Genomic DNA, 115,343 nt, shown 5'->3' with positions numbered 1-115,343 from the left:
GAGTTTTCATTTTGACGATAGATCAACACCCCTTCACTAACAAACCCATACTGTATGTTCTTTTGAAAAGTTAAACTCAGGTAGAAAAGTAAATCCTCCGAATGACTTAATTCAGTATCAAATGCATAATGTAGGTCATGTCGCCTTCTGATCATCCAGGAGGGGCCGAAAAAACAGCACCGACTGATTTTCAACAGTTGATCTTTAGGGTTTCCGCGATAGTTCGGCTGATACACTTCTCCTGTGAAACTTAGTTGACTATCCGCATAAACTACCTTTCCGTCAATCACATCTAGATGCTCATCTGTTCTAAAATGCTTTATTCTGCTGCTCAATGAATGAGGGGGCATGACATCATCCGCATCTAAAAAACAAAAGAATTCGCCCTGCATATTGGCAAGTCCTACATTCCTTGCTGCACTGACACCCTGATTTGTCTGCTCAAAATATCGAATACGGGAATCATCAAAGGAATGAATGATGTCCTTTGAGCGATCCGTGCTCCCATCGTTGATGAGGATCAGCTCGAAACTTTGATAGTCTTGACACAAGACTGACTGAATGCATTCGGCAAGAAAGCTTTCAGTATTATAAACAGGAGTAATAATTGAGACTAAAGAGTAACTCACATTATTTTCTTTAGTAATTCATCAACCTCATCTATTTTCTTTTCATAGGAATTCCCTTGCGCAAAGGATATCCGTTTTTCTCTGTTTTCACTGGAGTTGTAGATGCTTAAATTCTTAGCTACCAATTCAAATCGATTTAAAAACTCCTCTTGAGTTTTGGTCATTTCTATAAGCTCTGGGTGCTTTTCGTATTCTGCTGTGTAAGTAGAAACGATTACATTTCCAGATGCCAAATACTCTAATACTTTATGAGGGTTGGCTAACTGCTTGGCATACTCATTTGCTTTATAGGCAAGAATTAAGATATCAAAATCTTGTAAAATTGAAGATATTTCAGCAGAACTTACTCGCCCCTTCGTGTGGCAGTTTTCAAATTCATCCAATCCATTTTTATGGATTGTTTGAGAAGATATCGGCCCAACAAGATTGAATGTTTTGTCTTGATGATCGTTAAATAACTTTCTTAATAGCGCCCAGTCAATATATGAGATATCCAAATTACCAACGTATCCGACTTGAATGTTTTTCTTCCTCGTCGTTTTTATTTCATTTTTTTTTATTGGGAAATTACAACCATGACCTATATTGAACGTGTTCACATTGAAATTTTTCAATTCCTCACACAAATAGTCCGAAGTTGTTAAACATAAATCAGCAGTTTTAGCAAGAGTATTTCTTTGGAAATTTTGATTCCAATCGACTAAATGAAAAATTTTAACTTTCGATTTCAGTAAACCTAAATCAAAAAATCTTGAAGGATCAAAAGTCCAAATTATATCCAACTTCACATTTAACACCCGCTCTATTCTCCATAGCTCAAAAAGAAAAATTAATTGACAAAATATTTTGGGCAGAAACCTTATTCCCCTAACCTGAGTATTATTGATTACTGTCAAAGTAGGCGAAATCCTCCGAATCTTCTTCTTCCCTGTGTTTGGGTTAAGAAAAAACACACGATTATCCATTTTACTCAAAGCTTGTGCATAATGATGTTTAGATACAAATACATGATCCCAGCCTTCAGTGGAAATAATCAAAATATTTTTATTTGTCATAAAGCTCTGAATGAAAGTACATAGTCTTTGAATAACTGTAATGCAAGCTTTCCCCGAATTCCCAATGTTGCTGGAATATTCCCAAAAAGCATGAAATACTTTTTAAGTAAAGAATCAGGCCTATACCATTTAATATTAAAACGATAAGAATGAACCGTTGAAAATCGAATGAGCAGCTCTCCAATTTCTCGATCATTAAGCATTCCTTGTAAAGCTAAGTATGACTTGAAAACCTCATCTAATAGACCAACTTGATTATATCCCCAGTCCTTAGTATTGTCTATGGATACTTGGGTTTTAAAGATTGGTGCATATATAGAATCCCATTTTAACATTAGAAATGCCGTGAAGTAAACAAATAAATAAGGATTTCTATATGTTCCTTTTGCTAGGTAAGATTTTAAGAGGGAGTCTCTTCTCATCAATAACCCTGACATCTGATGCCCTAGGTGAGAATAGGTATAAACTGCATCGTAACCCGAACCAAGCTTTATATCATCAAATTCTTCAATGCGTTGTGCACCTAAATTTCCGTTTTTATCAAGCGAAGCTAGGCCAGGAATTATCACTCCTATATTTTCTTTAGTGTTAATTTGATTAAAGCAATAATTCAAATACCCATCTGCCAAATAGTCGTCATCCCCTAACCAAACAACATACTTAGCAGCAGCCTTACCTAGTATAAAAACCGCATTGGGCTCCAATCCAATATTGGATTGCTGACGAAAATAATGAATGGAAATGCCCGGATTAGATGTTTGAAAATCCTGAACCCTGGCTTGTGTATCGTCTGGTGAGCAATTATCAGATATAAGAATGCGGACACGATCAGTGAGTCCTCCTTCATGCAGCTGTTTAGCCAGAATTTGGAGGTTCTTTAGTAAGTCCGAACACCTGTTATAGGTTGGAATTAGTATTTCTACTTCGACCATGAACTATAAATCTGTAATTAATTAAAATTTTGATCTTTTTCTGAGACGACTGAGATAGCCGATCTCCAATCACAATTAATTCTTTCGTCATCCCAGCGAATTCCACTCTCATAATCAGATTGGTACTCGTTATCAGAAAAATAGAGCACATGGGTATTCTTTTCCAGAACCAAATAGCCCGTTGCAAATCCTCGGGGGATCAGCACTCCATGATTTGTTTGATCCAACACATAATCGTATCCTTTCTCTTCTTCAAGATCAAAAAAAACCAATTGAATGCTGCCGGAAAGCACTCTGAAAAACTTCCGCTCCTGGTACGGGGAGTTCTGGAAATGTAATCCTCTAAAAATGCCCTGAGAAGTATTCTCTACCAGATTGGCTTGTTTTACCTCAAAATCATGCAAAGCATCAACTGCCTGAAAAGCTTTTGTAAACACTCCTCTAGTATCTTTAAACACAGGCAGTTCCAGGACTTTCGCAGGACCTATTTGCTTAATTAATCGCATAGATTACGCATTAACGATATCTGACTTTTTGATAGACCTTTTTTATTGAGTCTGGAAGATAGCTATAAAGCTTTTTAACATACCCTTTCATCCCCCTTCTGTTTGGCCAGGTATAGACCCTGGAGTGGGGGGCTATCCAGGCGCGCTGATCTGTAGAATGATTCAACTTCTTCTCCAGCAACTGAAAGTCTTCTCTACTTCCTCTCGCATGCAAAATTTTAACTTTTTGTCCTGCCAAAATGCCAATATTGACCAAGTGCCGGAAGTTGTATATGGTATGTAGAAAATACATTTTTACCGGTTTTCTTAGTAAGACATCCATCAAGGCCGGTTGATCGCTCCAGTATTCCTGAAATTTTTTCTTATAGGTATCATGCCAATCTGAGATCACCCCCTTCATGGTTTCATTAATTCGGATCGCCATCACCCCTGTATTATAAGGCGTATAATTAGCCAAGCACTTCCCGTCGATCATCAGTTCGCTATCGTCTGAATAATCATGCCCAATCAGAAGGTCATGATAGTCAAGCATATCGAATAACTCTGTGCATGGATCAAAAAAATAGGTGTCGCTATCAACAAACAATGTTTTTTCGAATGGGGATAGTAGCAACCCATATATTTTAAGAAGGAGGGCTGATTTCCACTGATCAAAGACGGTATTCGTATCATGAACGATAACCTGATCAAATACTTCATGCTCATAAAAGCTGTCAGTAATTAAGCATGTATTTGCATGTGGATCTAAGCGTTTAAGGCTTTCAGCTGATATGACAGCCTCATCAATATACTTTTGTCCAGTGGCTATGTATAGATATCCCTGCTTCTTCAAATCTGTTTTGTTTCAAAACATTTCGTAAATAAAATCACGCACCTCGCGCTGCTTTTCATCATCCCAGGATTTTTCTCTCATTTTATTGATCCAGCCTTCTATTTCCGCTAAAAGCTCCTCCTTATGTTCAACGAGCTCATCGTGCATCATTTGACTCAGCAGGGCTTGAGCCATCTCCTTAGGCTCCATGGATTCATAGTCAGGGATTTCGCGCAATACACGTCCTTTATCAACCTTTTTGAATCCCGAATTCTTGAATGATTTGAATATATCCATTTTAGTCTAACTGAAATAGTTCTTTCCAATCCTTGTTTTCAACCCATGCCTGCTGCTCTTCCTTGAGCAGAAATCGATCGCCCAAAACGAGTATGTCCATTTCGGTTCGCATAAAGCAAGCATATGCATCTTCCGGAGTACAAACGATGGGCTCTCCCCTCACATTAAAGCTGGTGTTCACCAAGACGCCATAGCCCTTGATTTGCTTAAATGCCTCCAGGACAGCATGTAACTTTGTGTTTGCGTTTCCTTTACCGAGTGTTTGTAATCTGGCAGAAAAATCAACGTGTGTTATCGCTGGTAGCTCGCTGCGAGTCTGACTAACAATTTCCAGCAGGTTAGTAGAGTCCAACTCAGGTACATCCTTTTTTAGTTGTTCGGCAATTTCAGCCACCAAGAGCATGTAAGGACTGGGTCTATCTATTTGAAACAGATCCGAAACATCCTGCTCCAGGCATATAGGTGCAAAAGGCCTGAATGACTCCCTGTATTTGATTTTCAAGTTTAACTTTTTCTGCATCTCAGGGCTGGTGGGATCAGCTATAATGGATCGATGGCCAAGAGCCCTGGGACCAAATTCCATTCGACCATCGAAGTAGCCAATTACGTTCCCTTCTGCTAACCAACGCGCTATGGTCTCCGCCCGGTCATTTTCCCTAAATGTATGACTAACAGCTCCTGATGATTCTAAGAATGCCGCTATCTCAGCGTCTGAGAATGATGGACCAAAGTAGGAATGCTGCTGTACGCTATCATCTTTTGAATCAGGCAAATCCTCCTGAGTGGAATACGTCATGTCTAATGCTGCCCCCAGGGCTCCTCCTGCATCGCCTGCAGCCGGCTGAATCCAGATATCCTTGAAAATTTTCTCCTTTATAAGTTTGCCATTTGCCACGCAGTTTAGTGCCACTCCTCCTGCCATTACCAAATAATCGGACTTTGTGAGCGCTTTGGCTCGCTTTATCAGTCGAAGCATCACTTCTTCGGTAATCACCTGAATGGATGCGGCAAGATCCATTTCGCGCTCACTGATTACTGATTCTCCTGTCCGAGGTGGTCCTCCGAACACGCTGGAAAATCGATCATTGGTCATAGCCCCACCCCGCTGAAAATCGAACAGGGAAAGGTTTAACTCAATGGAACCATCATCGAATATTTGCACGGCTTCCTTCTCCAGCAATGACTTATAGACAGGCTTGCCGTATGGTGCAAGTCCCATCAATTTGTACTCCCCGGAGTTCACTTTGAATCCGCAGAAATAGGTTATTGCTGAGTACAATAAACCTAGCGAATGTGGATACATTTGATGCTCCAGTAGATCTACTTTATTGTTTTTTCCGTGACCAATAGAAGTGCAGCTCCACTCTCCTACGCCATCAACAATCAAGATTGCAGCATCCTGAAAAGGAGATGGATAAAACGCACTTGCGGCGTGCGAGTGATGATGATTGGTCTTGTGTAATTTACCTTGGTAATTGAAGCTATTAACAAGACTTGACTTTAGACGTGTCTTTTGAAATAAGCTTTCAGCAGCTAATGTCCACAAATGGTCCCCTTCTGACTTGGGTAGCGATGATTTGTTAGCTAAAACTCGTTCAATCGTCCATGCTTCATCATCATAATAACAAACCCCCTTAAGGTCATCAATATCACAGCCCGCCTCCTCAAGACAATAGTGGATCGCATGCATGGGGAAGGAAGCATCATGCTTTATTCTTGTGAATCGCTCCTCCTGAGCTGCTGCGATTATTTTCCCTTTTTGATTGACAATTGCAGCTGCAGAATCATGATAATAACAAGATATACCTAAAAAGAAGCTCTCAGAGCTGGGCTGTTTAGTAGATGCAGCTTGCTTTCTTTTTGCTAAAGACAATTTATTAGCGAGTAGCTCTCCCACCAAACGGTGGGCATATGGGGTAAAGTGACCACACAATGGAAGGTATAGTTGCTCATTTTTTAGCCCTTTAACCAAGGGTTTATTAACATCAAGTATCTGTACCCTTTCAGAACAATGCCTATCAAAAAAAGGCATATAATACTGTGGCTCGTTATTTTCCACAACATAGTTGTATGGAATAGGGCATATCAGCAATTCTCTATCATCAACCTCCTTTATGAGGTCCTTAATCAGGTGATGCATCAATTGCCAATGCTGGCTCTTTTCATTATTGATTTCCGGATAACTTAGCTTACCTAGCAGATGTATCCCACTAAATCGATTTATGGCATGTTTGAAGCGGTTTTTGAAACGATTTAGCACTGAATGCCTTTTTGCTCCTTTCTCCCCTGAGGCGTTATTAAGAATTTCTCTTTCCAGTGGTACAGGTATGTTCTTCAATGTAAGTGCACCTCTCTCCACTTCAAAGTAGGGCTTTGGTATGGAGATATTCCGTCCTTCTCTATTCACCCCTACCCGATAAGGCATCAGGTTTCGATACAGATCATCCATGTGAGGTGCAAAAATCACCAAATCATGTTCAATGACATTCTTAAATGCCTTATACACCAATAGCTGCTGATCAACTCCATATCCATTTACCGCCAGATTTGTTACCCGACAGTCGTATTTTTCCATCAAATAATCTCCAAACCTGTCTTGATTTGATACTCCTGAACCCGCAGCATAGGAATCACCAAGAATGAGGATTTTTATTTCCCCTTCTTTAAGCTCGCTATTTCGGAAGCCGTTCTCATCAGTTTTTATCGTGTAGCCTCCACTCCCATATTTCATACGAGCAATAAGACCATCCACATAGACGTGTCCAAAATCTGAATGGTATTTGATGACCTGACGGTAACTACGATGTTTCATTTAGTATAAAATTGGCTCACATAATGAGCAATTGCCTCATTTAAATTTGTTTCAGGAATGGCTCCAAATTCATCAAATGTTTTAGAAACATTTAAACTTAGGATACTCATACCCGAATCTCTTTTATTAATCTCCCCAAAATGATACTCAGGAATCTCCTGTCCATTTTTTCTGACCGTTTGGATTACAATATTTATAACCTCACCAACTGTATGAATATGCCTGGAAGTCAGATTAAAAATTCCCTGCTTACTTTTTTTAAGTGCTTGATTGATAATAAAGCTGGCGACATCTCGAACATCTGTGTATTGTCTTTTTTGAGTTCCTGATGTGAATGAGATTGGCGCCCCTATCTTGATTTGCTGTAGAATATGAGGAATCAGGCGATTCTTATTTTCTCCCACACCAAAAACATTGGTCAAGACATAATGTTGATGTTCAAATGTATTTCCAGAAATCAACCGCTGATTAATAAATCTCGAAAGCAGATTTTTTGATTCACAATAAGCATTAGGGTAAGGATTTGTGTGCAACACAAGGTCATATTCTGATGCTGGTTCCTGCGATTGCTGTATTCCCAACTCAAAATAGGAGCCGAACGTGATCAACTTACCTTTATAATTTTCTTCGTTTAAATGCTGAATTAGACGTATCACCTCAAAACAGTTCAATTCAAAGATTTGATTATTTGAGTCATTATGCCCCGGCTGTATTCCTGCCCCCACGGTAAAGATGATTGCATCTGAATCTAGAATAGAATCATAATCCAGATTAAGAATCGGTGATTTTGGAAAAAAATACGCTTCCTTATTGATCAGATTCCAAGTGATATCCTCTGTGGTAGCGACAATGTTTTTCGCTAAAAATGAGCTCGAACCGATAATCGTTACCTTCATTGTCCTTAACTCCAATGCATGAAGTATTTAGTTATCTGGTCTTCGGTAACTTTAGATGGACTCTCATTGCCCACATGTACCCGTTTATACCAATCTATCGTGTACTCAATAGCCTGATGAGTATCCAATCTCTGTTTCCAATTTAATTCGACATACGCTTTAGTTGAATCCAACTCTAGCATTCGGCTTTCATATTTTTTTGCCTCTTTCAGTACATAGGTGCCCTCTCCCCAAAAACGAATGATTTCCTTCACTAATCCCTCTACAGTGAGGTTCTCTGACCTTGAGGGACCAAAGTTGTAACTCTTATCCACATGAACCTCTGTTGATGACAAATATGGAAGAAGTAAATATCCATATAGTGGGTCCAAAACATGCTGCCAAGGCCTCACAGCTTCAGGATTTCTGAGCTCAACCGCCTTTTCACCTAAGATCGAACGTATTACATCGGGAACCACACGATTAGTCGCGTAATCCCCTCCTCCAATTACATTACCCGCCCTGGCTGAAATCACTTTCTTATTTGTCCCCTCAAAAAAACTTGAAATGTAGGAGCTCGTAATCAGCTCCGCTACTGACTTGGATGTGCTATACGGATCCATCCCTCCCAACTCATCAATTTCTCTGTACCCGTAAATCCATTCTTTATTTTTATAGACCTTATCTGTAGTGATAATAATAACGGTGCATGGATGGTCGTATCCTCTTACTGCCTCTAGCACATTCAATGTACCTAAAGCATTTACCTCAAAAGTATAGGCAGGATCTTCATATGAAGGCAAAACCAACGGTTGTGCTGCAAAATGAAAAATAACTTCAGGCTTTGATACAGATATTGCCTTGCTCAAGGCATCTCTATCCCTGATATCTTGGATATGGGAGGTGACATCCTTATCTAAATCAAGCAGATTAAAAAGGCTCTCCTTTTCTGCCTTCAGAGCAAACCCGGTAACCTTGCATTCCAAAAACTGAAGCAACTTAATCATCCAGGCGCCTTTGAAGCCGGTATGTCCTGTAAGAAAAACGTTCTTCCCTTTAAAGTATGCGTTTAATCCAGAATTTGAATCTGCTAAGGAATTAGTCATATGAAGAAGAATTTCTATTACGAATCAAATGATTTTTTTGGAGTATGCCTAATGGAATGAAAGAAGGCACTAAGATTTCTATACCTGGTTTGATACCCACGACTCAGCATGCACAGGGCCATCACTTTTTGATAGCAAACAAAAGCATCAACACGGTACTTGAAGACATCCCCTCGCTGAGTAATCAACCCTTTGACAAGGAATATAACTAAAGAAACAAACAATGATCTCATGCTGTAATACAGGTCTTTTGCCCATGCCCATCTATTCATTTTCAGCCCTTGCTCCAGGTACACGTAGGGATATAATCTAGCCGCAGATCGGGTGTTGCTTTTCAGCAACCTGAACAAGTATTCCTTCGATAAGCGATTAGGTTCCATGAAATGTTTGAACTTCAAAGCCGGCTGATATATCAAATCGAAGTTCATGAGTGTGTATAAATAGCATATCTCTAAATCTCCACCTGAAGAGAGTTTCTTTTTCTTTCGATCTGAGAGTGCAAATTGAAACCCAGCGTTTAGAGCCTGTAAAAAAGGCTCTTTTCTCAGTGCCATTCCTGCGCCGTAAACGGTTTTTACCTCCGGATATTTAAGCACTCCATCACCCATACTTTTGGCTGCAAAATGGCTGGCTTTATAGGAAAACCAATCAGGAATAGGAAGAGATGAAACCGCGGAGGGATTACCACCAAGCGCACCCAGTCTCAAATTATTCTCAAACTCGGATAGTACACTTTTCAAATACTGATCTGAGAGCCAATTGTCATCGTCGCAAAAAACACATATTCCGTAACTCGCTTCTTTAAGCCCTTTAATGCGCGCATTAGAAAGGCCTGGCTCGGGCTCCCTCACCACTTTCAGGTTATACGGATTCCCATCTTCCGACCATACTTTTTTGCAAAAAAATTCTATATCATCCGTTGACCCATTATCAACGATGATTAACTCATAGTTTGCATGAGGGACTTTGCATTGCCTTGCGAGGTGCTTTAGGGTTGGCTCTATTCGGCTAACACTATTGTAGCAGCAAACAATTACTGATACTCCGGTTATTTCCAAACCTTCCACTTGGGGTTGTTTTTCCACATCGATTCCAGCTCCACTTTATCTCTCAGAATATCCATACTTTTCCAAAACCCGTCATGCTGGTAGGCCGCTATCTGATTATCTTTTTGTAGTTGCCTCATAGGGTTTTGTTCCCACATCACGTCACTCATATCCCCCTCTAAATATGAAAACACCTCCTTGTTTAGCACAAAAAAGCCGCCATTGATCCAAGAGCCATCTTTCTTAGGCTTCTCTACAAACCCCTGAACAGCTCCACTATCGTCTATATCAAGTACGCCAAATTTGGCAACCGGCTGAATGGCCGTCACAGTGCAGATTTTTCCCGATTCCTTATGAAAAGAGAGGAGCTGATTGATATCAACATCCGAAACTCCATCCCCATAGGTTAGCATGAAAGTATCCTCACCAGCGAGGTATTCCTTTACCGCCTGAAGCCTACCTGCGGTCATGGTGTGGCTTCCCGTATCTACTAAGGTGACCTTCAAATCATCCGCAAAATTCTTATGCACCGTCATCTCATTGGAGGACAAATCAAAACTCACATCGCAGTTGTGCAAAAAATAATTCGCAAAGTATTCTTTAATGACATACCCCTTATACCCTAAGCAAATGATGAATTCATTAAACCCGTAATGCTGGTAAATTTTCATGATGTGCCATAAAATTGGCTTCCCTCCAATCTCAATCATGGGCTTTGGCTTGAGGTGGGACTCCTCAGAAATTCTTGAACCAAATCCACCAGCAAATATTACAGTCTTCATTTTATGTTTCTCAATAGAAATATTACAGTGATATAATTTTATCGCAATACTTCAAGGTGCTCTCTCGGTGCGCGATGATTACCATGGTGAGTTTTTGTAAATGTAACTCTCTTATGGCTTCTGTGATTTCCTTTTCCGTCTGGTAATCTAAGGCAGATGTTGCCTCATCGAAAAATAGTATTTCTGCTCCATGATATAAAGCTCTAGCTATGCCTACTCGCTGGCGTTGACCTCCAGATATTTTGGCTCCCCGCTCTCCAATGTTGGTTTCGATTCCGTCAGGTAACGAACTAGCAAGCTCTGTTAACTGTGCTTTTTCGATTACCTCTTTAAGTTTTTCCTCATCAATATCATCGGGATGAACACCAAACGCCACATTATCTTTAACACTTCCGTCAGCTAAAAAAACATCCTGCCTCACATACCCGCATTTTTTTTGCCATTCTGCTTTTGTATTAGAGTTTAGTGGTTTCCCATCTATAATTATTGATCCACTGGCCGGAGTTATGAACCCAAGCATTATATTCATTAATGTTGTCTTACCAGAGCCCGATTTACCCATTATGCCAACAGACTCTCCTTTTCTTATTTCTAAACTGAATTGTTTGATTATAGGCCTTGGAGCATCCGGATAGGAGAAAGTGATGTCTTGAATGTGAAATTTCTTTGTGAAAGGTAACAACTCATTTTGCGACTTCACTTCCTTGTCTTCGAGGAACTCTTCAATGATATCTATCGAAAACTGTTGGTTTCTTATTTCTACCATTGCAAGCAATATTCGATTGACAGATGGAATACAACGATAAGCAGCCAGGCCTAATACAGACATCATGGCTACAATCTTTTCAACCTCCTTTAATTGAAATATTCCATAAAGAATCATTATTAGTACCGAAATAATTACACTCGTTTCTATGATTCTTTGAGGAATATTCTGAAGCGTTAGCATGTTTACCCTTATGTGTTTTGCTTCTCTAAGCCTGTCCCTGAATTTATCTTGAAAAGCTCCAAAAATATGATTGATGACTACATCGACATATCCAAAAATAACTTCAAACACCGGGCGACTGATTAATGGTTGAAGTTCATTTAACCGAGTTCCGTAATATCCTATACGATGCTTCACCAAACGATAGAATATGACATTTAAAGGCAAGACAATCCCTGCAAGTAGTAGTAAAATGTACGGATCGTAAAATAACAGAGATAGCACTACCAGTAAAAGGATAAAACATTCACTGATAAACTGAAAAACGTAACGAATTAATTGCCCCGAAAACTGAATTGGAACCGTTTGAACATGGTTGAGAATCGTATTGGAGTTGTTACCTGAAAAATACAAGAACCCCCTTTGGTAAGCAATTGAGAGAATCTTCAAAGCCAGCGTCTCGTGAAGGTTCCAAGTAAACCATACCAACTTTCTTTGAACCCATAAACCAAAAATATTTTTCGCTACAATAAAGGTCAATATGGCTATAGACATCCAAACGATAAACTGATTCTTTGTCTCAAATGAAAAAAAAGCAAACAGGCTGTTTAGTATTTCATTTTGCTCAATTAATTCACTCTTAAGCACAGTCGCAAGCAATGGAAGTATTGAAGCTATCCCTATGATTTCTGTAACTGAACTCACAAAAACGCCAATCAACAAGAAAACAGATGACACCTTGTAATGACTGGGAAGTATCTTCCAGACCCGCTTAAATGTTGATATTATCATAGCATATTCAAATTGATGATCTTACCTGTTTTCAGGTCGGCTCAATCTCGTTAAAAGAAGGATTGCAATAAACGGAATCATAGGAATTTTGTATCGAATCAAAGTGCCAAAATTAGCTGTGCTGACCCCAATAGCAAAAGCAAAGAGTACAGCAAACCCTAAACAAAAAATTAAAAATGGCTCAGAAAATACCCGCTTGATCACTCGTTTTTTAAAAACGAATCTTACAGTTAATAGCAAAAATATCAATCCTTCCAAGGCGGCAAGGAGCATTAGGGGATTTTTAACTTCCCACAGATAGGGCCTAAACAAGCTCACATTCACGGCAGCTGGCATCAAACGGAACATTCCTGATATACTACCATCGGGAATCCCGATATCATACCCTCCATCCCCACCAAGCCTAGCTCCCCAGCCATATCTGATATCGTATGCTGTTATTCTAGCCCGTTCAGCCAAATTGTCAAGGGCATATTTTTCACTTTCCCCGGATGTAACCCGAAGCGCAAGAAATCCAACTCCACCAAATACCAAAAGCAAAAATGGCATAGCTAAAATTTTCAGCTTCCAACTTCTTAGTCTTCCTGCACTCTCAAAGAAGAGCCAAATCGCCACCATAGGCAGGTAGCAGATTAAGATGTAAAGTTTTATGCTGTAGATAATATATAGCGCTGAAATAAGGACTACTGCTTCCAGCAATCTTCTTTTTCGATTGCATATCATTCGCATAAGTGCCCAGGTAGCCCACCCTAAAGCTCCAAGCGTAATCGTATCCTTGAGAATACCCGACCCCCAAAAAATAACGGAAGGAACAAACAGAATGGCAAGAGTCAGCCTTTCAGTGGAGGAGGGATACTTTTCCTGAATTGCTGAGTACATGGCCCATAACCCCGAGAAACTAAAGCAAGCAAAAAATAATGCCGAAGCTGAATATGTATGAAATGTCAGCAAATCAAAAATGGCCGCAATCCTGACAATTAAATAAGAGTGTACGTCTCGGTAGTACCATATTTTCGAAGAGTATTCATAACTTCTATCCAGAGCACGATCTCCACCATTATCCAAAAGCAGATTTAACCCTATAGCCGGGTCGTCCTGAAAGGCAAGGTAAATCCACCGGCTACCGTGTTGCCAGTAGTTAAATGTATCTCCCCCTCCATAATAGAACTGGTATAGTACTCCTAGCAATATCGCACCAATAAAACGCACCCATAAGGCTGGTAAGAAAAATTTACTCGTCGCAGCATTGGTCACGTAAGGACGTACGAAGTACGCAATCATTGTGAAAAGAACGAGATAGATGGGCGTTATGATAAGATCTTTAATGCCCATAGACTATCTGATGGGTCTGATCAGCAGATGAAGTATTCTCTATCTCCTCGTGCAATTTATCCCCTGGCCTTAAACCAACAATCTCAATTTTACATTCGGGAGCAATCTGCTTGGCGAGTTCCATAACATTGAACGCTTTCATCTCTGGTGTTGTGATTGTATCTTCCCATGTAGGGCGTTAAGAATAACACCAGCTGCTTCCACTTGTGAAATACAAAAACGAGTAGCCTCCGGGTGCGTAACTTTTATGACTCCCGTTTTACGTTGCTTTTCGAACGCTTCAAAAACAGAGCCGCGTGCTCCTATGATATTACCTAATCGCACAACGGAAAATTGCCTTGATGTGTCTGCTAAAAACAACGCTTCTGCTTCTTGCTTGGATTTGCCATAGACACCTAATGGATTAACGGCTTTATCTGTTGAAATAAGTAATGCCTTTTCCACTTGACCTTCCTTACAAGCTTCAACCACATGCTGCGTCCCTATTACATTGGTCTTCCAACATTCCTCGGGGTTTTTCTCCGCCATCACTACGTGCTTAATGGCTGCTGCATGTATCACATAATGCGCACCAACAATTACTTCTTGCAGTCGATCTTTATCCCTAACATCTCCAAGCTTATAATTAAGGAACGGATATTCAGTCTCAAGAAAGTCATCCATCATTTGTAGTTGCTTGATTTCATCGCGAGAGAAGATGGTCACCATAGCAGGATCGTGCTCTCGAAGCAGCTTTACTAAGGCTCTTCCAAGGGTCCCTGTTCCTCCAAGAATGACAATATTTTTTCCTGACAAAAATGACATTTGACCTATATCCAAGTAGCAAATAAATAAATACGTAGTAACATAGCGTTCATATTTCGATCAAAATACTGATGTGCGGCATTACAGGCTTTAAAAACTTTACTGATCGCAGCGATTTAATCGAATCGCTAAGCAAAGCAACGAATGCCTTAGGTAAACGTGGGCCTGATAATCAAGCCACCTTTACGCATAAGCAAGTTGGGTTGGGCCATACCAGATTATCTATCCTTGACACTTCTACCAAAGCACACCAACCCATGACTGACCCGTCTGGCAGATATACGGTTGTTTTTAATGGTGAGATATATAATTACAAATCACTCACCGAAGGCCTGGATGTCCATTTCATCAGCACATCCGATACAGAGGTTTTACTTCACTTATTAATTAAAGAGGGTGCACAGTGCCTTTCAAAACTCAATGGTTTTTTTGCTTTCGCCTTTTATGATTCAAAGAAAGAGACAGTACTATTGGCCAGAGATCGGATGGGAATAAAACCACTGCATTATTATCAAAATGATGATTTTTTTGCTTTCGGATCTGAAATGAAGGCTCTCTTAAACTATCCAATCCCAAGAAAAATTGACCAGCATTCGCTTCACTGGTTTTTACGACTCACCTACCTGCCGTCAGAGATGTCTATGATATCGGGTGTCAGAAAGCTTTTACCCGGGCACTATATGCATGTCAACCATTCCGGCATAGAAATCAAGCCTTATTGGTCATTCGAAAGCAAGCCTGCATTTGATGGTGGCTATGCAAATGCAAAAAATCAAGTGGTCAACCTCCTCGAGCAATCAGTAGAGAGGCGTATGGTGGCGGATGTTCCCTTGGGATCATTTTTAAGTGGAGGGACTGACTCGTCAGCTGTGGTGGCTATGGCTTCCAAGTTTGACCCAAACCTACATACTTTCTCGATCGGTTATCGGGATCATGGCTTTTTCGACGAGACAAATTATGCTGAGCTTGTCGCTAAAAAATTCAATACCAACCACACTACTTTTTCGCTCACCAATGAGGATTTATTAAATAGCCTTGAGGATGTGCTGGATTATGTTGATGAGCCATTTGCCGACTCCTCTGCCATCCCAACATTCATTTTATCCCAGCATGTAAGTAAGCACATCAAAGTGGCGCTTTCTGGTGATGGTGCCGATGAACTGTTTGGTGGATACTATAAGCATTTAGCGTTCCAGCGTTCCGGGGAAAGAACGCTTCCAAATCAACTTATCAAATGGCTGGCTCCACTGTTAAAATCTCTGCCGTCCTCCCGTTCATCAAAGGCAGGAAACTTAGCCAGAAGAGCTGCAAAATATGCGCAGCTCATGCAGATGAAATCATTTGATAAATACTGGCATCTTGCATCGTTTAATCTTACAGCTAGTGACTTAATGCTTAATGCCCCTGATGATTCAGTAATCAGCTCATTCATCGATCAATATCATCTTTCGAATGGTAAGATTACTCTAAATGATTTTCTTGATCTGGATCTTAAGATTGTGCTTCCCGGGGACATGCTGACAAAAGTCGATTTGATGTCAATGGCTAACAGTTTAGAGGTTCGGGTACCATTTCTTGATAAGGATTTGGTGGCTTTTGCCCGTTCATTGCCTCCACACTTCAAAGTGGATAAAAATCGAAGAAAGACCGTTCTTCAAGACGCTTTTGAGCATATTCTTCCAAAAGAACTTCACCATCGACCTAAGAAAGGGTTTGAGGTACCTATGCTTAGCTGGATGAGGAATGAATTGAATACCTCCATTAACGAAGTTGTTTTCGACCAAAAAATCCTTAAAGATCAGGGAGTATTTAACGCTACTCAGGTGATGAAGCTGAAGGAAAAGCTTTTCTCACAAAATCCGGGTGATGTTCATTCAACGCTTTGGACAATCTATGTTTTTCAGAAGTGGTACAGGAAATGGATCGTGTAAGTTAGGTTAAACGAGAAAGCTTGTGTTACATCGAAAAATATCACCTTTCTTAAACTTCTTTCTTTATTTGCAATTCATTAAATCTAAATCATGTCCTACTCATTAGTAACCGGAGGTGCCGGATTTATAGGCGCACATGTTTCGCGCAGTTTGATCAAAAAAGGAAAGAAAGTTATCGTTTTAGATGATCTGAGTGGTGGGTTTGAAGAAAATGTACCTTCTGAGGCTGCTTTCATCAAAGGTTCTATAACCGATCATGAATTGCTTGAAAAGCTTTTTAATGAATACGAAATAGAATACGTCTACCATCTGGCCGCCTATGCTGCCGAAGGGCTTAGCCATTTCATTAAGCGATTTAATTATACTAACAACCTCACAGGCAGTGTCAATCTTATCAATGAAGCGGTGAAGCACAAAGTAAAATGCTTCGTATTCACATCGTCCATCGCGACCTATGGCGCACTTCCTCCTCCAATGCAGGAAGATATGACTCCCCAGCCAGAGGACCCATACGGCATTGCGAAGCTGGCGGTAGAAATGGATCTGAAAGTATCTCATGAAATGTTTGGGTTGGACTATGTCATCTTCAGACCTCACAACGTTTATGGTGAGTATCAAAACCTGGGAGACCGCTACCGAAATGTGGTGGGCATATTTATGAACCAGTTGATGCAGGGTAATCCACTTACGATTTTTGGTGATGGCAGCCAGACACGTGCTTTTACCTATGTAGGTGATATTGCCCCAATCATTGCTAACTGCGTGGATCACAAGGAATGCTATGGTGAGGTATTCAACATTGGTGCGGACAAAGAATATACAGTAAAAGAACTGGCCAGTGCTGTAATTGATGCCATGGGATTAAAAAGTGAATTGAGGTTTTTGGATGCCCGAAACGAAGTAGTACACGCCCACTCAGATCATTCTAAAATCAAAAAGATTTTTGGAGAATACAGCAAAACTTCACTAGAAGACGGACTGAAAGGTATGGTAGGCTGGGCTAAGGCTACTGGGGCAAAGAAAAGCTCTAAGTTTGAAAACATCGAGATCACTGAAAAGCTGCCACCAGTGTGGTTGGAAGACTAATGCCCAAGATACTATTTCTAACACTTCACCGAAAAGATCGGTCTCCAGGTCAACGATTCAGACACGAGCAGTACCTTGGGTTTTTGGAGTCACGGGGGTTTGAAATTACATACTCACCGATGTTAAATGCCAGCCAAGACAAAATATTTTATGGCGCTGGTAAAGCGCTGAGCAAAATTGGTGTAGGGGTTTCAGCTGTTCTAAAGAGAGTTAAAGATGTACTTCGAGCAAATCGCTTTGACTATATTTTTATTTATCGGGACGCTTTCTTTTTCGGAACATTTTTCGAATGGCTTTTTAAGAAATCAAAAGCTAAACTCATCTTCGATTTTGACGATTCTATCTGGCTTCAGGATGAAAACCCCAATCAATCCTTTTATCAAAAACTAAAAAATCCTGAAAAAACTGGAAAAATTATTTCTTACTGTGATCTCGCAATAGCCGGGAATGAATACCTCGCAAATTATGCCCGGAAGCATACGAAAAACATTGTCATTATCCCCACCACCATTGATCTAAAGGATTATGAAAAAGTTACAGTGAAAAAGCAGGAGTTGGGAGTTTGCATTGGGTGGAGCGGGAGTTTTTCAACTATTAAACACTTTGAAAGTGCCCTGGAGCCACTTAAAAAAATAAAAGAAAAATATGGAGACCGCATTTATTTCAAAGTGATTGGGGACGGTAATTATAGGAATGAGGATCTCAATATCCAGGGGCTTACCTGGAAAAGTGAAACAGAGGTGTCTGATCTCTGTGAAATAGATATTGGAATCATGCCTCTTCCAAACGATGACTGGAGCAAAGGCAAATGTGGCCTGAAGGGCTTACAGTACATGGCGCTTGAGATACCAACAATCATGTCTCCTGTGGGTGTCAACTCAGATATTATTCAGGATGGTGAAAATGGTTTTCTTGCCTCAACCAATAACGAATGGATTGAAAAAATATCACTATTGATTGAGGACGAATCTCTCAGAAAACGAATAGGTGTGGCCGGAAGAAAAACCGTAGAGAAAGATTACAGTGTAGAAGCAAATAAGGATAAGTGGCTCAAAGCTTTTCAGTTTTAGAAATCCCTTAACCTCCTCCTCGCCTCCTCGTGAGCAGAGTGGCTCCTTTTTGCTGATTTTTTTACTTGTTTATAGTACTCCTTTGCTAGATCATCGTCTCCTTCTGCTTTCGCGATTCTTCCTAAATGCAGCAATGAGAAAAAATAATATCCCATTTCTGTAGCATCAGCGTCTTCGGCATAGGTCATGCCTTTGTGATAGTAATCTTTTGCTACTTGATAGTTTCTTCTCATTTCATTGACGTGCCCTAAGAAAAAACATGCATACCTCCCGCTGTTGGATTCATAGCCAACCTGTGCACTATCTATCCGCTGCAAAATCTCAAGTGACTCTTGCTCAGATTTGCTATACTGCCCTGACTGATAGAGTAGTCGCGCATAGTACCGATGAAAGTAAGCATTATTCGGAAACTGCTGGTGCAGATACTCACCTACCTGAAGTGCTCCTAAAATATCATTCTCCTCTGTTGCCAAAATTCTCATTAAGTAATACTGCGCCTCCGTTCTGGAATAAAACGCATTTCGAGCTACTTCCTTCAATTGCTTTATCCCCTTTACCTTGTCCCCTTTTGGGAAAAACATCATAATCGGTCGCAGAAGCGGATACTCCTCCCTGATCCACTCAGCATAATAGTTAAAAAGTGCATCTCCAAAAAGAAGCTCCGGGCTGTACTCTTCATGGCCCTGGCATTCTCCCAAATACTTCAATGATTTACTTCCTGCAAAAGCAGCTTTTCTGTATTCTCTTCTTTCAGAATAAAGACGCCCCTCAAATGCATAGGCAGCTGCCAAAAAGAACGATCCTTCAATCTCATTGTAATTGTCACGAACATTCTCAGCCAAAATTTTGGTGGTGTCCATATACGCCAAAAACTCATCATCCCACTCGGTTACATTATAATTTGGGACAATCCTCCACCAATAATTCAACCCCTTGAGCAAATAAGGCAAAGGGTGCCATGGATATTCTTTTTGGAGGTAATTAAAATGACTATTGGCCTTCTTGAACTCAAAATTGTACATCGCATTGATTGCCTCGGTAGACTCTATCTGAATAAATGGGTTGATCAGGAGACTGTACCTAGCACTATCGCCAGTCGGCTGGCTGTGCTGCCGCTGAGCCCATACTCCGGCCGAGAGTAGGATTAAGCTCAATACCATAATATTTTTGACGTACCTATTCATTCAACCGTAAAACTAAATGACTGATCGCTTAAGTAAATACCGAAAGCAGTTTCTTGAAGAGTGGTTTGATTTCAATGGAATAGGTATGTTCTTCATCATCTGCATGACGTACATAGCGCTACTTTTTGTTAAGCGAATTTTCATCATTGATTCCATAGCTGCATTCGAGGTATTAAACGAACGAGGTGACATTTGGGTATTTGACATTTTGTATGGATTGCAATACCTGACCGTGCCAATCTTCCTAACATGGAAGTGGACCTGGACGACTTTGACACTCTGGATTGGCTGTTTCATGTTTGGCTATCGGCTGCATTTCAATCAGCTCTGGAAAATGGTGATGTTGGCTGAAATCTTTTATTTCTTACCTGATATCGTTAAGATTCTTTGGTTCACACTTTTCCAAACTGATCCTGATTACAATGACTACATGGCGTTCTACCCATTTTCATTGATCAACCTGGTTGACTACACACAAATCGCGCCTAAATGGCACTACCCTTTAAAGTCAATCAATGTTTTTGAGATTCTTTACTGGCCTATCTTGACCCTTGGAATCTATTTCCTCAGTGGTAAAAAGCTAAAAACATCCGCCTTTATTGTGCTGAGTACTTATGTACTTTTCTTCCTTATCTGGCTACTTTTCTACTCGGCAGTTTATTGATAAAAGATGTTAAAAAAGGTGACCTAACTACTTTTAGACCGTATAAGCAGGAGCTAAATCAATACCTTGCAAACCAATTAGTTATTCTGAAATCGAAAACGGTATTAACTCAATTTCTACAGGTTAATTACTATTTTCGCCCTTCACTTTATTCAACTATGGGATACCAAAAAATCAACATCATCACAGGCTGGATTGCCTTCCTTATTGCATTAGTCACTTATTGCCTGACGGTAGAGCCAACCGCAAGCTTCTGGGATGCGGGGGAATTCATCGCCTGCTCGTATAAGCTTGAAGTACCTCACCCTCCCGGAGCACCATTCTTTCTTTTAACTGGACGAATATTTTCTATGATGGCTGGAGGGGATGTAACTCAGGTCGCCTATTGGGTTAATATGCTTAGTGTAGTGAGCAGTGCATTCTTCGTTCTGTTCATTTTTTGGTCTATTACTCACCTGGCAAAAAGAGTAATGAAAATCAAAAAGGGAGAAGAAACCACTGCCGATACCATTGCCATCATGGGAACTGGACTGGTTGGAGCTTTGGCATGTACCTTCTCTGATTCGTTCTGGTTTTCTGCTGTAGAAGCTGAGGTATACGGTATGTCTGCTTTTTTCACATCATTCGTTTTTTGGGCGATTTTGAAGTGGGAGAATATGACCGAAGAGCAAGATCGTGCCCGCTGGCTTATTCTAATTGCTTACATGATGGGGCTTTCAATCGGGGTTCACTTGCTGAATCTTGTAGCCATTCCCGTTTTGGGATTGATTGTATACTTTAAATACTATGAACAAGTAACCAGAAAAGGGATCATCTATACGATGATTATCTCTGCAGCAATCGTGTTGATTATACTCGAGGGTGTAATTCCAGGACTTCCATCCATGGCTGGAAAAATTGAGATCTTTTTTGTGAACAGCCTGGGACTTCCATTTGGTTCAGGCGTGATCTTCTTTGTTCTTGTAGTTATAGGCAGCTTAGTTTACGGCATTTACTATTCTATTAAGCGAAATAAGTACGTTCTCAATACATCCCTCCTGGCACTTGCTTTCATTTTGATCGGTTATTCTTCCTACTCACTTGCTGTGATCAGAAGTAATTATAACCCTCCAATTGACGAGAATAATCCAGAGGAAATTATATCCTTCGTTTCGTACCTTAAGCGCGAGCAATACGGAAGTCGTCCGCTTTTCAAAGGCCCGTACTATACTGCAGACTTGATTGAAAATAAGAAGGGCGCACCTGTATATATGCGAGGAGAAGACAAGTATGTCATCAAAGATTATAAGGTAACTCAGGTTTACGATCCGAAACATACGACAATCCTGCCACGGATGTACAGTTCCGATCCAAACCACATCAGAAAATACAGACAGGTCACTGGCCTTCGTGAAGGTGAAAAACCTAGCTGGGGTGATAATTTTTATTATCTGATCGTTCACCAGCTTGGGCATCAGTACTTCCGGTATTTTATGTGGAACTTCTCCGGCCGGGATAGTGATATTCAGGGTGCTGGATGGGTTGGCCTGACTGGTGCTTTTGACAAGCTGCCAGATGTTTTAGCTAGCAATAAAGGTCGAAACATTTATTATGGCCTACCGCTATTACTTGGCTTGTTTGGGATGTTCATTCAATATAAAAAAGATGTAAAGCTCTTTTCTGCCACAGCGCTCCTGTTCTTTATGACCGGGATCGCCATTGTGCTGTACCTAAATACCCCTCCCATTGAGCCACGTGAGCGTGATTACATCTATGCAGGCTCATTCTACATCTTTACGATTTGGATTGGGTTTGGGGTTCTGGCATTGTACGACATGCTGAAAAATATCTCGAAGCAAAAAAAGATTGCCGCTGTTCTGGCTACTACCATTGGACTGACAATTCCAGTACTGATGGCCAGTGAAAACTGGGATGATCACGATCGATCTGACCGCTATTTCTCGGTAGATGCTGCAAAAAATTACCTCTCATCCATTGAGCCGAATGGGATCATATTTACAGGAGGTGATAATGATACCTTCCCACTATGGTATGTGCAAGAGGTGGAAGGATTCAGAACAGATGTTCGCGTAATCGTACTGAGCTATTACAATACAGACTGGTACATCCAGCAGTCTGCTCGGCAGGCTTATGAGTCCGCTCCATTTCCATATGGGCTTGATTTAAAACATTATCAGCAAGGTGGCTTAAACGATTACCTCCCAGTGTACGAGCGTGAAGAGTTGAAGGGTAATGCTATCAATGCAAAGTTGCTATTGAAATTTATTGCGGATGAAAATCCTGGGCTTCAAATCCCAACCTCAATTAGCGCATACAATTCTGTGCCTGCTCGCACACTCTTCCTTGATGTTGATACAACAAAGGCTAAGAAAATTGTACCTACTGATCTACATGATAAGATTGTAAATCGAATGATTTTGAATATCAAAGGAAGAGCTCTGGAGAAGAAAGACCTTGCATTCCTGGATTTGTTGGTAAACAATAATTGGGAAAGACCTATCTATCTTAACAACACTTCCATTGCTCAAATGAATTTTGACCTTCGAGGCAATGTGGTTCAGGAAGGAATGGCTTATCGTGTACTTCCAATTAGCAGCAATGCTCAGTCTGGCTATCCGGTAAACACAGAGGTGATGTATGACAATGTGATGAACAAGTTTACCTGGACAAACCTGGATGACCCAAATGTCTATTATACTCAGGATTACACAGGCTTTGTGTTGAATTCTCGATCTACTTTCAATACACTAGCAGAAGATTTGATCGCCGAAGGGGACTATGCTCGTGCTGCTGAGGTTTTGAAAAAATGCCTGGAAGTCATGCCAAATGAATCCGTTCCATTGGACTTCTTTAGTGTTCAGCAAGTAGCTATGCTCCTCCAGGTGGGTGAGCCAGAACTTGCAAATCATGTGGCTGAAGTAACTTCTGAAAATGCCGCTCAGTGGCTTGACTATTACTTTGCGACAGATAGTCCAGATACCAATGAACTACAAAAACAACTGCTATCACTCAATGAACTTGCCAGGGCCTACCGGGCAAACGGCGATAGAGAAAAGGCGGCAGCTTATGAAGAATTGTTTAACAAGTACTACTCACAGCTACAGGCTGGCGGATAAGTAAGTAAGCCTTAAACAAAAAATCTCCTGCTTTCTAAGCAGGAGATTTTTTGTTTAAAGAGCTTATTAAATCAGTTCTTCAAAAACTTAAATGCTTTTTTAAAACGTTTTTCTTCATCCTTCACGATGAGGAAATAATAGCCAGTCGCTAAATCCTTCACCTGAATTTTGTATTTACCCGCTCCCATCTCTTCCGGTTTGATCTGAAGCTTGTTTCCAATCATTGAGGTCATCTCAAATTCTGCATTGGAAAAATTACCATCAACCTGAATCATGATAAACTCAACCGCAGGGTTTGGGTAGATACTAATTTGCGCTTCTTGGGAACGATCTGTCACCCCTTGAGCAAGGGATACGCCGCATAGAGCTAGGGCGAACGTCAATATGATCAGTTTATTGCGCATAGTCTTGTATACAAATTACGCAATAATTTTCATATTGTTCCTACTGGCTGGAAAATAATAATCGTTAATTAACGTTAACCAGCCTATTTTGCATAGGATTTTTCTCAGATACAATTGATTTAAACCAATTGAGCCAATATTTCAGACTTGGTCGATTTTTTTTACCGTTTAGTCTAAAGTCATAGAGTTGATTGCGGACGGCACAAAATCGATGAGATCAGATGCCTGAATCCAAGGTGTCTCCAATTCCCTGATCGCTTGATCACCTGCCTGACCATGCAGGTATACACCGAGTTTTAGTGCATCTATTGAGGTAAGACCCTGAGCAAGCAAAGCTCCTATCATTCCAGCCAATACGTCACCACTTCCAGCAGTAGCCAGGCCGGGGTTTCCGGTCGTGTTAAAACAGATAATTCCCTCCGTATTGCATATAGCAGAGTATGCACTTTTTAGTACTACATTTACCTTGTGCTTGGTACATAAGGCCTGTAGTTTATTCAGCTTTTCAAAATCATCTTTCCAGTCACCAACCAATCGTCTAAACTCGCCGGGATGAGGAGTAAGGATTGACTCTTTAGGAACCAGCTTTAGCAATGATTTCTTCTTCGATAGAATATTAAGTCCATCTGCATCAATAACCAGTGGGTTGTTCACTAACTTTAAAAATTTCTCAAAAGCGTCAACGGTCTTTGATTTTGTATCAAGTCCAGGCCCCACTAGCACCGTGTCATCTGTTCTAGGGAAGGAATGTATTTCGTTCGTCCCTTTTCCATCGATCACCATCGCCTCAGGTATTGCTATCTGCAAAATGTCAATGCCACACTTTGGAGCACAGACATTCACTAGCCCAACACCGGTTTTAAATGCAACTTTTGCACATAGGACGGCCGCCCCCATTTTGCCTTTACTCCCCGCCACAATCATCAACCTTCCCACTTCATTTTTATGCGTGAATTTTTTCCTTTTCGGAATGAGCGCTGAAACGTCATGAAGCTCCAGTGTATGAAACTGAGTTTCCTGCTTCTTAATAAAAAATTGATTTAGCCCAATATCCAATACAAACCACTCACCAACATATGGATGACACTCTGGTAAGAAGAAAGCAATCTTTGGTACTTGAAAGGATAGTGTATAGTCCGGCATAAAGGCTACCGCTCCTTTGGGGATAGGGTCGTCAGCATATAAGCCTGAAGCAATATCAATGGCGAGTTTTGTACCACTGGATTCATTCAGATGCTGAACCACCACTTGATGGAACCCCTCGAGTGGTCTGGATAAACCAGATCCAAACAGACCATCAATAACGATATCGGACGCTTCAATTTTAGGTAAATCCTTCTCATCACCAATAACTGCATAGAGATCTGAACGTTCAAGATTTGCTTTAAAATCATCTGAACCGTTTCGAGTATTTCCGATGATGTACAGGTAAACTTCCCAGCCCCTTTCCTTTAGCAACCGTCCTATGGCCAGACCGTCCCCACCATTATTTCCAACTCCGCAGAAAATCTTTACTGGCTTTTTCTCAACATTGATCTGTAAAAATTTATGAACGAAAGCTTCACTAGCCCGCTCCATCAAATCGATCGATGAAATTGGCTCATTTTTTATCGTGTATTGATCCGCTTCCCGAATTTGTGCTGAGGATAGAATTTTCATAATGCTAGCGATCTACTTCGCCCATATTTAGATCCATAGAACCTAAAATAGCAAATAAATCGCCTAACATACACCCCTTGCTTATCTCTGCAATTACAGACAGATTGCTAAAGCTGGGTGCTCGTCCCTTGCATCTGAATGGTTGATCTGACCGTCCGTCTGCCCGAAAGAAGAAACCTAGCTCCCCCTTTGGGTTTTCCGATCTGACATAAAAGTCCTGAGCTTTGGGTCTTATCTTTTTTGGTACTAATGCCCTTGGATCAAACTCTTTGGTACGCCTATAATCACTAAGTAGCTTTTCTACACATTGCTCAATGATTTTGATCGACTGCCAGCATTCCTCATACCTTACCCAATTTCGATCCCAACAATCTCCCTGAGTTCCCATTTTGCCGGTACCGATGGGAATATCAAAATCAAGCTCAGGATACACACTATATCCATCTACTTTCCTAAGATCGAATCGCAAGCCTGACCCTCTAAACATGGGGCCGGAGACACCATAATTAATGGCTAAATCTCTTGGTAGTATACCTACATTAGCTGTTCGCTCAATGAAAATCTTGTTGTTGATCAACAGGTCCTCTGAGTCTTTTAATTTAGGTTTGAGGTAGTCGACAAATTCCTTTGCCCGCTCCTCAAAACCGACTGGAAGATCATAGAAAAGTCCACCGACCCAGATGTAATTGTAGAGCATGCGTGCACCGCTTGCCCACTCGAGCATCCGGAGAATGTGTTCCCTATCTCGCATCATCCACAGAAATGGAGTAAATGCTCCAATGTCCATACCGTAAGTTCCAATGGCGATAAAATGTGAAGCCAGACGGTTGAGCTCTGCCACTAACACTCGGATATATTCAATTCGTTTCGGTATCTCCTTATCTATTCCCAGCATCCGTTCGACACCCATGACAAAAGTCCATTCATTGTTCATAGCCGCAACATAATCCATGCGATCTGTGTAGGGAATGGTCTGATTATAAGCAAGCGATTCGGCATGCTTCTCAAAGCAGCGGTGCAAATACCCCATGTGAGGAATGACATCCACGACAATTTCTCCGTCAGTTACTACTTCCAGCCTCAAGACACCATGGGTAGAGGGGTGCTGTGGGCCAAGGTTGATGATCATCTCCTCAGTTTTCAGGTCAGACTCTTTATACTTTAAGGGCTCAGACCTGTTCAATGGAGAATTGAGAATTGAGAATTGAGAATTGTCCATCATTTCGATTTTGAAGATTTAATAATCGAAACAAGGAGTCTTTTAAGCTCTTCTGGTCTTTTATAAAGTAGTCGGTTAGACCTCTTAGCTTTCATTTTCAATTCTCCATTGTTCATTATCAATTCAATTAGTATTTCACTTTTACTTCATGATACATTTCTTGCTCAACATAATCCTTTCGAAGCGGGAATCCCTCCCAATCATCAGGCAATAAGATCCTCCTCAAATCTGGATGTCCCGAGAACTTAATTCCCAGAAGATCATATGCCTCCCGCTCATGCCAGTCAGCAGTTCTCCAAATTTCAGAAACGGAATCAATCTCAGGGTTCGAACGATCCAATTCTACTCTAAGGGTAAGATGAAGATCATGAGGAATACTGTAGAGATTATAAATCACCTCCAATGTGCCTTTCTCTTCCCCATTATCCAGACCAGTCAGACAAGAAAGCGAGTCGAAATAGGTCTTTTCATTGATATGTAATAGCTCACATACCCGATAAATAAAGTCTTTGTGAATGATTAATGCCTTAGGAGTAGCATTTAAATCCTCACCTAAAATTGCGTTAGGCTCTTCTAGTTCCACCAATGATTTAACATCCTCAAACTGCATCTTTCTTCATCAGTTTTTCCAAGCCCTTAGGCCTCATAATAGATTCTGTCCTGATTTTTTCCTGAAGTTTTAGAAATCCCCCAATCAAGGCCTCAGGTCTTGGCGGACAGCCAGGCACATACACATCCACCGGAATCACTCGATCCACTCCTTTCAGCACATGATAGCCATGTTCCCAATATGGACCTCCACAGTTGGCACATGAGCCCATGGAAATGACGTACTTTGGCTCTGCCATTTGTTCGTATAGCCTTTTTACCCGATCAGCCATTTTAAAGGTAACTGTCCCGGAAATAATCATCACATCAGCTTGTCGTGGGGAATTACGTGGAATGACCCCAAATCGATCCAGATCATATGCAGATGAAGCTGTAGACATAAACTCGATCGCACAGCAAGCCAGACCGAATCCAACAGGCCACAGACTGCTAAGCCTCGCCCAGTTAAGCAGATCATCGAGTTTGGAGATAATGATTCCACCCTCTCCTGTTTTCAACTGTTCGATTGATATATTCTCTTCCGACTTCATTCAAATTTTTTATATGCGCTTGCAGGAATCTTTGATTTAAACTCGGATGCTTTCGGTTTTGGACGTACCCACTCCAGCATCCCCCTTGCCCATACATACACCAATCCAATCAAAAGAATTCCAATGAAAACAAATGTCTCTACCATGGAAAATCGAGCCCACAAACCATCGGTTTGGGCTATTAATTCCTCATCACCAAAAACTGTTGCCCAAGGGAAAAGAAAGATTAATTCCGCTTCAAACAAAAGAAAGATTAGTGCGACAATGTAAAACCGAACATTAAACTGCCCCCAAGCTGTGCCTGAAGGTTCTTCGCCAGACTCATAAGTAGTTTGCTTCTCTGCGGTTGGATTTACAGGTCTTAAAATTTTTCCAACCAATAGCGTGACCAGTAGAAAACCCAAACCTCCTACAATGAAGAGCAAAACCGTCCCAAAACCACCTATTTCGATCATGACGGGAAATTAACACGTAATCTCGGGATATCTGAAGGAATGAGCTTTGAATGAATCAGAACTTTAGTGGATCGAGATGTTTGAAATGCCCATTTTGCTTGATTTTCTCCTGAGCATTCTGCGCACGCTCCAATGCAGGAATCAGTTTCTCCAGGTGGGCTATTACAAATTTGAGACGTTCATTTTCGTTGGTCATCACTAGTAATTGATACTCCTCTTCAGGCTTTAAACCTATTTTATGACCTATGTCGTAAACTGACTGAATCGTTGAAATATCAGGAACATCAACTTCTCCAAGCCAGGTGAACAGGTCAGCAACCAACTCCTTAAATTGAACCAAAAGTGATATATCCTTTACATCTTTTGAAATCACATACTCCACTTTGCCGCCAGCGTACTGCTTACCTTTCCAAGGATTTTGAAAGTCCAGCACCTTGAAGGTTTCCAGGCCTACTGTTTTAATGTCCATCCTCCCATCTTCATATTTTTTGGTAACATCCATGATTTTCATCTCTGTACCAAGTTCTATTTTGCTCAACACATAAGATGGAATTCCAAAAGTGGACCCCTCTCGTAAACAATCACCGATAAGCTCTTTATAGCGTGGCTCGAAAATGTGCAAATTGACTGCCTCTCCAGGAAATGCAACGATATTGAGTGGAAATAGAGCTAGTTCTCTCATAATGGCAAAAACTCTGAAATGCGAAAATAGTTTGGTACTTTCGACCATCCATGAAGATCATTCGAATAAATAAGGGAAAGGCTGTACCACTTCCAATCCGATTTGTCAGTGTACTTGTAATGGTGATCATAACCATCGCTTTGATGGACGCTTTGCCTGAGCCCTGGTCTATTTTTATAGCCATTCTAATTGCATCCTTTTTACCAGCTCTTTGGTTTGCTACAAACGTCATCATCATCAATGAAGAAGATAAAACAATTTTTGATGGAGTTTGGACCATGGGGCGAAAACTTGGTAAGCCTGTCAGGTATCAATCAATCGAAAAAATTTTCATCAACAAAGTGAAAACAAAACAGACCATGTACTCGCTCTCTAACAGGCAGAATGTAGTTGCAAACTATGAGCACCGAGCGTATCTGAAGCTTGACAATGGCGATAAATATTTTTTATTAAGTCATCCGCTGGAAGAAAGAGTAGAAGAGAAAGTGGCAAAAATTAGAGAGAAGCTTGGCTTAAAGCAATCTTAAAAGCTTTTCGATGGTTAGCTTTGCCGCACCCAAAAATTCAACATGGCAAAATTTCACACACTTAAAGTAGTAGAATTAACCAGGCCCACAGAAGAATCAGTTACAGTAACATTTTCTGTTCCTGACCAATTGCGCGAAGAATTTACATTTATCCAGGGCCAGCACCTGACTTTGAAAAAAGTAATTGATGGTGAAGATACACGAAGATCTTACTCCATTTGTTCCTGTCCAATTGATGAAACATTGACGGTAGCTATAAAAAAACTGGAAGGTGGGAAATTTTCAACCTGGGCTAATGATGTTTTAAAGGTTGGTGATGAGATGGAGGTCATGCCTCCTCATGGTCACTTTTATGTGCCATTGAATCCAGAAAATGCCAACTCCTATGTAGCGTTCGCTAGTGGTAGTGGGATCACTCCTATCATTTCGATTATTGAAACCACCCTTCGAACAGAGCCGGAAAGCGAGTTCACCTTGTTCTATGGCAACAGGCGAACTGGTGCAATAATATTTCAGGAAGAGCTGGAAGCATTGAAAAACCGATACATGGGACGGTTTAGTTTGTATCATATATTGAGCAAAGAGCGACAGGAATCCGATTTGTTTAATGGACGAATTGATGCAGATAAGATCCAGTCCTATGCACGACTTTTCTTTGATCCTGAAGCGGTTGATCACTACTTCACCTGTGGACCCGAGGAAATGATGCTATCCGTTCAAAGTGAATTGAAAAATCTTGGAGTACCGGAGGAAAGAATACACCTTGAACTATTTACCTCACCTGTTGGAAAGTTAGGCGGAAAAGAAAAAGAGGTGAAACATGAAAAAGCTCATGCCCAGATTACCATCATACTGGATGGAAATAGCATGACCTTTCCATACGATTCTGATAAGTCCATACTAGATGTTGCGTTTGATAATGGTGCAGACCTCCCATATGCATGTAAGGGTGGTGTTTGCAGTACATGCGTTTGCAAAATAGAAGAAGGTGAGGTGGAAATGGATGTGAATTACGCGCTTGAACCAGATGAGCTGGAAAGAGGCTTAAGACTCAGCTGTCAGGCATATCCTAAAACAGATAAGGTGAAGCTGAACTTTGATGTTTGATTACAACCGAACAAAGGAGAATTGAAACGTGTTAAGTAACTTTGAAACAAAGGATTAGAAGATGGACATAAAGAGTTTAGAAGATCGGTTTAACGAGAAGATTGATAATGACATCCGAATCGAACCAAAAGACTGGATGCCGGAGAATTATCGAAAGACATTAATCCGCCAAATCTCTCAGCATGCACACTCCGAGATCGTAGGGATGCTGCCAGAAGCAAACTGGATTACACGGGCACCTACATTGAGAAGAAAAGCAGCAGCATTAGCTAAAGTTCAGGATGAGGCAGGTCACGGGCTATACCTATACAGCGCTTGCGAAACCCTGGGTGTGGAAAGAGATCAGCTTCTTCAGGATCTTCATTCTGGAAAAGCAAAATATTCATCCATCTTCAACTATCCCACTTTGACATGGGCTGACATGGGAGCCATTGGATGGCTGGTAGATGGAGCAGCCATCATGAACCAGGTGCCACTATGCCGAGCGTCATACGGTCCTTATGCCAGAGCAATGGTAAGGGTTTGTAAAGAAGAGTCCTTCCATCAGCGACAAGGATTTGAAATCATGCTAACCCTCTGCAGAGGCTCGGAAGAGCAGAAAAAAATGGCACAAGATGCACTTAACAGATGGTGGTGGCCAGCTCTTATGATGTTTGGCCCTCAAGATAAAGACTCAACACACACAGAGCAATCCATGCGATGGGGGATCAAACGATTCACCAACGATGAACTCCGTCAAAAATTTGTGGATGTATCCAAACCACAGGCTGACCTACTCGGAATTACCATTCCAGACCCGGATTTGAAATGGAATGAAGAACGTGGGCATTACGATTTCGGTGAGATCAACTGGGAAGAATTCTTTAATGTGATCAAAGGCAATGGCCCTTGCAATAAGCAGCGTGTAGATGCACGAAGAAACGCCTATGATAATGGTGCTTGGGTAAGAGAAGCTGCTGCTGCATATGCGGAGAAGAAAGAAAACCAAAAACAGGCGGCTGCCTGATTGTTAATTACACCCTTTGACACGCTCAGGGTGACAAATAAAACACTATGAAAAATTGGCCCCTTTGGGAAATATTTATCAGAAGTAAAGCAGGACTTAATCACAAACATGTGGGTAGTCTTCATGCAGCGGATGAGGAAATGGCTATCCAAAATGCAAGAGATGTGTATACCCGTAGAAATGAAGGTGTGAGTATCTGGGTGGTCAAGTCGGAGCATATCACTGCATCAGATCCGGATGATTCAGATCCGTTGTACGAACCTGCTAAAGACAAAGTATATCGTCATCCAACGTTCTACGATTTACCAGACGAAGTAAAGCATATGTAATAATTAATGTCATCCTGAGCTTGTCGAAGGGTGTTTTAATATGAAAGACCAAAACCTATATAATTACGTTCTCCAACATGCAGACAACTCTCTGATTTTAGGTCAGAGACTTGCGGAGTGGTGTGGACATGGGCCAATTCTAGAGCAAGACATTGCGATGACCAACATCAGTCTGGACATGATTGGTCAATCCCGTATGTGGTATCAATATGCCGCCGAAATACAGGGCGAAGGCAAGTCAGAAGACGAAATCGTTGCTTTCAGGGATGCATGGGACTATCGCAACGTGCTTTTGGTAGAACAACCAAATGGTGATTTTGCGCAAACTATTTTTCGACAGTTTTTATTCGATACCTTTAGTGTTCATTTCTATGAGATGCTCATGGAAAGCAAGGATGAACGACTTGCTGCCATTGCTGCTAAATCTCACAAAGAAGCACTCTACCATGTCAAATGGAGTGGTGACTGGGTGATCCGACTCGGTGACGGAACGGAAGAAAGTCACAATAGAATGAAAGCAGCGATAGAGGAACTTTGGTCCTATTCTGGCGAACTAACCAAACCTAACGAAACGGAGCAGAAGGCACTCGAAGAAGGTTATGGAGTGGATTTGGTTGTTTTGAAAGAAAAAAGAGACGCCAAAATTCGAGAGGTACTCACCGAAGCAACATTGGATATACCTGAAAGTACTTATACACATGAAGGTGGTAAAGATGGGCGTCACACGGAGCATTTGGGCTACATCCTTTCTGATTTGCAATTTCTCCAGAGAGCCTACCCGGGACAGGAGTGGTAATCTAGAATGGAAGCACTTATTTCTAAGAATTTTGAGTTGCATGCCACTCGCATTCCAGAGCTCAGCACCCCAATGCATGTCTATAAATCAAAGAATTTAATCTTTGTAGACAGTAAGCTATCCTGCGATACATTCAACTTATTATACATCAATAACCCTGAACTTTCAGATAAAGAACTAGGTGAAGCTTTAAAGCATTACAAAGCCAACAATCTGGAATACTGCATTTGGATTAATAATAAAAATTTAAGTCAGCAGGTAAAAAATACCTTCAAGACACGTGGTATTGAAGAGCAAGCTAGTGAAGTAGGCATGGGAATGGACTTGAACACTTACGAGCCGATTTCCGATAACACCCATCCAAATATTAAGGAGGTTAAGAATAAAGAACAGTTGGCAACCTACGCCAGGGTCATTGCTGAAAACTGGTCTCCACCAGATCAGAATGTCTTGAAATATTACAATCTCACTGCCGATCATTACCTCAATCCAACCAATCAAATTAAGTTACTCATCTACTACCACGAAGGACAACCAGCTTCATGTGTTGAATTATTCCCAACCGATGAAGACACCATTGGTTTCTACGGTTTTGCTACATTGGAAAAATATAGAGGGCGCGGAATTGGAACCACCCTTTTGACTTTTGCATTAAATAAGGCAAAGGAGCTAGGCTATAAAAATGCCATCCTTCAGGGAACCGAAGACGGCCTGAACATTTATAAAAAAATGGGGTTCAAAGATTATAGCACCTATTATGAATTTGCGTAATGGTCATCGATAAAAACCATATCTACCACATCCTCGAAAATGTCACTGACCCGGAAATTCCGGTAATCTCTGTTCGTGATCTTGGCATAATTCGAGACGTATTAATCACAGAAGATTTTGTAGAAGTAGTCATCACTCCAACTTACTCGGGTTGTCCGGCCATGCTGGAGATCGAAAAAAACATTCATAATGCCCTAAAGAAGGAAGGCATTGATCATTTCAAGATTACCACCGTCCTCTCCCCTGCTTGGACCACCGAGTGGATGACCGAAGAAGGCAAACAGAAACTAAAAGAATACGGCATTGCTCCCCCCAATCCATCCAACCCGGAAGATATTGAATGTCCTCAGTGTAGCTCAAAGAACACGCAACTGTTAAGTGAATTCGGCTCTACCGCTTGTAAGTCACTCTTTAAGTGCAATGATTGCCTGGAGCCATTTGATTATTTTAAGTGTCATTAACGAAATCTCTCCTTGTCATCCTGAGGCGGCAACAAGCCGGGACTCGAAGGATAGACAATTACAAAATCATTTTTTTTACATTAGATCAAAGCATGCCGTCTTCGAGAACCTCAGACTGACATAATGAAGAGCCTCGGCGGCTTGGGGGGGGGTGAAAAGAGAACTCATTTTTTCAAACGTACGTTATTACGTACATTTGGAAGATGAAGTCATATACAATTACCGATTTAAGGAAGAACATCTACAAAGTGGTGGAAGAAACCGGAAAGACGCATGAACCGGTTCACATCTACGGAAAAAATGGAAATGCGGTGATGATTGGAGAAGACGACTGGCGTGCCATTCAAGAGACCTTACATCTTCACTCGGTACCAGGGATGGCAGAATCCATCATCAAAGGACTCAAAACTCCTATTGAGGAAACTTCAGATAAACTCGACTGGTGAGTTACAAGCTGGTTTTTACTAAGCAGGCTCAGAAAGATGCAAAGAAGGTAACATCCTCTGGACTCAAACCAAAAGTTGTTGAGCTGCTAAAAATCCTGGAAGAAAATCCTTATCAGGAGTATCCGCCTTTTGAACGACTAGTTGGTGACTTAAGTGGCGCCATTTCCAGACGAATCAATATCCAGCACCGCTTAGTGTATCAGGTGCTCGAAGAAGAAAAAATTGTCAAAGTGATCCGTATGTGGACGCATTATGAGTAAGATCAAACTACTAATACACCCCTAAAGTCCCCTCAAGGGGACATTTTAGAATCATAATTAGAAGAATTCCCCCTTTGAAACGGTTGGACGATTCGAGGGTGAGGGTCTTTTCTCTCCCAGTCATTCCGAACGAATGTGAGGAATCTTTTAACTTCGCAATCCAAACATTTAACCCATGTCAGACACCCTTCAAATAACCAAAAAAGATAAACTCGGCATCCTGACGTTCAACCGTCCGGATGTCTTCAATAGCTTCAATAAAGAACTAGCGTTAGCAGTACAAAAAGCGCTGGATACTTTCGCAAAAGACGATTCCGTGCGTGCGATTATGCTAACCGGAAACGGAAAAGCTTTCTGTGCCGGACAAGACCTACAGGAAGCCATCGCCGACAATGGATTGGAGATCGAGCAGATTGTGGATGAGCACTACAACCCGATCATCCGGCAAATTCGAACCATCGAAAAGCCAATCATCGCTGCAGTAAATGGCGTAGCAGCGGGTGCAGGCGCAAACATTGCCCTGGCATGCGATGTGTGTGTAGCTACCGAATCATCCGCTTTTATTCAGGCATTCAGTAAAATTGGATTGGTACCTGATAGTGGCGGAACGTTCACATTACCAAGGATTATTGGATTTGGTAAAGCTTCCGCATTGATGATGCTGGGAGATAAAGTGTCAGCTAATGATGCTGAAAAGATGGGCATGATCTATAAAGTATTCAGTGACGACAGTTTTGCGGAAGAAGCCGAAAAAGTAGCGCAAACATTGGCAAACATGCCAACGAAAGGGCTGGCATACACCAAGCACTTGTTAAATCAGTCGTTTACTAACAACCTGAACGATCAATTGGAATTGGAAAAAGAATGGCAGTTTAAGGCCACCGAAACATATGACTACAAAGAAGGTGTTCAGGCCTTCATTGAAAAACGAAAACCAGAATTTAAAGGAGAGTAATGCCAAAATTAAGCGTGATAGGAGCCGGAACTATGGGAACCGGCATTGCACAAGTAGCCGCCACCGCAGGATGGGATGTGGTGGTCAATGATGCAAATGGAGAAATGCTGGAAAAGTCATCAGCTAGCCTAGTGAAGGTGATGAATCGGCTGGTGGAGAAAGAAAAAATAGATCAGGAAACTGCAGACAAGATTCTTGGAAGAATAGATTTCACTGAAGATCAGCAATACTTTGAGAATTCCGATTTGGTGATCGAGGCGATTGTTGAGAACCTGGAAATCAAACAGAAGGTATTCAAAGCAGTAGAGGAGATCGTGAGGGAAGATACCATTATCGCTTCTAACACCTCCTCCTTATCACTGGCCTCCATTGGTGCAGCATTGAAAGATCCTTCGCGCTTTGTGGGTATCCATTTCTTCAACCCTGCCCCTTTGATGCCATTGGTAGAGATCATCCCCGCAGTACAAACAGCAGAGGAAACCACCAAACAAGCCAAAGACTGGGTGGATAGCTGGAAAAAACTGACCGTGCTGGCCAAAGACACGCCGGGCTTTATTGTCAACCGTGTTGCGCGACCATTCTATGGGGAATCCCTAAGAATTTATGAGGAAGGAATCGCTGATTTCAGTACCATCGATTGGGCCATGAAAGAATTGGGAGGTTTTCGAATGGGGCCTTTTGAGTTGATGGACTTTATCGGAAACGATATCAACTATACTGTCACAGAAACGGTTTTCGCGTCATTCTTTTACGATCCCAGATATAAGCCGTCCTTCACGCAAAAGCGCATGTCAGAGGCGGGATTCCTGGGCAGAAAGTCTGGAAGAGGGTATTATGACTATTCGGAAGGAGCTACTAAACCTGAACCGAAAAAGGATGAAAAATTAGGTCAGCAGATCCTGGATCGTGTATTGGTGATGCTCATCAATGAAGCTGCAGATGCACTGTTCCTGAACATCGCCAGCCGGGAGGATATTGATACTGCTATGACTAAGGGTGTAAACTATCCAAAAGGTTTGCTTCAATGGGCCGATGAAAAAGGAATTGACTGGTGCGTGAAAAGTCTGGATGCGCTGTACGATGAATATCGTGAAGACCGATACCGATGCAGTCCGTTGTTGAGAAGAATGGAGAAGGAGGGGAAAACTTTTTATTGACACCCTTCGAGAACCTCAGGGTGACACTCCTAATTGTTGTCATGCTGAGGCACTCGAAGTATGAGCCCAGGAAATGTGCGACTCACTCTGTTTGTCATGTTGAGCCTGCCGAAACATAAGACAAACATGCAGTTCCTTCTTCGCATGAACCGAACAAATTATATTTAGCCTGACAATGACCAAACCCGAAAAAATAGTCGCCGAGATGATGGCCAAAGACACCTTCAGCCAGTGGCTGGGAGTGGAAGTGCTTGAGGTGAAAGAAGGCTATGCCCGGATCAAAATGACTGTGCGTGAAGAAATGCTCAACGGTCACCGTGTGGCGCATGGAGGCATCTCCTTTTCACTGGCAGACTCAGCTTTTGCATTCGCCTCGAACTCTCACGGACAAAAGGCCGTTTCCATTGAAACGTCTATCAACCACATCAAACCAATACTCGAAGGAGACGAGCTGATAGCCACCGCAGAAAAAGAAAGTATCTCCAAAAGCCTTGGCCAGTACATTGTACGCGTTACACGAAACAATGAGCTCGTTGGGCTGTTTAAGGGAGTGGTCTTCAGAAAAAGTGAGGAATGGAAAGTGGGTTGAAAACTCGAAACTTGTGACTAGCAACTAGAAACTTTTACATGAACATCCAAATACCTGATCATATTGCCGCAATCAAAAGTTACCAGCCTGGCAAGACCATCCCTCAGCTGAAGGAGGAATACGGTTGGGACAAGGTGGCGATCCTCTGGAACAATGAAAACACGCTGGGCTACTCACCCAAATCCAGACAAGCGGTGATCGATGCATATGAGTCCATCAACTACTACCCCGACCCTGCCAGTGTAGACTTGAAAAAGGCATTATCCCAACGGCTGGACAAACCAGATAATCAGATCATGCTCGGCAATGGTTCCGAATCAGTGCTGATGCTCGCTATCCGTGCGCTGTGCACAGGAGATGATGAGTTTCTGACTTCAGAGGGAGGCTTTGTCATCATCTATAACTGGGCGCGGATCAACAATGTACGCTGTGTGGCCATGCCGATGACAGAGGGATATGGATTTGACCTGGAGGCCATCAAAAGCCGCATCAACCGAAATACGAAGATCATTTATCTAGCCAATTGTAACAATCCGACAGGCACAGGCATTTCAAAAGCAGAGCTGGACAACTTCATGCAGTCCGTGCCGGATCACATCCTGGTGATTGTAGATGAGGCATACTTTGAATATTCACAGGCACTCGATCTTGATTTTCCTAACTCGCTGGAGATGGATTACCCCAACATCCTGACACTACGCACATTTAGCAAGGCCTATGGTATTGCAGGTGTACGATTGGGATTCGCGGTTGGCAATGAAAAGATTATTGAAGCGATGGCAAAAGCCAAGCTTACCTTTGAGCCCACCGCATTGGCACAGGCTGCCGGCATGGGTGCCCTCAACGACGATGACTTTTTGAAAGAAACGATTAACAACAACACCGAAGGACTGAAGTACTTCTACCAGGAGTTTGATCGACTGGGAGTGAAATACGTTCCTTCCTATGGCAACTTCGTGATGACCGTATGGAAAGACCGTGATGAGGTCATGCACGTATTTGACAAGCTGATGAAACGCGGAGTGCTCGTACGCCCGCTCTATAATCCGATCGAACACTGCATCCGTATCTCTGTGGGCAGGCCGGAGGAGAATCAGCATTGTGTGGAGGCGCTGGAGGAAATTCTTTAACTGATCAATGATCTAGAACCGCCATCGCGATCCGACGAACGAAGGAGAAGCGATCTCATTCTTGTGTATCGAATCAATTATGAGACTGCTTCGCTCGTCCCTCGCTCGCAGTGACGGAAATATTTATGAAGGCATAATGTTGAGACAGCCTTCCGTGAACGAAGCATCTTATCCAGTGATTTAGATTCTTCACTGTGCCTGCCAGCCGGCAGGTTCGAATCTGTATTTTGCAGACCATAAACAATGATTTAGAACCTGAAACGAGTTCAGGGTGACGTTCCAGGGAGGAAGATGCCGTTTCAAGAACGGCATTTCAGAAGAAGGTTATTTGCCACTGTCTTTACGCTTCACCCCTTTCACCGCCTCTGCTGTCCAGGGGTCGTCGGGCCAGTGGTGCTTGGGGTAGCGGCCTTTCAGGTCTTTACGCACCTCATGGTAAGTTTCGTTCCAGAAGTTTTTTAAATCAGAAGTAACCTGCACAGGTTTAAAACCTGGGGAAAGAAGATGGATCAGTAAAGGTTGCTTTCCATCATTTACAGTTGGTGTTTCCGCCATGCCAAACAGCTCCTGGATACGAGCTGCCAATACAGGTGCTTCTCCATTGTCCCGATACATGATTTTGATGTTCGAGCCACTTGGTACTTCCATTTTAGCAGGTGCCAGCTTCTCCAACTGTTGCTGCTTTTCATAATCCAGCGAATGATACAGCACCTCATACAGGCTTATCTTTTTTAGCTCATGTGGCTTACGAATACCTTCCAGGTAAGGTGTCAACCATTCATTATTAGTCAATAATAAATTGTCCGTACTGAAATCATCCCAGCCTTCTCCTACTCTCCACTTGCTTAAGCTTTTTACCCGATTTTGTAGCTGCTCTACCTCCTCATTCCAATCCAGTAACGTTCGCCCTTCTTTTTTGATCGCATTGGAAATGGCATCTACCAAATGCGAGGGATCAGGATCAGGTAGCGGAACCGATTTCAATACAATGTTGCCAATGCGTAGGTCTTTGCTTGCATTCAAACCTCCATCTTCAGTATCCCATTCAATCACCTCTACTTCTTTTACTCTTGAAGCCAGATCTTTGGGGTTCAATGGAGATGCCAGGAATATTTTTCCCATGCCATCTCTGGCATCCATATTGGCTACAGCCAACCAGGATTCGTGTGCCAAATCATCTTTATGCCCAGCCATAACTATTCGGCCATTGGCCATCTTAAACTGGGCATTATTTCCCGGCCTGTTATGAGCAATCCGCTCAGGAAAAGCATACGTCAGCAGCAATCCGGTTTCATACGGATCGAATGGATCATTGTCTTCTTCCACATCAAATAGTTGGCGATAGGATGCTCCAACCTTTTCGATACGATCCAGCCTTCCGCCTTTTCGCTGCTCTCTTCGGTGCGTGCGTAAGGCTTCAATTCGGGTGTTGATGTCAATGCCAGCATCATTACCCAGAGGGTCCCGTTCCTCCAACAATGCGGCTATGTCAGCGGCCAAGGGGACATGATCTTCTTCTTCTGCCATCAGCATCATGTGAGCAATACGCGGATGACATGGCAATCGATGCATGTTTTTTCCATGTTCAGTGATGCGCCCGTTTTCCAGTGCTTCCAGCTCATGAAGGGTATTAATAGCAGAAAGCCACGCTCCGCGTGGCGGAGGAGTCAGCCAGGTAAGGCTGGTTGGATCAGTGATACCCCAGCTGGCCAGATCCAAGGCCAAAGAAGCCAGATCCACTTCCAGAATCTCTGGCGTTCGGTGTTCCTGCAGTCGGCCGTCGGTCACTTTAGACCACATGCGATAGCACACGCCAGGACTCAATCGACCGGCCCTTCCTGCTCGCTGCTCTGCAGAATCCTTGGAGATCTGCACAGTTTCCAAACGAGATAATCCTGATTTAGGATCCCATTTCATAGTACGTCCGAATCCGGTATCAACTACTACTTTGATGCCTTCGATGGTCAAACTGGTCTCAGCAATATTGGTCGCCAGTACTACTTTTCGTCTCCCTTCCCGATCCGGAAGAATGGCTGCTTTCTGTTTGTTGTAGGGCAGCTGTCCGTAGAGCGGATGGATAGACCATCCGCGCAGTTTTGGACGAAGAATACCTTCACATTTCTTTATTTCTCCCTGTCCGGGGAGGAAAACCAAAATATCCCCTTCGTGCTTTTTTGAGGCTTTCAAAATGGTATTGGCGGTCATTTCCGGAATCATAAACTGATCCTGATCGCCTTCATGAAAAATTTCAACAGGATATTGCCGACCTTGACTTTCAACCACTTTGGCATTTAGTAGACCAGCCAGTTGGGGTGTATTAAGTGTGGCTGACATGACCAATATTTTCAGGTCTGGTCTTAACACCTGCTGTGATTCTCTGCATAATGCTAATGCCACATCCGCATGGATGCTGCGCTCATGAAATTCATCGAAGATCACAAGTCCCACACCATCCAGTGAGTTATCTCCGTGGAGCATGCGAGTGAGGATACCCTCTGTCACCACTTCAATTCGTGTCTGATCGCTCACCTTCGTTTCGAATCGAATTCGATAGCCGACAGTCTCCCCTACTTTCTCATCCAGCAGTTCGGCCATTCGCATGGCTACTGAACGAGCCGCCAACCTTCTCGGCTCCAACATGATAATCTTTTGCCCCTTGAGCCATGCTTCTTCAAATAGTGCCAATGGCAGCAAAGTACTTTTTCCTGCACCCGGAGGGGCGTGTACGATGAGGGTCGCATCACTAGCTAATTGAGTTTTGACTTCATCGAGAATTTCTACGATGGGAAGGTCGATGGATTTGGGATTGAACATGAGTGCGAAGTTAGTGTCTCCTTCCCTGTCATACCGCAACGCCTGCAGGTAGGATTGATTCGGTATCTTCCAGTAAACAATAATCTCTTTTTCATGTGGAGGATGCCGTGTTGCTGCACGGCATGACAAAGGAATGAAATCGCCATCCCCACTTGTCATCGCGAAAGGCTTAATGCGTGATCTTCCAAGGAAGATAATCTCAGAGGAAGATGCCATTTCAGAGGACGGCATAACAAAATAGAGTGAGCATCCTTTTCTTGTCATACCGCACCTGATGCGGTATCTTCAGGAGCAATTAAATCACAAAGGAAGATGCAATATTGGTGCACTTCTGAAAAACACTACAGATGCCCTGCAAAGAGTATTACGTCTATATTCTCACCAATTATTCCAAAACCGTTCTTTATACCGGAATGACTAACGATCTGGAAAGAAGGGTATTGGAGCATAAGCAGAAGTTCGATCCAAAATCATTCACACGAAAATATCAGGTCAATCAATTAATGTGGTACGAATCACACAATGACGTGAATGAAGCAATAAAAAGAGAGAAGCTTATCAAAAAATGGAAACGTCAATGGAAGAATGAGTTGATCGAGAAAGAAAACCCAGAATGGAGAGATTTATCTCCAGGGTGGTTTGACTAACACTCACAGGAAGATGCCGTGTCGGTGCACGGCATGACAAACTAAAAACGAAGCGAATCACTCAGCAATTTAGACGGGATGGTAGCGTCACCGTGTGGAGCGTACAGCCCGAATATCAGTATAGGTGGAAAGCGACATGTTCTCTCCAAAAATATTTTCACCCCCTCACTTTTTAAATGCATAATAATTCGGAAATACTGATTAAACTTTGCATAAATGATCCATCCAAATACTGAGATCAAATACATCAATGACGTGGTGGGCTATGGTGTATTTGCGACGGAATTGATCCCTGAGGGGTCGATTACCTATGTGAAAGACAGTCTGGAGATTGTGATTTCACCCACCGACTATCTGGCTCACACGCCGGAAATGCAGGCCAACATCGAAAAGTATTCCTACATCGATGAAAACGGCGACCGAATTATTAGCTGGGACTTTGCGAAATATGTGAATCACTGCTGCAATTGCAACACGATCAGTACTGGCTATGGTTTTGAGATGGCTATCAGAGATATCTATCCTGGAGAGCAAATCACTGATGAGTATGGTATATTCAACCTCGAGGTGGAGATTCCCCTCGTTTGTGGTGAAAAAAGCTGCAGAAAGAAAGTGGGGCCTCAAGATTTTGAATCCCACTATGAAGCCTGGGATCTAAAGATCAAAAAGTCAATCAAACATGTATTGGAAGTTGATCAGCCTCTGATGTCCTTACTTGACTCTAAAACTCGTACTCAACTAGACCGGCTGGTAAAGGATCCTTCGCTATACAAGTCTGTCTATGCACTGAAATACAATAAAGCATTAAAAAGTCATTTACCACATACGATGAATGGCCTGCCTGATGTTTCTGAAAACTTAGATTTGACTTAGGCCTCATTCCATTTTATGGTTGTTTTTTAGGGGCATTTAACTGCTTTATGTACTAAAGTTAAAATCAACACCTAAACTCACTGTTATGAAAAGTCACCTAATCACCCTACTCACTATCGGAGCGTTGTTTATTTCAAACAGTTGCTTGGCACAAACCACGGAACCTGCTGCTGACAGTACGATCTACCATATTACCACAAAAGATGGCAATACTTACATTGGAACCATAGTAGAACGAAGCAGTCAAAGTGTAGTAATCGCAACAAATACTATTGGTACTATCACAATACCAATTGATCAAATCAGTGAAATTAAGGAAATCATAGGGTCAATGACTGACAGCAGAAACTGGCCTCATAACTTTCAAAGCTCAAACTATTTTGCATCTACCAGCGCATATGGTTTAAAAAAGGGAGAAGGGTTTTATCAAAATACCTGGATATTCTTCAACAACTTCTCCTATGGTGTTACTGATAACTTTTCTATCGGAGCTGGTGTTCTTGCTACATTTTTCTTTACTCCAGAGGCCCCTGTGTGGTTAACAGCTCGATTGACTACTCCTGTGGTTGAGGATAAATTAAATGTTGGTATCGGAGGTGTTTATGGAACACTTGACGGTGAGACTTTTGGCTACCTCTATGGAATGTCAACAATTGGTTCAAGAGATGCAAACTTTACCATTGGTGCAGGTAGTGGGTTCGTAAACGAAGACTTCTCAGATTTATTTTTGACTTTTGCCGGCAGCATACGCGCAAGTCGGAACTTCTACCTCCTGCTTGATGGATATGCAATTGAAAATACACTCTTTGCATTTATTGGAGGAAGATCCATGCTAGGACGTGCTAGTCTGGAATACGGCCTCTTGACATCCAGTGAATTCTCGATTGCCGGGATTCCCATTTTAGGTGTGACCATACCGCTTCACAAAAAATAATGTACTCTTAATATCCTTCGTTGTTTCTAAAAAAAGTGGATAACTCTTCCCACTTTTTTTATTGCCAGATGCGCCAACCACTTATTTTTGGCGACCATTTTTAGATTGATTGTATGAGACACGAAGAACGAATTGCGAGCGAGCTGAATATTACCCCCAGACAGGTCACGGCTACTGTTGGATTATTGGATGAAGGAGCCACAGTACCTTTCATTTCACGATACCGGAAGGAAGTAACAGGCAGTCTGGATGATTTGCAAGTAGCCTCAATTCGGGATCGCATACAGCAGCTTCGAGATCTGGATGCTCGACGAGAAGCTATCCTAAAATCAATCAAAGAACAGGAAAAACTAACTCCTGAACTGGAAAAGAAAATCAATGAAGCTGAGACAATGACCAAGTTGGAGGACTTGTACCTCCCCTATAAACCTAAGCGTAAGACCAGGGCAAGTGTTGCAAAAGAGAAAGGATTGGAGCCCCTGGCACTAAAGATTTTAGATCAAGGAAATTTTGATTTGACATTAGAGGCTGCCCAATATATCGACTCTGAAAAAGGAGTGGAATCTGAAGAAGATGCGCTCCAGGGTGCTCGTGACATTATTGCTGAGACCATCAATGAACATGCAGAGACTCGTCAGAAAATTCGGGAGCTCTTCATGAAAAAAGGAATAATCACCTCCAAAGTACTAAAGAGCAAAGAGAAGGAGGCTGATGCTCAGAAATACAAAGATTATTTCGAATGGGACGAGCCGATAGCCAAAATCCCATCGCACCGATTGCTGGCTATAAGAAGGGGAGAAAAGGAAGGGTTTCTTTCCATGAACATTGCCCCTGATGAAGAGGAAGCACTTCATATCATTGAAAAAGAATTTGTGAAAGGCAACACCGAGGCTAGTGAGCATGTTGCTACAGCTGCCAAAGACTGCTACAAGCGCCTAATGAGTGTAAGTATCGAAACTGAGGTGCGAATGGAAAGTAAGAAGAAGGCAGACGAAGAGGCCATCACGGTATTTGCCGAAAACCTAAAGCAGCTATTGATGGCTGCTCCTCTCGGGCAAAAAGCGGTGATGGCGATTGACCCAGGCTTTAGAACCGGATGTAAGGTTGTATGCCTTGACAAACAGGGGAAACTGTTGGAGTTCACAGCTATCTACCCGAACGAACCTCAAAAAGACATCACTCGAGCAGGAGAGACTGTAAAACATCTAGTAGAAAAGCATCAAATTGAAGCGATTGCCATTGGAAATGGCACTGCCAGTCGAGAGACAGAATCATTTGTAAAAAAGCTGGGATTGCATTCCAATGTAATTGTGGCAATGGTGAATGAAAGTGGAGCTTCTATCTACTCTGCTTCTGAAGCTGCAAGGGAAGAATTTCCTACGGAAGATGTGACAGTCAGAGGTTCGGTCTCAATCGGCAGGCGAATGATGGACCCTTTGGCTGAGCTAGTAAAAATTGACGCTAAGTCTATCGGAGTAGGTCAATATCAACATGATGTAGATCAGACTGCCTTGAAAAAATCACTGGATGATGTGGTGATGTCTTGTGTGAACAATGTGGGAGTAGAACTGAATACGGCGAGCAAGCAACTGCTGACATATGTTTCCGGTTTGGGGGCCAGTATTGCGGAAAATATCGTGAAGTACAGAAATGAAAATGGTCCTTTCAAGTCACGTGAGGCTTTGAAAAATGTTCCTAGACTTGGTGGCAAAGCTTTTGAGCAAGCAGCTGGATTCCTTCGAATAGAAGGTGCAGACAATCCTTTAGACAAAAGTGCTGTCCACCCTGAGCGATACTCCACCGTAGAGCAAATGGCCAGGGATGCACAGGCCACCGTGAGGGATCTGATGACTAGCGCTGAGTTGAGAAAAAAAGTTGATCTAAAGAAGTATGTTTCTGATGAGGTTGGTTTGCCTACCCTGAAAGACATTATGGATGAACTGGATAAGCCAGGCCGTGATCCAAGGGATCAGTTTGAAGCAGTTCAGTTTCAAGAAGGTGTAAATGAAATTACAGACCTAAAGCAAGGCATGAAACTTCCGGGTGTTGTGACAAACATCACCAAGTTTGGAGCTTTTGTTGACGTAGGAGTTCACCAGGATGGGTTGGTTCATATCAGTCATTTATCCAATTCCTTTGTCTCTGATCCTACTCAGGTAGTAAAGTTGGGACAAAAAGTAAATGTGACTGTACTGGAAGTAGATGTCTCCAGAAAACGAATTTCACTATCCATGAAGGGCGATGCTCCTCAAGTAAAAAGGAGTGAAAAGAAAAAAAATCAGAGACCGGATAGTACTAGAAAAATGGATCAAAACAGATCACAAAATCCTGAGGGAGATTTGCAGGCAAAACTCGCAATGCTGAAGGGAAAATTTGGTCAATGAGAAAGAAACAATATTATCCACTACCTTTGTAGATGTTGCGAAGGGAGGTATGCTCAGAGGCGAGGGCTGATCGTACGGGTAAAACCAATCACTAGCTGATTCTTCATTCCATGTACGATCTCTTATCGGGGATCATTTTAAGAACCAAAAAAATGAGAAAAAATGCCTTCATATCCTGTTAATCATAGCCTTTATGTTTTATTGTGGAATAAGTATAAGCCAGTGTTGGTGAAACTTATGCGCGATTCCGAGCAAGCTCCACAAGAGTATCAATTTATTCCTCACGAATTTCGTGACCTTAACGCCAAAGAAAAAGGTGGCCACTCTTTTACATTGGAAGCCCATAGAGGACGTGCAATCAACAACATTAAAATGTCTGTTGTAGCTCAGGATTTAATTGAAATTTTAGCCAAGTCAGCAACTGCATATGAGTTGATGGAGAGCGCAATCTATGAGTTTAAAATGGATAAACAGTATATGCTGACCGTAACCAAAAAAGAATTAAAGAAAGAGGAGCCAGCAGAAGATTCAGCAAGCCAGGAAGTAACTAAAGAGGTGAAAGAGAAAGAAGAAGCTTAATTTGTCTTCAACATTTCTTCTTTTGTCAACGAAATTGGGATATTTCCAATAGCGTTTAGCTCATCAAAGAATTCAAGCAGAACAAACGATTTGTTCTGCTTTTCTTTTTTACGGGCATACCCCATCATTGCATCTTCCAATAAATACTTTCCGGTGATATAACTGGTGCCATACCCCGGTTGACGCAAGTACAGATGTTGTTCAAAGATTAGGAGCTCCTTTTCCGTTTTCATCCAGCCTCTAGGTGTCCATTCCGAATGAATCTTTCCAGCCTCCTCCATGGTCATTTCATTCGCATGAGCATACAATGAGCCTAATCCACGAGCGGCCCGCTGAGCAATCATAATGTACACAATCTCCCGCACCCTTGGATCATCATCGTATAGACCCGCATCCATAAACATTTCTTCCACCGCTGTGGCTGTTCCTTCATTTCTGGAATCGAAAATATTGTAGAGCAATGGTCCCCTGCGGATTGGGCTTTCATTCGGTTCAGTATCCATCCTGGCCAACTCAAACCAGTGATAGAAATGAGAGTAAAGTGGTCTGGGGTCATGATGGGCTGTGATCCAAAAGAAGTTCCGTGTTTCTTCAGGGACAAATCCACCCAAATGTTCTCTTAGAGCAGGATCAAAATAATCCTTGACCGTAACGATAGAATCCTGATTCAGAAAATTGATCAGGCTCTCAGCCGATCGGTCAGCAAGGGCATCATATGCCTCTTCTGAATCCACAGGCTCTAGTTGAGGTAAAGTCCGATTGCGATGCTCTTCTAACTTGAGGGCTGACCATGCTCGTGCCAACTCTCGCTTAAGAATCATCACTTCATCTTCCCACGTCAACGGCACCAAGTGAACATTTTGAAGGTACCAGGTATAATTTTCCTTCCCAATTCCTGATGAACCTGTTTTATTAGGTACCTGATCTTTTAGCCAGGTAATGAAATCATCTGTAGAAATGATTGCCTCATCAATTGATGCAATGAGCTCTTCATCCTCATTGATGCCCGGCCATTCCTTAATCGTCTTTAGGTTTTCACTTTGAAATTCAATAGTACGGATGCCAGCAACCCATAAATCTCGAGCATTGCCCGTCAGGTTGGTCTTGGCCTGGGAATTGAGAGCAGGTATAACTTTCAAGTCGGTAAGCAACTGATCTCTTGAGGCGATATCCAATGGAAATTCATACTGCCATATTTCGGTGGTCCCATGATGAGTGGGGCCTTCATGCGCCGGCACATCACTACGATACATCCAAAGTGACTTATAAAAAGCAGGGTCTCGCTCCCAGGGCTTCAGTATCCGATAGTTAAAATCATAGCCATTCATTTCCGCCCAAACGATTTTCCAGTCAACCTTTTCTGGTACAGACCAGCCTGCTGTATCCATTGCCAAAAGTTTACTTTGGAGCTCCTTAAATTCTGCTTGCCTTATATCAAAAGTGACGCTTCTATAATCAGGAGCACCGTTATAAAGCGGTGGGTTTTCAAAACCCCGCCACTCTACAAATAACTCTACCAAATCATCATAGGTTGCTGGCTCTTTTTGGGTGGAATTATCTGCACTACTTTCTGGATTGTAAGGTGTACAGGCATATACTAAAATTACCAAAAAAGATATTTTACTTATTATTTTCATCATTATGCTAATTCAGAAATTACTTTGAGAGCTTTCTCAATTTCATTTTTCGAGTTGTAAATATGAACCGAGTGGCGAACTAAATCTTTACCTACCGATCTTGGCTGAAGTCGCTCCTTCTCCCACATTATTTTTTGCACTTCTGGACCGGTCAATCCTTTGACAGAATAGGTAGTAATGCCTGCGCACATTTCATCGTGAATTGAAGAATGAATGGTCACATGCTCCATTTGCTTTAACCCTGCTCTAAGGTGGTCTCCCAATTCCTTAATCCTTCCAATCCACCGATCTTCCCCTACCGTATTATAAAAATCTACCGCTGCATCATATCCTGTAATTAATGCTGGATTTCCTGTTCCATTTTGCATCAATCGGAACCCATGATCCTCCTGATTGTCCCAATTGTAGCTTGCAATTGTACTCCAGATATTTCCGACCACATCATTCCTGATAAATAGCAGCCCACTCCCAGGAGGCGCGAGCAGCCACTTATGCAAACTGGAGTAGTAAGCGTCACAACCAATTTCTTTCACATCCACTTTCACGTGCCCTACGCATTGAGCACCATCAATTATGGTGAAAATTCCACGTTTACGAGCTTCCCCACATATTTCCTTCACAGGCATGACTACCCCATATGCAGAAATAATGTGCGGAATAGCGATCACTCTTGTTTTGTCGGTCACTTCTTTAAAAATAGCGTCGAAGACCTCCTGCGGGTCGTTTGCCGGAATCGGAATAGTGGCCTGTTTATAAATGCATCCTTTTCGTTTGGCCAGCAGTTGCCAGACTGCAAACCCACCTCCATGTTCCAAATTGGTATTCAACAGCTCATCCCCTGCTTGAAGGTCTAGTCCCATCCCCACATAATTCATCCCAAAGGTGGCATTCTGTGTGAGTGATATTTCTTTGAAATCGGCATTGATGATTGCACCAAGTTTTTCTCTAAGCTCCTGATAGGGGAAATATCCACTAAGCAACTCCGGCCCTGACCCATCTTTATAATCAACCTCGGCACCATGCTTGGCATAGTGGCTCATGTGATCTATCACTTTTTGCAAAGTGTAGTTGGGAGTAGGTCCCATGGTGCCGTTGTTGAAGTAGGTCTGATCCTCTTTCAGAGCAAATTGCTTTCGGATGAGCTTCCAGTAATCCTGATCATTTAGCGAACTATCCTTAAGTTCATTTAACGAATGCTGACTTTCTGTGAAAGAAAAGAGAGGAAGTGTGAGTGCTCCAATTGCACTTTTCTGAAGAAATTCCCTTCGGTTGGTCATGACTGGTGAATTGGTGAATTCTAAAGATAATCAATGTGCATTTACTTATGTTTCCTTACCATCTCGCTGTAGACTCGTCCAAGGTTACATTCATCCGTCCTGCAGAAGGTAAAAGATGGATATCCGATTCCAGAAGTTATTTGTATAATCAGTCTTCTGAGGAAAGAATTTTACCAATTTTCCTCACCGTTGAGTCCAGTGCATTGGCATTTTTCTCTAATCCCTCCAGCGCTGGATTTTCATCTTTCAAGTGCTGTGTGATCGCTAAAATATTTGCAATTGGAGCTCTCACAAGATGAGCGTTTATAAATGAATATTCAAGGTCCTTTTGGTTCTCGTTGTTCAGCTGTTCTGTTCTACGATCTACAAGAACTTCAAGGTTCTGCTGGATCAGCTTTATTTCTTTGTTGTAATCTTCAAGTTCGGCGGACTTGATCATCAACTCCTTGTTTAGTTCATTATTCTGATGGTTTTGCATTTCAAGATCATTTCGCTCACGATCTATTGCGAGCTTGAAAACAATTAATAGAATTGCAATGATGATGAGGTTGAGAAAAAACTCAAAAAGCAAGTTCTGATACAGTATTTCACCAGAAATCGGAATTATGTCTGAAGTAAGTACAAAAATCAATGCCACCAGAATAACTGGAAATATGAACCGGTAAATGCCTCGGCTAATGGAAATTACAACGACTGATAGGACCGGAAAAATGTAAGCGGCTCCTCCCCTAACCCCAGCAGAAGTCATCCAGAAATAAACGAAAGCTGCGATTGTGAGTACACTAAATGCATTCATCAGGATGGGTCTTAGGCGCGGAAACTGCCTCAGGTAAAGCAATGTGACACTAGTCACCAAAAGAAAGATATCCAGTAGCAAATACTCTTTTTGAGAGGTATACGAAAGGTCAAAAACAATATTGATAACAAAATAGGGAGTAGCAATGGCCAGAGCAATCAGAAAAATTCTGTCCTCAAAATCAGCATCGAGTATCCATTTTTTAAGTTTCTTAATCATGCCCCTCAATCACTTTTTCTTTCAGCGCCCCAATTTCTGTTTTCAGCGAATTGCCTGATTTTCGAAGCATTTCCAAAAATGATCCATCCTGATTTTTCAATTCTACCCTGTCAATGGAAGCCATCGTCTTTTCAAAATTCTGATTGAGCTCAGTGGAAAGGATGGACAAATATTTTTCACGTCTCTTTTTCTGAGTATTTAGTGCCTTAGTTCGTTGAGAAACACGCCTATCTATTGCAAGGGTAAGCTCCTCAAGTATCACCTTTTGTTTTTCCAACTCCTGGCGTTTTTCGCTGAGCTCACGAGTTTTCATTTGCAGTTTATGCCTATTTTCTCTCAACCTGTCTCTTCTCTTCACCAAAACATACTTGGCATAAAAAGTAATGCCAATGATGCCCAGTGATGCAAAAATGAAATTCAGATCACTTGAATGCTTATCCTGATAGTTGCCTAAAAAGTCATATTGAACTTCTAGTAAAAGAATAGAAAGGAAAACTCCAGCAATTAAAATACTGGATAAATAAATCATCAGCCTACCCTTCAGTGAGAATATGATAAAGATGAGTCCCACAAAAATATTTTGCTCTATGCTAAGCTGGAGCCCGTTTGAAAAATGAAATGTGAAAATCAGCAATCCAATAAAAGGAACGTAGAAAAAACTCAGAACCCACAAAAAAGGAATTGAGGTTCGAAGTGCAACAATTGCGAAACAAAAAATGAGCGTGAAAGCAGCATCTGTATAGAAATCCGGATGACTACTGATATTATCTAAATCACCTATGACAGCCAATACAGACCTTATCAATCCCATGATGCAAGCAAACATCAAGACATTGTACTCAAACGGGTGTCTATTCGGATTTTCCAAGTTGGGTGATTAATAGGGCTCTTTAAAATAAGTAAACAAGGCTTTGTTTTCAATCCCATATCGACAAACGTCAAGTTTTAATGGTTAACTACAAAGCAAATTGAACACCGAGAGAGCATTAAGACATCTAAAAACTAATCGTGGACGATGAAACCTTCAGCTTAAATGAAACCCTTCAAAACAAAAAACCCGGCGAAAGGCCGGGTTATGTTGCTTAAATTATTTTTAAATAGAATCAATAATCTGATTGAGCGTGACGCTGGCCCTCATAGCCGCTGTGGCCATAGCTTCATTAGGTTGATAATAGCCCCCAATATCAACAGTTGATCCTTGTGCCGCAATCAACTCCTCATTGATTTTAGCTTCATTGGATGCAAGCTGCTGTGCCACAGATTCGAACGTAGACTTTAGCTCGGCATCCTCGTCTTGATTGGCCAACATTTCTGCCCAATACATGGCCAGGTAAAAATGGCTGCCTCGATTATCAATCTCATTCACCTTTCTGGACGGTGATTTATTCTCTTCCAAAAGTTTAGACGTTGCATTATCCAATGCATCAGCCATAATCTTCGCTTGCTTATTGTTGTATTTTTCGCTCAGGTGCTCTAGAGAAACAGCCAAGGCTAAAAATTCGCCGAGCGAATCCCAGCGAAGGTGGCCCTCCTCTACAAATTGCTGAACGTGCTTAGGAGCTGATCCGCCAGCTCCTGTTTCAAACAGACCTCCACCGTTCATTAGGGGAACAATGGATAGCATCTTGGCGCTTGTGCCCACCTCTAAAATTGGGAAAAGATCTGTGAGGTAATCTCGAAGTACATTCCCAGTAACTGAGATGGTATCTTGTCCTTTTCTTATTCTATTCACTGAAAATTTAGTGGCCTCCACTGGCGACATGATGTGAATCTCCAATCCGGATGTGTCGTGATCTTTTAAATATTGCTCCACTTTTTTGATCAGCTGAGCATCGTGAGCTCTACTCTTATCCAACCAGAAAACCGCAGGTACACCTGTCGCTCTAGCTCGATTGACTGCTAGCTTCACCCAATCCTGAATAGGTGCATCTTTTACCTGACACATACGGAAAATGTCACCCTCGTGAACCTCCTGCTCCAGCAACACATTTCCTGAAGAATCAGTTACCTGCACCTTACCTGCTTTATCAAACTGGAATGTTTTGTCATGCGAACCATACTCCTCAGCCTTTTGCGCCATCAACCCTACGTTTGGCACGCTACCCATGGTAGTTGGATCATAGGCACCATTTGCCTTACAATCATCGATCACTGCCTGATAAACTCCGGAATAGCATCTATCTGGAATCACCGCCTTGGTGTCCTGCGTCTTGTTGTCTTTGTTCCACATCTGACCGGAAGTTCGGATCATCGCCGGCATTGAGGCATCAATGATTACATCACTTGGTACATGTAGGTTGGTAATTCCTTTATCAGAATTTACCATAGCCAGTGCAGGACGTGTCTCATACACCTTGTCTATAGCTGCTTCTACTTCTTTTCTTTTAGCATCATCCAAAGACTGGATTTTGCTATATACATCACCTATCCCATTTTTTGAATCCACACCTAGTTCTTCGAAAAGAGCTGCATACTTTTCAAAAACATCTTTGTAATACACCTCCACTGCAGCTCCAAAAATGATAGGGTCAGACACCTTCATCATCGTGGCTTTCATGTGCAATGAGAAAAGTAGGTTTTTAGCTTTTGCATCCTCAATTTCGTTCTCGATAAATGTCTTCAGCTTACCCATATTCATCACCGACGCATCTATCACTTCACCAGCCTGTAGCGCAAAGCTGTCCTTCAGCACTTTCTTATTTCCGCTGGCGTCCTGAAATTCAATTTTCACTTCAGTGGCATTTTCTAGCGTGGTTGATTTTTCACTTCCAAAAAAATCACCTTCACTCATGCTTGCTACATGAGATTTGGAGTCAGCAGCCCATTTACCCATAGAATGGGGAAACTTTCTGGCAAAGTTTTTCACCGCTTTAGGAGCTCTCCGATCTGAATTTCCCTCTCGTAAGACTGGATTAACTGCACTTCCCTTCACTTTGTCATACCGAGACTTAATGTCTTTCTCTTTAGCATCTTTAGGATCATCCGGATAGTCTGGCAAGGCATATCCCTGAGACTGAAGTTCTTTAATGGCTCCTTTCAGCTGTGGAATAGACGCACTGATATTTGGCAACTTGATAATGTTTGCTTCAGGTGTTTTGGCAATTTCCCCCAATTCGGTAAGTGCATCCCCAATACGCTGATCCTCATTCAAAAACTCAGGGAATAATGCAATGATCCTTCCCGCCAGGGAAATATCCCGAGTTTCTACCTCTACCCCAGCCTTCCCTGTAAAAGCCTTCACGATAGGTAAAAATGATTTGGTCGCTAAAGCAGGCGCTTCGTCTGTGTGTGTGTAAATGATCTTTGCCATTGATTTCTTTCTCTTGGTTTTAATTGACTAATATGACTCTTTTTCGTTGGGGAATTTTTGGGATTTAATGTCGGAAACGTAGTTCTCGAAGGCTTCTTTCATGATCTTGTTCAGATCTGCGTATTGCCTAAGAAAACGAGGTTTAAAATCTTGGGTGATGCCGAGCATATCGTGAACAACCAGTACCTGACCATCAGTATCCGGCCCGGCTCCTATGCCGATAGTGGGTATGGAAATAGACTCTGAAACTTTTTTAGCAAGCTTAGAAGGAATCTTTTCAAGTACGATTGCAAAACAACCGAGTTGTTCGAGAATTTTAGCATCCTCGATCAGCTTTTTTGCTTCCTCCTCCTCCTTTGCTCTCACAGTATATGTGCCAAATTTGTAAATGGACTGTGGGGTCAATCCCAGATGTCCCATGACCGGGATTCCTGCTGATAAAACCCGCGTGATACTATCTTTGATCTCCACGCCACCTTCCATTTTCACAGCATGTCCGCCAGACTCCTTCATGATTCGGATGCAAGATCGAAGGGCCTCAGACGAGCTACCCTGATAGCTCCCAAAAGGAACGTCTACAACCACCAAAGCTCTATTCACAGCTTTCACTACCGAGGTGGCATGCCAGATCATATGATCCAATGTGATTGGTAGAGTAGTTTCATTTCCCGCCATCACATTCGATGCGCTATCACCTACCAAAATGACATCAACTCCAGCCTGATCAATGATCTTAGCCATGGAGTAATCATATGCAGTAAGCATGGATATTTTCTCACCTTTGGACTTCATCTCCTGAAGCTGGTGGGTGGTTACGATTTTTATTTTTCCTTGTACACTCATGGCATAAAATGGATGCGCAATTTACATAATCGACAATGGACTTTAAAATAACCCAAAACTGTGACGTGGCATTTAATTTGATGTAAATTGACCAAATCAATATTGAAAATTAAATGAAACTACTTTCACTCACCTTTGTATTTTTCGCCACTGTGTTGACTAACTGTCAAGAAGAGGTGCAAAGTTCAGATATCACAAAAATTGAATTTGGAACAAGCTTTGGAATGTGTGCCGGATATTGCACGAAGACATTGACGCTGACAAATGATCTTGCTCAAAAAACAGTTACCCCCAGAGTCAATCAAAACCTGGAAGAGAAGACATGCTCCACCATTTATAGTGGATTTAACTCATTATCTGCAAAAATTGACAGACAAGCATTTTTAGAACTAGAAGAAACCATCGGCTGTCCTGATTGCGCTGATGGCGGTGCAGAATGGATCGAAATAACCACTCCGGAGGGAAGTAAGAGAGTGACCTTCGAATATGGGAAAGAGCCCGGGGCTGTAAAATCCTTCATAGGTGAACTGAGAAAATATTACGATCAATTGGGTGAGTGTAATTGATCTATTTGCCCCAAAGATTGTATTTGTCTTTGATCGAAATAATAATGTATGCCGACTCATATGACTGAATCTGACTTGGTTTCTCACCAAAACATACTATATGTGTCCTATTAGATGGTTTTGTTATAGTTCTGATCGAGCTTGAATTTCCTTCGATTGAATAAGATTCATTCTCATCTGAGTCGATAATGGAAAAAAATGGAAATCCATTTTCTTGCGCAACTTCAGCACATCGAAGTAGTGCAAAATCAGTAGATCTTTCGGAAGATGTGAATCCGTTTCCACTAAATCTCACAATAAACTCGTTCTCAGACAATCTTGTACTAGAATAACCTCCAAGGAGGTTATTGCCTTTATATGGCGTAGCGCAACTTGCAATTGCCAACATACCTATTGTAATCAATGCTTTCATATTTTAACATCACTTCCATTTAATACTACAACCAATACTAGGCTTTTGGTCCTCAATTATAGGCTCATCTTCCAGGTGAGCCTCAAGGGCATTGACTAAATCATCTCCGGTTACGGGCTCTGGATTTCCCGGTGTACTTGCATCAAACCTGCCACGATAGATGCACTTCAGATCTTCATCAAATACAAAAAAATCCGGCGTGCAAGCTGCCTGATAGGCTTTCGCCACTTCCTGGGTTTCGTCATATAGGTATGGGAAACAAAAATCGAATTCCTCTGCCTGAGCACGCAATCCTTCAGGCCCATCTTCCGGGTATGTACTGGCATCATTGGATGAAATAGCCACAAATCCCATCTTCAAATCACTGTATTGTCTTGCAATCACCGCAATCTCTTCCTCAATATTTTTTACATAGGGACAGTGAGCACATATAAACATCACCACCAATCCATATTCCAACCGCACATCGTTGAGTGTTTTATTAGTTCCGGATATTACATCCGGTAAATTAAAATCTGGCGCTACCGTACCAAGCGGCATCATATTCGATTCTACTGCTGCCATACTTTCGAATTGATTATTTTTAAATCTGAGCTAAAAGTTAATACAAGACAACCCATGAAAAAATTCATTTTGACCCTTTTCACGATTTCAGTCCTGCATACTGCTGTGGCACAAATCACCCCCGCCCCATCAAGAACTGATGGAGATGGACCATATGATATGACCATAATCAGGGGTGCAACCGTGATCAATGGGAATGGGGCACCTCCTATCGGACCTGTAGATATTGTGATCGAAAAGAACAAGATTACCAAAGTGCAAGTAGTCGGCTATCCGGGTGTTGAAATAAATCCTGATCGCAGACCAAAACTCGAGGGTAATGGAATGGAAATAGATGCTGAAGGCATGTATGTGCTACCAGGATTTGTAGATATGCACGGACACATCGGGGGCACCAGTCAGGGTACTCCTGCTGAATATGTCTTCAAGCTTTGGTTGGCGCATGGTATCACTACCATCCGGGATCCATCCGCTGGCAATGGGCTGGACTGGGTATTGCGACATAAGAACCGAAGCATCAATAACGAAATCACTGCACCTCGGATTTTAGCATATACATCATTCGGTCAAAATCTTGAAGATGTGGAAATCGTCCGAAACCTGGCAAACGAACGCACGGTAGGATCTGAGGTTTTAAAAGGGCCAATCACAAATGCAGAAGAAGCAATTTCCTGGGTCAGAGCAAATTACAGACGAGGTGCGGATGGTATCAAGTTTTTTGGTGCTTCTCCTGAAGTTATGGAAGCTGCACTAAAGGAAAATAAGCGTCTTGGCTTGGGATCCGCGTGCCATCACGCCCAACTTAATGTTGGATGGTGGAATGTGCTGAACTCTGCGGAAGCAGGGCTGACTACAATGGAGCATTGGTACGGTTTGCCAGAGGCGCTTTTTGACGATAGAATAGTGCAGGACTATCCCGTAGACTACAACTACCAAAATGAGCAAGACCGATTTGGGGAAGCTGGAAAACTTTGGAAACAGGCCGCCAAGCCGTATTCTGAAAAGTGGAATGCTGTGATGAATCGATTGCTCGAACTGGACTTTACCCTGGATCCTACATTCAATATATATGAAGCAAGCAGAGACCTGATGCGATCTAGAAATGCAGACTGGCACAAGGACTACACATTACCATCACTCTGGGAGTTTTATCAGCCGAGTAAGGTGTCGCACGGGTCTTATTGGCACTTCTGGGGAACGGAAGAAGAAGTGGCCTGGAAAGAAAACTATAAGCTATGGATGACCTTCGTCAATGAGTATAAAAATCGTGGTGGTCGTGTTACTACAGGTTCCGATTCAGGCTTCATTTTTCAGCTGTATGGTTTTGCCTACATACGCGAACTTGAGCTCTTGAGAGAGGCTGGCTTCCACCCCTTAGAGGTAATACGCTCAGCTACCTTACTTGGAGCACAGGCTTTGGGTATGGAAAAAGAGATTGGTACCATTGAGGTTGGAAAGCTGGCAGATTTGGTAATTGTGGAAGAGAATCCTCTGGCAAATCTGAAAGTGCTGTATGGTACCGGAGCTATTAAATTGACAGATGATAATGAGGTGACACGAGTGGGTGGCGTGAAATACACGATTAAAGATGGTGTGGTTTATGATGCCAAGGAACTACTTAAAGATGTGCGTGAAATGGTAAAAGAAGCCAAGAATGGCGAAGATTTGAAACAACCCGGGTATCCAAACTGGAAAGAATAAACTATGAAACTAAAAACATTAATCGCTCTTCCAATTATCCTAATTGCCTGCCAGCAAGGAGATAGTACTGAAAGTACTGAAACAGCATCGTTACAAGAAAGAGACCCAACCAAAATCTACAATCTGATGGGTGAGGAATTGCTGCCTGCAAAATTATCACCTGCAGATAGTGCAAAACTTGAGCAAGATGTGCAGGCAGCTAAAGCAGCCTTTGAGGCTTATCCAGACAGTCTGGATCTGATCATATGGTATGGTCGTAGACTGGCATATCAGGGTAAATATCTGGAGGCCATTTATACCTATACAAAAGGACTGGAAAAATTTCCAACCTCACATCGCCTTAGGCGGCATAGGGGACATAGATATATCACCACTCGTCAGCTTGATAAGGCAGTGAATGATTACGAAATGGCTGCTTTTTATAGCATAAACGCCAAAAATGCCATCGAGCCAGATGGAATTCCTAACAAACTCAACACGCCCCTGGGTAATGATAAATTTAATATCTGGTATCACTATGGTTTGGCCCATTACCTCAATGGAAGATACGATAAAGCCATTTCCGCCTACAAGAAGTGTATGGAGTTCAGTGATAATGATGACCTGCTTGTGGCAACCACCTATTGGCTCTACATGACCTATAAAAAAATTGGAAATGCAGAACTAGCAGAGAACCTCCTCTCTGAGATATCTGGCAACATGACAATAGTGGAAAATGATGCCTACCTTGACTTACTACTTCTTTTCAAGGGGGATAAAAGTGTAGAGGAACTGACGGCTAAAGCTTTACCAGAAAATGGAGCTATTGATCCTACCCGGGGATATGGTATTGGTAACTACTATCAGCAGCAGGGCAACATTGAGAAGGCCAACGAAGTATTTCTAAAGGTGTTGGAGAGCCCAAGTTGGGCTTCATTTGGGTACATCGCAGCAGAAGCCGAGTTGGCTACTGCTTTTCCTGTCCCAATCTCCTGATTTCATTTCTCAGCTGAATCGCAATGTTGGGGTAGTCCGTAATGATACCATCTACACCAGCGTTTAGCATTTTCACCATATCCTCCCGCGTATTTACAGGGTAAGCATGCACTTGATACCCCTTTGCATGCATCTGAAATACACGTCTGGGTGAAAGTGTCTCCCACTGAGGGTTGATAGCTTTCATCCGGTTGCTTTCTTTAGCACGGCCCATATGTATACGTGTCTCCAGATAAAACGCAATTAATGGAGCTGAATCTTCGCCCACAATCAATGCCTTGGTTTGGATATATGGATCGAGTTCATGCACCTCATCCAGATACTTTGGTTCGTAAGATTGAAGGATAATCCAGTCTTCACCATTCTCCTCACTCATGACCACCTCTACCAATTTCTCGGCAAAATCATGGTAATGCGGGTGATCCATGTGTTTGATCTCAATCAAAACAGTCACCTGGCCATCAATAAAGTCCAAGACTTCCTTAAGCGTAGGTATCCGCTCATCGGCATAGTGTGAATCATACCACGACCCAACATCAAACTGTTTGATCTCCTCCAAAGTGAAGTCGTGCACATCACCTGTCACTGGATTTCCAAGGGTATCTCGAGCAATCCGATCCAGTCGTTGATCATGGAAAACAATGATTTCCTCATCTTTTGTGTGCCTTACATCCAACTCAATTTGATCCACTCCCATATCCAGTGCTTTCTTGAATGCTGCCATGGTATTTTCAGGTGCCAGACCGGAAGCTCCCTTATGTGCAATAATTTGAAATTCTTCCCCAGCTAGCCTGTCTATTGACGTGCTGGCGAAAAAATTTCTATAAAACCAGGGTTCGAATAGGGATAAAGCGCCAAACAATATAAAGAACGGGGCGGAGTATAGAAGAAATTTCTTGGTCATCAGGTGTGATTATTTAACCGGAAAAGTTACTAAAAAAGAACCAAATACTACTATTCTGTTGGTTTCACCAAATTAATGCCTAGCTCCGCAAGCTGTTCATCTGAAATATGGGATGGTGAATCTATCATCACATCTCTGCCTGCGTTGTTCTTTGGAAAAGCGATAAAGTCCCGAATGCTTTGCTCACCAGCCATGATGGCACATAGTCTGTCAAACCCGAATGCTACTCCTCCATGTGGTGGGGCTCCATATTCAAACGCACCCATCAGAAAACCAAACTGTTCTTCAGCTTCCTCCTTAGAGAAACCAAGCACTTCAAACATCCTTGCCTGCATTGCTCGATCGTGAATACGAATGGATCCTCCTCCTGCTTCTACACCATTAATGACCATGTCATATGCATTTGCACGAACAGCTCCTGGATCGGAATCAAGTTTTGGCACATCCTCTGGTTTTGGAGCAGTAAATGGGTGGTGCATCGCATGGTATCGATTCGTTTCCTCATCCCATTCCAACAATGGAAAATCGAGCACCCAGGCGGCAGCCACTTTGTTCTTATCTCTCAGACCTAAAGTCTCGCCCATTTCAAGACGAAGTTCATTAAGTGCCTTTCTTGTTTGATTAGCTTCTCCAGCAAGAATTAAAAGCAAATCACCAGCCTTTGCGCCAAACTTTTCAGCCCATCCCTTCAATGCATCCTGATCGAAGAATTTATCCACAGAGGACTTGAAGGTTCCGTCTTCATTGCATTTCACATAAACCAGTCCCTTTGCTCCTATTTGTGGCTTTTTCACAAAATCTGTTAAAGCATCCAACTGTTTTCGTGTGTACTCTGCACATCCTTGAGCATTAATTCCCACGACCAATTCGGCACTATCGAAAACAACAAATCCTTTTCCCTGAGCAAGATCATTCAGCTCGCAAAACTCCATTCCAAATCTTAAATCAGGCTTATCAGAGCCATACTTACTCATAGCTTCATCATATGAAATTCGCTGAAAGTCTCCTAACTCAACCCCCTTTATTTCTTTATAAAGGAATTTAGTCATGCCCTCAAAGGTTTGAAGCACATCTTCCTGCTCCACAAAAGCCATCTCACAATCTATTTGTGTAAACTCTGGCTGACGATCAGCTCGCAGATCCTCATCACGAAAACACTTAACAATCTGAAAGTAGCGATCCATGCCTGCTACCATCAATAGTTGCTTGAAGGTTTGTGGTGATTGTGGAAGCGCATAAAACTCGTTCGCATTCATTCGCGAAGGCACTACAAAATCACGTGCTCCTTCTGGGGTGGATTTTATTAAATAAGGTGTTTCCACCTCAACAAATAACTCTTTATTTAAATACTCACGCACCTTTTGCATCATGGCGTGACGAAGCTGTAGCTTTTCTTTTACCGGATTTCGTCTGATGTCCAGGTAACGGTATTTCATACGCAAATCCTCGCCCCCGTCTGTCTCATCCTCGATGGTAAATGGCGGCACTTTAGACCCGTTAAGCAATTCCAGCTTACTGACACGAATCTCAATATCACCTGTTGCCATCTTGTCATTTTTAGAATAGCGCTCCACCACTTCGCCCGTGGCTTTCACCACAAACTCACGACCTGTTTTCTTTGCCTGATCAATAATGTTTTGATCTGTCACACCTTCTTCAAAAATCAGCTGAGTGATCCCATATCGATCTCTTAAATCCAACCAAACCACTCCTCCCTTGTCTCGCTGCTTTTGTACCCATCCACAAAGGGTTACTGTTTTCCCAACATGATCTTTTCTTAGTTCTCCACAGGTGTGTGTGCGTAACATAAATCTTCTATAATTGATATTTGAAAAAGAGGTGCAAAAGTAAGCCTTGATTAATAGGATTTATAAGATTCATTAGATTCAAGGATGGAAAATCTTGAAATGAGTACATACAAACATTCTGACATTACTGAAAAGATTATAGGATGTGCAATGAAAGTGCATCGAACGCTTGGAAATGGTTTTCAAGAAGTAATATACCAACGTGCGCTTGCAATAGAATTTGAAGAAAATAATTTAGGATTTGTAAGAGAACAAGAGCAATCTATTTTCTATAATAATTTTCAGATAGGCACCAGAAGGGTTGATTTTTTTGTTGAAAACAAAATCCTTGTTGAATTAAAAGCTGTAAAAGAACTTGAAAACGTACATTTAGCACAAGCTATCAATTATCTGGAAGCATTCAATATGGAAGTGGGATTACTGCTGAATTTTGGATCAACTAGCCTTCAGTTCAAAAGACTTCAAAGAAAACCCAAACCAAAATCATAAAAATCTTCTAATCATCTCAATCAAAGTTCAGACCTTCGCCATATGAAAAAATTTATTTGCATCGGCCTATTTTTCAATGCCGCTATTATTTTCTCGCAGGACAAAATGGTCAGACATCAGATCAACGAAGAAATATCCTATGAGGTACCGTCTTCATTTGTGTTAATGTCTAGTGGAGTGCGAAAGCAAAAGTATGTTTCTGCTCGGGAGCCTCTGGCCATGCACTCATCTATGGACAGAGAGGTGGATTTAGGTGTAAACTGGAACCAGATGCAATGGATGGACGGAGAAGAAGAAACGATCTATGGGTTTTACAAAGCCAGCATTCAGTCCATGTTTGATGAAGTGGAATTTATTCAGGACGAGATCAAAGAAGTAAATGGTAAGAAATTCATCGTTTTCGAATTTATTTCTTCGCTGAAAAGTGAGAATGCTTTTTCTGAAACAAAATCATCACGGAACTATACCTACATTCAGTACACCTCATATAATAATCAGGTGTTGCTCTTCAATTTTGGATGCAAGGCCCGGCTTATGAACCAGTGGCAACCAGTAGCTGCTGAAATTATGAATAGCGTAAAAGTGAAAGAGCAATAATGAGTCTTAGCATTTACAGTGACGAACATTTCATGAAGCAGGCTTTGAATGAAGCTCAAAATGCTTTTGATGAAGGAGAAATCCCAATTGGAGCGGTAGTGGTATGCGAAAATAAAATCATAGCTAAAGATCACAATCGAGTGGAGCGACTAAATGACGCAACAGCTCACGCAGAAATGCTGGCGATCACTGCAGCGCAAAATCACCTAGGGTCAAAATACCTGAATGAATGCACACTTTTCGTTACGTTGGAACCTTGCAGCATGTGTGCTGGAGGGCTTTTCTGGACACAGATTGGCAGAGTGGTCATTGGGGCACTAGACAAAGAGCGGGGATTCTCCAAATACAACAAAGACATCATCCATCCAAAGACAGATTTGAAGCTCGGAGTGATGGCTAATGAATGCGAAGTTTTAATAAAAGACTTCTTTAAAAAGCTTCGAGGCAACTAAACATGCCTTAAGCTTGTTATCTTCACAAATCATTTTTTTGAACCTTTAAAATCACATAATTATGGCTTTTGAATTACCAAACCTACCTTATGCACACGATGCATTGGAACCACATATAGATACAAAAACAATGGAAATCCACCATGGCAAGCATCATGCTGGATATGTTTCAAAATTGAATGCAGCAATTGAAGGCACAGATATGGCCGGAAAATCTTTGGAAGATTTGGTGAAAAATCATTCTGACAATGGTGCGGTAAGAAACAATGGTGGTGGCCACTGGAATCACAGCCTCTTCTGGGAAATCATGTCTCCAAATGGTGGAGGTGAGCCATCAGGCGCACTGGCAGACGCTATCAATTCAGCATTTGGATCGTTCGATAAATTCAAGGATGAATTCAGCAATGCAGCTGCAACCAGATTTGGATCCGGATGGGCCTGGCTTTGCAAAACATCTGATGGCAAACTCGAAGTTTGTTCATCTGCAAATCAGGACAACCCATTGATGCCTGGTGTAGGATGTGGCGGAACACCTATTCTTGGACTAGACGTATGGGAGCATGCATACTACCTAAACTATCAAAACAGAAGACCAGATTATATCAGTGCATTTTTTAATGTGGTAAACTGGGATGCAGTCAGCAAAAAGTTTGAAGGATAATCCCATTTAAAAAAGTCAGCTATATTTGCGACCAGAAATGAGAACACAACAACTACATCATCATGCACATCATATCCACTTCACCGAAGAGGTAAGAAGATGATGCTGTAGTTTATTAAAAATAAAACAAAAGGCCCGTCGGATTACCGACGGGCCTTTTTTGTTGCTATGCGACAAAAAACATTGAGAAAACGAAATAGTTCTAACAACAGAATTCTAAAAGAGAAATGAATCAAGTTTTAAAAATAGCAGTTCAAAAAAGCGGGAGGCTCAATGAAAAAAGTATGGAGCTTCTCAAAGAGTGCGGCATCAAAATCAACAATGGAGGGAAGCTGATGTCAACAGCATCCAATTTCCCTCTTGAGATTTTTTACCTACGAGACGATGATATTCCACAGTATGTCGCTGAGGGTGTGGCCGATATAGGCATTGTAGGAGAAAACGAATACCTGGAAAAACAGCAGCCTGTTGAGGTGATCAACCGAACCGGCTTTTCTAAATGCAGACTGTCACTGGCTGTGAAAAGAGAAGAAGATTATACAGGTCTGAGCTGGTTTTCAGGGAAACGAATTGCCACCAGTTATCCGGTGATCTTAAGGAATTTTCTAGAAAAGAATAAGATTGAGGCCACCATCGAAGTGATCAGTGGTAGTGTGGAGATTGCACCGGGCATTGGATTGGCTGATGCTGTGTTTGACATAGTAAGTACCGGCAGCACACTCTTGGCCAATGGACTAAGGGAGGTAGAGGTGGTTCTGAAAAGTGAAGCTTTGCTGGTAGCCAACACCATGCTCTCCGCTTCAAAAAAAGAACTTTTGGCTAAGCTTCTTTTTAGGATTGAGGCGGCAAAATCGGCGAAACAGAACAAATACATTTTGCTAAATGCACCAAATGATAAACTTGACACAATAAAAAAACTGCTGCCCGGAATGAGGAGCCCAACCGTATTGCCACTTGCAGAAGAAGGCTGGAGCAGTGTACACAGCGTAATCAAAGAAGATGAATTTTGGGAAGTGATCGATCAACTCAAAGAGCAGGGAGCTGAGGGGATTTTGGTATGTCCAATTGAAAAAATGATTGTATGATGTAGTCAACAGACTTTTAGTCGACAGTCAACTGTGGACTAATCGCTGTAGACAGTGGACTTGAATAAAATGAAAACAATAAAATATCCAAAAGAAGAAGAGTGGCCCTCATTGTGCCAGCGACCTACTTTCGATTTTTCTGAATTGGAGGATCGAGTAGGTGCTATCATGATGGATGTAAAAACTAACGGGGATCAGGCACTACTCCGATACAGCAAACAGTTTGATGGGGTGGAGTTGAATCAACTTGCCATTGATATTGCTAATCAATCATTCAACATCGATCCTGACTTAGCTGACGCTATCAAGCTTGCCAAGTCCAACATTGAAAAATTTCACCTGTCTCAAAAAGAGCAGCCTGAGATCATAGAGACAATGCCTGGCGTAAACTGCTGGCGAAAAAGTGTGGCCATCCAAAAAGTGGGCTTATACATTCCAGGAGGTTCTGCCCCGCTCTTTTCCACTCTTTTGATGCTGGCCATTCCGGCCAAAATTGCAGGATGCCAAAACATTGTTGTGTGTACGCCTCCAACTAAGGGAGGAGAGCTAAATGAAGTCATCGGCTGGACGTGTCAGCTATTGGGTATAGAAAAAGTTTTTCTAACCGGCGGGGCTCAAGCCATTGGCGCGATGACTTTTGGGACAAAGAGTATTCCAAAAGTGGATAAGATTTTTGGGCCTGGCAATCAGTTTGTCACGGCTGCCAAACAGTTCGCACAAAACTATGGAGTGGCAATAGACATGCCTGCAGGGCCAAGTGAAGTGCTCGTTATCGCTGATGATTCGGCATATCCCGAATTTGTAGCTGCAGACTTGCTTTCACAAGCGGAGCACGGCCCGGATAGCCAGGTGGTTTTGGTAAGTGACTCAAAGACATTGATTACTAAAGTCGGTTTAGAAATTGATAAACAGATCCAAGACTTACCAAGAAAAGAGATAGCATTGAAAGCACTCGAAAATAGTACTTCCATCCTAGTGAAAGATTTAAACGAGGCTGCTGTCTTCAGCAATACCTACGCACCAGAGCACTTGATTATCGCTACAAAAAATGCAGAAGAAGTTGGTGAGCAGATTACAATAGCAGGAAGTGTATTCTTAGGGAACTGGAGCTGTGAAAGTGCCGGCGATTATGCCAGCGGTACCAATCACACTCTACCTACCAACGGGTATGCTAGAAATTACAGTGGAGTGTCACTCGACAGCTTTGTGAAAAAAATCACTTTTCAAAAACTGGATGAAAATGGAATTCAAAAGATTGGTCCTGCCATTGAAAAAATGGCTGAGGCGGAGCAATTGCAGGCTCACAAAAATGCGGTGAGTTTGAGGTTAAAAAAATTAAATAATGAAAACTAACATCCCCCTACCCCCCTTCAAAGTGGGATTAACCACATATTTTATTTGGTGGAAATGTCCCCTTCAGGGGATCAAAGGGGTGCTTTTATAATAAAACAATATGTTTGATATAAATACTATAACAAGGGAAAACGTCAAAAAACTCAAGCCCTACTCCAGCGCCCGGGATGAGTTCAATGGAATAGCAGAGGTATCTCTAGATGCAAACGAAAATCCATTTGGCTTTGGGCTGAACCGATACCCTGATGGCAAGCTATCCAAGCTTAAAGCTGCGGTAGCAAACTATCGCAATGTTCAAAAAGATCAGTTGATTTTTGGCAATGGGAGCGATGAACTGATTGATTTGCTGATTCGCGCTTTTTGTGAGCCCAGGAGAGACAAAATTCTCACATTTACTCCTGGGTTTAGCATGTACGAAGTTTGTGCGGCAATCAACAATGTGGAGGTAATAAATGAGAGTCTCTCACCAGATTTTCAGATTGATTTTGAAGACCTTAAACCCAAACTCTCTGATCCGGAGTTGAAGCTGATCTTCATTTGCTCTCCCAATAACCCAACAGGGAATCAGATTGAAAAATCAACTATCGAAGAGATTCTTAAGTCCTTTGATGGACTGGTCATTGTTGATGAAGCTTACATAGACTTTGGTGGAGAAAGTCTGGTTGGTCAAAACATTTCAAACCTGTTCATTCTTCAGACATTTAGTAAAGCCTTTGGATTAGCAGGCGCTCGCCTGGGAATCGGGATTGGACAACCTGAGGTGATTGAAATACTGAATAAAATTAAGCCCCCTTACAATATCAATTCCCTGACGCAGCAAAAAGCAATTGATGCTTTAAGCAGACCTGAGCTCATCGAAAAACAGGTTTCTATTCTAAAAGAAGAGCGAGATAAGCTGGAAGCTGCACTTCTTAAACTACCCCTGGTGAAGAAAATTTATCCGTCCGTATCTAACTTCTTGCTGGTAGAATTTGATGATGCCAAGAAAACCTACTCTTATCTGGCCGATAAAGGGATTATCGTGAGAGATCGGTCAAGTCAGGTTGCAAATACGCTGCGAATTACCATTGGAACACCTGAGGAAAACCTTCGATTGATGGCTGCACTTCGAGAGGAAACCTATGCTCCTTCCGGTAGAATTGGGCGTTGCATTCGTAGCACTTCAGAAACAAAAATCAAGATTGAAGTCAACCTGGACGATCACCAGCAAACAGCTATTTCGACAGGTATCGCCTTCTTTGACCACATGTTGGATCAGATAGCCAGACACGGTGGGATTGGTTTGCAGGCACAAGTAGAAGGAGATATCCAAATCGACCCTCACCACACTATAGAGGATACTGCACTTGCACTTGGCTCTGCATTTAATGATGCGCTGAAAGATCGCAAGGGAATAGAGCGCTATGGTTTCCTCCTACCAATGGATGACTGTCTCGCACAGGTCGCGATAGATTTTGGAGGAAGACCGTGGATTGAGTGGGATGCCTCGTTCACCTCAACGCACGTTGGGGAGATGCCAACAGAAATGGTTTATCACTTTTTTAAATCTTTCTCAGATACCGCAAGATGCAATCTGAACATCAAAGCAGAGGGAGAGAATGATCATCACAAGGTGGAATCCATCTTCAAGGCCTTTGCCAGAGCCATAAAGATGGCACTAAGAAAGGATGAGAGTGGGGTTTTGCCTAGTACTAAAGGAGTTCTTTAGAATTGATAATGGACAATTAATAATTGACAATTGATAGTAATCGTAAAATATAATGCTGGTAACATACGCTCTGTGAAAAATTCATTGGATCGCATTGGAGTGGAGTCGGTGATTACCGATGATCCGGAGACTTTGATGAGTGCTGAGAAAGTGATATTTCCCGGAGTAGGAGAAGCAGGAACGGCCATGAGCTATTTGAAAGAGCGTGAGTTGGATCAGGTCATTATTTCATTGAAACAACCGTTTTTGGGTATTTGTCTGGGCATGCAGCTGATGTGTTTGCATTCGGAGGAGAAAGACACAGAATGCCTGGGTATCTTCAAAGAAAAGGTGAAGAAATTTCCTCCGAAGGGTATTATACCTCATATGGGATGGAATGATTTCATTCAGGTTAAAGGCCCACTATTTGAAGGGATCGAAAAAACAGATAACATGTACTTTGTTCATAGCTATTACGTCGAATTGGGCGAGGATACGGTTGGGGAAACTGACTATTTAGTTTCGTTTACCTCAGCCTTACAAAAAGATAATTTTTACGGCGTTCAGTTTCACCCGGAGAAGTCAGCGGATGTGGGGAGGAAACTAATTGAGAATTTTTTAGCACTATGAACTTAATTATAACCGTCATTCCTGCGCATGCAGGAATCTCCTTTAAAATTGAGATTCCTGAATTTCGCTACGCTACATCAGGAATGACGCTACCAAATAACATTGAACAATGCGAATAATACCAGCCATAGACATCATCGAAGGGAAGTGTGTACGTCTTTCCAAAGGCGATTATGATACCAAGAAAATTTACAATGAGGATCCTCTTGAGGTAGCTCAGCAATTTGAAGATTCAGGGCTCCAATATCTACACTTAGTAGACCTTGACGGAGCAAAAGCCAAGCACATTGTAAACTGGAAAGTGCTGGAAAAACTAGCAACGAAAACCAGTCTAAAAATTGATTTTGGAGGTGGAATAAAGTCGGATGAGGATTTAAGGATTGCATTTGAATGCGGTGCTAAACAAATCACCGGAGGAAGCATAGCGGTAAAAGAACCGGTAAAATTTACCTCCTGGATTACTGCTTATGGATCTGAAAAAATCATCCTGGGTGCGGATGCTTTGGATGGAAAGATTGCTGTCTCCGGATGGCAGGAAGAATCTGATTTAAAGATAGATACCTTTATTCAGGACTATGTTTCCAAGGGAATCAAATATGTCATTTCCACAGATATTTCGAAAGATGGAATGCTGGAAGGTCCTTCGTTTGATTTGTATCAATCCATTTTGGATAAGCTGCCAGATTTAAATCTGATTGCCAGTGGTGGTGTTTCTTCGATTGATGATTTAATCAAGTTGAAAGAACAGGGATTAGAAGGAGCGATTGTGGGGAAGGCGATTTATGAAAATAGAGTTACTTTAAAAGAACTATCAGAAATCAATGCTTAAAAAGAGGATCATACCGTGCCTCGATATCAAAGATGGTGAAACCGTCAAAGGTGTCAACTTCGTGGATATCCGAAGTGCAGGAGACCCAATTGAATTGGCCAAAAGATACGTTCAGGAAGGGGCTGACGAGCTCGTATTTCTTGATATCACTGCTACGGTGGAAGGGCGAAAAACATTCGCTGAACTGGTAGAGCAAATCGCTCATGAGATTAACATTCCTTTTACTGTAGGTGGTGGCATTTCATCCGTGGAAGATGCTACAGTTCTAGTCAAAGCAGGAGCTGACAAGGTGAGTATCAACTCTGCTGCTGTTCGAAGACCGGAATTAGTTAAAGAAATTGCAGATGAGTTTGGAAGTCAGTTTGTGGTTGTGGCCATCGATGCAGGACTGGTAGAAAATGAGTGGAAGGTATTTGTAAAAGGAGGCAGAGAAGCTACAGAGTTGGATGTTCATGCTTGGGCGAAGCAGGTAGAAGAACTTGGAGCCGGAGAAATATTGCTTACCTCTATGGCGAATGATGGAACCAAGTCAGGATTTGCTCTAGAACTGACTGGCAAGCTAGCAGAAGAGCTCAAGATACCAATCATAGCATCAGGAGGTGCGGGTAGCATGGAGCATTTTGCAGAAGTCTTTGAGCAAACAAAAGCTACTGGTGCACTTGCTGCCAGCGTCTTTCACTTTGGTGAGATTCCAATTCCAAAACTCAAGCAGTTTCTGGAAACAAAGAATATTGCAGTTAGAATTTAGTAGGTATCATGCTTATCGTTGATTATCAAGAAAAATGGGTTAGAAACTTTGAAGAAATCAAGAAGATTTTAAGTAATCAATTAGTATCAATTAAAATCCAAATTGAGCATATTGGAAGCACGGCTGTTCCTTTATTACCCGCCAAACCGATCATTGATATTGATACCATCTATTTTGACCTCTCTGATTTCGAAAAGATTAAGATCAAACTCGAAGAATTGAGATACTATCACAATGGAAATCAAGGAATCGAAGGCAGAGAGGTATTTAAAAGAAAGAATGAAGTGAATAATAAAGTTCTTGATTCTATCAGGCATCATCTTTATGTCTGCCATCATGAGTCAAGAGAATTAAAACATCATCTGCTTTTTAGAGATTACTTAAGAAGCAATCAAAAAGCACGAAAACAATACGAAAAACTTAAATACGAGTTAGCAGAAAAAGCTTCTCAGGACAAAAACATTTATGCACTCTTGAAGGAACAAAAAGCAAATGACTTCATTAGTGACTGCATAAGAAAGCAAAAACTTAAACATGGAAAATAACCAACTAATCCCTGCCATCATTCAGCATGCGCAAACAAATCAAGTCTTAATGCTTGGTTACATGAATGATGAATCACTTACAAAAACTAAAACAGAACTGAAAGTGACGTTCTTCAGCAGATCAAAGCAGCGTCTCTGGACCAAGGGGGAGACTTCCGGTAATTTTTTGAATGTTGTCAGCATTCAGGAAGACTGTGACAATGATACCTATTTGATAAAAGTGATTCCTGAAGGAGACACCTGTCATAAAGGAACATACACCTGTTTTGGCGAGAAAGAACCTACCGGATTCTTACACGAGCTACAGGGAATTATTCAATCAAGAAAAGATAATCCGTCAGAAAAGTCATATACCACAGAGCTTTTCAATAAAGGCACCAAAAAAATTGCTCAAAAAGTAGGAGAAGAGGCTACCGAAGTAATTTTGGAAGCAATGGATAACAAGAAGGATTTGCTGATTGAAGAATCCTCAGACCTGCTTTATCACTTTCTAGTATTATTGGCTGATCAAGGATTAAAACTGGAAGATGTGGAGTCTAAATTGATGGAGAGGCATTTGAAGAAGTCATAAATTCATTACGCTATCTAATTTTGGCAAAAACTTATTGGATGCTCTACCCATATAAATTTGAGGATTCAACGGAGAAATCGCATCCAGATTTTTATCAAATAGTAGAATATTTGGATAGCCAAACCATGTGTTTCCGCACTCCAAAACTAATTCGTGCCTGAAGCTCTGTTCCGATGAGGGACGGTAAATCATATTTTTTAAAGTCAATTCTGCGCTATCTCCATTGACCTTAAATAGATGGTAATCTTTTCTTAGTTCTGCATAATTATTTTCCTCTTTTAGATACCACTCTTCAGCTTGCTTGCATCCTTTGCACCAAGTTGTCCAGAAGAAAATAAGAACTGGCTTTTCAATCACATATTGATCAAAGTTGATAGTATCAGCTTCATACCATCCCGGTTTTAGTAGCTTTTTTGAAATACTTGGTACTGACAAGCCAGATTTTACTTCTTCGGTTGTTGTTTGTTGCTTTTCCGGAACCGAACAAGAAACTATGAATGCGATTAGGATAATTTTCTTCATAACCGTTTTAACGAACTGTAAAATATAAATATTATGAAGGCTTGACATTTAATTGAATGACTTGCTGATCAAGGGTTAAAATTGGAAGATGGAGAGGCTAAATAGATGGAGCGGCATTTGAAGAAAGCCTAAGCAATCTTAGCACCATCAAAATAGCTGATACGCATGTGGCAGCCATCTTCTATACCCACGAAGTGAAACTGTGTCCTTGGCCAGGTGGCCTGCGGAAAGTGCTTCATCAAGATTGGGCTCTGAACTTTTAATAAAATCCCAATGACATCAGGGTCCTTACCTTCTTGGAAGTGGTTGTTCAAGTGTTCTTTCGCTTCGCTTATTAGCTGAAGCACAACTCCCTGCTGACGATACTTTTCTCCAACAAAAGCACGGAAAACCCAAAAGGTTTTCCCAATAGGTTCATACAATCGCTTGATCATGGTACTTACACCAATGATCTCACCTTGCTCTCCTCTTGCAATAAGAACAATTTCTTCAACACGTTTTTCTGCTTGTTCCTGATTCAGTGCTCTTTCTGCAACCCAGAAATCAACGATCTCTTGCTTTTGCTTTGCATCAAGTTTCTGATAAACGAATTCGATTTTTGGGGTCATGCTCAGTCGATTGGATATGGAATGAAAATGAAGTTAGTAAACTCCTCATCAATCACAAACAAGCAACAGAATTCATCCGGATCTTTAAAATTCTCTTTGAAAATCTTCTCATCAGCAATCAACCCTCGTTGTGTAAACTCTTCCATAAACGAGGCATAGTAATGCCAGTCATTTTCAGCCTGAAACGCCTCCACCAATACCTGGCCTATTGGCTGGCTTATCTGGCACATCGGGAATATCGGATAATCAGAAAAATCCTGCTTTCGAATAGCATAAGAGGCTTCCCGAATTGGCTCTGCTACTTTTACAAAATCAGATGAGATTCTTCCTAACTGCTTGGGGTTTAGTTCTGGATCATTGTGCATGATTCTAATCTTTCAATCTAAGTAGTATTACATTTTCAACATGCTGGGTCTGCGGAAACATATCCACCGGCTGGATTTTTACCACATCATAGGATTGTCCCAAAATTTCCAGATCTCTTGCTTGCGTAGCTGGGTTACAGCTTACATAAACAATCCTGTTGGATTTCAAATCAGCCAGAAGCTGAGTCACTCTGGGATGCATCCCTGCTCGTGGAGGATCAGTGATGATTACATCCGGCTTGCCATGTTGATTGATAAATTCATTGCCGAGCAAATCTTTCATGTCACCCGCATAAAAATCTGTGTTGTCAATACCGTTGATTTCACTGTTTATTTTGGCGTCTGCAATGGCATCTTCCACATATTCTATCCCAACAACTTTTTTGGCCGATCTGGCAACAAAATTGGCTATAGTTCCAGTTCCCGTGTACAGATCGTATACGAGCTCATCTCCTTTTAAATCAGCAAAATCAGCAGCTATCTTATACAGCTCGTGCGCCTGCTCTGAGTTGGTCTGATAGAATGATTTAGGCCCAATCTTAAATTTCAAATCGCCCATCTGCTCCATGATATGATCATTTCCAGCAAATAACTCAACTTCTAAATCTGAAAAAGAATCATTGCCTTTTTCATTCACTACATACATCAATGAGGTAATCTGAGGAAATTCCCTTTTTAGAAAATTCATCATTAGGTCAAGTAATTCCTGATCTCGATAATAAACCTGAAGGATAACCATCAGATCACCTGTTGTAGCGGTTCTAATGACAAGGTTTCGAAGAAAGCCCTCTTGCTTTTTGACATCAAAATAGGGAATGCCATGCTTATCCGCATAGTCTTTAACTGCCAACCTAATTTCATTAGACGGATCTGATTGAAGATGGCATTTATTTACATTGATGATTTTATTGAACTGCTTAGGAATATGAAAACCCAATCCTGTCCTGACATGCTCTTCTTCCGAATTGATCTCTTCCTTTGTCAGCCATCTGAAATTTGAAAAGGTGAATTCAAGTTTATTCCGATAAAAGGAAGTTTTTTCTGATCCCAGAATTGGTTTTACCTCTGGCAATTTCAACCCGCTCAGTTTTCTCAAATTCTCTTCTACATGTCCTTGCTTGTATTTTAGCTGAGCATCATACTGCATATGTTGCCATTTGCATCCGCCACATAATCCAAAGTGCTCACAAAATGGTTCAGAACGCTCACTGGACTTTTGATGAAACTCTTCCACATACCCTTCAAGAAATTTCTTCTTCTTCCCCACCACTTTCACTTTCACTACATCACCGGGGGCTGTTTCCTTCACAAAAACGACCTGCCCATTAATTCGACCTACTCCCTTACCTTCCGAGGAAATTCCGGTGATTTCCAATGAATCTATAATCGCACCTTTCTTCATTGCCGCAAAATTACCATCCACACCTCTGGTTTACAGGGTTTTTCGTAATTTCATTGTTGTACTTTTTAGTAGATGAAGAAGTTACTAATCACCAGTTGTCTTATCCTCTTATCGGGGCTTTCCAATGCGTTTCACATTGTTGGAGGTGAGATTGAATTCATCTACCTCAGCGATGGACGGTATCGGATCAACCTGGTACAATATTTTGATGAAGCTCAAAATCAAAATCCGGGTCCTGATCCTTCGGTGACCGTGTACATTATCCGCAATGGTGATAATCAATTGATGTCCACACATGAATTACAGCTTACCCTACAGGAAAATGTTGAATATTCTAATATCGAGTGTGCAATAGACGAGCTGCAAACTTCTAGAGTATTTTACTCAGCGGATGTTGAGCTTAGTCCAGCACTCTATACGAACCCTGATGGGTATTATATCCAGTGGGAGCGATGTTGTAGAAATGAATCCATAGACAACATCGTAAATCCATCAGGCACTGGAATGAACTACATTCTGGAAATTCCCCCCTTGATGAAAAATGGTAAGATTTTCAAAAATTCATCACCTATTCTTTTCAAACCGCTGAGTGATTATGCATGTATCAATCAGCTATACTATGTGGAATTCACAGGTGTTGATCCTGATGGAGATTCGCTAGTTTATTCATTATCTACACCACTAAACAGCTCCTCTGCAGTAGCATTACCTATTCCACAGCCCAAGCCGCATTTCGGTGTGAATTTTAGAAGTGGATTCTCAAAAGACAACATGGTTGGCGGATCACCACCTTTAAGAATTAGCAATCGAGGGTTACTGACTGTAAATCCGGATCAAACTGGCCTTTTTGTATTTGCGGTGAAGGTGGAGGAATATAGAGATGGAGAAAAGATTGGTGAGGTAAGACGAGATTTTCAGATGTTGGTCGTAGATGGGTGTGAGCCACCCGATCCGCCATCCGTTGATATAGATATCCCAGGCGATCCCGGATTTGACCCTGAGGTAGACATACTCACCTACACAGCCAGCGACACAGAAAAGTGTTTTGACTTTTTAGTTTCAAACGTGACTGTTGGCGAAACCATTTCATTCCGTGCTGAAGGGGTGAATTTTGATGAAAAACTGAATGAGATTTTCTCCTTGAGCTCAGAGTTTGTGGATGGAAGCACAAGTGAGCTCAGAATTGAAGTATGCATCCCCGACTGTCCACCTATTAGAGATGCTCCTTTTATTTTGGATCTAATCGCTGCGGATAATGCGTGCCCGCTTCCTCAACTTGACACGCTCCGCCTTACCATTGAAGTGGAGCCACCACCAAACAATAAACCAGTTGCTACAACAGGTTCAAATACAATTACCATTGCTGAAAATAGCCCAACATATTTCCATACTGTAAGTGGTACAGATGCCGATGGAGAGGAAATGGAAATGTCACTCTACATCGAAGGAATAGAGGACCCAACTCTGCATGGTTTTAATCTTGCAAATGTCAGCAGCGGTGCAGGCAACATTTCCGGCGATCTGACATGGGATACGGATTGCACGGTCTATGACTTTACCGAAAAGCAAAACTTCAATGTAGGAATCATCATAAATGATGCGGATCAGTGTGATGTGCCCGGAGATACCGTCTTCATTGATGCCACTGTGATTCTCCCACCCAACAATGATCCTCAAGTGTCCTTTGGATCAACATTTCCTTCGCAAATGGATCTTGACAATACACTCGACATAGAAGTTAGAGCGACGGATGCAGACGGAGATGACGTGAACCTCACTTTCGTGGGAGGAAATTTCGACCCTGACTTTTACAGCGCGACGTTTACACCAGTTAGTGGTTCTGGTTCTGTTAGTTCCAATTTCTACTGGAATCTCGCTTGCGATGCTAGCCTATTTGATGATGGCCAACAGTTTGAATTGTTATTTGTGGCTGATGATGATGACTATTGTAAGGTCAAAAATTTTGACACGCTCAGACATACCATCCAAATCAATTATCCACCAAACGAAGAGCCACAGTTTGACCCTGTGGAGCGAAATCAATCGATCAGAGTGAATGAAAGTTTAGAAATTGAGATCGGAGCTTTTGATCTGGATAGTGAAGATGAGATTACGGTTGGGTTTGCTCCAGGCATACGGTTACCGGCATCAAACACTTTGGAAATGCAGACAGTGACAGGTCAGGGTCGAGTGACCACTTTCCTGAGATGGCAACCAGATTGTTCATTGCTTCGCTTTGGAGAAACTTCCAGTTTGCAGGACATTGTGGTTCAGGTTTCGGATAATGCCTGCCCCATCCCAAACATTGATACGCTAAAACTCACCATCGAAATTTTTGACGATGCGGAGCGCCAAAATGAGTTTCTACCTCCAAATGTTTTTACGCCCAATGGAGATGACTTGAATGATTTTTTCAGTCTCTCTGGCAATTTGGATGTGAACCAAAATCTTCCACCTGATAACTGCGACAACACCTTTGAGTATATCGTGATCACCAATAGAGCAGGAGCGCCCGTATTTCGATCAGAGTCGCGAGATTTTATCTGGACAGGCGGTCAGTTTCCAAGTGGAATCTATTACTACGTAGTGAAATACACCAACTCAGAGTTTAAGGGGTACATTCATTTGATAAGGTGAATTAGAACCCTACCCCAATCCTAAATCCACTTCCGAAGAAATTGCTGTTCTGAAATGCCCAGTAGTAATCCACACGCATAAACTTAAAGATGTGCTCGACCCCTGCACCAAGCTCCACATAGTTGCCTACAGTCTCGGTGGTCAGGTAATTAGCTGACGCCACCGCCTGCAGGTTTAACTTTTTAACCCATGGAATTTTATTGAAGATAAACTCATTGAAGTGGTGCTCATAATGCGCCTCAAAAAATGGCTTGGTAGTAGAAAACTGGTAAAAAGGCAGCAACTCAAACTTCATCGTTTTCCCTACCTGACTAAGTGAGGTCTGGTTTCCTGCAAAGTGTCTGAAATCCACAAAAGTAAGTGCATCATCGTTCAAAAATGCACCTCCAGCAACTGCATAAGTGCTCGTCCCCACCAGGCCAAGCCTCATGTCATCTGTCACTCTCACTTCCAAAAAATCAAAATTCACATCACTTCCCAGCGTTTCTATTCCCTTCTTGTAGGTAAGGAATACCTCCGGATATTTAGAACGATACACAAACTTTCTATCAGGTCGTGTAGCATAGGTCTGCTTGAATCTGAAACGAAAAGTAGCTTCTAGTATCAAAGCCTGATTTCTAGCAAAACCTGTCTCTGCAAGCTCAAGGTTTGTAGGCTGATTGGAAGTGAAATTGATTTTGTCCTCAGATGCCCAGGTAAAATCCGAGGTATTCGTCAATGTATCTCTTGAAGCGTACTCTAGTTTCGTATTAAATAGAATTCCATTTTTGATCTCTTGTTGAAAACGGAAATAACCGAATGACTTTTCGAAAATCTTCATGAAGTTTTCTCCATTGACAAGCGTCACGTAGCTATTGATAAAAGGTGAGATAGATTCTGATTCATCGAACTGCGAAATGTACCTTCCTCCCCCGGCATAAAAGCGAGTGAACTTATTATCAAGTTTTCTATAGCTCCCTTCCAGCTTTGCGTTGAATCGTTCATTTGAAAACCCGTACCGAACAGAGGGTCTGATCCAATACTTAGTTTGCCCGTCTACTTGCTTCCAGATTGTGGGCTGAATTTCGGGCACGAAACCCTCAACAGTATTGTACTGGAAAATACTAATAACAGCCGGCAAAGACCAATACTTTTCCTCCACGCTATTGGAGTGAGTATATCCACTCAAAAATATATTCCCAAGTGTCAGTTTATTGGTTTCGTTATCAACTGAGTCTTTGTAGGGCACACTTTCTTTCACCAACCGAATGCTATCTTTTACCTGATAGTCTTTCAATTCAATTTCAGTAAGTGGTACCGGCCGAATATTTTTCCAGTATGTAGTATCCCGCTCATTTGAGCCTTCCTCTACCACCAAAACTTCAGCTGTAAAATCTTCCTTTTTAAAAAGGTCTTTGTCCTCCTTCTCACCGAATTTCTGCTCATACAATCCAGCATCCCGATAGGCTTGATAATTAGGCTCCACTTCATAGTTTGAATAAACCCCGATGTAGTAACCACTCCCCTTGAAACCAAAAGCTCCAAACACAAATGAAAACTTTTGTGAAAGCGGCATCCAAATGTCATGCTCGGCAGGAGCAAAAACCTGATTGACCTTAAGAGAATCAATAAACTCTAATCCGCGAGCTTTGGTCACAAAAAGATCGATGGTGTGGAAACGCCACTCGTCCTCAACAATATAAATCACACCTTCAAACACAGGATCAGTTGATCGTTTGGGAATCACTTTTATTTTATTGATAAGCTTTCCGTTTTCTTCAAAAAAACCGAGTAGCTCGAAATCATAAAAGAGAAAAGCTTGCGGTGAAATGGGCGAGACAAACTCACGCTCCATGTCGAGATCAATAAATTTATCATACGCATTGATATTGAAATCTGAAGCTTTGTTGAAACTGAAGCCTTGCTCATTACCACTCACTTTTGAGCTGATCATTCGCTCAGAAACTTTATCGGGCAGTTCAAAAGAAAATTTTGATACAGACTCAGACAGGTAAAGAATACCTGTATCCACTGTGATTTTTTGTCCCAGTATTTTATCAGGCTTTTCATTGAGTCTAAACAATCCTTTCAAGTATGCATCGGTTTTAAAGGCGCTCACTTCATTCTGATAAAACTTTCGCTTTTTTATAGCCTCTCTTATCACCCGATAGGCAGGATCCTCATCACCAGCTGTCACCACCACTTCCTGAAGCTGCAGGGCCTGCTCCTGAAGCAGGAAATCAAATCGAATGGACTGACCCTCTGCCAGCTTTACCTCTTTTTCATAAACCTTGTATCCCACATGCTGGGCAACAATCGTATGAGTGCCTGCTGAAGTTTTTAGAAAAAATTCCCCCTCGCTGTTGGACGTGGTGCCATTGGTAGTCCCCTTTACATAGACCGTTGAAAATGGCAATATCTCACCAGTATTGCTCTTGGTGACACCCTTAATGCCTGTTTGGCTATAAATAAAAAAAGAAGGAAGAATGGTGAGGAAGAAAACGAATGTTCGCATTAGTCGGTGATTGGTTTTTAGGTTAATGCACCTCGTATAATGAAGGTTGCATCAAGTACATTTTTATTGAAAGTTTTTCAATATGCTTACCTTGACAAAAGTTATACCAGACGTAATTTTGACCCATGCAAAAAGTAGCAGTAATCACAGGAGGCACTTCCGGTATCGGAAAATCATTGGTACTAAAATACGCCAATGAAGGCTATGCAGTCGTGTTCACCGGGCGAAATGTTGATAGAGCAGCTCTGGTGGTTGCAGAGTTGGGTGAGCGGCCACACCTGGCGCTCGAACTGGATTCTGCCAAGATGGAAGATAATCGAAAGATGATTGAGGCTACTATCGAAAAATTTGGTCGAATAGACGTGCTCATCTGCAATGCCGGCATTTCCATGCGAGCGCTTTTTGAAGATGTAGACTTAGACGTATTCAAGAAGTTGATGGATATCAATTTCTATGGAGCCATCTATGCTACCAAGTTTGCATTGCCGTATTTACTCGAGTCCAAAGGTTCAATTATTGCCATCTCTTCGATCAATGGCTGGCGATCTACTCCGGCTAGGACCGCCTACTCCTCATCAAAGTTTGCCATGCAGGGATTTTTTGAAGCGCTGAGGACAGAAGTAATGACCAGAGGTGTACATGTACTTGTGGTATGTCCTGGGTTTACTAGCTCAAACATTAGAAATGCAGCGCTCAATGCAGACGGCAAAGCACAGGGAGAGTCACCCCGTGATGAGAAAAAAATGATGACCTCAGACGAGGTGGCAGAACGTACCTTTAAGGCGGCTCAAAAAAAGAAAAGGGATTTGGTGTTAACTTTTGAAGGAAAAATGGCAGTGTTTTTAAACAAGATCATGCCATCGCGATTGGATAAGATGATCTACAACATGATGAAGAAAGAGCCTGATAATCCACTTAAATAACCCTCACTTTCCCGTTTCGAACATATACCTCTTCACCATCCCATAGAATTTTGGTCCAAACATCTGTTTGGTCAAGGACTTTTACCTTATGCCCTTTATTTATCAATGTAATTGGCTCGGCACCAGCAGATGGGCCTGAGCGCAACAGTGTACCATTTGAAGTGATAATCCCATGATTACTCGATCTTAGATTAGTTATTGAGAATAACATCGCAACAACAAAAACCTGAATGATCACTGCAGCAATAGGCTTCTCTCCCACATTTGCTTTCTTAAAAACATAAACCAAAAGCAGGATCATCACAGAGGTAAGTAGAAGAGTGAAGTGCATCCTGTACTTTTCCAGAAGTGAAAAGAAATAGTTTATATCATCATAAGTATATCCCTCCAATTCATTAGCCTCTGCCAACTCCTCTATTTTCCCTACCACATTTCTATCCGCAGACTTTTGATAGTATAGATCTAGGAAATAAAGTGCGTGCTCATAATTTCCGAGACCATCCTGAATGAAGGCCATCTTTAAAAGCATGGCAGTAGATACTTTACCATCAGAAAGAAGCTGATTATAATTCTTGAACGCCTCCGTATACTTTTGCTGATTGAACAATGAATCACCCTGAGTCAATAGTTCATTTTGGGCTGTTGCGCTGCACAAAAAGCAGCCGAATAAAATTCCTAGAAATAATCTCACCTTTATTCTGTTAATCATGTGGTATTATTGATTAAGATTTCTATTTTTGCATCCGCAATTTAAGACAGAGGTCTTGAATTGCACTTCTTTTTATACGAAAGGAGTTTATAAATGACTGGCTAGCTCAGTTGGTAGAGCAACGCCCTTTTAAGGCGTGGGTCCTGGGTTCGAGCCCCAGGCCAGTCACTCCCACAAATCCTGATCAAAACTTGGTCAGGATTTTTTATTTCTACTTGATTTAGGGATTTTAATTTGAAACTTTGTTCCCTTGTCGGGTTCGCTGGTGACGGAGATATCGCAATTGTTTTTCTCCAACAGCCCCAAGCTTAAACTAAGACCTAGTCCTGCCCCCATTTCCTTGTCTGTACCCGCCTTAGATTTTTGTATCTCCTTTTTGATAATGGAGTCGATTGTCTCAGAGGTCATGCCAATACCGGAATCAGAAATGCTCACAATCGTATCATCTTCGGTCTGATCACTTTCAATCTCTACTGTACCACCTCCATTCGTGTACTTAATGGCGTTGTGGATAAGATTTCTAATAGCCACCTTAAAATGATTTTCGTCAATCCAGGCCTCCATATCCCCAGGAGTATTGATTTTTAAATCAATGTTTTTACGAACGATCAGTGTGTGAAACAGGTCTGCATTTTCTTTCACAATTGAGCTCACATTCACTTTTGCAGGATAGGCACTAATTCCTCCCAGTTGCATTCGAGCCCACTCAAGTAGTTCGTCTACAGTTTCGGTCAGGCTATACAAGCGTTGCTTCAAACTATCCTGATACTCCAAAAATTGCTCCTTAGAGATCACATCATCATGATTCAGATTTAGGATGCTGTGGAAAAGATTGAGTGGACTTTTGATATCATGCGCAATAATCGAAAAAAGCTTATCCTTCGTCTCATTAGCTACTTTCAGCGCCTTATGTGCTTTCACTAGTTCTGTTACATCATCCACACAAATCGCTACTGATTCCACCTCTCCTTCAGAATTAATAATAGGCTCGTACTTTCCTTTTGCAGAAATGACTGACCCATCCGGCAGAAGCGTTTCCTCGAGAAATGAGACTTGTTGCCCAGTAGTCAATGCCTCCTGAAACATCGGTTCATGTTTCTCAAAAATATTTTCAGAGAGAATCTCCTTTCTGTTTCTTCCAATAAAATCCCTACGGCTTCTCTTAAATCGATCTGCATAATTTTGATTTACCAAAATGTAAGTACCCTCTCGATCCACCAGTGCCATCAGTACAGCTACATTGTCTATCAAGGACCTGAGGGTCTGCTCATGTTGATTGGACTTATCGAATGCCTTCACCAGAATAGAGTGGAAAACATATAGAAAAAGATAAAGTATCGAAGCAACCACCAGGTTATTCACCAGCACTAACACGTGGGAGGTGCCGAGCTCTGCTCCCACGACTTCAAATGACAACACCTTAATCAAAATCAAACCAGCGAAAATCACCCAATAAACTATGTGCTTCCTGACACCATTTATGAGAAACATGGAAATCGCCATGCCAGCATAGAGCATGTTTTCAACCTCTACAAAAAGCCCCTGATTGAGGTAAAGAAGAGAGGCTGAAATAATCAAAGCAACCCCAACAGAGATGAAGTACCCTTTCGAAAAGCTAACCTTGCCTACATTGTTTAAAATGAAAGAAACTGAAAATAGCAGGCAAGCGATCAGACACATAATTGGCTGGATAGTCAGGCCAAGTAGCGCTGTAACGATTCCCAGCGCCAGAGATGCTACTACACAAAAGAATATGAGGTAATTGAACAAAGCGATTCTTCGCTTGTCCAATGAGTTCGTAGCGAAACTCATTCCCGTTTTAAAAATACTCTTAAACGAAAAGGGAATCATTGGTGATTTTGTGCCGGCACAGTCAATAAATATGATTAGGCCATAAAAAGTAACCTTTTAGCCAGCTCTAAAAACGAAAAAATCTAAGTTTATTTTGATGGGATATCTATGCAAATCTCTGTGCCCTTATTTACTTCACTCTCAATTTTAACCTTGCAGTTATTCTTTTGCAACAGTCCGAGGCTCAAACTAAGCCCCAATCCAGTACCAAGTTCACCATTTGTTCCACTAGCCGACTCCTGAAGCTCATTTTTTAAAATAGAGTTGATTTTTTCAAGATCCATACCCACCCCACTATCTCGCAGAGTGACAGAAACGTATTTTCCACCATTTCCCGCCAAGGCTTGAATACTGCCTCCGATAGGAGTGTATTTCAATGCATTGTGGATCATATTCCTGAGAGATATTTTTAAGTGATTTTCATCAACCCATGCATTAATTTCCTGTGGAATTTTAACCTCAAAGTTAATTTTCTTTTGAGTGATTAGCTCTCTATACAATTCCACATTTTCATTAAAAATGTTGTTTATATTGGTTGATTTAGGTCTTACATTTATACCATCCAGTTGAGACCTGGCCCACTCTAAAAGGGTATTTACAGTCATCCTCAACTCACCGAGTTTACTCTTTATTTTTTTCTGATGCTCTAAGAACTCTTCTTGAGAAAGGTCGGCCTCCAGAGAATAATCCAATAGCGTATCAAATAGATCGAGCGGGCCTCTGATATCATGTGCCACAATCGAAAACAACCTGTCTTTTGCCTTATTAGCTGAGGTTAATTTATTCTTTGCGTTCTCTAGCTTTGTCACATCATTTACAAAAACAGTCACACCTATTATCTCGCCATTATCAGAAGTAATTGGCACATATCTACCTCCGGCATAAAAATTTGTCCCATCCGGCATGTCAGTTTTTTCAAGAAATTCAGGGCTCTCACCTCTAAGCGCAGCTTCAACCATGGGGTCATGTACATTCAAGATATTTTCTGGAAGTACTTCAGATATATGAGACCCTATAATTTCATCCCTGTTTTTACCAAATGATTTCTCATAGTTAATATTTACCATTCTATATCTTTTATCAGTGTCAAGTAGGGCTATATAAAGTGGCACATTATCAATCATTGAGAAAAGTAGGTCGTCTTTTGATTTCAGTCTCACAAAAGCCTTCATTAGTGATCTCCTGAATGAGGCGGCAAAAAGAAAAACAAGAGTTGAGAGTATTGTGGTATTCTGAATTGTCAAGTAAAAGTTCAAATCATATGGAGCGCCAATGTATTGCTGCTTCACAAACTTCAACCAGATCAAAACGCCATACAGAATAAAGAATCCGGCATATCTAAAGCCACCATCATATAGAAGATAGCTGACCGCCATAAATCCAATTAGAATGTTTTCGGTTTCGTTGAACCTGCCCTGACCGAAAGCAACCAGTGACACCACAACTAAAAGAATTGCTGAAATGAATAAAAAGTATGTTCTGGCAACAAGGTAGAGCTTCAAGCGATTGAAATAAATCACCAAAAGGAAGAGTAAACCGCCAGATAAAGTCACTAAAAATTGTGGGAAAAGTTGCTCAAAAGCCACTAGAATAGCAACCGCAAATGCAACAATACTACTCACCAATGAAAGGTTATTGATGAATAATACTCTTCGATAATTAAGCGGGTCTTCCAGACCTTCCAGTCCGGAGTGGTTAATCTTCTTAAGTAAGCTCCTCATACAGCAGGCAATTACCTGCTGGATCTTAATGTTACATCAAGTTAATGCATTTATGGATAGCATTGACCAATTGCTCCGAATTTTTCAAGGGCTTCTGGATGAATGCAACATAATCCACCTCATAGTTTTCCATCACTTCTTCCGGGTGACTAGAGATTACGATGGTCTTTGGCTTGTGATCGGCTAGCTCCAAAACTTCTGGGCCTTCCAAACCTGAAATATTGATATCCAGCAATAGAATGTCCGGTTTATCAAGATCTATACGTTTTGCTGCATCAAGGGTATTATCGGATGTACCAAGCAATTCAACCTCTGATACTTTCTTAATTACGATCTTAAGAATCTCTACAAACGCAGGATCATCTTCTATAATGAGACAGCTATATTTTGAATCGTTCAATGTGTATCTTCTCCGTGTTTAGGGGGGATAAAAATAGGTCTTTTTCGGGGATCAAAAAATCCAGATTTAGAGTATCAATGTAAAATATTGATTTGTTCCTTTCTTCTTATCTTAAGACATATTTTAAAGCTATGAAGCAACCTCTGGCTCAGCGATTTGAGCGTATTATCAAAGAAAATCTTCCAAAGAGAAAACAGATGATGTCTGTGCTTTTGGAAAGCCCTCTTGACTCAGAAGTGTTTTATCAAAAAGGCATGGGTGTAAAGTCTATTCTGAAAAGTATAGGCAGGCTGACAGACTTTAAAGGGATTTATGCTTTCATTGAGAATGGGAAGGTCGTGTACATTGATGAGTCATCGTATGTCATTAGAAGAATCCTGAGACATTACAAGGGAAACAGTAAATATCAAAGAAAGCTTGCTCATGTCATGACCTCCATTCACAACCAAAATCAACCTTTGTATATGGTTGCAGATGCTATTGATGCAATGAAAAAAATGAAGCTGATCTTTATGGATGTACCGGATGATCTCGAAAGACAGCTAACTACACTCTACTTTCAATGCCAGTATGAGTGCATTTACAATCGGTTTGACTAGTTTTTTATTTTCTCGATCACTTTCTGAATCGGATTTTTCTCTTTGATGGGCCTCACCTCTGTTATTCGCTCTCCTATCAAAGCTGCGACTGGTTTCAATTCTTCGTAATGACTACAAATAACTTTGAGCATTGCCACCATAGGTAGGAATAAAATCATGCCGGCCACACCCCAAAGCACCCCTCCCGCTATCAATGAAAAAATGGCAAATAGTGCGTTAATCTGCATATTTCCTCCCACGATTTTGGGGTTCAGAAAATTGCCCTCAAGAAATTGGATAAACCAAAAAATAGCGATTACGCCCACCGGATACCAATAGCTATCATAGGTAACAAATGCATAGAGCGTAGGGATGAGACCTCCCAAAGTGGTGCCTACATAAGGAATGATTGCCATGATAGCCGCCAAAAATCCAAAGAAGAATGCGTAATCAATTCCGAGGATTAGCAGGCCCGCAGTATTTAAAACACCCAAAATAAGAATCAGGAGAAGCATTCCGGTGAAGTATTGCTGACCAACCTTCTGAACTTCCCTCAGCATACTTAAAAATGACCGCTTGTGCTTATTGGAACTAAACCTGGATAGTGCCTCCGTCAGATGCTCACTGTAGAACAAAATCAAAAAAGAATAGATAACTGACAGAACCATAAATGACAGAAATGAACTGGTCACATTAACAGTATCAGAAATGATAAGGAAACTACTATCCGAAAACACGCTGGTAAGTTTTTCCAGAATCGTTTGCGATTCAATATCCGGTATGATCTGTACTTTGTCATTTAAGAAAGCAATAGAGGTTTCAAGTGTGCTATTTAGCTTGTCCAGAAATTTGGAGTACTGACCCGCCATATCAATAATCTGAGCAGAAAATAATACCAGTATTCCAATCACCACTATAAACACACTTCCTAGCGCTAGGATGATACCTAAGACTTTCTTTAAGCCCTTGCTCTGTAGCCATTTCACTACCGGATAAAGAATGAAAGCGAAAAGCGTAGCAAAACAAAGTGGCACAAGGATCACTTTCCCGAAATACAAAATCGCTATGATCCCAATGATTGATGCTACAACATAAAACATTTTACTAAACGATATATTCATACACAGGGTGTTTGGGTGCTAAAGTTAGCTCTGCCGGAGAGGTTATGAAAAGAAGATAAAAAAAGCCTCCCAAAAATATTGAGAGGCTTTGTACCTGAGGCCGGAATCGAACCGGCACTCCTTGCGGAACACGAGTTTGAGTCGTGCGCGTCTACCAGTTCCGCCACTCAGGCATCATCCGTAAACGGACGGCAAAACTATTTAAACCCATATAACATTGCAATAAAAAGCCTCCAATTAAATGGAGTCCTTTTGAATGTAATTTCTTTGAAGGTTTACTTCACTGGATAATACACGTTGGTCATCCACTTAGAGGTGTCAGGCTCTGTCATAGGATCAGTAATATATTCCTCCCATGGCTGTCCATTCCTTTCATACATGTAATAGGATATGTAGGCATTCAAATCCCGATGCGCATTGCCAATGTCATCGTAGTTGCCATAATAAACAGTTTTCAAAGCTGTGCCTACATAAGTCTCTCCACTGATCAAATCACCATCAATTTCCACTAGCTCTGCTACTGGAATAGCGCAAATCATCTCTGCATTCTGTTCATCATAGCTTATGTTAATGGATATTGGTGGCCCTTGCATTTCTATGGAGTTTGCATTGAGATAGGAAACCACTTTGCCATACGCTTCACCCATTGCTGCGCCAATTGCCGCCGGATCTGAGGACGAAGCAGCATTCGCTCCGATGTAGGGCTGGGAATCTGTTTCAACTACTTCAATTTCATAGGTAAAATCAGGGCGACTTTCAACTCGTGCTTTCAACTTCTCCAGGGTCCTATCATACATAGGAGCAAGCATACTTTCAGTTGCAAAGCTGAGCAGCTTCATGATTCCTGAAATATCAGTCTCATCATAGGTATAAACGACTCTCGTTTGACCATCTTCTTCAGAAAGTATCCATGATGCGAATGGCTCTCCCGGATAGCCTTCAAAATTCATTTTTGATTTTACCATGCGCCCATCAGATTCCACAATTTCGATGGAACCTTTTCCTAAATCAGAATTATCACTTTCCCAGCTATAGGAAGCTCCAACACCTTTAGCTGGGCCATCGATTACAATTATAGTCGAGGTATCAACCTCGGACCATGCTGAAAACTGATCAAACGTTTGAAATCCATTTACTTCATCATAAACCACATCAATGGGGGCATTGATGGTAATTTCGCGCTCCATATGCACTTCTGTTGGTCCAAAAATGATTCCCCCCACACCAATTACGATAATCACTAAAATGATTATCCCTAAAATTTTAAGAATTTTCATGATTAGATTGTTGAGTTTTGTGATACAATAAAGATATCAATTGCACTCCACTAATCATAAATACGCAAGCTTTTCCCGCCGACTACTGGCACACAACATTGATCTCTTACCTATTCTGCTATTATTCTATATGGTCTCCTTTCTAGTGCCTAGATCTGACTATGATTTCATGATAATGGCAGCCATTTACTTTTTGTACCACATACTTTTTGAAGCTAGTAAAATGCAGGCTACACCAGGTAAAAAATGGTCGAAATTGAAAGTATATAACCTCAATGGCCGTAGAGTTAGTTTCCTTCAGTCTTCTCTAAGAAATGTTTCGAAAATGCTCTCTCTGCTCCTGTTTTTCGGAGGTTTTATTCTGATTCTTTTTAACCAGAAATGCCGGGGACTACATGACTATATAGGTGGTACTTTGGTATTATTTGATGAAGATTAGCTTAATTTCGACCTTTAAAGAGTCTTGCTTTAAATTATCTTTTATATTTCAGGTTAAATTATAATCGGTCAAAGCACTATGAGTAACGAGAATTCCCCAATAAAACGGTTTGAAAGCTTTTTTGAAGGATTTATTTTCTGGAGTAGATGGGTACAAGCCCCTCTTTATACCGGGCTGATCATCGCTTCGTTTTTTTATCTGTATAAATTTTTTGAGGAACTCCTGTACATGGTGAAATACACCACCATGTGGAATGAAACCAAAATGATGCTTAGCATATTGGGACTCGTTGACATTTCCATGGTAATGAACCTCGTAGTGATGGTGACTATCGGGGGATACTCGATCTTTACAAGTAGAATTGATGTAGACATGCATGATGATAAGCCACTATGGCTTGAAGGTTTGGACGCTGGTCAGTTGAAAATTAAACTAGCAACCTCACTTGCATCCATCTCTGGGGTTTACCTCCTCAAAACGTTCATTGATTATCGAAATGAGGTACAAAAGACATCTCCAGAGGGAATTGTAATCGAGATTGTAATTCACATGGTTTTCATCGTTTCTGCACTTCTACTATCGCAGACTGAAAAAATTACTCATAGTTATCATAGCACCGGCCATGCCAAAAGCGATGATGATGATCACGAGCATTAAACTTTAAAGAATTCACAAAAAAGCCGGAAGATTAATCTTCCGGCTTTTTTTATTTAAAGTCATAGAAATCAATTCAAAAAGTTATTTTTGCCGTCCCTTGCGCATGTGGTGGAATTGGTAGACACGCCATCTTGAGGGGGTGGTGGGAGTAATCCCGTGGAAGTTCGAATCTTCTCATGCGCACTTTTTTACTTTTCCAGAAGCTGTCTGATGTCATCCATCATCCTTCTCATTTCCAGCCTCAAAGTACCATTATAAATCCCTCTAATTCTTCTTTTCTGATCCACCAGCACCATGTTCTCGGTGTGTAAAAAGTCATCCAGATCAGTGACCCCCTTCCCGAATCCTTCATCAGCGAAATAAGCCAATCTGCCCATTTTGTATAAATCTTCCTGCTCACCAGTCACCAAATACCATTGATCCGAATTAATGTCATTTTGAAGCGCATATTCTTTTAAGCGAGCGACACTATCTGCCCATGGCATCACAGTATGAGAAAGGATTTTCACCTGATCGTTCCCCTTAAACTCTTCCTGAATCAATGAAAGGTTAGCTTCCATTTTAGGGCATACTGTAGGGCACATGGTGAAGAAAAAATTGGCCACATATACTTTTCCGTCAAATGTCTCATTCGTAATGATCTCACCTTCCTGATTGATAAACTTAAAATCAGAGATAGTATGTATTTGATCATATGCCGGATCATCTTCTTCTATCCACTCAGCAGTGAAAGTTTCCTCATTGTAAAAAGGAAGGTCAAGTTTTTCCTCTCCTTTTTTGGAAGAACATCCGAGCAATAAAGCGGCAAATAATAAATATGCTAGATTTTTCATTTTTCAGTTCCTTTATAAGGGTCAACTGTCTGAGTAACCCCATCCAATTTGGTACATCTTTTTATTCCCATGAGTCCATACCTTCTTCCATTTTCGCGCACGATGTAGTTGGATCGCACCTTTCCATCCGGCCTCCATACCTGTTGCCTCCCAAACTCTTTTCCATCGACATAATTCATGTCAGCAGCAAGTGCACCAGTTTCGAACCATTCCTTGTGATTCCCCTCATTGAACCCGTTAACGAAGTAATATTCGTAAGCTTTAACTCCATTTTTATGAAATCCTATATGTATCCCATGCTTCTCTCCATTCAGGTATGGACGCTGATATTGAATGCTCCCGTCTGGATAGTAGGCGGTGGTCATTCCGTTTTGCTTTCCCTCAAAATATCCTGTTTTGCGAGCGATGGTGTCGTTTGAATATCGCTCAATGAGATATCCTGAGAAAGGCAAATTATTGAAATAAACTTCCCCACTTTGCCGTTTTTTGATACGCTCATCCGAAATCGATACAGATACCTCTGGGATCTCATGCATCTCCAATACTGCTTCAACCACCCCCTCTTTGGACTTGCTGCATCCCCAAATCACCAGTAGCAATAATCCAACCTGACTAATTCTTTTCATAATTAAAAAAGCCAACTCAATTTCACTTAAGCTGGCTTTGATTTTAGGTTTTATTTATTGGGTAATAGTTCCAGCCTCACCATAGAAGCCGTCTCCATTGATCCAAGGTAGATCTGCAGTAATATGATAGTGATAAATACCATCAGGGAAATCTGCAGTAGCTGTAGTGTGCCCGTGATAATCATCCAAATCATCGTTGGTGATCTCAACTCCATTTTCCATGGGCCCATATACCGGAAAACCATCCAATAGGAATCCTAGAAACGCGTCAGAGCCTTTATTTTCAGTCAACCAAATTGGCTCGATATGGTAATGGTAAGCATCACCGGCAGGGTGACCTTCATACTGATCAAACGTATTTAGCTCCTCCAAAATATCATCATCAGGAGCTGCCTCCTGATTGAAGAAAACGATACTGTTTATAGCTACACCCATTGGTCCCATCGGTGTAGATTCTTTAACAGCTGCTTCGGAAGGATATCTTGGGATTTTAAACACATAATTCTGAGCAGCAATCTCACCTGGATTTTTCTTAAAATCAGGATTATCAGGCTCATCGTATGCTTCGTATAATGGATCATCCATTGGGTAATACATGCTTTTGTGATCCGGTAGATTTGATGAGGTGATGGTCACCCAATTATCATCGAATGTAACACTCACAGCATCCGTATGGTAAAACTTTGAAGCCACAGTGCTGATATCTACCTTGGTTACTTCATCGGTTACTTCATCATCTATTTCTTCGTCAATTTGAGTAGCAGTATCATCACTACCGCAAGCTGTGAACATAAATGTCCCAAATGCCAATAAGGCTACTTTCCAATTCAATTTTTGCATTGTTGTCGTCTTTGTTTACTTAATGGACGGTAATTAACAAAAAAACCCTACCAGGCCTGAAATTATTTTTCACTTTTCCAAAGTAGGTCTGCGAACCATTCCTCCTGATCATAAAAGGAGTTTATGGGTTTAAATCCGGACTTGTCAGCTAATTCCTCAAGCTGTACTTCATCGTATTTCTTAGAAACTTCCATGAAAATAGCCTCCCATGGTCTAAAATGGATGGTCTCTCCTGCAACGATCACCTCTTGTCTCACTTTGCTGATGAGATAGCTCCTGCACTCTCCCGTGTGGGGGTTGTAGTATGGATAATGCTGAAATTGATTCCGATCAAAATTTGCTTCAAGTTCATCATTTATTCGATCCAGCAGGTTGAGGTTAAACTCGCGTGTTACACCCTGATCATCATTATATGCATTCAAAATGATAGATGGATCCTTTTTTAAGTCAACTCCTAAAAAAAGAAGGTCATTTGGCTTAAGAAAACTCCTAAGCTTGGACATAAAACCTACAGCTTCCTCCTCAGTAAAATTTCCCAATGTAGATCCTAAGAAAAACACCACATCCTTCTCCGGGCTGGTAGAAATTTCAGCCAGAGCGTCAAAATAATCCCCTTGAAAAGACTCCATTTTTAAATCCGGCATATCCGCTTTCAGATTCGACTCTAGAATTTCCAGCACATTCCCCGATATATCCACAGGAGTATAAGTAAAATCTATCCCCCGACTCAAAAAATGCTTCAACAAGATTTTGGTCTTAGAACCGTCCCCCGCCCCTAGTTCTATAATTCTGAAGGTTTGACCATCATATATTGACTGTAGAATGGCTTCTTTGTGTGTCGTGAAAATTTCATGCTCCTTTCGAGTAAGGTAGTATTCCTCCAGCTTCATGATTTGCTGAAAAAGTTCATCTCCTCTTGCATCATAGAAATATTTGGAGGACAAATACTTGTTTCTGGCTTTCAGGCCTTCTAAAATTTCTTCTTCGAAGATGGTTGTTGCTTCTGCTTGGGTCATGTTCTATATATGCTTTGCCAATCGAATGCCTGAAAACATCCAGCGCAAATGAGGATGAAAGAAATTACGATATGTTGGGCGTATATGGTTTCTGGGTGTACCAAAAGAACCACCCCTGAGTACCATTTGGTTCACCATGAATTTTCCATTGTACTCACCAAGTGCTCCTTTTGGGGGATTGTAGTATGGATAAGCAGTGTAGGGGCTGGATGTCCACTCCCACACGTTTCCAAAGAAGTCAAAATCTCCGGTTTGAATGGTCCTAAACTCATTGTCCTCAACAAAATTTGCAGAGCTGAGTACGTTTGGGGAATACATCTTGCATGCAACTTCCCACTCCTGCTCTGTAGGCAGTCTGCATCCTTTCCATCTGGCAAATGCATCCGCTTCGTAGTAGGAAACATGACATAGCGGATCATCTAGGTCTATTTTCTCAAAACCATTCAGTGTATAATGCCACCATTCGCCCCCATCTTCCTGACTCCAATATCGTGGAGCGCTAACCTTATTTTCATTTACCCAATCCCAAGCTTCGGATAACCAAAGCATGTGATCCCGATACCCACCTGCCTGAATGAATTCCAGAAAATCACCATTGGTTACAAGGCCTGATGCAATTTGATACTCATGAAGAAATACCTTGTGTTTTCCCTCCTCATTGTCAAAGTGAAAGCCATCACCTTCATATCCAACCTCATATACTCCCTCCTTCACTGAAAGCCAGTTAGTCTTTACCTCCACTTTTTTTACAGACCTCTTGTTCTCAATGTACGGTGGACAAAGAGGATTGTCTCCTAAGATTCGCTTGATATCATACAAAAAAAGTTCTTGATGCTGCTGCTCATGATTACACCCCAACACAATCACCCTGCCTAGTTCCTCATCAACCTCCACTTCCTTCAGAAATCGATCCATGTGTTCATCCACATAGGCACGGTATTCAAAAACTTCCTTGACTGTGGGTCTGGTTAGCTGTCCGCGATTTTCTCTTGACCAGCGATCACCTGCAGAGATGTAGTAGCTATTAAATAACAGAGGATATTTAGGATGAAACTCTTTATAACCTTCCATGTTTGGCTTCAAAACGAATGTTTCGAAAAACCAGGTGGTATGTCCCAGATGCCACTTCAGTGGGCTTACATCCATCACCGGCTGTACGACAAAATCCTCAATTTCCAGCGGATCGCAGAGGTGTTGTGTTTGAGCCCTAATGCTTCGGTAATTCTTCAGAAGGTCAGTTTGAGATGATAATATCGATTGCAAAATAAAATCGGGATTTTTTCCAAGTTATAAATCTTGACGGGAGAATCCACGAAAAATAGACTCATTTTGAAAAAAAGAAACCCTATCAGCAAGCTGGCTGACAGGGCCCTCAACTAACCAAAAAAGACTAGAACATTTTCTGTCCTAAGCTATTTCTCTATAGTTATCAAAATCCCTGCCAGTCCAATATCCAGATCGTTAAATAATCCTATAAAGAGTGGATCATATCTTAAACACGGGCAGATTCGTTATAGCTATTGTCTCAAAAAAATAACTGAATGAAAATCACTCTTTACCTACTCAGCCTCATTTGGCTGATGCCAAATAACATTGATGATCAAACTGCCCTTACAGATGAAGAAATCAAGATGATTCTGGATAGGCATAATTACTGGAGAGCAGATGTAGGGGTTATGGAAAAATTGGAATGGTCTGAAGAAATGGCTGAACTGGCTGCAGACTGGGCCAAAAAATTGAAGAGAAAAAATTGTGGATGGGAACATCGTCCCGACAATAAATTTGGAGAGAATCTCTTCAAGGGAACAGCCGGGGCTTTTGATGCAGCCTATGTGGTAGACGCCTGGGCTGGCGAAAAGGCCGACTACAACTATGCCAGAAACAAGTGCAAGCCGGGCAAGATGTGTGGACATTATACTCAGATCGTTTGGCAAACAACAAAGAAGGTAGGGTGCGCCAAAATAGAGTGTGATGGAATGGATATCTGGGTATGCAACTATGATCCGCCAGGCAATTGGGTAGGAGAAAAACCATACTGATGCAACCTTCTACCTTACCAACTGTCTCTAATCAAAAAAACAACTCAAAATGAAGACGATACTTACCTTACTACTAACTGCAGCTATATCTATTTCCTACGGACAAAAACGAACTGTCGATGTAGGTAGCTTCGATGAACTCTCACTGGGCATTTCTGGCACAGTATACCTTAAGCAGGGAACAAACGAGAAAGTAGAAATCAAATGTGATGACGAAATCTTTGGAAAGATTGAATTTGACATGAAAGGCGACAAACTTGTAATCAAAAGAGAAGATAAGTGGAACTGGAACAGTGGCTGGAGGAAGTCTGAAGTAGATATCTATATCACCATGAAAGACATAAAAGGCCTTTCTGTAAGTGGAAGCGGATCAATTGAAAGCGAAGGCGATCTGGATACTGATGACATCCGATTGTCGGTGAGTGGATCAGGCAACATGGATCTCGATTTAAACAGTGACGAAATGGATCTTCGAATTTCAGGATCGGGTAGCATCAGCTTAAATGGAAAGGCAAATCAGGCTGAGGCCAAAATAAGCGGATCAGGTAGAGTAAAAGCAGAGGATCTGACCGTGAAAATCTTTGAAGCGTCCATCAGCGGATCAGGCAGCTGCTACATCACAGCGACTGAAGAAGTGAGCGCCGATATTTCCGGAAGTGGCAGTGTCTACTACACTGGAAATCCGGATCGTGTGATTGGAAATTCCTCCGGAAGTGGGAAGGTAAGAAAGATGTAATGAATGAAAAATTGAGAATTGAAAACGAATAAAAGCCCGGTCTCCCGGGCTTTTTTTATTTCTTATAAACTTCACCCTCTTTCATCACAAACCTCACATTCTTCATCACCTCAATATCCTCCAATGGGTTTCCCGGAACCGCTACAATATCTGCTAGATAACCAGCCTTAAGAATACCTATCTGATCCTCCATACCGAGGAGTTTGGCAGGAACCGAAGTAGCTGAAATAATCGCATCCATTGCCGGCATGCCACCCTCTACCATGTAGGTAAACTCCCTTGCGTTTTCGCCGTGCTTGAATACGCCAGCATCTGTACCAAATACAATCGGCACTCCTTTTTTGTATGCTCTGGAAAATGTACCTTGAATTTTTGGGCCAATCACACGAGCCTTATCTGCCACAACCTTAGGATAGTAGCCTGGCTTTTTTGCATTCTCCGCTACCTCCATACCTGCTGTGATGGTTGGCACGAGGTACGCATTTTTCTGGATCATCAAGTCCATGGTAGCATCACTCATATAGGTGCCATGCTCGATGGTTTTCACCCCGTTGGCAACAGCTCTTCTCATACCTTCATCACCATGCGCGTGTGCCGCCACATGGAATCCCAAATCTGCCGCTGCTTCTACAATCGCTTTGATCTCCGCTTCCTGAAAATGTGCACCCTGACCATCTTTAGCCACACTCAGTACACCTCCGGTTGCTGTTATTTTAATCAGATCAGCTCCATTCTTGTATCGCTGACGCACGGCCTTTCTTGCATCCTCTACGCTATTTACTACCCCATCTTTTGGGCCCGGATCACCCATTAAATCATCGCGGTAACCATTTGTAGGGTCGCCATGCCCTCCCGTAATGGACAGTCCCTTCTCTGAAGTGAAAATCCTGGGGCCGTCTATAATTCCTTTAGCAATTGCATCACGAAGTGAAACATTTACACCGCTACCTCCAACGTCTCTCACCGTTGTGAAACCAGCCATCAATGTTCGTTTTGCAATGTCTACAGACGCAAAAGCTTTGTCAGCAGGATTGTCAGTGAATGCTCGAATGTACCGATCGGGGCTAGTCTCACCCTCCATATGTACGTGCATATCTATCCAGCCAGGCATCACAGTGTGATTTTTTAGGTCAATAACCTCATCTCCATCATTTGGTGAGATATATCCATTTTCAATAGAAACGATATTTTTTCCCTCCACCACAATGGATTTCTCGGTCGTGGCTTTTTGGGAGACACCATCGATCAATGTGCCTGCATGAATAATTGTTCGCTGGGCAAAAACGGAGGTGACTGTCAATGCTGTAAAAAGTAGTAGGGTTAGGTTTTTCATGATTGAATTCTGAGTGGATTTAGGATTCTCTAAAGCATCAAATAAACCAAATTTTATTTAAATTATGTAAAAAGCGTTTTGTCAATCGACCCAACATCTAAAGCGCATTGTAAAAATTGCGGAAACATCGCAACAGAAAAATTCTGCCCAAATTGTGGTCAAAAAACAAACACAGATCGATTTGAATTGAGACATATAGGTCATCAGATTTTAGATTCCATTGATTTTGATCGTGGATTTTTTCACACCTTGTATCTGCTACTCAAGCAGCCTGGCAAAGCAGTTAGAAATTTCATTTTAGGTAGTCGTGTCGGTTTTGCCAACCCATTCAAATTATTCCTGATAGTAGGTGCTATCACCAATTTTCTCACCTATGAATTCGATACTTTCTCACACTTCGTAATTGACGTAACTGAATTGAGAGATTTGGAAGGATATTATCGTTATTCAACCAAATATTTCTCATTCTTTACCTTTACAGCCATCCCTCTATTTAGCTTATGCAGCTGGATAATTTTCTACAAAAAAACCTACAATCTAATCGAGCATTACATTCTCAATTTATACATTGGTGTAGGTCAATTTCTAGTCCTAATCATATTCATCCCTATTATCCATTACTTTCCAGTTGATGAGGTGACACTCTTCTACGGATTCATAAATGCTGCATATAATACCTGGGTTCTGACCGTTTTCTTTCAAACCTACAGCGTCAAAGGGATAGTCAAAATTGTATTAGCTATAGCTATACCATCAATAGCAGTCTTCTACTACAATTACCTCATCTACAGCTTATCACCTCAATCTTTGTGGGCATTCCTTGACAGAATCCTTGCCTGATCGGGTCTTTACCTGACTATTTCCTTTTGGTCCTTCTGCCAATCAAAATGCCAACCAATAGAAATACTATGGCACCCACTCCACCACCAAGAAATAGGATTTTCTTTGGGAGCATAGCGATTTCTTCAGAATAAGGTGAAAAATGACCATGGATTACACTCCAGTTCTCATCTACCTTAGCATACACTTCGGTACAATTCCATTGAAGGGTAATACCATTAAATTCCTGAATAATCTGATAGGTGAGTACTGAAAAATCTTTTGAATGCTGAAAAGCAGGATCTATGATTTCGTAAGTAGCTGCTGTATTTCTCTCCGAAAAAATTATTGCCAATTCTTCCTTAGATTCAATCCGCTTTCCATTAGTTCCAGGGTCAAAATAAGTAATATCCTCGGCATATGCCGCCACGTAACCTTCTGGTTTTCCTTCGTACCATTGCTTTGCACCATCATTCATGATAGAGAGAATGATCTCCTCACGCTCTTCATACGTTTCCTCCTCCTTTGCTACAGAAAGCATATCCTGCCCAATTGCAGAAAACATAAATAAAAGGCTCAGGGTAATTAATGTAGTTTTCATAATGATTAGGCTTTTAATAAAGTTAATTCCTAATCATCAGATTATCAACCCATTAACTTTTTATACTTTATTCTTTTAGGGGCTTCATCACCTAAGCGTTTCTTCCTATTCTCTTCATATTCGGAGAAATTTCCCTCAAACCAATAAGCCTGGGAATCCCCTTCAAATGCTAAGATATGTGTGGCGATACGGTCAAGGAACCAACGATCGTGACTGATCACAACTGCGCATCCACCGAAATTTTCAAGAGCCTCTTCTAAGGCGCGAAGGGTATTTACATCCAGATCGTTTGTTGGCTCATCTAAAAGAATCAAGTTAGCTCCACGCTTGAGCGTCAGTGCCAGGTGTACTCTGTTTCGCTCCCCTCCTGAGAGCGTCCCCACTTTCTTGCCTTGATCCTGACCAGAAAAATTGAATTTGCTTACGTAAGCACGTGCATTCATTTCTCGCCCACCCAAATCGATAATTTCATTTCCCTCAGAGATCACCTCATATACTGATTTATTGGGCTCTAGCTGATCATGCTCCTGATCTACATAGCTCATCACCACGGTCTCTCCCACTTCAAAAGTTCCTTTGTCTGGGGTCTCATTCCCGGTAATCATCTTGAATAGAGTAGACTTACCTGCACCATTCGGACCAATCACTCCAACGATTCCCCCTTGTGGCAAACTGAAGGTCAAATCTTCATAAAGAAGCTTATCACCGTAACCTTTTGCTACTCCATTCACTTCTATGACCTTAGCTCCCAGCCGTGGACCTGGTGGGATGTAGAGCTCCAAGTGTTTTTCTTTCTCCTTAGCCTCTTCTCCAAGCAATTTATCATATGCGCTAAGTCTGGCTTTGGCTTTAGCCTGACGCCCCTTCGGACTCATCCGCACCCACTCCAACTCACGCTGTAATGTCTTCTGGCGTTTAGATTCTTGCTTATCTTCTTTTGCCAACCTCTTCTCCTTCTGATCCAGCCAGCTGCTATAGTTCCCTTTCCATGGGATCCCTTCTCCACGATCTAGTTCCAAAATCCAACCTGCCACATTATCAAGAAAGTATCTATCGTGAGTGACCGCAATGACAGTTCCTTCATACTGCTGTAAGTGCTGCTCTAGCCAAAGCACTGATTCGGCATCTAAATGGTTGGTTGGCTCATCCAACAGCAACACATCCGGCTGCTCTAATAGCAAGCGGCACAACGCAACTCTTCTTTTCTCACCCCCTGAAAGGTTCTTAATGAGAGCGTCCTCTGGAGGCGTTCGGAGTGCATCCATCGCACGTTCTAGCTTGTGGTCTATCTCCCAAGCTCCTGTTGCGTCCAATTTCTCCTGGATCTTTCCCTGTTTTTCAATGAGCTTGTTCATCTTATCAGGGTCTTCTAAAATCTCCGGATCACTGAACTTGGCATTCACATCGTCATATTCTTTTAGCAGGTCATTGACCTCTTTCACCCCTTCACGTACCACTTCAATGACTGTTTTGTCAGGATCAAGCTCGGGCTCCTGCTCCAACATTCCCACAGAATATCCAGGCGAAAACACTACTTCACCCTGATAATCAGTATCTTTTCCTGCAATTATTCGCAGTAGGGATGACTTACCGGCACCATTGAGACCTAAGACACCTATTTTAGCACCATAGAAAAATGATAGATAGATATTCTTAAGTACTTGTTTTTGTGGGGGGTGAATCTTATTTACACCCGACATTGAGAAGATGATCTTTTCGTCTGACATGCTTAAGTTTGATTAGAAATCGAATATACCACGCATTTAAGAATTACACTCACCCTTGGACATTATACAGGTACCATTTGGATTTATAAAAGACGGCAAGGTTTTTCAAAGCGGCTGGGGAGAAAACCCCGATAGAGAAATTGGAGAAGTACGTGATGGAGACACTGAAAAATCAGCCCATTTTTTTCAGGAACGATTTTCTGATTTAGAAAAGAAGATTAAAGAAGTCACAGAGAAGATTGACGCTACTGAGAACAAAGGATCTTTCCTGATGAAGCTTGTACACCTGCGTGAACACTTGCCTCAGCATGATGGGCTGGGTGACTATCAGGCGTTACATGATCAAATTTCTAAATATGAGTCGCTGGTCAGGGACATCATTCAAAAGAACCGGGTCCGGAATAGTGAAATCAAAGGAGCTTTGATCGAAGAAGCAAAGCAGATTGTTGAAATTATCAACTGGAAAGAAGCTACCGAAAAGGTGAATGATATCAAGAGCCGATGGATAAAGACAGGGAGTGCCGAAGAAGATAAAAACGAAGCTCTGGAAGAAGATTTTTGGGGAATCATTAAAGGATTTTTTGATCGCAAAAAGCAATTCTTTGAAGACAAACAAAAGCTGACCGAACATCGAAAAAGACAATATGAGGAATTGGTAGCAGAAGCTAAAAAACTGGCTGACATTCATGGTAAGGAGCGATTTGAAAAGGTAAAAGAGCTGAAAGAAAAGTGGCAGGAGATTGGCGGAATTCCCGCAGAGTTTTACAAACCATTAAATAATGAATTTAACCAACAACTAAAAGGCAAAAGGTTTGTCCCTCCAGCTGACTACAGTGAAACTCTTGCTAAACTAGAGGCAATGAAAGCCCGCAAGGAGCCATACAATAAAGAAGAAGTAGATAAAACTAAGAAGAGGCTTTTTCAGGATAAAAGTAGAAATGCAGATAAGCATAAGTGTTTGGAGTTGATACAGTTGTTAAATGAGCGAGAGTTTGTGATTAAGCTATCGAATAAGCGTTTCCCGGATTTTGCCAAACTGGATGCAGAAAAGAAAAATAGTATTCGAAAAGGTATAATCAATGATTTGATTAGTAGAGACAGGGATGATCTCAAGATCTACGAGGAAAATTCAGCTAATTTTTCATCCAATGATGGAAAAATGAACAAAATGGTTGAAAATAAGATTAGAAGTCAAAAGCGAAAGATTGAGGTGAAGTCAAAACTTCTTGAATGGGTCGACTCAGGGGATTTTTGAAATTTTAAGCAACTTTTTCTTGCGTTTTGGTGTAAGAAAATTACCTTTCGATTAATGAAAATTCACATTATGCTCGCATAAATTATAATAATATATATTTGCGCGCATTATTAAAACAGGACTTATAAACTGAGGCTAGAATATGTATTGGACACTAGAACTTGCATCTTATTTAGAAGACGCCCCATGGCCCGCCACCAAAGACGAATTGATTGATTATTCGATCAGATCTGGAGCTCCCCTGGAAGTAGTAGAAAACCTGCAGGAACTAGAGGATGACGGACAGCCATTCGAAAATATCGAGGAAATTTGGCCAGATTATCCAACAAAGGAAGATTTCTTCTTCAATGAGGATGAGTATTAAAAATACACTTGGCTAGAGAAATTATAAGGCTTCAGTTTATTGCTGAGGCCTTTTTTATATCACACCCTGCCTAATGCACAGTGCCACCAGCTGTGCAGAGTTTTTACAACCAGTCTTAGTCATCACATTTTTTCGGTGCGTCTTTACAGTATGGACGCTTATGTTCAATTTTTCTGAAATTTCTTCATTTGTAAGTCCAAGAGCCAGTAATCTCAAAACATCGCGCTCTCTGTGGGATACATCAGCCACAAGAAGTTTTCGCCCTCCATACATCTGATGAAACAAGGTCTCATACTCATCATTTGCATTTAAAATTTTAGCTGACGCCTGAATAGGAAGTATTTCTTCGGCTTCTAAAACAGAATAATGAGCGAGCCCAATAATTGGCTTCCCCTGATCATCAAAAAACATCGGGGTAGTGTGCTGAATAATATTTTTAAAAACGCCACTACCATCCTTTACTCGATAGTTCCAGGTGTAGGTCATCCTTCGTCTGTCCTCAAGAGCAATATTATCCATAGTGTAGGCCATAAGGTCCTTCAGAGATTTGATCCAGGTGTTCATTTCCTCCTCATGCATCCGGCTCCACCAAAACTTCATCCCGCCATCACACATTTGATTAATGTCTATTCGCATGGTAGGCTCAAAGTTCTTGCTCACATACTCAAAGGATTGATCGCTTGTGTTCGTCACACAAAAAAAAGTGGCACTATGAGGAATAAGCTGATCCAATTGTCGAAGCTTTTCCACATGCATCTCTAAAGTTTCCCCTTTAAATTCCTTGAAAGTGGAAAATATATCATTGTAACTATCAACAATTTTTTCTCTCATGCTCGGTGGTTTGCATGAAAGATAATTATCAAATGATAAAATACCCCTAAATAGGTATTGATTACTTTAAACTTCTCTCCTAAGTTGAGCTTTTGAAGTATTAACAATACAAGAAAGAACTTAATTACTATGAAGAAAATCTATTTTATACTTATTTGTTTAATTACATCAGGTAATCTTTTTGCTCAGAAAATACCTTTTCAGGGCAGACTGTTAGACAATGGAAATCCATTTACAGGTACGGCTAATATTCAATTCAGCATCACTTCTCCTTCATGGTCAGAAACAAAAAATGGAGTGAGTGTAACCGATGGTTACTATTCAGTTGTTCTAGGTTCTACAACCCCATTGCCAGACACTCTTTTTTCAGACAGCAGAGAAGTCACTATGAATATCACCGTAAATGGCGAAGCACTTTCCCCGGTGACTCTCCACTCTCCCCTTTTACCGTTTACTGGATCCAATCCTATTGAAATAGATAGTCTCGTTTCAAGAAATTTGGCACTTCAAAATTCCTCCGGTTTGGATGTTGTAAACATAGAAGGCAGAGATGTTGGAGGATTTATGCTTCTCGGAAATCCAGACCCAACAGATACATACTACCAATCCTTCGTTATGGCTGGTAATTCAACAAATACTGGAAACGCATACCTCCAATTAAGAGGATTGAACACCACTCAGGATAATGCAACAACATTGATAAACAACTACAATACAACTTTCGATGTATTTGGTGCAGAATTCACCGGTAATTATAGAAGAGGAGGTATTGACATTCATGACAATGAGGGGACATTTCTAGCTGGAATTGGATCAAATCGAGATGAATCTGGTGGAGATCCATCGGGTAAAAGCGGCTTGGTAATAATCAATGGACCAACCACCCGAAACGTATACGTGTCCGGTCAATGGTGGTCAAACAGCGAACTTGGAATCGTTCAGATTTTTGGACAAAATGATAATGGAGCTGGAGACTTCTCCTCCAACATTGAACTTGTAGCCGATGATCAAGCAGGAGAAACATCTGGCCGGATTTCTGTTTATAACACAGCTAATGGAGGAACAGTAAATGAAACTGTTTGGATAACCTCAAATAATGGCGGTGGTGGATGGGTGGACCTGAGAGATAATACCTCTATTACAACCATAAGTCTTGATGGTCAAAATGGGAATATAAGTGCTAATGGTGATGTTTCAGGAAACACCTTGACTTCATCGGACGGAATGGTTCAAACTTCTGACAGAAGGCTGAAAACAAACATTGCTAGTCTAGAAAATGCTTTGGAAAAAACGCTTGAAATACGAGGCGTTTCATATACGTGGAAAGATGAGCAGAAGTCTCAAAGAAATCAAATTGGGGTAATTGCGCAGGAACTGGAAGAGGTTTATCCTGAATTTGTTCACACCAATGATGAGGGGATGAAAGCAGTGAACTATGCGCAAATTACAGCTGTGCTAATAGAGGCTATTAAAGAGCTGAACGCTAAAGTGGAAAATCTCGAAGACGAAAACTCTAGTTTAAAAGCTTCTCTTGAAGAAGTAAAAGCGCTGAGATCAGAAATGGATCAGCTTGTGAGATCTTTAGGAAGTAGTAAAGCAGCAAGCAAATGAGACAAAACATAAGGACTTTACTTTTATTAAGTCTGGTCTTCGCTCATGTATTCACTGGACAGGCCCAATTTTCACTACAAGGCTATTCGACGGGAGTTACGGGAGGTATATCGGAAAGTGCACGATACAAAACAGAAATTTCCACCAATGAGGCTGGTGTTCGCCCTAGAGGAGAAAACTATAGCTTTTATTTAGGCTTGGCAGCAGCCAATCTTGAATCTGCAATAGTTAGCGTGACGGCAACAAACTCTTCAGATGCAATCATTACTGAAGACACTGATGCTTATCTGCTAAGAATTAGGCCTTCGGGAAATTATGATACCTTAGGACGAGTCAACTCAAATGCTGGTGGGGAGTTTGATTTTGCTTCTGTATTCCATGGTAATTATCTAGTGGTAGTAGACTCAGATCCACAAAAATATGTACCGACATATTATGGTAATTCATTTTTGTGGAATGAAGCAGACATACTTGTATTAGCGAAGGATACACTGACTGAAATCACAGTTAATTCGAAACCTCGCGAGCTTACCTCAAATGATGGTGATGGTCTTGTCCGGGGGACAATTGAAGAAGATTTCAAGGATTCTGAAGATGGAAGAATTGACGCACGAAGGAGAGCCGCTAAAAAAAAGTGTGGATTACGTAAAAGAAGAAGAGGTGGTAGAACAGATCAAGATGAGGATGAATATGAGTTGATAGCCTATGGTGAAACCAATTCCAATGGAGAATTTGAGTATGGCTTCTTGCCCGAAGGAACTTATCGATTCTTTGTTGAGTATCCTGGCATTCCAATGAATGAATCTTCATTTGTCCAATTTGATGTAGGGGAAGCAGGCGTATCTGATAATGAATTTGTACTCGCAGCGGTTGTCACGGAGGATGGAATTACCGTTGAGTTGATTCTGGGTATTACCGACGAGGTTTTCACCAATTTCAACATATACCCGAATCCAACTTTAGGTAAAATCTCTATCGATTTTAGTGAAATCGTAGTTCAGGATCTCACAATGGAAGTGATCGACATGAACGGACGAACTATCGTTTCCAGAAAGGTTGAAAATAATGAAAATAAGAGGCTAGAAATTGACCTAAGTAGTCAACCAACGGGACAATACATTTTAAAATTTTACGATAACGCTAAAAGCAAAACTGCTTTGACTTTCAGAGTAATTAAAAACTAACTCTTCTATACTTTCGCCTAGTTACTAAACCCACTCAATCCTTGAGTGGGTTTTATTTTTAAATCCTCCGGAGTAGTAATCTTCACATTATCGTATGATCCTTCAACAAGATTGACCTTGTATCCAGCCGCCTCGAAAACACTAGCATCATCCGTAAACAAACCCGCTCCAGCTTTTTCATAAGCGTCTTTCAGTTGGCTTACACGAAAGGTTTGTGGCGTTTGTACCATCACGTAGTTTGCTCGGTCTCTAGCAATAGAGTTATCGCCCTCTATTTCCCTTATGGAGTCTTTAAGAGACACCACCGCAACTCCTGATCCGGATTTTTCCGCCAATTGAAAAGAGGATTTGATCGTTTCTACGGATACAAAAGGCCTAACCGCATCATGCACGGCTACTATTCCATCTCCCTCAATAATCGCCAGCCCTGACATTACGGACGCACTTCGTGTGGGTCCGCCCGAGGTAATGGTGATGTTTTGGTCTGGGAAATACTGAAAAGCGATTGCATCCCATTGCTTCAGATGTACTTCAGGAAGTACTAAGATAATTTCAACAGCCTTATCAAAGGCCAGAAACTTTCTAATGGAATGAACAATGATCGGATCTCCATCAATGCGTAGGAACTGCTTTGGCACATCGCTTTTCATACGTGTGCCAATGCCTCCAGCCACTATGATGGCATATTTCTTCAATGCGATCTTAGATGATTAGCATCGCGTCTCCATAACTGAAGAAACGGTACTTTTCTTTTATTGCCGTTTGATACGCTTCCTGAATCAACTCATAACCTCCAAATGCAGATGCCATCATCAATAGCGTAGACTCAGGCAAGTGGAAGTTCGTGATCAGAGCATCACAAATTTTAAACTCATAAGGAGGGAAAATGAATTTATCCGTCCACCCTGAATTTTCTTTTAGCAAACCATTGGCAGAAACTGAAGACTCAAGCGTTTTCATTGCCGTGGTACCTACAGCACAAATTTTCGACTTATCGCTCAATGCCTTGTTTACTCTGTCAGCGGTAGGCTTCTCCACCCAATAGTTTTCAGAGTCCATTTTATGCTTTGTCAGATCTTCCACATCCACAGGGCGGAAGGTGCCAAGACCAACATGCAGCGTGATAGCCGCCACATCAATTCCAATCAGCTCCATTCGCTTCATTAGCTGGGGAGTAAAGTGCATTCCAGCTGTAGGAGCAGCTACCGCTCCTATATTTTTCGCATAAATTGTCTGGAATCTTTCTCTATCTTCAGGCTCAGCAGATCGCTTGATTTCCTTTGGAAGTGGTGTCTCCCCAAGCGCATCGATCATTTTATAGAATTGCTCCTGATCTCCATCAAAAAGGAATCTGATCGTCCGCCCTCTACTTGTGGTGTTGTCGATAACCTCAGCTACCAATTCTCCATCTCCAAAATAGAGCTTGTTTCCAACTCTAATTTTTCTTGCAGGATCTACCAGCACATCCCAAAGCTTCATTTCTGTGTTTAGTTCACGAAGAAGGAAAACTTCGATTTTCGCACCTGTCTTTTCTTTATTTCCGTATAGTCTGGCTGGGAAAACTTTCGTATCGTTAATCACGAATACATCGTCTTCTTTGAAATAATCAACTACATCTTTGAACACTTTGTGCTCGATCTCACCTGTATCTTTATGCACGACCATGAGTCGTGAATCGTCACGATTTTCGGTTGGATGTAGGGCAATAAGGCTTGATGGCAGGTCGAATTTGAATTCGGATAATTTCATTCCCATAGGAAAAAGGATCTATTTTAATGATCAAAGGAGCGCAAAATTAGCAAATATGTTTCATGTATGTAACGTATCCAAAGGTAAACTCGTCAACTAAAAGTATTTACCGTTTGAAATCACCAGCGACCGATCGCGATTAAATTGAAAATTGAGACAGGTGATTCACTAAATTTGTTAAAAACATACACCACGTGAAAGTATTCAAGCTTGTTTTAGAAAGTTTTCGTTTTGCCTGGAGTGCACTGAGACAGAACCTCCTCCGAACTACCTTATCTCTATTGGGTGTCACCATCGGAATCTTTGCGATTATCGCTGTTTTTACTTTGGTGGATTCTCTTGAACGAAGCATCAAGAACAGTTTAAGCTTTTTGGATGCTAACAATTTAGACATCAGACGCTTCCCATATGAATTTGGCCCTGACATTCCGTGGTGGGAATACATCAAAAGACCTTATACAAATTATGAGGAATATGAGTTTCTGAAGAAGAATCTCAAGAAATCTGAAGGCATCACCATTTTCGCCGTAACTGGAGGTGAAACAGTAAAGTATGAGAGCAGCAGCTATAGCGACGTATCTATCTTCGGTATTGCTCACACACACCAAGATGTCTATGATATGGCAAGTGATGTGGAGATTGGGAGATACTTTACTGCCGCTGAATCTTATACTGCAAAAAATGTGGTAATGATAGGCCACCTCATTGCTGAGAAACTCTTCCCTCGTGGGGATGCAATCGGTAAAGAGATCAAAGTAAAAGGATTAAAATATGTGGTGATTGCTGTTTTCAAAGAAGAGGGAGAGGGAATTTTCGGAGATACGGGAAATGATGAAAGCATATACATGCCTTATCAGTCATTCAAAAAAATCTATTATTCAGGCAGGAATCGTGGAGTGGAAACATTGGTGAGTGTGAAAGGTAGGCCAGACGATGTTGGCTTAGTAGAGCTGGAGGCTGAAATCACCGGATTGCTACGAACAAAGCGCGGATTGAAGCCTAAAGAGAAAAACAACTTCTCAGTGAACAGACAAGATGCCATCATGAATATCATAGGATCTACTTTTGACGTAATCGGGGTGGCTGGCTGGGCTATCGGTGGCTTCTCCATTCTGGTAGGTGGATTTGGTATCGCCAACATCATGTTTGTTTCGGTTCGCGAACGCACAAACATTATAGGCATTCAAAAATCCCTGGGAGCAAAAAACTTCTTCATACTTTTCCAATTTCTCTTTGAAGCGATTTTCCTAAGCCTCATTGGAGGTGGAGTTGGATTACTCTTAGTGTGGCTCCTATCACTCGCAAGCTTGGGTAATCTGGATCTGGTACTAACCTTCGGAAATGTAGTACTTGGATTAGGTGTAGCTGGAATTATTGGAGTGATCTCAGGAATTGTTCCGGCATTGATGGCTGCTAGATTGGATCCGGTGATCGCTATTAGGACAACAGGGTAATCAAAAACAAACAAAAAAGGGTAAGCCGTCGCTTACCCTTTTTTTTGATATTACTCCACAGACTTTACCCATTTAATTTCTCTTTGATTCTTTTCTCCAGTTCCTCCATCAACTCTGGATTATCTTCAATCAGGGCTTTCACAGCATCACGTCCCTGACCAAGCTTATTTCCATCGTAAGAAAACCATGAGCCGGACTTCTGCACCACATCCAGTTCCACTCCTATATCGACAATTTCACCACTCTTGCTAATACCACGCCCGTACATGATATCAAATTCCACCACTTTGAAAGGAGGAGCTACTTTATTTTTCACCACTTTAACCCGTGTCCGGTTACCCATCACATTGTCAGCCGATTCTTTGATTTGGCCTATCCTTCGAATGTCAAGACGAATTGATGCATAGAATTTCAAAGCATTACCACCAGTAGTTGTTTCGGGATTCCCAAACATCACCCCAATTTTCTCTCGCAACTGGTTAATGAAAATACATGCACATCCGGTTTTATTGATCGTTCCGGTCAACTTTCTCAGCGCCTGAGACATCAATCTTGCCTGCAGTCCCATTTTACTATCACCCATCTCACCCTCCAACTCTCCTCTAGGCACCAATGCCGCCACAGAGTCTATCACTATAATATCCAAGGCTCCAGATCGGATCAGGTGCTCGGCAATCTCCAGTGCCTGCTCCCCATTGTCCGGCTGAGAGATTAGCAGATTCTCCGTATCTATTCCCAGCTTCTCAGCATACAATTTATCAAAAGCATGCTCTGCATCAATGATGGCCGCCATACCTCCTGCCTTTTGTGCTTCCGCAATGCAATGCATAGCCAGGGTTGTTTTACCCGAAGATTCCGGGCCGTATACTTCGATGATTCTTCCCCGAGGAATACCGCCCACTCCTAGCGCCATATCAAGGCTTAAAGAACCGGTAGAAATGGTGGGTACATCCATCACTTTCTCGTCGCTAAGTTTCATCACTGCACCTTTACCATAGGTCTTCTCCAGCTTATCAATTGTAATCTGGAGAGCTTTCATTTTTTCTTGAGAATCGGCCATAGTTTTCTTCCGGTCTTATTTTTTGAATCAGACAAAAATAGTTTTTAAAAAATGAAATAAAATATATTTTGCTAAAAATATTAGGAAATTAATAATGAACGATTTTATCACTGGATTAGCTAACTGTTTATGCCTTTCATTTAATTGAAACAGAGATTTGATGGGTTTTAGCCTTGTTTTCTTAACTTGTCAAAAATCCTTGAATCATGGAAAAAAGTGGATACGAGCAGGTTTATGAGCAGCTGAAGCACATGAAGACCATCATCACCTTTAAGAAGATGATGACAAAATCCCACCTGAATGTAGTGTATCTGGGTAACGTGACTCAGAATACAGTAGAGAGCATCACTGATATGATCTCAGAGGATTTAAGTGTCCGACAGGAAAATCGTAAGGTTACCAAACGGGTATATCACGTAATGATGGAGTCCCTCCAAAACATCTGCAAACATGCAGATAGTCAGTCGGATGAGGAATCAAACTCACTTGAGAAGGGATTAGTGAAGAAAGGAATTTTTCTGATAGGCCATAATGAAGAAGAATATTTCATTACTACCGGAAACAACATCGATATAAAAAATGCGGTGGTTCTTCGTGACATCCTGGACAAAATAAACTCCCTCGACGCTGACGGGATCAAGCAAATGTATCGTGATGCAATGGAGAACTCTGAACTTGGTGAGACGGGAGGTGCCGGACTTGGATTTATAGATATGGCAAAAAAAACCGGCACCAAATACGAATACTACTTTGAACCGGATAGCGAAACTTCTTGCTTCTTTATTTTGACCATGCGGGTATCAAAGGGTGACGCAGCTTAGGCTAGTTCATCGCCATTAATCACTTGTTCCTTTTTCGGCACATAATGAATGGCGTAAATCATATACCCGCCAAGAGCTGTTCCAATTGGAAATTTGAATAATAGGAGCACCGCAGGAACGATCGCAAACTTCTTGCCCCAGGCTTTTTCCAGAGCCAGCCCATAACCAGAGATTAAAAAGATAATAGAGCCCAGTGTTTGCATGATCGGAAGAAAATAAGCAATGCCTGCGGGTGGCCTTAGCTCAAACAAAACCACATCCATTTCCCTGATTTCCATCCATAGGTCACTATCTACAAACATGTCTACGAAAAAGAAAGTAGAAAGAGAGATGGGCACCAGAATTAGTCCTATGACTATAAATATTTTACCAATGATTCTTAGGTTATTGTCGTGATCTTTCAAATCCATGAGTGAAAAGGTTAGTTTTTATTACTATGCATTGCAAGGTATCTTACGATAAACAATAAATAAAGTTGTGGCATGATTAAAAAAATCATCTGGTTCATTTTAGCAGCACTACTGCTCCTCCTGATCATCAATTGGAGTTTAGTCTCATATGGCTTCCGTCAGGCGAAAGGTCAACTTGAGATTATTTGGAATGCCAGAGATATAAATGAGGTACTCGCTGATACAGCAACAGCTGATAGCATCAAACAAAAAATCCGCATTGTTCAAGAGGCCAAGTCATTTGCTTATGACAACCTTGGACTGAAAGAATCAGATAACTACACGACCTACTATGATCAGAAAGGTGAAGTAGCACTGTGGAATCTCTCGGCTGCAAAACCCTTTGCTCTAGAGCCAAAAACATGGGGTTTCCCGTTGCTTGGCTCCTTCCCCTACAAGGGCTTTTTCGATTTGGAATTGGCGAAAGAAGAAATGGAAAAGCTAAAAAGTGAGGGATATGATGCCCGGATTCGTCCGGTGGGCGGATGGTCAACGCTGGGATGGACTAAAGATCCAATCCTTTCTAATATGCTTGAACGACCGGAGGGTGCGCTTGCGGAACTAATCATTCATGAACTTACACACTCTACTCTTTTTGTTAAAGACAATGTTGAGTTCAATGAAAACCTGGCATCCTTTATTGGAGAAAGAGGTGCTATCCTATTCCTCGACACCAAATATGGGACGAACTCAGAGTCATACTTCGAATACATTCTGGGAGAAGAAGACAGCAGAATTTTTCGAAATCAAATGCTTTTAGGCACTAAAAAGTTGGACTCGCTGTATAAATCATTCACCACTCAATCAGACTCAATCAAAACTTTACAAAAACACATAATGATTGACATGATCACCAGCTCTATTGACACACTCCATTTTCATGATCCCAGATATTACAAAGCATTTAATACCTCAAGGCCAAATAATGCATACTTCATGGCATACCTCAGATACTACTCTGCCAAAGACTCATTGCAACACCTACTTCAAACCAGTTACCAGAATGACTTGAAGAGTTTCATCAAGGGAATGAGAGAATATCATAAATAAAAAAACGCCAGAGCAAAACCCTGACGCTTTTTGGTGAGGAAAATTAAATTCTTAATAATTGACCGCTGCAGCCGCATCCAGTGTACCCCATCCGAAAGATGAACTTCTGTTAGGGTACAAGTCAGCTGTCCGCTTCATCTTATCCAATACCTGATCCCTGCTCATACCTGGGTTTTTCGCCCAAACCAAAGCAGCTATTCCTGCGGCGGTTGCGGTAGCAACAGAGGAGCCTCCAACAGTTGAGGGCTGATTTCCGCTCATAGCAAGGGATAGTGGGTGATTCTCCGTACCATTTCTTTCCATGATGACAGTGAAGTCCACCTTACTTCCAGAGTGACAAATATCACATCGAGTGTATCCACTTTCTTTTATTCCGGTAACGGCTACCGTTTCATTCATAGAGGCAGGGAAAATCACTCCGTACCAGTTGGTCCACGAGGTGGAGGTTCCTGCTGCGGCAAAAATCAATTTACCACGACCATAAGCATAGCGCACTGCATCCGCCACTTTAGAATTAGAAAATACATCTCCAATAGACATGCTGATGATTTTCACATCACTTCGATTGCCCAAATAAACAAGCGCATCAGCCACTCCGGTTTTCTCTTTTCCACCATTGATTACCACATCTCCGGTCCCTCTTACTGATACCAAGTTTGCATTGTAAGCCACACCTACTGAGGAACCATCATTACTTCTTGGGGCTGCCATCACTCCCGCCATGGCAGTGCCATGTCCGCAATCGTCGTTCGGTCCATCGGGGTTGGCCCACCACCACCATGAGCTCACATAGAAGCCATACTTGTGCACATACCTTCCACTGGAGTAGCCAGAATTAAAGTTGCTGTTGAGGTTATCCTGATTAGGAGAAATCCCTGTATCAATCAGTCCAATACCGATTCCGCTACCAGTACTTGAACTCCATGCGTTCACTACATTGTTAGCATATAGATGCCATGATGCTTTTGCTCCGGGGCTGATGTTTGTGTAGTCACTGGAGGGAATTCCATAGTCCGGATCATTACTACATCCGGAATCGCTATCTATACGACCTCCGTCTACTATCGGAAAATCCACCTCATAGCCTAAAGGTTCTGCATAGCGTACGGTCGGTAAAGATCTCAAATACTTTACAGCCTCAAGACTACTCACCTTCATTTCAATGAATGGGAGCACTTCATGCTTTCGCAAATTGAGATCAGCTTCTGTAAACGACTCATCACTCTGTCGAAGTAATGTCATTGCGTCATCAATAATACTTTCAGACACTCTTACCCAGGACTCCTGCTGGATGTCAATTTCAGAAATCCTGCCATTAATATCAGTTTCGTTTGCCGGTTGATAGCCGATGGTTAAAACTGTGTCTCCATGGATAAGTGCGCTCCATATCATTTCATCAGATACATCACCCCAGTTAAACTCATCATTGTTTTGCAATGAGCCAATGATCGTTTCATCAATTTCTGATTTTGAGATGGGGTCTTGTTGCTCAAGTTGAGGAGCAACGCTGTTTTCGTCGGTACATGCAAACAATAAAATTGCCAGCAACACCAGACTGATTCTTGGGTTGTTCATACGATTAGGTTAAGCTTTAAAATAATTTAAACTCAACATGCAAAATAGTATGCATGCAGAGTATTTTACTTCTCAATTTAAGTAAAAAATCTTAATAGACCATAATTCAATTTGGTGGATTCCTACTTATACCAAATTCTTAGCAGCAAGCTGAATCACTTTACCAAATTGTTACCATTTTAACATACAGTTGATTTCTGAGTAATTTTGAATAACGTTGAATGAGATCAACTAAAGCCCGAATATTCAGGCTTCAACGTGATCATAGTTTATCAAATTGTAAAGACTGATTTAAGAGAAAGTTATTCACAAACCACCTCCATCAAATGGCAAAACACAATCAAAAAATCCTTGTAGTAGACGATGAAGCTGATATTCTAGAACTATTAAAATATAACCTCACTAAAGAAGGCTATGATGTAAAAACTGCAAGCGATGGAATCAAAGGAGTGGACATAGCCAAGAGCTTTGTGCCAGATCTCATTCTGCTAGACATTATGATGCCTAAGCAAGATGGTGTAGAGACATGTCGCCAAATCAGAGAGATCCCGGAAATGGCCAACACTTTTGTAATTTTTCTAACTGCACGCTCGGAAGAATATTCTGAGGTTGCGGCTTTTGACATGGGTGCCGATGACTACATCACTAAGCCTATTAAGCCACGTGCTCTGGTAAGTAGGATCAATGCCTTGTTTAGAAGAGAATCTAAAAAGAAAAAAGAATCCAACACCATCACGATTGGGGACTTGATCGTGGATAGGACAAGCTATACAGTGAAGAACGGCGAAGAGAAAATTTCACTTCCTAAAAAAGAATTTGAGTTGCTTTATTTTTTGGCTCAGAATCCCGGTAAAGTATTTAGCAGAGATGAGCTCTTACAAAATATCTGGGGTACTGATGTTTATGTGTTGGCACGAACTGTCGATGTACATATCAGAAAAGTGAGAGAAAAAATTGGTAATGATCATATCACAACGGTAAAAGGCGTAGGGTACAAATTCGACGCTAATTAATTACGTTTAGCATTTATGCAATTCAATTCGCGAGCCATAGCACTTTTATTGGCACTCAGTGTAGCTGCTATTACTACTGCGTTTTTATACCTCGTCCCTGGCATCACTACCACTTCTATTGTCATTGCTTTTCTACTTTCCTTCTCATCCTCTTACATTCTTGTCAGACTTGTTTTAGAGTTTCTCTTCTTTCGTCAGATAGAAAATATATATGACTCCTTGAAGCGCATAAGAGATAGTGAGTTGGCACTAAGAGGGCGTATGTCCTCTGTCAACCCTTTAAAAAGAATTGATCGTGAGATTTCCAGCTTTGCAAAAAGCAAAGAAAAAGAAATTGAAGAGCTGAAAGAGCGTGAAAATTTCCGACGAGAATTTATTGCTGACGTGTCGCATGAATTAAAGACTCCCATTTTCGCCGCGCAGGGATTTGTTCATACGCTACTTGATGGAGCTATCAACGATAAAGAAGTGCGTAAGAAGTTCTTGAAAAAGGCTGCTCGAAGCTTGGACGCACTCGATTTGCTGGTTCAAGATATCCTGACCATCTCTCAAATTGAGTCAGGAGAAATAACCATGCATCTTGAAAATTTTGATATGCGTGGCATGTGCAAAGAGATTCTGGATCAACTGGAAGATAAAGCCGATAAGAAAGGGGTGGAACTAAAGATGTCGAAGAAGTACAAAGACCCCATCATTGTACGAGGTGATTATAGACGTATCTATCAGGTCATGATCAACCTCGTCTCAAATGCAATAAAGTATACCAAGAAGGGTGGGGAAGCGAAGATAAGCTTCAAAGAACTTGATAATAAAATCCGGGTGATGGTGACGGACACAGGTCGGGGCATTCCTGAATCAGATATTTCTCGTATTTTCGAGCGCTTTTATAGAGTAGACAAAAGTAGATCCCGGG

At 41.6% G+C, this 115,343-nt stretch carries 114 protein-coding genes and 3 tRNA genes (2 of these 117 cut by a window edge); 57 read left to right on the top strand and 60 right to left on the bottom strand.

The window, feature by feature from the left end:
• The 15 genes from ACEQZT_RS09695 to ACEQZT_RS09625 all read right to left on the bottom strand — a co-directional run.
• Positions 1–629, bottom strand: the 5' portion of a protein-coding gene (locus ACEQZT_RS09695) for a glycosyltransferase family 2 protein (RefSeq protein WP_370089235.1). The gene continues 202 nt to the left of window position 1, outside the view; only the first 629 of its 831 coding nucleotides appear in the window; its start codon is at positions 627–629; its stop codon lies off the left edge, out of view.
• Positions 626–1,684 (bottom strand): hypothetical protein, encoded by a 1,059-nt coding sequence (locus ACEQZT_RS09690; RefSeq protein WP_370089234.1) that lies wholly within the window; start codon positions 1,682–1,684, stop codon positions 626–628. Before ACEQZT_RS09690 ends, ACEQZT_RS09695 begins: the two co-directional genes overlap by 4 nt.
• The gene (locus ACEQZT_RS09685) at positions 1,681–2,616 is read right to left on the bottom strand and encodes a glycosyltransferase family 2 protein (RefSeq protein WP_370089233.1); all 936 of its coding nucleotides are present in this window, start codon (positions 2,614–2,616) and stop codon (positions 1,681–1,683) included. The genes ACEQZT_RS09690 and ACEQZT_RS09685 overlap by 4 nt, the downstream gene beginning before the upstream one ends.
• Positions 2,617–2,633: 17 nt before the next feature.
• Positions 2,634–3,122 (bottom strand): dTDP-4-dehydrorhamnose 3,5-epimerase family protein, encoded by a 489-nt coding sequence (locus ACEQZT_RS09680; protein ID WP_370089232.1) that lies wholly within the window; start codon positions 3,120–3,122, stop codon positions 2,634–2,636.
• A gap of 10 nt (positions 3,123–3,132) precedes the next feature.
• Positions 3,133–3,954 (bottom strand): putative nucleotide-diphospho-sugar transferase, encoded by an 822-nt coding sequence (locus ACEQZT_RS09675; RefSeq protein ID WP_370089231.1) that lies wholly within the window; start codon positions 3,952–3,954, stop codon positions 3,133–3,135.
• 12 nt (positions 3,955–3,966) lie between these two features.
• On the bottom strand, positions 3,967–4,230 hold the full coding sequence (locus tag ACEQZT_RS09670; protein WP_370089230.1) for a hypothetical protein: 264 nt from the start codon (positions 4,228–4,230) through the stop codon (positions 3,967–3,969).
• Position 4,231: 1 nt separating this feature from the next.
• Positions 4,232–7,042 (bottom strand): carbamoyltransferase N-terminal domain-containing protein, encoded by a 2,811-nt coding sequence (locus ACEQZT_RS09665; RefSeq protein WP_370089229.1) that lies wholly within the window; start codon positions 7,040–7,042, stop codon positions 4,232–4,234.
• On the bottom strand, positions 7,039–7,938 hold the full coding sequence (locus ACEQZT_RS09660; protein ID WP_370089228.1) for an NAD-dependent epimerase/dehydratase family protein: 900 nt from the start codon (positions 7,936–7,938) through the stop codon (positions 7,039–7,041). The genes ACEQZT_RS09665 and ACEQZT_RS09660 overlap by 4 nt, the downstream gene beginning before the upstream one ends.
• A 5-nt stretch (positions 7,939–7,943) precedes the next feature.
• On the bottom strand, positions 7,944–9,023 hold the full coding sequence (gene rfbG / locus ACEQZT_RS09655) for a CDP-glucose 4,6-dehydratase (RefSeq protein ID WP_370089227.1): 1,080 nt from the start codon (positions 9,021–9,023) through the stop codon (positions 7,944–7,946).
• Positions 9,024–9,040: 17 nt separating this feature from the next.
• On the bottom strand, positions 9,041–10,108 hold the full coding sequence (locus tag ACEQZT_RS09650) for a glycosyltransferase family 2 protein (RefSeq protein ID WP_370089226.1): 1,068 nt from the start codon (positions 10,106–10,108) through the stop codon (positions 9,041–9,043).
• Positions 10,072–10,851 carry a glucose-1-phosphate cytidylyltransferase gene (rfbF, locus tag ACEQZT_RS09645; protein ID WP_370089225.1) on the bottom strand — a complete coding sequence of 260 codons (780 nt, stop codon included), beginning with the start codon at positions 10,849–10,851 and terminating at the stop codon, positions 10,072–10,074. Before rfbF ends, ACEQZT_RS09650 begins: the two co-directional genes overlap by 37 nt.
• A gap of 22 nt (positions 10,852–10,873) precedes the next feature.
• Positions 10,874–12,427, bottom strand: coding sequence for an ABC transporter ATP-binding protein (locus ACEQZT_RS09640; RefSeq protein ID WP_370089224.1), 1,554 nt, complete (start codon positions 12,425–12,427; stop codon positions 10,874–10,876).
• 165 nt (positions 12,428–12,592) lie between these two features.
• On the bottom strand, positions 12,593–13,903 hold the full coding sequence (locus ACEQZT_RS09635) for a hypothetical protein (protein WP_370089548.1): 1,311 nt from the start codon (positions 13,901–13,903) through the stop codon (positions 12,593–12,595).
• The gene (locus tag ACEQZT_RS09630) at positions 13,893–14,027 is read right to left on the bottom strand and encodes a polysaccharide biosynthesis protein (protein ID WP_370089223.1); all 135 of its coding nucleotides are present in this window, start codon (positions 14,025–14,027) and stop codon (positions 13,893–13,895) included. The genes ACEQZT_RS09635 and ACEQZT_RS09630 overlap by 11 nt, the downstream gene beginning before the upstream one ends.
• Positions 14,028–14,041: 14 nt before the next feature.
• Complete coding sequence (locus tag ACEQZT_RS09625; protein ID WP_370089222.1) at positions 14,042–14,698, bottom strand: polysaccharide biosynthesis protein; 657 nt, start codon at positions 14,696–14,698, stop codon at positions 14,042–14,044.
• Positions 14,699–14,778: 80 nt separating this feature from the next.
• On the opposite strand from ACEQZT_RS09625, the gene asnB reads away from it, so the two are divergent.
• The 3 genes from asnB (at position 14,779) to ACEQZT_RS09610 (ending at position 18,794) form a co-directional block, all read left to right on the top strand.
• A complete protein-coding gene (gene asnB / locus ACEQZT_RS09620; protein WP_370089221.1) occupies positions 14,779–16,638 on the top strand; it encodes an asparagine synthase (glutamine-hydrolyzing) in 1,860 nt (619 codons plus the stop codon).
• A 90-nt stretch (positions 16,639–16,728) separates the two neighbouring features.
• Positions 16,729–17,724 (top strand): NAD-dependent epimerase/dehydratase family protein, encoded by a 996-nt coding sequence (locus tag ACEQZT_RS09615; RefSeq protein WP_370089220.1) that lies wholly within the window; start codon positions 16,729–16,731, stop codon positions 17,722–17,724.
• On the top strand, positions 17,724–18,794 hold the full coding sequence (locus tag ACEQZT_RS09610) for a glycosyltransferase family 4 protein (protein ID WP_370089219.1): 1,071 nt from the start codon (positions 17,724–17,726) through the stop codon (positions 18,792–18,794). The genes ACEQZT_RS09615 and ACEQZT_RS09610 overlap by 1 nt, the downstream gene beginning before the upstream one ends.
• Here ACEQZT_RS09610 and ACEQZT_RS09605 read toward each other — a convergent pair.
• Positions 18,791–19,978 (bottom strand): tetratricopeptide repeat protein, encoded by a 1,188-nt coding sequence (locus ACEQZT_RS09605; protein ID WP_370089218.1) that lies wholly within the window; start codon positions 19,976–19,978, stop codon positions 18,791–18,793. The genes ACEQZT_RS09610 and ACEQZT_RS09605 overlap by 4 nt on opposite strands.
• Positions 19,979–19,994: 16 nt before the next feature.
• Here ACEQZT_RS09605 and ACEQZT_RS09600 point away from each other — a divergent pair, with 16 nt between their 5' ends.
• Together ACEQZT_RS09600 and ACEQZT_RS09595 are read left to right on the top strand one after the other, a co-directional pair.
• Complete coding sequence (locus ACEQZT_RS09600; RefSeq protein ID WP_370089217.1) at positions 19,995–20,642, top strand: hypothetical protein; 648 nt, start codon at positions 19,995–19,997, stop codon at positions 20,640–20,642.
• Positions 20,643–20,800: 158 nt separating this feature from the next.
• A complete protein-coding gene (locus ACEQZT_RS09595; protein ID WP_370089216.1) occupies positions 20,801–23,758 on the top strand; it encodes a protein O-mannosyl-transferase family in 2,958 nt (985 codons plus the stop codon).
• A gap of 71 nt (positions 23,759–23,829) precedes the next feature.
• Here ACEQZT_RS09595 and ACEQZT_RS09590 read toward each other — a convergent pair whose 3' ends face one another.
• From ACEQZT_RS09590 to ACEQZT_RS09560, 7 genes are all read right to left on the bottom strand, one after another.
• A complete protein-coding gene (locus tag ACEQZT_RS09590) occupies positions 23,830–24,162 on the bottom strand; it encodes a T9SS type A sorting domain-containing protein (protein ID WP_370089215.1) in 333 nt (110 codons plus the stop codon).
• Between the two features lie 168 nt (positions 24,163–24,330).
• Positions 24,331–25,821 (bottom strand): NAD(P)H-hydrate dehydratase, encoded by a 1,491-nt coding sequence (locus ACEQZT_RS09585; protein WP_370089214.1) that lies wholly within the window; start codon positions 25,819–25,821, stop codon positions 24,331–24,333.
• A 4-nt stretch (positions 25,822–25,825) separates the two neighbouring features.
• A complete protein-coding gene (locus ACEQZT_RS09580; protein ID WP_370089213.1) occupies positions 25,826–27,043 on the bottom strand; it encodes an NADH-quinone oxidoreductase subunit D in 1,218 nt (405 codons plus the stop codon).
• A gap of 124 nt (positions 27,044–27,167) precedes the next feature.
• Complete coding sequence (locus ACEQZT_RS09575; RefSeq protein WP_370089212.1) at positions 27,168–27,650, bottom strand: NADH-quinone oxidoreductase subunit C; 483 nt, start codon at positions 27,648–27,650, stop codon at positions 27,168–27,170.
• Positions 27,640–28,179, bottom strand: coding sequence for an NADH-quinone oxidoreductase subunit B (locus tag ACEQZT_RS09570; RefSeq protein ID WP_370089211.1), 540 nt, complete (start codon positions 28,177–28,179; stop codon positions 27,640–27,642). The genes ACEQZT_RS09575 and ACEQZT_RS09570 overlap by 11 nt, the downstream gene beginning before the upstream one ends.
• Positions 28,176–28,634 (bottom strand): NADH-quinone oxidoreductase subunit A, encoded by a 459-nt coding sequence (locus tag ACEQZT_RS09565; RefSeq protein WP_370089210.1) that lies wholly within the window; start codon positions 28,632–28,634, stop codon positions 28,176–28,178. Before ACEQZT_RS09565 ends, ACEQZT_RS09570 begins: the two co-directional genes overlap by 4 nt.
• 55 nt (positions 28,635–28,689) lie before the next feature.
• Positions 28,690–29,316: an LON peptidase substrate-binding domain-containing protein gene (locus tag ACEQZT_RS09560; protein ID WP_370089209.1), complete on the bottom strand. Its 627-nt coding sequence runs from the start codon at positions 29,314–29,316 to the stop codon at positions 28,690–28,692.
• 50 nt (positions 29,317–29,366) lie between these two features.
• Here ACEQZT_RS09560 and ACEQZT_RS09555 point away from each other — a divergent pair, with 50 nt between their 5' ends.
• From ACEQZT_RS09555 to hisC (ACEQZT_RS09495), 13 genes are all read left to right on the top strand, one after another.
• The gene (locus ACEQZT_RS09555; protein WP_370089208.1) at positions 29,367–29,843 is read left to right on the top strand and encodes a hypothetical protein; all 477 of its coding nucleotides are present in this window, start codon (positions 29,367–29,369) and stop codon (positions 29,841–29,843) included.
• A gap of 42 nt (positions 29,844–29,885) precedes the next feature.
• Positions 29,886–30,950 carry a 1,2-phenylacetyl-CoA epoxidase subunit PaaE gene (gene paaE, locus ACEQZT_RS09550; protein ID WP_370089207.1) on the top strand — a complete coding sequence of 355 codons (1,065 nt, stop codon included), beginning with the start codon at positions 29,886–29,888 and terminating at the stop codon, positions 30,948–30,950.
• Between the two features lie 61 nt (positions 30,951–31,011).
• Positions 31,012–31,956: a 1,2-phenylacetyl-CoA epoxidase subunit PaaA gene (gene paaA, locus ACEQZT_RS09545; RefSeq protein ID WP_370089206.1), complete on the top strand. Its 945-nt coding sequence runs from the start codon at positions 31,012–31,014 to the stop codon at positions 31,954–31,956.
• A gap of 47 nt (positions 31,957–32,003) precedes the next feature.
• Positions 32,004–32,285 carry a 1,2-phenylacetyl-CoA epoxidase subunit PaaB gene (gene paaB / locus ACEQZT_RS09540; protein ID WP_370089205.1) on the top strand — a complete coding sequence of 94 codons (282 nt, stop codon included), beginning with the start codon at positions 32,004–32,006 and terminating at the stop codon, positions 32,283–32,285.
• A 40-nt stretch (positions 32,286–32,325) separates the two neighbouring features.
• Entirely contained in the window at positions 32,326–33,081 is a 756-nt protein-coding gene (gene paaC / locus ACEQZT_RS09535) for a 1,2-phenylacetyl-CoA epoxidase subunit PaaC (RefSeq protein WP_370089204.1), read from the top strand.
• Positions 33,082–33,087: 6 nt separating this feature from the next.
• The gene (locus ACEQZT_RS09530; protein WP_370089203.1) at positions 33,088–33,852 is read left to right on the top strand and encodes a GNAT family N-acetyltransferase; all 765 of its coding nucleotides are present in this window, start codon (positions 33,088–33,090) and stop codon (positions 33,850–33,852) included.
• Complete coding sequence (gene paaD, locus ACEQZT_RS09525) at positions 33,852–34,313, top strand: 1,2-phenylacetyl-CoA epoxidase subunit PaaD (RefSeq protein ID WP_370089202.1); 462 nt, start codon at positions 33,852–33,854, stop codon at positions 34,311–34,313. Before ACEQZT_RS09530 ends, paaD begins: the two co-directional genes overlap by 1 nt.
• A gap of 203 nt (positions 34,314–34,516) precedes the next feature.
• Entirely contained in the window at positions 34,517–34,759 is a 243-nt protein-coding gene (locus ACEQZT_RS09520) for a type II toxin-antitoxin system Phd/YefM family antitoxin (protein WP_370089201.1), read from the top strand.
• Positions 34,756–35,019 (top strand): Txe/YoeB family addiction module toxin, encoded by a 264-nt coding sequence (locus ACEQZT_RS09515; RefSeq protein WP_370089200.1) that lies wholly within the window; start codon positions 34,756–34,758, stop codon positions 35,017–35,019. The genes ACEQZT_RS09520 and ACEQZT_RS09515 overlap by 4 nt, the downstream gene beginning before the upstream one ends.
• A gap of 175 nt (positions 35,020–35,194) precedes the next feature.
• The gene (locus ACEQZT_RS09510) at positions 35,195–35,974 is read left to right on the top strand and encodes an enoyl-CoA hydratase-related protein (protein ID WP_370089199.1); all 780 of its coding nucleotides are present in this window, start codon (positions 35,195–35,197) and stop codon (positions 35,972–35,974) included.
• On the top strand, positions 35,974–37,131 hold the full coding sequence (locus ACEQZT_RS09505) for a 3-hydroxyacyl-CoA dehydrogenase NAD-binding domain-containing protein (RefSeq protein ID WP_370089198.1): 1,158 nt from the start codon (positions 35,974–35,976) through the stop codon (positions 37,129–37,131). The genes ACEQZT_RS09510 and ACEQZT_RS09505 overlap by 1 nt, the downstream gene beginning before the upstream one ends.
• Before the next feature lie 175 nt (positions 37,132–37,306).
• Positions 37,307–37,720, top strand: a complete 414-nt coding sequence (gene paaI, locus ACEQZT_RS09500) for a hydroxyphenylacetyl-CoA thioesterase PaaI (protein ID WP_370089197.1) — start codon at positions 37,307–37,309, stop codon at positions 37,718–37,720.
• 38 nt (positions 37,721–37,758) lie between these two features.
• Positions 37,759–38,850, top strand: coding sequence for a histidinol-phosphate transaminase (hisC, locus tag ACEQZT_RS09495; protein WP_370089196.1), 1,092 nt, complete (start codon positions 37,759–37,761; stop codon positions 38,848–38,850).
• Between the two features lie 324 nt (positions 38,851–39,174).
• On the opposite strand, the gene hrpB is transcribed toward hisC (ACEQZT_RS09495), so the two are convergent.
• Positions 39,175–41,664: an ATP-dependent helicase HrpB gene (hrpB, locus tag ACEQZT_RS09490; RefSeq protein WP_370089542.1), complete on the bottom strand. Its 2,490-nt coding sequence runs from the start codon at positions 41,662–41,664 to the stop codon at positions 39,175–39,177.
• Between the two features lie 347 nt (positions 41,665–42,011).
• On the opposite strand from hrpB, the gene ACEQZT_RS09485 reads away from it, so the two are divergent.
• The 5 genes from ACEQZT_RS09485 to ACEQZT_RS09465 all read left to right on the top strand — a co-directional run bounded on the left by ACEQZT_RS09485 (position 42,012) and on the right by ACEQZT_RS09465 (position 47,081).
• A complete protein-coding gene (locus ACEQZT_RS09485; protein ID WP_370089195.1) occupies positions 42,012–42,311 on the top strand; it encodes a GIY-YIG nuclease family protein in 300 nt (99 codons plus the stop codon).
• 216 nt (positions 42,312–42,527) lie between these two features.
• A complete protein-coding gene (locus ACEQZT_RS09480) occupies positions 42,528–43,184 on the top strand; it encodes an SET domain-containing protein (protein WP_370089194.1) in 657 nt (218 codons plus the stop codon).
• A gap of 85 nt (positions 43,185–43,269) precedes the next feature.
• Positions 43,270–44,118 carry a hypothetical protein gene (locus ACEQZT_RS09475; protein WP_370089193.1) on the top strand — a complete coding sequence of 283 codons (849 nt, stop codon included), beginning with the start codon at positions 43,270–43,272 and terminating at the stop codon, positions 44,116–44,118.
• Between the two features lie 113 nt (positions 44,119–44,231).
• Positions 44,232–46,502 carry a Tex family protein gene (locus ACEQZT_RS09470; protein WP_370089192.1) on the top strand — a complete coding sequence of 757 codons (2,271 nt, stop codon included), beginning with the start codon at positions 44,232–44,234 and terminating at the stop codon, positions 46,500–46,502.
• 162 nt (positions 46,503–46,664) lie between these two features.
• Positions 46,665–47,081 carry a hypothetical protein gene (locus ACEQZT_RS09465; RefSeq protein ID WP_370089191.1) on the top strand — a complete coding sequence of 139 codons (417 nt, stop codon included), beginning with the start codon at positions 46,665–46,667 and terminating at the stop codon, positions 47,079–47,081.
• Here ACEQZT_RS09465 and ACEQZT_RS09460 read toward each other — a convergent pair.
• The 6 genes from ACEQZT_RS09460 to panB all read right to left on the bottom strand — a co-directional run bounded on the left by ACEQZT_RS09460 (position 47,078) and on the right by panB (position 55,163).
• Positions 47,078–48,721 carry a hypothetical protein gene (locus ACEQZT_RS09460; protein WP_372530149.1) on the bottom strand — a complete coding sequence of 548 codons (1,644 nt, stop codon included), beginning with the start codon at positions 48,719–48,721 and terminating at the stop codon, positions 47,078–47,080. The genes ACEQZT_RS09465 and ACEQZT_RS09460 overlap by 4 nt on opposite strands.
• Positions 48,721–49,995, bottom strand: a complete 1,275-nt coding sequence (locus ACEQZT_RS09455; RefSeq protein ID WP_370089189.1) for an aminotransferase class V-fold PLP-dependent enzyme — start codon at positions 49,993–49,995, stop codon at positions 48,721–48,723. Before ACEQZT_RS09455 ends, ACEQZT_RS09460 begins: the two co-directional genes overlap by 1 nt.
• A 148-nt stretch (positions 49,996–50,143) precedes the next feature.
• Positions 50,144–51,010, bottom strand: a complete 867-nt coding sequence (locus ACEQZT_RS09450; protein WP_370089188.1) for a hypothetical protein — start codon at positions 51,008–51,010, stop codon at positions 50,144–50,146.
• Positions 51,003–51,878 carry a hypothetical protein gene (locus tag ACEQZT_RS09445; RefSeq protein ID WP_370089187.1) on the bottom strand — a complete coding sequence of 292 codons (876 nt, stop codon included), beginning with the start codon at positions 51,876–51,878 and terminating at the stop codon, positions 51,003–51,005. Before ACEQZT_RS09445 ends, ACEQZT_RS09450 begins: the two co-directional genes overlap by 8 nt.
• 225 nt (positions 51,879–52,103) lie before the next feature.
• The gene (locus ACEQZT_RS09440; RefSeq protein WP_370089186.1) at positions 52,104–54,320 is read right to left on the bottom strand and encodes an NADP-dependent isocitrate dehydrogenase; all 2,217 of its coding nucleotides are present in this window, start codon (positions 54,318–54,320) and stop codon (positions 52,104–52,106) included.
• Positions 54,321–54,347: 27 nt separating this feature from the next.
• Entirely contained in the window at positions 54,348–55,163 is an 816-nt protein-coding gene (gene panB / locus ACEQZT_RS09435) for a 3-methyl-2-oxobutanoate hydroxymethyltransferase (protein ID WP_370089185.1), read from the bottom strand.
• Positions 55,164–55,276: 113 nt separating this feature from the next.
• On the opposite strand from panB, the gene ACEQZT_RS09430 reads away from it, so the two are divergent.
• Positions 55,277–55,729, top strand: a complete 453-nt coding sequence (locus ACEQZT_RS09430; protein ID WP_370089184.1) for a hypothetical protein — start codon at positions 55,277–55,279, stop codon at positions 55,727–55,729.
• Between the two features lies 1 nt (position 55,730).
• On the opposite strand, the gene ACEQZT_RS09425 is transcribed toward ACEQZT_RS09430, so the two are convergent.
• Complete coding sequence (locus tag ACEQZT_RS09425; RefSeq protein WP_370089183.1) at positions 55,731–56,141, bottom strand: hypothetical protein; 411 nt, start codon at positions 56,139–56,141, stop codon at positions 55,731–55,733.
• 9 nt (positions 56,142–56,150) lie between these two features.
• A complete protein-coding gene (locus ACEQZT_RS09420) occupies positions 56,151–56,705 on the bottom strand; it encodes a thioredoxin family protein (RefSeq protein ID WP_370089182.1) in 555 nt (184 codons plus the stop codon).
• 54 nt (positions 56,706–56,759) lie between these two features.
• Here ACEQZT_RS09420 and ACEQZT_RS09415 point away from each other — a divergent pair, with 54 nt between their 5' ends.
• On the top strand, positions 56,760–58,406 hold the full coding sequence (locus ACEQZT_RS09415) for an amidohydrolase family protein (RefSeq protein WP_370089181.1): 1,647 nt from the start codon (positions 56,760–56,762) through the stop codon (positions 58,404–58,406).
• Between the two features lie 3 nt (positions 58,407–58,409).
• Entirely contained in the window at positions 58,410–59,381 is a 972-nt protein-coding gene (locus ACEQZT_RS09410) for a tetratricopeptide repeat protein (protein WP_370089180.1), read from the top strand.
• Here the strand turns inward: ACEQZT_RS09410 and ACEQZT_RS09405 are convergent.
• On the bottom strand, positions 59,353–60,285 hold the full coding sequence (locus tag ACEQZT_RS09405; RefSeq protein ID WP_370089179.1) for a glycerophosphodiester phosphodiesterase: 933 nt from the start codon (positions 60,283–60,285) through the stop codon (positions 59,353–59,355). The two genes, ACEQZT_RS09410 and ACEQZT_RS09405, sit on opposite strands and share 29 nt — an antisense overlap.
• A gap of 50 nt (positions 60,286–60,335) precedes the next feature.
• The gene (aspS, locus tag ACEQZT_RS09400) at positions 60,336–62,093 is read right to left on the bottom strand and encodes an aspartate--tRNA ligase (protein ID WP_370089178.1); all 1,758 of its coding nucleotides are present in this window, start codon (positions 62,091–62,093) and stop codon (positions 60,336–60,338) included.
• A gap of 99 nt (positions 62,094–62,192) precedes the next feature.
• On the opposite strand from aspS, the gene ACEQZT_RS09395 reads away from it, so the two are divergent.
• The 12 genes from ACEQZT_RS09395 to hisIE all read left to right on the top strand — a co-directional run bounded on the left by ACEQZT_RS09395 (position 62,193) and on the right by hisIE (position 71,740).
• A complete protein-coding gene (locus tag ACEQZT_RS09395) occupies positions 62,193–62,582 on the top strand; it encodes a GxxExxY protein (protein WP_372530148.1) in 390 nt (129 codons plus the stop codon).
• Positions 62,583–62,624: 42 nt separating this feature from the next.
• Positions 62,625–63,179, top strand: a complete 555-nt coding sequence (locus ACEQZT_RS09390; RefSeq protein ID WP_370089176.1) for a hypothetical protein — start codon at positions 62,625–62,627, stop codon at positions 63,177–63,179.
• Positions 63,179–63,631, top strand: coding sequence for a nucleoside deaminase (locus ACEQZT_RS09385; RefSeq protein WP_370089175.1), 453 nt, complete (start codon positions 63,179–63,181; stop codon positions 63,629–63,631). Before ACEQZT_RS09390 ends, ACEQZT_RS09385 begins: the two co-directional genes overlap by 1 nt.
• A gap of 61 nt (positions 63,632–63,692) precedes the next feature.
• Positions 63,693–64,292 carry a superoxide dismutase gene (locus ACEQZT_RS09380; protein WP_370089174.1) on the top strand — a complete coding sequence of 200 codons (600 nt, stop codon included), beginning with the start codon at positions 63,693–63,695 and terminating at the stop codon, positions 64,290–64,292.
• A 227-nt stretch (positions 64,293–64,519) separates the two neighbouring features.
• The gene (gene hisG, locus ACEQZT_RS09375; RefSeq protein ID WP_370089173.1) at positions 64,520–65,377 is read left to right on the top strand and encodes an ATP phosphoribosyltransferase; all 858 of its coding nucleotides are present in this window, start codon (positions 64,520–64,522) and stop codon (positions 65,375–65,377) included.
• Between the two features lie 69 nt (positions 65,378–65,446).
• Positions 65,447–66,730: a histidinol dehydrogenase gene (gene hisD / locus ACEQZT_RS09370; protein ID WP_370089172.1), complete on the top strand. Its 1,284-nt coding sequence runs from the start codon at positions 65,447–65,449 to the stop codon at positions 66,728–66,730.
• Positions 66,731–66,830: 100 nt separating this feature from the next.
• The gene (gene hisC / locus ACEQZT_RS09365) at positions 66,831–68,438 is read left to right on the top strand and encodes a histidinol-phosphate transaminase (RefSeq protein ID WP_370089171.1); all 1,608 of its coding nucleotides are present in this window, start codon (positions 66,831–66,833) and stop codon (positions 68,436–68,438) included.
• A 30-nt stretch (positions 68,439–68,468) separates the two neighbouring features.
• Positions 68,469–69,047, top strand: a complete 579-nt coding sequence (hisH, locus tag ACEQZT_RS09360; RefSeq protein WP_370089170.1) for an imidazole glycerol phosphate synthase subunit HisH — start codon at positions 68,469–68,471, stop codon at positions 69,045–69,047.
• Positions 69,048–69,156: 109 nt separating this feature from the next.
• Entirely contained in the window at positions 69,157–69,876 is a 720-nt protein-coding gene (gene hisA / locus ACEQZT_RS09355) for a 1-(5-phosphoribosyl)-5-[(5-phosphoribosylamino)methylideneamino]imidazole-4-carboxamide isomerase (protein WP_370089169.1), read from the top strand.
• Complete coding sequence (gene hisF / locus ACEQZT_RS09350) at positions 69,869–70,624, top strand: imidazole glycerol phosphate synthase subunit HisF (protein WP_370089168.1); 756 nt, start codon at positions 69,869–69,871, stop codon at positions 70,622–70,624. The genes hisA and hisF overlap by 8 nt, the downstream gene beginning before the upstream one ends.
• Before the next feature lie 8 nt (positions 70,625–70,632).
• A complete protein-coding gene (locus tag ACEQZT_RS09345; RefSeq protein WP_370089167.1) occupies positions 70,633–71,169 on the top strand; it encodes a GrpB family protein in 537 nt (178 codons plus the stop codon).
• Positions 71,159–71,740, top strand: coding sequence for a bifunctional phosphoribosyl-AMP cyclohydrolase/phosphoribosyl-ATP diphosphatase HisIE (hisIE, locus tag ACEQZT_RS09340; RefSeq protein ID WP_370089166.1), 582 nt, complete (start codon positions 71,159–71,161; stop codon positions 71,738–71,740). The genes ACEQZT_RS09345 and hisIE overlap by 11 nt, the downstream gene beginning before the upstream one ends.
• Here the strand turns inward: hisIE and ACEQZT_RS09335 are convergent.
• The 4 genes from ACEQZT_RS09335 to rlmD form a co-directional block, all read right to left on the bottom strand.
• A complete protein-coding gene (locus ACEQZT_RS09335) occupies positions 71,735–72,262 on the bottom strand; it encodes a thioredoxin domain-containing protein (protein WP_370089165.1) in 528 nt (175 codons plus the stop codon). The genes hisIE and ACEQZT_RS09335 overlap by 6 nt on opposite strands.
• Positions 72,263–72,390: 128 nt before the next feature.
• Positions 72,391–72,870: a hypothetical protein gene (locus ACEQZT_RS09330; protein ID WP_370089164.1), complete on the bottom strand. Its 480-nt coding sequence runs from the start codon at positions 72,868–72,870 to the stop codon at positions 72,391–72,393.
• Between the two features lie 2 nt (positions 72,871–72,872).
• Positions 72,873–73,235 (bottom strand): hypothetical protein, encoded by a 363-nt coding sequence (locus tag ACEQZT_RS09325; RefSeq protein ID WP_370089163.1) that lies wholly within the window; start codon positions 73,233–73,235, stop codon positions 72,873–72,875.
• A gap of 4 nt (positions 73,236–73,239) precedes the next feature.
• Complete coding sequence (gene rlmD, locus ACEQZT_RS09320) at positions 73,240–74,637, bottom strand: 23S rRNA (uracil(1939)-C(5))-methyltransferase RlmD (RefSeq protein WP_370089162.1); 1,398 nt, start codon at positions 74,635–74,637, stop codon at positions 73,240–73,242.
• A 72-nt stretch (positions 74,638–74,709) separates the two neighbouring features.
• On the opposite strand from rlmD, the gene ACEQZT_RS09315 reads away from it, so the two are divergent.
• Positions 74,710–77,274, top strand: a complete 2,565-nt coding sequence (locus tag ACEQZT_RS09315; RefSeq protein ID WP_370089161.1) for a gliding motility-associated C-terminal domain-containing protein — start codon at positions 74,710–74,712, stop codon at positions 77,272–77,274.
• A 1-nt stretch (position 77,275) separates the two neighbouring features.
• Here the strand turns inward: ACEQZT_RS09315 and ACEQZT_RS09310 are convergent, their stop codons facing one another.
• Positions 77,276–79,768: a DUF5686 and carboxypeptidase regulatory-like domain-containing protein gene (locus ACEQZT_RS09310; protein ID WP_370089160.1), complete on the bottom strand. Its 2,493-nt coding sequence runs from the start codon at positions 79,766–79,768 to the stop codon at positions 77,276–77,278.
• 125 nt (positions 79,769–79,893) lie between these two features.
• On the opposite strand from ACEQZT_RS09310, the gene ACEQZT_RS09305 reads away from it, so the two are divergent.
• Positions 79,894–80,691: an SDR family oxidoreductase gene (locus ACEQZT_RS09305; RefSeq protein WP_370089159.1), complete on the top strand. Its 798-nt coding sequence runs from the start codon at positions 79,894–79,896 to the stop codon at positions 80,689–80,691.
• On the opposite strand, the gene ACEQZT_RS09300 is transcribed toward ACEQZT_RS09305, so the two are convergent.
• The gene (locus ACEQZT_RS09300) at positions 80,684–81,400 is read right to left on the bottom strand and encodes an SH3 domain-containing protein (RefSeq protein ID WP_370089158.1); all 717 of its coding nucleotides are present in this window, start codon (positions 81,398–81,400) and stop codon (positions 80,684–80,686) included. The two genes, ACEQZT_RS09305 and ACEQZT_RS09300, sit on opposite strands and share 8 nt — an antisense overlap.
• Before the next feature lie 95 nt (positions 81,401–81,495).
• On the opposite strand from ACEQZT_RS09300, the gene ACEQZT_RS09295 reads away from it, so the two are divergent.
• Positions 81,496–81,568, top strand: a tRNA-Lys gene (locus ACEQZT_RS09295).
• Between the two features lie 27 nt (positions 81,569–81,595).
• On the opposite strand, the gene ACEQZT_RS09290 is transcribed toward ACEQZT_RS09295, so the two are convergent.
• From ACEQZT_RS09290 to ACEQZT_RS09280, 3 genes are all read right to left on the bottom strand, one after another.
• The gene (locus ACEQZT_RS09290) at positions 81,596–83,212 is read right to left on the bottom strand and encodes an ATP-binding protein (protein WP_370089157.1); all 1,617 of its coding nucleotides are present in this window, start codon (positions 83,210–83,212) and stop codon (positions 81,596–81,598) included.
• A 128-nt stretch (positions 83,213–83,340) separates the two neighbouring features.
• On the bottom strand, positions 83,341–84,972 hold the full coding sequence (locus ACEQZT_RS09285) for a PAS domain S-box protein (protein WP_370089156.1): 1,632 nt from the start codon (positions 84,970–84,972) through the stop codon (positions 83,341–83,343).
• Positions 84,973–85,003: 31 nt separating this feature from the next.
• The gene (locus ACEQZT_RS09280) at positions 85,004–85,372 is read right to left on the bottom strand and encodes a LytR/AlgR family response regulator transcription factor (RefSeq protein ID WP_370089155.1); all 369 of its coding nucleotides are present in this window, start codon (positions 85,370–85,372) and stop codon (positions 85,004–85,006) included.
• A gap of 131 nt (positions 85,373–85,503) precedes the next feature.
• On the opposite strand from ACEQZT_RS09280, the gene ACEQZT_RS09275 reads away from it, so the two are divergent.
• Positions 85,504–85,971 carry a hypothetical protein gene (locus tag ACEQZT_RS09275; RefSeq protein ID WP_370089154.1) on the top strand — a complete coding sequence of 156 codons (468 nt, stop codon included), beginning with the start codon at positions 85,504–85,506 and terminating at the stop codon, positions 85,969–85,971.
• Here ACEQZT_RS09275 and ACEQZT_RS09270 read toward each other — a convergent pair.
• The 3 genes from ACEQZT_RS09270 to ACEQZT_RS09260 all read right to left on the bottom strand — a co-directional run bounded on the left by ACEQZT_RS09270 (position 85,968) and on the right by ACEQZT_RS09260 (position 88,348).
• Positions 85,968–87,071: an AI-2E family transporter gene (locus ACEQZT_RS09270; RefSeq protein WP_370089153.1), complete on the bottom strand. Its 1,104-nt coding sequence runs from the start codon at positions 87,069–87,071 to the stop codon at positions 85,968–85,970. The genes ACEQZT_RS09275 and ACEQZT_RS09270 overlap by 4 nt on opposite strands.
• Positions 87,072–87,162: 91 nt before the next feature.
• Positions 87,163–87,244: transfer RNA gene (locus ACEQZT_RS09265), tRNA-Leu, on the bottom strand.
• 102 nt (positions 87,245–87,346) lie between these two features.
• Positions 87,347–88,348 (bottom strand): SRPBCC family protein, encoded by a 1,002-nt coding sequence (locus ACEQZT_RS09260; protein WP_370089152.1) that lies wholly within the window; start codon positions 88,346–88,348, stop codon positions 87,347–87,349.
• 40 nt (positions 88,349–88,388) lie between these two features.
• On the opposite strand from ACEQZT_RS09260, the gene ACEQZT_RS09255 reads away from it, so the two are divergent.
• From ACEQZT_RS09255 to ACEQZT_RS09245, 3 genes are all read left to right on the top strand, one after another.
• Positions 88,389–88,787, top strand: coding sequence for an RDD family protein (locus tag ACEQZT_RS09255; protein ID WP_370089151.1), 399 nt, complete (start codon positions 88,389–88,391; stop codon positions 88,785–88,787).
• 78 nt (positions 88,788–88,865) lie between these two features.
• Positions 88,866–89,444, top strand: coding sequence for a TIGR00645 family protein (locus ACEQZT_RS09250; protein ID WP_370089150.1), 579 nt, complete (start codon positions 88,866–88,868; stop codon positions 89,442–89,444).
• 99 nt (positions 89,445–89,543) lie between these two features.
• A tRNA-Leu gene (locus ACEQZT_RS09245) sits at positions 89,544–89,627 on the top strand.
• A 5-nt stretch (positions 89,628–89,632) separates the two neighbouring features.
• Here ACEQZT_RS09245 and ACEQZT_RS09240 read toward each other — a convergent pair.
• The 5 genes from ACEQZT_RS09240 to egtB form a co-directional block, all read right to left on the bottom strand.
• Positions 89,633–90,277 carry an SCO family protein gene (locus ACEQZT_RS09240; RefSeq protein WP_370089149.1) on the bottom strand — a complete coding sequence of 215 codons (645 nt, stop codon included), beginning with the start codon at positions 90,275–90,277 and terminating at the stop codon, positions 89,633–89,635.
• Positions 90,274–90,903: a toxin-antitoxin system YwqK family antitoxin gene (locus ACEQZT_RS09235; protein ID WP_370089148.1), complete on the bottom strand. Its 630-nt coding sequence runs from the start codon at positions 90,901–90,903 to the stop codon at positions 90,274–90,276. Before ACEQZT_RS09235 ends, ACEQZT_RS09240 begins: the two co-directional genes overlap by 4 nt.
• 54 nt (positions 90,904–90,957) lie before the next feature.
• On the bottom strand, positions 90,958–91,743 hold the full coding sequence (locus tag ACEQZT_RS09230) for a YHYH protein (RefSeq protein WP_370089147.1): 786 nt from the start codon (positions 91,741–91,743) through the stop codon (positions 90,958–90,960).
• A 62-nt stretch (positions 91,744–91,805) separates the two neighbouring features.
• Positions 91,806–92,759 (bottom strand): L-histidine N(alpha)-methyltransferase, encoded by a 954-nt coding sequence (gene egtD, locus ACEQZT_RS09225; protein ID WP_370089146.1) that lies wholly within the window; start codon positions 92,757–92,759, stop codon positions 91,806–91,808.
• Between the two features lie 3 nt (positions 92,760–92,762).
• Complete coding sequence (gene egtB, locus ACEQZT_RS09220) at positions 92,763–94,022, bottom strand: ergothioneine biosynthesis protein EgtB (RefSeq protein ID WP_370089145.1); 1,260 nt, start codon at positions 94,020–94,022, stop codon at positions 92,763–92,765.
• A 278-nt stretch (positions 94,023–94,300) separates the two neighbouring features.
• Between egtB and ACEQZT_RS09215 the strand changes: the two genes are divergently transcribed.
• On the top strand, positions 94,301–94,798 hold the full coding sequence (locus ACEQZT_RS09215) for a CAP domain-containing protein (RefSeq protein ID WP_370089144.1): 498 nt from the start codon (positions 94,301–94,303) through the stop codon (positions 94,796–94,798).
• 49 nt (positions 94,799–94,847) lie between these two features.
• Positions 94,848–95,534, top strand: a complete 687-nt coding sequence (locus ACEQZT_RS09210) for a head GIN domain-containing protein (RefSeq protein ID WP_370089143.1) — start codon at positions 94,848–94,850, stop codon at positions 95,532–95,534.
• 55 nt (positions 95,535–95,589) lie between these two features.
• Here the strand turns inward: ACEQZT_RS09210 and ACEQZT_RS09205 are convergent, their stop codons facing one another.
• Complete coding sequence (locus tag ACEQZT_RS09205; protein WP_370089142.1) at positions 95,590–96,867, bottom strand: amidohydrolase family protein; 1,278 nt, start codon at positions 96,865–96,867, stop codon at positions 95,590–95,592.
• Positions 96,868–97,053: 186 nt separating this feature from the next.
• On the opposite strand from ACEQZT_RS09205, the gene ACEQZT_RS09200 reads away from it, so the two are divergent.
• Complete coding sequence (locus ACEQZT_RS09200; RefSeq protein WP_370089141.1) at positions 97,054–97,707, top strand: DUF3667 domain-containing protein; 654 nt, start codon at positions 97,054–97,056, stop codon at positions 97,705–97,707.
• Between the two features lie 16 nt (positions 97,708–97,723).
• Here ACEQZT_RS09200 and ACEQZT_RS09195 read toward each other — a convergent pair whose 3' ends face one another.
• Positions 97,724–98,287 carry a nuclear transport factor 2 family protein gene (locus ACEQZT_RS09195; RefSeq protein ID WP_370089140.1) on the bottom strand — a complete coding sequence of 188 codons (564 nt, stop codon included), beginning with the start codon at positions 98,285–98,287 and terminating at the stop codon, positions 97,724–97,726.
• 44 nt (positions 98,288–98,331) lie between these two features.
• Positions 98,332–100,014, bottom strand: a complete 1,683-nt coding sequence (ettA, locus tag ACEQZT_RS09190) for an energy-dependent translational throttle protein EttA (protein ID WP_370089139.1) — start codon at positions 100,012–100,014, stop codon at positions 98,332–98,334.
• Between the two features lie 55 nt (positions 100,015–100,069).
• On the opposite strand from ettA, the gene ACEQZT_RS09185 reads away from it, so the two are divergent.
• Both ACEQZT_RS09185 and ACEQZT_RS09180 read left to right on the top strand, forming a co-directional pair.
• The gene (locus ACEQZT_RS09185) at positions 100,070–101,269 is read left to right on the top strand and encodes a DUF349 domain-containing protein (protein ID WP_370089138.1); all 1,200 of its coding nucleotides are present in this window, start codon (positions 100,070–100,072) and stop codon (positions 101,267–101,269) included.
• 142 nt (positions 101,270–101,411) lie between these two features.
• Positions 101,412–101,633, top strand: a complete 222-nt coding sequence (locus tag ACEQZT_RS09180; RefSeq protein WP_089356648.1) for a DUF2795 domain-containing protein — start codon at positions 101,412–101,414, stop codon at positions 101,631–101,633.
• A 54-nt stretch (positions 101,634–101,687) separates the two neighbouring features.
• Here ACEQZT_RS09180 and ACEQZT_RS09175 read toward each other — a convergent pair whose 3' ends face one another.
• The gene (locus ACEQZT_RS09175) at positions 101,688–102,464 is read right to left on the bottom strand and encodes a response regulator transcription factor (protein ID WP_370089137.1); all 777 of its coding nucleotides are present in this window, start codon (positions 102,462–102,464) and stop codon (positions 101,688–101,690) included.
• A 129-nt stretch (positions 102,465–102,593) separates the two neighbouring features.
• On the opposite strand from ACEQZT_RS09175, the gene ACEQZT_RS09170 reads away from it, so the two are divergent.
• Together ACEQZT_RS09170 and ACEQZT_RS09165 are read left to right on the top strand one after the other, a co-directional pair.
• A complete protein-coding gene (locus tag ACEQZT_RS09170) occupies positions 102,594–104,075 on the top strand; it encodes a tail fiber domain-containing protein (protein WP_370089136.1) in 1,482 nt (493 codons plus the stop codon).
• Positions 104,072–105,259 carry a T9SS type A sorting domain-containing protein gene (locus ACEQZT_RS09165; RefSeq protein ID WP_370089135.1) on the top strand — a complete coding sequence of 396 codons (1,188 nt, stop codon included), beginning with the start codon at positions 104,072–104,074 and terminating at the stop codon, positions 105,257–105,259. The genes ACEQZT_RS09170 and ACEQZT_RS09165 overlap by 4 nt, the downstream gene beginning before the upstream one ends.
• 17 nt (positions 105,260–105,276) lie before the next feature.
• On the opposite strand, the gene ACEQZT_RS09160 is transcribed toward ACEQZT_RS09165, so the two are convergent.
• Positions 105,277–105,954, bottom strand: coding sequence for a 2-C-methyl-D-erythritol 4-phosphate cytidylyltransferase (locus ACEQZT_RS09160; protein WP_370089134.1), 678 nt, complete (start codon positions 105,952–105,954; stop codon positions 105,277–105,279).
• A gap of 7 nt (positions 105,955–105,961) precedes the next feature.
• The gene (gene queA / locus ACEQZT_RS09155) at positions 105,962–107,008 is read right to left on the bottom strand and encodes a tRNA preQ1(34) S-adenosylmethionine ribosyltransferase-isomerase QueA (RefSeq protein WP_370089133.1); all 1,047 of its coding nucleotides are present in this window, start codon (positions 107,006–107,008) and stop codon (positions 105,962–105,964) included.
• A gap of 194 nt (positions 107,009–107,202) precedes the next feature.
• On the opposite strand from queA, the gene ACEQZT_RS09150 reads away from it, so the two are divergent.
• Positions 107,203–108,462, top strand: a complete 1,260-nt coding sequence (locus ACEQZT_RS09150) for an ABC transporter permease (RefSeq protein ID WP_370089132.1) — start codon at positions 107,203–107,205, stop codon at positions 108,460–108,462.
• Positions 108,463–108,526: 64 nt separating this feature from the next.
• Here the strand turns inward: ACEQZT_RS09150 and recA are convergent, their stop codons facing one another.
• On the bottom strand, positions 108,527–109,522 hold the full coding sequence (gene recA, locus ACEQZT_RS09145) for a recombinase RecA (protein ID WP_370089131.1): 996 nt from the start codon (positions 109,520–109,522) through the stop codon (positions 108,527–108,529).
• Positions 109,523–109,728: 206 nt separating this feature from the next.
• Between recA and ACEQZT_RS09140 the strand changes: the two genes are divergently transcribed.
• Positions 109,729–110,343 (top strand): SiaB family protein kinase, encoded by a 615-nt coding sequence (locus ACEQZT_RS09140; RefSeq protein ID WP_370089130.1) that lies wholly within the window; start codon positions 109,729–109,731, stop codon positions 110,341–110,343.
• Here ACEQZT_RS09140 and ACEQZT_RS09135 read toward each other — a convergent pair.
• Entirely contained in the window at positions 110,340–110,753 is a 414-nt protein-coding gene (locus ACEQZT_RS09135) for a hypothetical protein (protein WP_370089129.1), read from the bottom strand. The two genes, ACEQZT_RS09140 and ACEQZT_RS09135, sit on opposite strands and share 4 nt — an antisense overlap.
• 72 nt (positions 110,754–110,825) lie before the next feature.
• Between ACEQZT_RS09135 and ACEQZT_RS09130 the strand changes: the two genes are divergently transcribed.
• Positions 110,826–111,842 carry an aminopeptidase gene (locus tag ACEQZT_RS09130; protein ID WP_370089128.1) on the top strand — a complete coding sequence of 339 codons (1,017 nt, stop codon included), beginning with the start codon at positions 110,826–110,828 and terminating at the stop codon, positions 111,840–111,842.
• Between the two features lie 51 nt (positions 111,843–111,893).
• On the opposite strand, the gene ACEQZT_RS09125 is transcribed toward ACEQZT_RS09130, so the two are convergent.
• Complete coding sequence (locus tag ACEQZT_RS09125) at positions 111,894–113,417, bottom strand: S8 family serine peptidase (RefSeq protein ID WP_370089127.1); 1,524 nt, start codon at positions 113,415–113,417, stop codon at positions 111,894–111,896.
• 326 nt (positions 113,418–113,743) lie between these two features.
• On the opposite strand from ACEQZT_RS09125, the gene ACEQZT_RS09120 reads away from it, so the two are divergent.
• Positions 113,744–114,430, top strand: a complete 687-nt coding sequence (locus ACEQZT_RS09120) for a response regulator transcription factor (protein WP_370089126.1) — start codon at positions 113,744–113,746, stop codon at positions 114,428–114,430.
• Positions 114,431–114,445: 15 nt separating this feature from the next.
• Positions 114,446–115,343 carry the 5' portion of a sensor histidine kinase gene (locus ACEQZT_RS09115; protein ID WP_370089125.1) on the top strand. It continues 179 nt past the right edge of the window, so 898 of the gene's 1,077 nt are visible here — the first part of the coding sequence; it begins with the start codon at positions 114,446–114,448; its stop codon lies beyond the right edge, outside the window.

The sequence above is a fragment of the Ekhidna sp. genome (assembly GCF_964218185.1).
Lineage (GTDB): Bacteria > Bacteroidota > Bacteroidia > Cytophagales > Cyclobacteriaceae > Ekhidna.
The sequence above is the reverse complement of the archived record's forward strand: the minus strand, read 5'-3'. Positions and strand labels throughout refer to the sequence as shown.

Bases quoted from the DNA above. Each gene is read 5' to 3' on its own strand.
- rfbG (WP_370089227.1), bottom strand. From the start codon at position 9,023: ATGACTAATTCCTTAGCAGATTCAAATTCTGGATTAAACGCATACTTT.
- ACEQZT_RS09385 (WP_370089175.1), top strand. From the start codon at position 63,179: ATGAGTCTTAGCATTTACAGTGACGAACATTTCATGAAGCAGGCTTTG.
- ACEQZT_RS09560 (WP_370089209.1), bottom strand. From the start codon at position 29,316: ATGAGAGAACTAGCTCTATTTCCACTCAATATCGTTGCATTTCCTGGA.
- ACEQZT_RS09685 (WP_370089233.1), bottom strand. From the start codon at position 2,616: ATGGTCGAAGTAGAAATACTAATTCCAACCTATAACAGGTGTTCGGAC.
- ACEQZT_RS09615 (WP_370089220.1), top strand. From the start codon at position 16,729: ATGTCCTACTCATTAGTAACCGGAGGTGCCGGATTTATAGGCGCACAT.
- ACEQZT_RS09230 (WP_370089147.1), bottom strand. From the start codon at position 91,743: ATGCAAAAATTGAATTGGAAAGTAGCCTTATTGGCATTTGGGACATTT.
- ACEQZT_RS09305 (WP_370089159.1), top strand. From the start codon at position 79,894: ATGCAAAAAGTAGCAGTAATCACAGGAGGCACTTCCGGTATCGGAAAA.
- ACEQZT_RS09440 (WP_370089186.1), bottom strand. From the start codon at position 54,320: ATGGCAAAGATCATTTACACACACACAGACGAAGCGCCTGCTTTAGCG.
- ACEQZT_RS09325 (WP_370089163.1), bottom strand. From the start codon at position 73,235: ATGCACAATGATCCAGAACTAAACCCCAAGCAGTTAGGAAGAATCTCA.
- ettA (WP_370089139.1), bottom strand. From the start codon at position 100,014: ATGTCAGACGAAAAGATCATCTTCTCAATGTCGGGTGTAAATAAGATT.
- ACEQZT_RS09570 (WP_370089211.1), bottom strand. From the start codon at position 28,179: ATGAAGTCGGAAGAGAATATATCAATCGAACAGTTGAAAACAGGAGAG.
- ACEQZT_RS09300 (WP_370089158.1), bottom strand. From the start codon at position 81,400: ATGATTAACAGAATAAAGGTGAGATTATTTCTAGGAATTTTATTCGGC.
- ACEQZT_RS09605 (WP_370089218.1), bottom strand. From the start codon at position 19,978: ATGAATAGGTACGTCAAAAATATTATGGTATTGAGCTTAATCCTACTC.
- ACEQZT_RS09275 (WP_370089154.1), top strand. From the start codon at position 85,504: ATGAAGCAACCTCTGGCTCAGCGATTTGAGCGTATTATCAAAGAAAAT.
- ACEQZT_RS09140 (WP_370089130.1), top strand. From the start codon at position 109,729: ATGGAAAAAAGTGGATACGAGCAGGTTTATGAGCAGCTGAAGCACATG.
- ACEQZT_RS09660 (WP_370089228.1), bottom strand. From the start codon at position 7,938: ATGAAGGTAACGATTATCGGTTCGAGCTCATTTTTAGCGAAAAACATT.
- ACEQZT_RS09250 (WP_370089150.1), top strand. From the start codon at position 88,866: ATGAGTAACGAGAATTCCCCAATAAAACGGTTTGAAAGCTTTTTTGAA.
- ACEQZT_RS09125 (WP_370089127.1), bottom strand. From the start codon at position 113,417: ATGAACAACCCAAGAATCAGTCTGGTGTTGCTGGCAATTTTATTGTTT.
- ACEQZT_RS09595 (WP_370089216.1), top strand. From the start codon at position 20,801: ATGGGATACCAAAAAATCAACATCATCACAGGCTGGATTGCCTTCCTT.
- ACEQZT_RS09235 (WP_370089148.1), bottom strand. From the start codon at position 90,903: ATGAAAAGAATTAGTCAGGTTGGATTATTGCTACTGGTGATTTGGGGA.
- ACEQZT_RS09600 (WP_370089217.1), top strand. From the start codon at position 19,995: ATGACTGATCGCTTAAGTAAATACCGAAAGCAGTTTCTTGAAGAGTGG.
- asnB (WP_370089221.1), top strand. From the start codon at position 14,779: ATGTGCGGCATTACAGGCTTTAAAAACTTTACTGATCGCAGCGATTTA.
- ACEQZT_RS09450 (WP_370089188.1), bottom strand. From the start codon at position 51,010: ATGATTAAGAAACTTAAAAAATGGATACTCGATGCTGATTTTGAGGAC.
- ACEQZT_RS09165 (WP_370089135.1), top strand. From the start codon at position 104,072: ATGAGACAAAACATAAGGACTTTACTTTTATTAAGTCTGGTCTTCGCT.
- ACEQZT_RS09415 (WP_370089181.1), top strand. From the start codon at position 56,760: ATGAAAAAATTCATTTTGACCCTTTTCACGATTTCAGTCCTGCATACT.
- ACEQZT_RS09680 (WP_370089232.1), bottom strand. From the start codon at position 3,122: ATGCGATTAATTAAGCAAATAGGTCCTGCGAAAGTCCTGGAACTGCCT.
- ACEQZT_RS09460 (WP_372530149.1), bottom strand. From the start codon at position 48,721: ATGATGAAAATAATAAGTAAAATATCTTTTTTGGTAATTTTAGTATAT.
- hrpB (WP_370089542.1), bottom strand. From the start codon at position 41,664: ATGTTCAATCCCAAATCCATCGACCTTCCCATCGTAGAAATTCTCGAT.
- ACEQZT_RS09205 (WP_370089142.1), bottom strand. From the start codon at position 96,867: ATGAAAAACCTAACCCTACTACTTTTTACAGCATTGACAGTCACCTCC.
- queA (WP_370089133.1), bottom strand. From the start codon at position 107,008: ATGAAATTATCCGAATTCAAATTCGACCTGCCATCAAGCCTTATTGCC.
- paaI (WP_370089197.1), top strand. From the start codon at position 37,307: ATGACCAAACCCGAAAAAATAGTCGCCGAGATGATGGCCAAAGACACC.
- hisIE (WP_370089166.1), top strand. From the start codon at position 71,159: ATGGAAAATAACCAACTAATCCCTGCCATCATTCAGCATGCGCAAACA.
- ACEQZT_RS09135 (WP_370089129.1), bottom strand. From the start codon at position 110,753: ATGGATTTGAAAGATCACGACAATAACCTAAGAATCATTGGTAAAATA.
- ACEQZT_RS09510 (WP_370089199.1), top strand. From the start codon at position 35,195: ATGTCAGACACCCTTCAAATAACCAAAAAAGATAAACTCGGCATCCTG.
- ACEQZT_RS09210 (WP_370089143.1), top strand. From the start codon at position 94,848: ATGAAGACGATACTTACCTTACTACTAACTGCAGCTATATCTATTTCC.
- recA (WP_370089131.1), bottom strand. From the start codon at position 109,522: ATGGCCGATTCTCAAGAAAAAATGAAAGCTCTCCAGATTACAATTGAT.
- ACEQZT_RS09130 (WP_370089128.1), top strand. From the start codon at position 110,826: ATGATTAAAAAAATCATCTGGTTCATTTTAGCAGCACTACTGCTCCTC.
- ACEQZT_RS09430 (WP_370089184.1), top strand. From the start codon at position 55,277: ATGAAACTACTTTCACTCACCTTTGTATTTTTCGCCACTGTGTTGACT.
- ACEQZT_RS09690 (WP_370089234.1), bottom strand. From the start codon at position 1,684: ATGACAAATAAAAATATTTTGATTATTTCCACTGAAGGCTGGGATCAT.
- ACEQZT_RS09575 (WP_370089212.1), bottom strand. From the start codon at position 27,650: ATGCAGTTTGAGGATGTTAAATCATTGGTGGAACTAGAAGAGCCTAAC.
- ACEQZT_RS09425 (WP_370089183.1), bottom strand. From the start codon at position 56,141: ATGAAAGCATTGATTACAATAGGTATGTTGGCAATTGCAAGTTGCGCT.
- ACEQZT_RS09195 (WP_370089140.1), bottom strand. From the start codon at position 98,287: ATGAAAACTACATTAATTACCCTGAGCCTTTTATTTATGTTTTCTGCA.
- egtD (WP_370089146.1), bottom strand. From the start codon at position 92,759: ATGACCCAAGCAGAAGCAACAACCATCTTCGAAGAAGAAATTTTAGAA.
- ACEQZT_RS09480 (WP_370089194.1), top strand. From the start codon at position 42,528: ATGATCCATCCAAATACTGAGATCAAATACATCAATGACGTGGTGGGC.
- ACEQZT_RS09665 (WP_370089229.1), bottom strand. From the start codon at position 7,042: ATGAAACATCGTAGTTACCGTCAGGTCATCAAATACCATTCAGATTTT.
- ACEQZT_RS09120 (WP_370089126.1), top strand. From the start codon at position 113,744: ATGGCAAAACACAATCAAAAAATCCTTGTAGTAGACGATGAAGCTGAT.
- hisG (WP_370089173.1), top strand. From the start codon at position 64,520: ATGAATCAAGTTTTAAAAATAGCAGTTCAAAAAAGCGGGAGGCTCAAT.
- ACEQZT_RS09330 (WP_370089164.1), bottom strand. From the start codon at position 72,870: ATGACCCCAAAAATCGAATTCGTTTATCAGAAACTTGATGCAAAGCAA.
- ACEQZT_RS09530 (WP_370089203.1), top strand. From the start codon at position 33,088: ATGGAAGCACTTATTTCTAAGAATTTTGAGTTGCATGCCACTCGCATT.
- ACEQZT_RS09610 (WP_370089219.1), top strand. From the start codon at position 17,724: ATGCCCAAGATACTATTTCTAACACTTCACCGAAAAGATCGGTCTCCA.
- ACEQZT_RS09390 (WP_370089176.1), top strand. From the start codon at position 62,625: ATGAAAAAATTTATTTGCATCGGCCTATTTTTCAATGCCGCTATTATT.
- ACEQZT_RS09630 (WP_370089223.1), bottom strand. From the start codon at position 14,027: ATGGAACTCGCCAAGCAGATTGCTCCCGAATGTAAAATTGAGATTGTT.
- ACEQZT_RS09260 (WP_370089152.1), bottom strand. From the start codon at position 88,348: ATGAAAATTCTTAAAATTTTAGGGATAATCATTTTAGTGATTATCGTA.
- ACEQZT_RS09635 (WP_370089548.1), bottom strand. From the start codon at position 13,903: ATGGGCATTAAAGATCTTATCATAACGCCCATCTATCTCGTTCTTTTC.
- ACEQZT_RS09465 (WP_370089191.1), top strand. From the start codon at position 46,665: ATGCCTTCATATCCTGTTAATCATAGCCTTTATGTTTTATTGTGGAAT.
- ACEQZT_RS09395 (WP_372530148.1), top strand. From the start codon at position 62,193: ATGAGTACATACAAACATTCTGACATTACTGAAAAGATTATAGGATGT.
- ACEQZT_RS09555 (WP_370089208.1), top strand. From the start codon at position 29,367: ATGAAGATCATTCGAATAAATAAGGGAAAGGCTGTACCACTTCCAATC.
- ACEQZT_RS09175 (WP_370089137.1), bottom strand. From the start codon at position 102,464: ATGAGAGAAAAAATTGTTGATAGTTACAATGATATATTTTCCACTTTC.
- ACEQZT_RS09455 (WP_370089189.1), bottom strand. From the start codon at position 49,995: ATGACCAACCGAAGGGAATTTCTTCAGAAAAGTGCAATTGGAGCACTC.
- ACEQZT_RS09380 (WP_370089174.1), top strand. From the start codon at position 63,693: ATGGCTTTTGAATTACCAAACCTACCTTATGCACACGATGCATTGGAA.
- ACEQZT_RS09345 (WP_370089167.1), top strand. From the start codon at position 70,633: ATGCTTATCGTTGATTATCAAGAAAAATGGGTTAGAAACTTTGAAGAA.
- ACEQZT_RS09475 (WP_370089193.1), top strand. From the start codon at position 43,270: ATGAAAAGTCACCTAATCACCCTACTCACTATCGGAGCGTTGTTTATT.
- ACEQZT_RS09335 (WP_370089165.1), bottom strand. From the start codon at position 72,262: ATGAAGAAAATTATCCTAATCGCATTCATAGTTTCTTGTTCGGTTCCG.
- ACEQZT_RS09315 (WP_370089161.1), top strand. From the start codon at position 74,710: ATGAAGAAGTTACTAATCACCAGTTGTCTTATCCTCTTATCGGGGCTT.
- ACEQZT_RS09215 (WP_370089144.1), top strand. From the start codon at position 94,301: ATGAAAATCACTCTTTACCTACTCAGCCTCATTTGGCTGATGCCAAAT.
- paaD (WP_370089202.1), top strand. From the start codon at position 33,852: ATGGTCATCGATAAAAACCATATCTACCACATCCTCGAAAATGTCACT.
- ACEQZT_RS09405 (WP_370089179.1), bottom strand. From the start codon at position 60,285: ATGACCAAGAAATTTCTTCTATACTCCGCCCCGTTCTTTATATTGTTT.
- rlmD (WP_370089162.1), bottom strand. From the start codon at position 74,637: ATGAAGAAAGGTGCGATTATAGATTCATTGGAAATCACCGGAATTTCC.
- ACEQZT_RS09485 (WP_370089195.1), top strand. From the start codon at position 42,012: ATGCCCTGCAAAGAGTATTACGTCTATATTCTCACCAATTATTCCAAA.
- paaA (WP_370089206.1), top strand. From the start codon at position 31,012: ATGGACATAAAGAGTTTAGAAGATCGGTTTAACGAGAAGATTGATAAT.
- rfbF (WP_370089225.1), bottom strand. From the start codon at position 10,851: ATGAAGACTGTAATATTTGCTGGTGGATTTGGTTCAAGAATTTCTGAG.
- paaE (WP_370089207.1), top strand. From the start codon at position 29,886: ATGGCAAAATTTCACACACTTAAAGTAGTAGAATTAACCAGGCCCACA.
- panB (WP_370089185.1), bottom strand. From the start codon at position 55,163: ATGAGTGTACAAGGAAAAATAAAAATCGTAACCACCCACCAGCTTCAG.
- hisC (WP_370089171.1), top strand. From the start codon at position 66,831: ATGTTTGATATAAATACTATAACAAGGGAAAACGTCAAAAAACTCAAG.
- aspS (WP_370089178.1), bottom strand. From the start codon at position 62,093: ATGTTACGCACACACACCTGTGGAGAACTAAGAAAAGATCATGTTGGG.
- ACEQZT_RS09170 (WP_370089136.1), top strand. From the start codon at position 102,594: ATGAAGAAAATCTATTTTATACTTATTTGTTTAATTACATCAGGTAAT.
- paaB (WP_370089205.1), top strand. From the start codon at position 32,004: ATGAAAAATTGGCCCCTTTGGGAAATATTTATCAGAAGTAAAGCAGGA.
- ACEQZT_RS09670 (WP_370089230.1), bottom strand. From the start codon at position 4,230: ATGGATATATTCAAATCATTCAAGAATTCGGGATTCAAAAAGGTTGAT.
- ACEQZT_RS09420 (WP_370089182.1), bottom strand. From the start codon at position 56,705: ATGGCAGCAGTAGAATCGAATATGATGCCGCTTGGTACGGTAGCGCCA.
- paaC (WP_370089204.1), top strand. From the start codon at position 32,326: ATGAAAGACCAAAACCTATATAATTACGTTCTCCAACATGCAGACAAC.
- ACEQZT_RS09520 (WP_370089201.1), top strand. From the start codon at position 34,517: ATGAAGTCATATACAATTACCGATTTAAGGAAGAACATCTACAAAGTG.
- ACEQZT_RS09285 (WP_370089156.1), bottom strand. From the start codon at position 84,972: ATGAGGAGCTTACTTAAGAAGATTAACCACTCCGGACTGGAAGGTCTG.
- hisD (WP_370089172.1), top strand. From the start codon at position 65,447: ATGAAAACAATAAAATATCCAAAAGAAGAAGAGTGGCCCTCATTGTGC.
- ACEQZT_RS09565 (WP_370089210.1), bottom strand. From the start codon at position 28,634: ATGATCGAAATAGGTGGTTTTGGGACGGTTTTGCTCTTCATTGTAGGA.
- ACEQZT_RS09505 (WP_370089198.1), top strand. From the start codon at position 35,974: ATGCCAAAATTAAGCGTGATAGGAGCCGGAACTATGGGAACCGGCATT.
- ACEQZT_RS09470 (WP_370089192.1), top strand. From the start codon at position 44,232: ATGAGACACGAAGAACGAATTGCGAGCGAGCTGAATATTACCCCCAGA.
- ACEQZT_RS09580 (WP_370089213.1), bottom strand. From the start codon at position 27,043: ATGATGGACAATTCTCAATTCTCAATTCTCAATTCTCCATTGAACAGG.
- ACEQZT_RS09270 (WP_370089153.1), bottom strand. From the start codon at position 87,071: ATGAATATATCGTTTAGTAAAATGTTTTATGTTGTAGCATCAATCATT.
- hisC (WP_370089196.1), top strand. From the start codon at position 37,759: ATGAACATCCAAATACCTGATCATATTGCCGCAATCAAAAGTTACCAG.
- hisA (WP_370089169.1), top strand. From the start codon at position 69,157: ATGCGAATAATACCAGCCATAGACATCATCGAAGGGAAGTGTGTACGT.
- ACEQZT_RS09290 (WP_370089157.1), bottom strand. From the start codon at position 83,212: ATGAGTTTCGCTACGAACTCATTGGACAAGCGAAGAATCGCTTTGTTC.
- ACEQZT_RS09240 (WP_370089149.1), bottom strand. From the start codon at position 90,277: ATGAAAAATCTAGCATATTTATTATTTGCCGCTTTATTGCTCGGATGT.
- ACEQZT_RS09585 (WP_370089214.1), bottom strand. From the start codon at position 25,821: ATGAAAATTCTATCCTCAGCACAAATTCGGGAAGCGGATCAATACACG.
- ACEQZT_RS09180 (WP_089356648.1), top strand. From the start codon at position 101,412: ATGTATTGGACACTAGAACTTGCATCTTATTTAGAAGACGCCCCATGG.
- ACEQZT_RS09310 (WP_370089160.1), bottom strand. From the start codon at position 79,768: ATGCGAACATTCGTTTTCTTCCTCACCATTCTTCCTTCTTTTTTTATT.
- ACEQZT_RS09410 (WP_370089180.1), top strand. From the start codon at position 58,410: ATGAAACTAAAAACATTAATCGCTCTTCCAATTATCCTAATTGCCTGC.
- ACEQZT_RS09590 (WP_370089215.1), bottom strand. From the start codon at position 24,162: ATGCGCAATAAACTGATCATATTGACGTTCGCCCTAGCTCTATGCGGC.
- hisF (WP_370089168.1), top strand. From the start codon at position 69,869: ATGCTTAAAAAGAGGATCATACCGTGCCTCGATATCAAAGATGGTGAA.